Consider the following 95,672-nt stretch of genomic DNA (forward strand, 5'->3'; position numbering starts at 1 on the left):
GCCTCTCTGCGTGCGGGAAGGGTCAGGCGTAGGACTCGGCGAGGCCGACGAGGGTCCGCACCCCGAAGCCGGTGCCGCCCTTGGGCCAGTAGCCGGTCGGCGCCTTGTCGTTGAAGGCCGGGCCCGCGATGTCGAGGTGGCTCCAGGGGATGCCCTTGCCCACGAACTCGCTGAGGAAGATGCCCGCGGTCAGCATGCCGCCCTCGGCCCCGCCCTTGTGGGCGATGTCGGCGTTGATCGACTCGAGGGTCGGACGCAGCTCCTTCGGCAGCGGCATCGGCCACATGGCCTCGCCCACCGTGGAGGCCGCCTCGAGCACCCGGGTGCGGAAGGCGTCGTCGTTGCCCATCACGGCAGCGGTGTTGGCGAGCGCCACGACCTGGGCGCCGGTGAGGGTGGCGACGTCGACGATGGCGTCGGGCGTCGACTCCGAGGCAAGGGCGATGCAGTCGCCGAGGACCATACGTCCCTCGGCGTCGGTGTTGAGCACCTCGACGGTCTTGCCGCCGCGCATCGTGACGACGTCGCTCGGCCGCTGCGCGGTCGCGCTCGGCATGTTCTCGGCCAGGCCGAGGTAGCCGGTGACGGCGATGGGCAGGCCGAGCTCGGCGATCGCGAGGACCGCGCCGGCGACGGCCGCTGCACCCGCCATGTCGCACTTCATCGTCAGCATGCCGTTGGCGGGCTTGATGCACAGGCCGCCCGAGTCGAAGGTGATGCCCTTGCCGACGAAGGCGATCGAGGCCTTCGGGCGCGACGGGGCATAGCTGAGGACCGCGATGCGCGGGTCGTTGACCGAGCCCTGGCCGACACCCACCGTGCCGCCGAAGCCGCCGGCCCGCAACGCCTTCATGTCGTAGGACTTCAGCTTGACCTTGGTGCCCTTGATCCGCTCGGCGAGGGAGTCGACGAAGGTCTCGGGGTAGAGCAGGTTCGGCGGGAGGTTGACGAGGTCTCGGGTGTAGGCGACGGCCTCGCCGATGGCGGCTGCCCGCTTGACGGCCTTGCGCGAGGCCGAGTCGGCCGGACCGACGAGCGTCACGGACTCGACCGCGTCGGTGCTCGTCGCGCCCGCCTTGGAGACGGCGTAGGCGCCGAGGGCCGCGCCGTCCGCCACGGCCGAGACGAGCTCGACCGACGTGCCGGGCACCACGACAGCGACCTGCTGCTTCTTGCCGAGCGACCGGACCGCGGCGCCCACGCCCTTGCGCACGTCCTCGAGAGCGGTCGCGTCCGGCGTGGAGTCGGTCTTCAGCTCGCCGATACCGGCCAGCACGACGAGACGGGCGGAGACGTCGGGCACGGCCGCCAGGGACGTCACCTCGCCGACCTTGCCGGCCAGCTCGAGATCGGCGATGACGGACGTCAGGTGCGAGACCGTCTTGCGGGGCAGGTCGTGACCTGGTGCCAGGGCGGCGGTGCCATCACCCGTCTGGTCGGCGGCCACGATCGCGAGGACGAGCGCATCGGCGGCGGTGTCGGCGGCAGAGCGGTTCGAGATGGTGAGGTTGGCCACGAAGGACTCCTTTGGTGTCAGGCGCTTTCGGGCGCACATCGCAGCGCGTCCTCAGGTGCAGGGTGGTGGGGATGGTGCGGCGTCGGACGCCGCAGAGCCCCGGCGTTCGATGATAACGAGCGGGGACGGCATACCCGGTGACGGTAGGTTGACGCCCATGACGACAGCGACGTCGGGGACCGCCTCCCCGCTGACCTCACCCCTGCACGACCGCCACGTCGCCCTCGGCGCCAAGATGGCCGACTTCGGCGGCTGGGACATGCCGATCGAGTACCCCGGCGGCGGTGTCGTCGCCGAGCACACCGCGGTGCGCGAGCGGGTGGGCGTCTTCGACGTCAGCCACCTCGGCAAGGCGTCGGTGACGGGCTCCGGCGCCGCCGACTTCGTCAACTCGTGCTTCACCAACGACGTGCGTCGCATCCAGCCCGGCTCGGCGCAGTACACCCTCTGCTGTGACGAGTCCGGCGGTGTCGTCGACGACCTCATCGTCTACCTCAAGTCCGACGACGAGGTCTTCCTCATCCCCAACGCCGCCAACACGGCCGAGGTCGTGCGCCGGCTGCAGGAGGCCGCCCCGGAGGGCATCACGGTGACCAACCTGCACCGCGACTACGGCGTCATCGCCGTGCAGGGCCGGGGCAGCGATGAGGTGCTGCAGTCGCTGGGGCTGCCGTCCGGGCACGACTACATGTCGTTCGTCGAGGCCGACTGGCAGGGCCGGCCCGTCATCGTCTGCCGCACCGGCTACACCGGCGAGCGCGGCTACGAGCTCGTGCCCCGCTGGGACGACGCCCCGGCGCTCTGGGACGCCCTCCTCGAGGCGATGGCGCCCTTCGACGGCAAGCCGTGCGGCCTCGGTGCCCGCGACACCCTCCGCACCGAGATGGGCTACCCGCTCCACGGCCAGGACCTCTCGCTGCAGATCTCGCCCGTGCAGGCGCGTGCCGGCTGGGCGGTCGGCTGGAAGAAGGACACGTTCTGGGGCAAGGCCGCCCTGGAGGCCGAGCGGGCTGCCCCGACGCGCCTCATGCGGGGCCTGCTGGTCACCGGTCGCGGCATCCCCCGGGCGCACTGCACCGTGTCGAAGGACGGTGCGGCCGCCGGCGAGGTCACCTCCGGCACCTTCTCACCGACGCTCAAGCAGGGCATCGCCCTGGCCCTGCTCGCTCCCGAGGTCGCCGACGGCGAGACCGTCGAGATCGACGTGCGGGGTCGGGCGCTCGAGGCCACGGTCGTGAAGCCGCCGTTCGTGCAGGTGCAGGTCCGGGAGGGCTGAGCCCGCCGTCGCAGCGGTGTGCCGCCCGTGGCAGCGCCCTGCTGCGAGTGGCGCTCAGAGGTGATGGCGGGCGATCGTCGCGGCGACCAGCGCAGCGGCCAGGGACACCTCGATCGCAGCCCCGATGACGTCGCCGGTGATCCCGCCGAGCCGCCGCACGGCGTGGCGGCGGGTGGCGAGCGCGGCCCCTGCCGCGACGAGCACCTCGCCGGCTGCCCACGCCGCGGCTCCCGCTGACAGGTGGTGGCTGGGGCCCGATAGCCGGGCACCCGCCACTCCCGCGACTGCGGCCAGCACGGCCACCGCGGACACCGTCACCACCAGCCGCGGCCGGCCCACCGTCCCGGCCACCGCCTCACCCAGGCCCTCGGGCCGGGCGGGGGGTATGCCGTCCCGGGCGCAGGCGGCGCAGGCGAGTCGGCTCGCGGCGAGCGCCACGACGGCCAGTGCCGTGCCGGCCGGGTCGCCGAAAAGCAGGGCGAGGCAGGCGGCGTCGAGGAGCAGCACCAGGACGATCGCCGCTGCGCCGGCGGGCCCGGTGTCACCGCGCCGCATGACCTCGAGCGACCGGCGCCGGTCGTAGCCCGCCGTGAGGCCGTCGGCCAGGTCGGCCAGGCCGTCGAGGTGCAGGGCCCGGGAGGCGAGGGCGGCGACGAGCAGTGCGAGCACGGCAGCGACGGGAGCAGGCAGCAACCCGGCGTGGACGGCAAGCCCGAGTCCGACCCAGGCCAGCGCCACGGGCAGCGTCGTCACCGGCGCGAGCACCATCGCCAGACCGACCAGCGCGCGGTCGACCCGCCGAGGGGGTCGCACGCGAAGGGCGGTCAGGGTGCCGAGTGCGAAGCGCCAGGCGTCACGCATCAGGCGTCTCGCGCCCGGGTTCGTGCGGCAGGACCGGAGCGTCGCCGAGGTCCAGCACACGACCGGCGACGACGAGGTGGACGTGACGGGCCACGCTCGCGACCCGGGCGTTGAGCCGCCCCAGCTCGTCCTGGAAGAGCCGGCCCGACGCCGTGGTGGGGACCAGCGACCAGCCCACCTCGTTGGTGACGACGACCACGGGCACACTGGTGCGGCAGAGCGACTCGACGAGCCGGTCGGTCTCGCGGCGCGCCGCGGAGGCCGCCGCCTCGAGGTCGTCCCAGCCCGTGGCGTCGACGACGGCGGTGAGCCAGGTGCCGAGGCAGTCGACGAGCACCGGCCCCGTCGCGGTGTCCAGGGCCAGGGCCAGGTCGGTCGTCTCGACGGTGCGCCACGCGGTCGGTCGGCGGTCACGGTGGCTCTCGACCCGTCGCCGCCACTCGACGTCCCCCGGGTCGAGTGAACCGGAGGCGCCGGCCGGCGGCAGGGGTTGCCCGGTGGCGACGTACGTGACGTCCGACCGGTCCGAGAGCAGGTCCTCGGCGTGCCGGCTCTTGCCACTGCGGACGGGCCCGGTCACCAGGGTGGTCGTCCACGCGCGCGGAGCAGCGGTGCCCGAGCCGGTCGCGGCCCGAGTCCCGGCCCCGGTCGCTGTCCCCGGGTCGGTCCTGGTGCGGCGCGGCCCGATGTCGCTCACCGTTGCACCTGTGATCCGTGCACCGGTACCGCCCGGTCCGTCGCGGCAGTGGCGGTCGGGCCCGTGGGCTCGAAGACGACCGGGACCCCGAAGGCCGCGCGCCGGGCGCCACGACGGAACACCCGCAGCAGCGCGGGCCCGGCGAGCAGGACGAGCACCGCGTTGAGCACGCCCCGCGGCAGGTCCCACCCGAGCGAGGTCGCGAGGTAGAAGAGGGCGTAGTGGGCGAGGTTCTCGCTCAGCGGTGCGCCCGGCACGAACGCCATGCCCGAGGCCGCGCCGGACCCGAGGAAGGGCCAGAACCACAGGTTCATGAAGAGCCCGAAGGCGAGCCCGGTGACGAGGGCGTAGCCGGCGACGACCCAGCGCTCGAGCCGGCTGCCCGGCCGCACCGGCAGCACCCCGGCGCCGAGCCCGATCGCTCCCGAACAGATCATCTGGAACGGCAGCCACGGCCCCACCCCGCCCGTGAGCAGGGCGCCCGTCGTGACGGCGAGGGCACCGGCGACGAAGCCGACGCCCGGACCGAGCACGCACCCGGCCACGATGACGACGAAGAACATCGGCTCGAGCCCGGCGGTGCCCGCGCTGAGCAGCCGCAGGCCGCCTCCGGCAGCGGCAGCCACGCCCAGGACGGCGACGGTCTTGGCGTCGAGGCGTCCGGCGGTCACCTCGGCCAGGCACACGACCGCGAGGAGGCCGAGCAGCACCGCGAAGAGCCAGGGTGCGTCGTTGCCGTGGTCTCGGGCGACGTCACCGCTGACGAAGAACGGCCACGTGAACGCGATGAGCCCCACCACGCCGACGACGCCGACAGCCACTGCGGCCGGCCACCGCAGCGGGATGACGCGCCGGCCGGTCACGCGATCCTCGCCAGGGCGCCGGCGACCTCGGCGACGGTGAGCCAGGTCTGGGGCAGCAGTACCTTCGTCACCTGGGGCGCGAAGGCCGGTGAGGAGGCGAGCACCTCGCGGGCCGGGCCGTCGGTCACGACCTCGCCGTCGGCGAGGATGACGACCCGGTCGGCCACCTCGGCAGCCAGCTCGACGTCGTGCGTCGCGAGGACGACCGTCGTTCCCTGCGTCGCCAGCGCGGTGAGGACCTCGCCGAGCCGTTTCTTGGCGCCGTAGTCCAGCCCGCGGGTGGGCTCGTCGAGCAGGAGCACCTCGGGGGATCCGGCGAGGATCACGGCCAGGGCCAGCTCGAGGCGCTGACCCTCGGAGAGGTCCCGCGGGTGGGTGTCGGGGGAGATGCCGCCCGAGATTCGCTCCAGCACGGCCCGGGCCGTGCCGGGCGCCGCCCCGAAGTCGGCGTCGGCGGCGACGCACTCTGCAGCCACGGTGTCGGCGTAGAGGAGCAGCTCCGGCTGCTGGGGCACCAGGCCGACGGTGTGCACCCGGTCGCGGGCGGGGCTGGCATGCGGGTCCAGACGCCCAGCCCCCACGCGCACCCGTCCTGCTGCCAGCGGGTGCTGCGCCGCGACGGCCCCGAGCAGGGTGGACTTGCCCGCCCCGTTGCGGCCCATCAGGGTGGTCACCGAGCCTCGGGCGACGGTGAGGTCCAGGCCCTCGATGACGACCCGGCCGCCACGCGCCACCCGGAGGCCGGAGACGCTGAGGGCCTCGTCCGGCCCGATGGGGCGCAGGTCCGCGGCCGCCCTCGGGACGCTGGCGCCCAGGGTCTCGCGCAGCGTCGAGGCCTTCCGCCGGGCGTCGCGGATCGAGAGCGGGGTCGGCGACCACCCGACCAGCCGGGACAGGCCGACGACGGGCGGGAAGATCTGCGAGCGGACCATGGCGTCCGCCGGGTCGAGCAGCTCCGAGACGTGCCCGTCGTCGATGAGCACGACCCGGTCCGCGTGGTGCACCACCCGCTCGAGACGGTGCTCGGCGAGCACGACCGTGACCCCCAGGTCGTGGACGATGCGGTGCAGTGACGCGAGGACCTCCTCGGCCGCGACCGGGTCCAGCGCGGAGGTGGGTTCGTCGAGGACCAGCACCCGGGAACCGGCGGCGAACATGGCGGCGATCGCGACGCGCTGCTGCTGTCCGCCCGAGAGCGCGCGCAGGGACCTCGCACGCAACGCCGTCAGGCCGAAGAGGTCGAGCGTCTCCTCGACCCGTCGGCGGATCGTCGTGGGGTCCAGGCCCATCGTCTCCATGCCGTACGCGACCTCGTCCTCGACGACGTCGGTGACGAAGGTGGACGTCGGATTCTGCTCGACGAGCCCGACGACGGTGGCGAGGTCGCGGGGACGGTGCTCGGCCGTGTCGAGACCGTCGACGCGGACCCGCCCGGTCAGGGTGCCGCCGCTGAAGTGAGGCACGAGGCCGTTGACGGTGCGCAGCAGCGTCGACTTGCCGCTGCCGGTCGGCCCGACGACGAGGACCAGCTCTCCCTCGGGGATCTCGAGGGAGACGTCGCGGAGGCTGGGGGCCGGGGCGCCGGCATACTGCACCGACACGTGCTCGAAGGTGATCACGCGATGGCCTCCCGGGGAGGCGGCGTCACCCAGGCGGGGACGGCCGCGACGACGATGGCGAGCACGGCGGGCAGCGGCACCGCAGGCAGCTGGGCCGACTGGCCGGGCACGACGCCCGCCCAGCCCCGGGCCGAGGCGACGACGAGAACTGCGGCGGGCGCCGCGCCGGCCAGGACGGTGATGGTCTCGGTCCACGTCCAGCGGTCGCGGCGGTGCCCGGAGCGCGAGTCCCGGGAGGCGCCGACCACCAGGCTCGACCCGGCGAGCAGCGCCCCGACCACGAGCACGGGCAGCCCGAGCAGGCCGCCGGCCGACGCGTCGAGCAGGCCGTACAGCCCGGCGAGGACACCGACGAGACCCGCGAGGGCGAGGCTCGTCGCGGTGCGGCGGCTGGTCCGGGTCGAGGTGACCGAGCGGCCGTACCCGCGAGACTCCATCGAGGCCGCCAGGCCGAGGGAGCGCTCGAACGCGGTCTCGAGCACCGGGACCGCGAGCCGGGCGACCTCGCGCAGCCCGCGACCGTCTCGACCCCGCAGCGTTCGTGCCGCGCGCACGTCACGGGCGTCCGTGAGCAGCTGGGGTGCGAAGGTCAGCCCGACGACGACGGCGGTGCCGACGTCGTAGAGGGTCGCGGGCAGGTAGCGCAGGAGCCGGCGAGGGCTGGCCAGCGCGTTGGCGGCCCCCAGGCACGCGAGGATCGCCGCGAGGCGTAGGGCGTCGTAGACGGCATACAGCAGGGACTCGACCGTCACGGGCCCGCCGAGCCGGATGCCCGCCGCCCACTCGGGCAGGGGCACGGTCGGCAGCGTGACGAGCACCGTGCTGCCGCTGATCCCGTTGCCCAGGAGAGCCGTCACGACGATGCGGAGGGCGACGACCACGGCACCGACGGCGAGGAAGCCCGGCAGCGGGTTCGCCGTGGCCGGGTCGCGACGCTCGCTGACGACGAGGACGCAGACGCCGATGACCAGGAGCAGGAGCACCGGGTTCGTCGTGCGCGACGCTGCCGTGGCGAGGCCCAGCCCCCACAGCCACCAGGCTGCGGGGTGCTGGAGCCTCGCACGGAGCTGGACCACGTCGTCGCCGACCCTCAGGCGTTCCGCCGGGCGCGCGAGCGCACGAGCAGGTAGGCGACCAGGGCCAGCAGGAGCAGCCCCGCGACGACGTATGCCGCCACCGTCCCTCCCGAGGTCGACGACGTGGCCGTCGCCGCCGACGGCGCGACGTCGGGGGCCCCGGATGCCGTGGCGCTGGCCGAGGGGGTGGCCGAGGGCGCCGCGATGGTCACCGGCTCGTCCTTGGCCTTCGCCGCAGCACTGACCTCCTTGACCGCACCACCACAGTCGCTCGTCGGGTAGCCCGCGACCGCACAGACCAGGCCCTTCTCGGTGCGGACACCGCCCGCGACCGCGAGCACCGCAGCGCTGGATGCGCCGGTGTCGACCACGGCGCACACGGCCCGGGGCTGGGGCGGGGTGGCGCCGTCGGCCGCGTCGGCCGGACGGCCGAAGTCCAGCACGAGGCCGACGCGCTTCTTGCCCGACTTGGCCGGCGTGGAGCCGCAGAGCTGGTCGAAGGTCAGGACCGCGCGCGGGTAGCGGCTCGACGTCTCGTCGGCGACGGCGAAGCGCCAGCCGTCGACGGCGCCGTCCTTGGGCACCGTCTGGTCGGGGCCCTTCTGCGCGAAGGCCCACGAGGTTCCCGTGAGCTGGTAGAAGCCCCAGTAGCGGTACGCGGCGGCCTGGGCGGGCGCGAGCGTCAGGGCTGAGAGGCAGGCCGCGACGACGGCGGCCAGGAGCACCCGGACGGGGGTGCGACGAACATGGGACATGGTTTCCTCCTTGCGGTCGGACACCATGTCGGGTCGCTGGCTGGAGCCGGCCCGGCGGGGTGACTCCGGTCCGCATTCCACGACAGACTGACAAAGGAGCCGTTCGGACGCGGGTTTTCCGGCTTGCCGTCCGAGGCCGGCGAGCGGCTCGGGCGGAGTAACGGTTGCGGGTCAGCGCCGGATTCTCACCGGCTTGCCCCGTCGTCCTTCGGTTAGGCGAACCGTTGCACGCGCGCCCTCGCTGCGTCAAACGGGCCGCCAACTAGGGTGACGGGCATGAGTGCTGACTGGTCCTGGCTGTTCCTCGACGCCCACGGCAACCCGATGCAGGGGGAGGGCCTCGCGACCGCGGGCTTCCCCACGCAGAGCGACGCCGAGAGCTACCTGGGGGAGTCGTGGCGCGAGCTGCTCGCGGCCGGCGTCGAGGCCGTGACCCTTCGTCAGAACGAGACCGTCGTCTACGGGCCGATGAGCCTGCGGGCGGCGGAGTGAGCACCGTGCCTGCACAGCGGTCGACCTCGACCGGCTCACAGGAGGGCCTCTCCGGGGGGCTCGAGCGTGAGCTGCTCGCCCGCGTCGTCACCGCGCAGCGGTCCTGGCGCGCTCCTGGCGTCAGCGTGGGCGTCGTGCGCGACGGACAGCTCGTCTGGTCGGCGCACGTCGGTTCGGCCCGTCTGGCGCCGGCCGCAGCCCCCGCCGACGACGACACGCAGTTCATGATCGGCTCGGTGACCAAGACGTTCACGGCGTTGGCGGTCATGTCTCTCCGGGACGAGGGGCTGCTGTCGCTCGACGACGCCCTGGAGACGTATCTGCCCGAGACGCGGCATGCGCGGGTTCCCCTGCGCCAGATGCTCGCCCACGCGTCCGGCCTGCAGCGTGAGCCCGTCGGCAACATCTGGGAGAGCCTGGACGCGCCGGACCGCGACGCGTTCCTCTCCGGGGTGGAGCAGGCCGAGCAGGTGCTCCCGCCGCACCACGCGTTCCACTACTCCAACCTCGCGTACGGCCTCCTCGGTGAGGTCGTCCAGCGGGTGACCGGCCGGGACTGGGAGGACGTCGTGCGCGAGCGCGTCCTGGCGCCCCTCGGGATGACGCGCACCGGGCTGACCCCGGCCGACGACCGTGCCATCGGCTACCAGGTCGACCCGTACGCCGGCACGGCCCGCGAGGAGCCGCTCTTCGCCCTCGGCGCCACCGCGCCGTTCGGCGGCCTCTGGTCGACGGTCGCCGACCTCAGCCGCTACGCCGCCTACGTCGCCGCGCCCGACGACCGGGTGGTCCGGCCCGAGACGGTCGACGAGATGTGCCGGCCGATCATCATGACCGACGTCGACGGGTGGGGTGGCGCCTACGGCCTCGGCTTCGGCATGGGTCGCCGTGGCGACCGGGTCTACGTGGGGCACGGCGGGGCCATGCCGGGCTTCCTGACGGGGCTGCGGGTGCGGCGCCGGGAGGGCGTCGGTGCCGTGGTCTTCGCCAACGCCACGTCCGGCGCGCTCACCCTGAAGCTGGCCACCGACCTCGTCGAGGCGGTCCTCGACGCAGAGCCCTCGCTGGCAGCGCCGTGGGTTCCAGAGGCGCCGCAGCCCGAGTTGGGCGAGCTGCTCGGTCTGTGGTGGTCCGAGGGCTCACCCCTCACGTTCTTCGTGCGTGACGGGCAGCTGTGGTCGCGCCTGTCGGAGGACGACCCGCTGTCGGAGACGCGGTATGCCGCCGACGGCACCGACCGCTTCCGCGCCGTCGAGGGCCGCGAGCGCGGCGAGCTGCTCGAGGTCGTGCGGGACGAGGACGGGTCGGTGGAGAAGCTCTACTTCGCGACGTACGCCGTGACCCGGGCGCCGCTCGCCTTCGCGGACCTGCAGGGCTGAAGGCCCCGACTGGTTCGGGCGAGGGCCACGCCATGGTCCGGCAGGCCGGAGCGGGCCTCGGGCGGACGGGGGGCAGGGCGCGCGCCGGCCCCGATGGGGCGGAGTTCAGGCCGCGCGCCGGCCCCGGTCGACCTGGGGCTTCGGCATGCGGGTGCGGCGCATCTGGAAGGCGCGCATGATCGCGTACCACGCGTCGCCCCGCTCGGCCGAACCGAACTTGTCCTCGACCTTGCGTCGCGTCCGGCGCCACATCAGCAGGGCGTCACCGATGGCCACGAGGATCAGGCCGTAGACCAGGACGAAGACGAGCAGCAGTGCCCAGCTCTGCTTGACGAAGCTGAGCAGCAGCACGATGAGCATCACCGGCAGCATGAACTCGCCGATGTTCCAGCGGGAGTCGACGGCGTCGCGGATGAAGCGGCGACGCGGGCCCTTGTCACGGGCGGGGAGGTACTTGTCCTCGCCCGTCATCATGCCGACGCGCTGCTTGGCCATCGCCTCCCGGCGGGCCGTCTTGTCCTGCTTGCCGGCCGCCTTGCGGTCGGTGACGATCAGGGGACGCTTGTTGAGAGCCTCCTGCTCGCGCCGCTTCGGCGTCGGCCGGTTCTTGGCGCCGGGTCGCTCCGGCTGGTCGGTGGTGACCGTGGTGCCGAGCTCGTCGTTGAGGGTCTTCTTGCGTCCGAACACGAGGACACTCTAAGCCGAAGAGGGGCCGGGCCCCGCATCGTCGCTGGGGGACCGTCGCGGATCGGAGCACAACGGTCCCCGAGAACGCCTACTTGATGACGAGCGTGCCCTTCTCGCCGGCAGCGTAGTGCTGGGGGAAGGTGCACAGGTAGGTGTAGGTGCCCGGTGGTGCGGAGAAGGTGATCGTGTTGCTCTGGCCGCCCTCGATCAGCTGCGTGTGGGCGACGATGGCCGGGTCGTCGACGTTCAGCCAGTCGTTGTTGTCTCCGGCCGCCTGGCCGCTGGAGACGACGGCGCCTTCCTGGCCGGCTCTGACGAGGACCCAGTTGTGCCCGACCTCGTCCTGCGAGTCGGTGTGGTTGACGAACCTGAGCTTGATCTTGTGGCCGGCGGGCTCCGTGAGCATCACCTTGTCGTAGTGGAACTCCTTGGCCCCACTCGCCGAGCCGACCTCGACCGGGATCGTTCCGGCGCTGACCGCCTTGCCGGCACCCGGATCCTGCGTCGCCGTCCCGCGCTCGTCCGGGTCCGGACCGGTCGACGTCGACGAGAACCCGACGCTCGAGGGCCCGTCCGGAGGCGCCGTCGTCTGACCCGGGGACGTGCTGCATCCCGCCAGCAGGGCACCGCCGGCCGCGACGGCCGCCATCATCAGGAGACGCCGTCGCGTCGGACTCCAGCAGTCTGCAGTGGCCATCTGGACCGTTTCCTTCCTTGTCAGGCGGGTGCGAGGTCAGGCGGGTGCGAGCACGGCTCGGCACGCCGGCGACGGAGTCAGAGCTCGTCCTGGGGCGCCTCGGCCTGAGCGCGCCGGCGACGGAGCGTCGGGAGCACGGCGATCAGCGTCAGGGCGAGCGGGGTCGCGATGGCCACAGGGAGCACGCCGCCCGGGTTCGTCTTCTCGAACGCCTTCACGGTGAGGTGGATGCCCGAGCTCGAGACGGGTTGCGACGTCGCGTTGCGCCCGCGCGGCTGGGGCAGGACCGTCAGGTAGACCATGTAGTCGCCCTCCAGGATCGCCTCGACCGTCCACGACTGCTCGCTGGACTCACCGGGGGCGAGGGTGTCGACCTGCTGGGTCCGCTGCGGCGACCAGTCCTCGGGGTCGACCGGCTCGCCCTTGCCCGTCTTGACGATGTTCATCGCGACGGCGAGCGGCGCTGTCGCCGTCACGCCTGCGTTGGTCACGACCGAGTTGAACTCGACCTCGTCGCCCGCGCTGACCGTCTTGTACCGCAGGTCGACAGCGATCTGCAGCCCCTGACCGGCGACCGTGGGCGCGGCCTGGGCGCGCGTGGCCGGCGCGGCGACCAGGGCAGCGGCGGCGCCGCCGACGAGAAGGACGGTCGCGAGCCGCCCCGGTCGGGCGAGCCTGGACCGGGACGCCGACCGGGCGGCGTCCCGGTCGAGACGGAGCCGGGGGGCGGCATACAGGAAGAGCACGGCAAGTACCCCTACCGCGGAGAAGATCGCCGCCAGCAGGTAGGGCATCTTCTCCGCCACGGTCCGGTTGTTCACGAGGACCTTCTCCAGGAACTCGCTCGAGGCCTGCAGAGGGTTGAACTGCTGGATCAGGTAGCCGAGGTCGCCCTTCTGGGCGCTACCGGGCCACTGTGTCGGGATGAGGAAGACGAGGTAGACGACCAGGCTCGCGAAGAGGCTCGCCCGGTTCGACTTGGACCAGATGCTGAGGAGCATCGCGAAACCGGTGAACGCGAGGGCGAGCAGACCACCGAGGAGGGCCCCCAGCAGCAACCCCTCCTGCACCGCGTCGGAGCCCTGGGCGAGGACGACGACGTACGGGATCGTGAGCAGGAAGGTCACGGGCCACGGGGTCATGGCGGCGAGGAACTTGCCGAACACGACCTGTCGCGGCTTGGCCGGAGTCAGGAGCAGCGGCTCGAGGGTCGCCCGCTCACGCTCACCGCTGATGCTGTCCGCCCCGAGCACCATCCCGACGAAGATGCCGAAGGAGATGCCGCTGAGGATCGTGAGGAACGCCATCTCCAGCGGCGGGATCAGGCTGAGCTGGCTCTCGAGCTGTCGCAGTGCCGACGTCACGGACATCACGAGGCTGAAGAGGATCAACAGCAGCATCACCCGCCCGCCGGTCCACAGGTCGATGAACTCGCGCCTGAAGACCAACCACCACACCGGCAGGGCGACCCCGCGCCGCTCCGCCGCCTCGACCCGAGCACTGCGTCGCTCCTGTGCCACGCTCATGACAATGCCTTTCCTGGCTGGTGCCTGATGCGGTGGGCCGCCGGCGAGGCGGCGGCCGTGTCACTCCGCCGCGAGACGAACGCGCCGTGCGGAGTGGAGGAAGAGCACCCCCGTGATGATGGCGGTGACCACGGCGGGGGCGACGAGGTACAGCCACGCCTCGCCCAGAGACCTGTTCTCGTCGACCACCATGGTGAGCAGCCGGCTGGCCGACTCCAAGGGGTCGACGGCGGAGACGACGACTCCACCGGATGAGTTGAGGAACTCCGTGGGGAGCTGGGCCGGGATCAGCAGCCCGGCGTACACGAGCAGGCACACGAAGAGGCTGATCTTGCTGGAGTCGGACCAGATGCTCACCAGCATGCCGAATCCCACGAAGGCCACCGACAACAGGCTGCCGAGCACCGCACCCCAGAAGAGGGCGGTCCAGAGCACCGGGTCCCCGTGCGAGAGCGTCGCAACGTAGGGCACCCCGAGGAAGTACGCCGCAGGCCAGGGGGAGAGGGCGGCCAGGAACTTGCCCAGCACGATCTGTCGGGGACCCGACGGGGTGAGGAGCAGCGGCTCCAGCGTCGCTCGCTCCCGTTCGCCACTGATGCTCTCGGCGCCGATGACCAGACCCATGAACAGCCCGAAGGTGATGGTCGACGTGACGGCGACCACGACCGCAGCCTTCATGGTGACCAGCTTCAGGTCGTTGTTCGTGGCCAGCAGGTAGGCCGTGACCGACATGAGGACCGCGTAGAGCGTGAGGAACCGCAGGACGCGTCCTCCGGCCCACATCTCCACGAACTCCTGCTTGAAGACGAGCCACCATGCCGGAGCAGTCCGACCCTGCGCCACCACACTCCCGCTGACGAGGGAGAGGTCCGCGCTCATCGAATGGCCTCAGCCGTCAACCTGAGGAAGACGTCCTCCAGTCGTCCGCCGCCGGTGTCGAAGCCCAGGACGGGGACATCCGCGCGGATGAGCGACTCGAGCAGGTCGTTCCTGGCTCGGGACTCGTCCGCTCCCGAACCGTTGGACGCGTGGAGCTTGACGTCCAGCCAACCCGTGGAGTCCTCCGATCGCACGTCGCCGTCGATCCCGGGGAACGCCTGCAACAGCTCCTGGGTCCTGTGGATCGAGGCGACCGGGACGCGTATGCGCACGACGTGGTCGAGCTCCGGATGGGAGGCTCCGACGACCTCGGCAACGGTCCCCTCGGCGACGACCACCCCCGCGTTCATGATCACGACGTCGTCGCACACGCCCTCGATCTCCGACAGCAGGTGGCTGCACAGCACGACGCCCGTGCCCCGCTCCCTGGCGATCCGCTGGACCAGCCGCAACAGCTCCCGTTGCCCGCGCGGATCCAGCCCCAGCGTCGGTTCGTCGAGGAACACCACGGCCGGGTCGTTCACGAGTGCGCGAGCGATGCCGAGCCGCTGGCGCATGCCGTGGCTGAAGGAGCCGACGCTCGAGTCCGCCCGGTTCTGCAGGCCCACGTCCGCGAGCAGGTCGGTGGCGATCCGTCTAGCCTCGCCGGCGGGCCGACCGTAGAGCTGCGCGAAGTACGTCAGGTAGCCGAAGGCCGTCATCTGCCTCGGGAAACCCAGTCCTTCAGGGAGGACACCGATCCGGCGACGGATCGCCTGCGGCTGGTCGGAGCCGATCCCGTCCACGCTGAACCAGCCGGAGCTCGGGCGAAGGATCGTGGTGAGGATCCGGATGGAGGTCGTCTTGCCGGCGCCGTTCGGACCCAGGAAGCCGAGCACTCTTCCGGCGTCGAGCGAGAAGGTGAGGCCTTTCAGGGCCACCCTGTCTCCGTAGGTCTTCCGGAGATCCGCGGCCGCGAGTATCTCGGTACTGCCCTTGCCTCGCGGGTCAGGGACGTCGTTCATCGTGCCGACCTCCTGTCGGTGTGGCCGAGCGCATACGTCGCCGATCTGGTGCCGGCGACGGTCCGTCCTGAGCGCGGCACACCAGTCCCCGAACTCGGACTGAGGCCAAGAAGACGCTCATACAACCCACCCCTGCTGACGGCACCTGGGATTCAGGTTATTCCCACCGTTGACACGACGAACCCGTAGTCCGCAGAGTCACTTTCACCCGGATTTGAGCTGCGCGACCGACTCCGGTCGAGGGTTTGGGGGACCGAGGACGGCGAGCCTGCCTGGTCGTCGGTCACCGCAGCGGAACGAACAGGTACGGCCCGTGCCCGGTGGTCCGTATCGTCCCCGCCTCGAGGGCCGCAGTGGTCAGTCGCCCACCGACGGGAATCACCATCAGCCCCTGGGGCGCCAGCTGGTCGACGAGGACCCAGGGCAGCGTGGACACGCCGGCCGATACGAGGATGCGGTCCCACGGCGCCTCTATGGGCGCGCCGAGGACCCCCGCTTCGGCGACGCGGATGGAGGCTTGTGACATGCCGGTGCGGGAGAGGTTCCTCGCTCCCCAGATGGCGAGCTCGGGCTCGAGCTCGACGCCGAGGACCGTGCCGGTCGAACCGACGAGGTGTCCGAGGAGCGCTGTCGTCCAGCCGGATCCGGAGCCCACGTCGAGCACGCGTTGTCCAGGACGGACGTCCAGCAGGGTGAGCATCGTTGCGACAGTGCGCGGTTGGGAGTTCGTCTGGCCGTGGCCGATCCCGATCGGACCGTCGAAGCCGGCGCGCCACCGCTGGGTACGGGGGAGGAAGTCGGCACGGGGGACTGCCTCGAACGCCGCCCGCACCGCGTCGTCCATGTCCGGGGTCGACCATGGCCTCACGAGGATCCCAGGGGCTCCAGCGCGAGGACGTCCTCGGGCGTGGACAGGTCTGGAAGAGCGAGGAACACGGAGCTGACGCCACGCTCGAAGAGGCGGGCGTAGCGGTCACGGTGGTCCGAGACGGGGCCCGCGTGGTGCCGGGCCGCGAAGGTGCCGGCCGGGGCGCGCCCTCGCAGCCGCTCGACCCTCGCCCAGGCGTCGTCGCGGTCGCGCCCCACCACGGGCACGTCGAGGACGGTCACGGCCACGTCCTCGTGAGGACGACCGATGGCGTCGCACTCGGCCCGGAGGAGCGGGATCGCGCGCTCGAGGGTGGCGTCGTCGCTCGGCACGTTGCAGCCGTCGCCGAGCCGGGCCGCGACCCGGAGCGAGCGGGCTCCCGTCCCTCCGACGACGATGGGCACCGCGCCGGCCGGGCGCGGGTAGCCCGTGGTCTCGGGCAGTGAGACACGCTGGCCCGCATACGGTTTCGTACCGGCTGCCCACAGGGCGCGGATCGTCTCGATGGCACTCTCGAGCCCGTCGAGACGCTCCTTCGGGCTCGGGAAGGGCAAGCCGTATGCCGCGTGCTCGCGGGCCCACCACCCCGCGCCGATGCCGAGGAAGGTCCCTCCACCGGTGATCGCGTCGAGAGTCGCGGCTGCCTTGGCGGTGATCCCGGCCGGGCGGAACGTCACCGGTGAGACGAGGGGGCCGAGCCGCAACCGCGTGCCCAGTCCGGCCAGGACCCCGAGGGTGACCCAGAGCTCGGGGAGCGGCTCCCAGGCACGACCGGCCTGGGGGATCTGGATGAGGTGATCCATCAGGGCGATTCCCTGCAGACCGGCCTCGTCCGTCGCCCTGGCGATGTCGGTGAGCCACGCGAGCGGCTCCTCCCCCCAAGGGAACCGCGACACCTGGAGGATCACCCCGAAGTCGTGGCTGCGGCTGCTCGGTGCGCTCCGCGGCCGGGGAGGGGGGCTGGCGGCCGACTCCGGGGCCACGACCCTGACCTGGTCCCAGCCCTCCGACCGGAGCTGCGCGGCGGCGTCCACGAGGCGCCGCACCTGCCCGGCCAGGACGCCCGCAGGCACCGGCCGGTCGCGGATCCGGTTGCGGTGGCGAACGAGCGCGAGAGGGGTCTCGAACACGACGGCGACCGCGGGCAAGCCACGCGCTCGGGCCAGGCCGAGGTGTCGACGCCTCCGCTCCGGCTCCATCCCCAGGGTGTCGACCACTGTCGTGAGGCCGCGACCGGTCCGCGCCGCGACGATTCGGTCGAGCAGCTCGAAGGCGTCGGCCGACGCCCCCAGGTCGGAGGGCCCGCTGCCCACGACGGCCCGCAGGTCGTCGGAGGCGACGATCTCCTGCGCTCGGAAGCGTGCCGCGGCCCACGTCGACTTGCCGGCGCCCGAGGGCCCGACGAGGACCACGAGCGCGGGGTCCGGCAGCGGCGCATCCACCACGTCCGCCACCCTAGTCGTGCAGTCCCGGCGCGGAAGGCACTCGATAGGGTCGGGGGGTGACTGATGACGCGCTCACCCCCGACCAGATCCAGCAGCTCCGCGACCGCGTGGCAGGCCTGATGCCGCAGGTCCGGGCCGACCTCGAGCAGCTCGTGCGCATCCCGAGCGTCTCGGCGTCCTCGTTCGACCAGAGCCAGGTGGCGCGCAGCGCCGAGGCCGTGGCCGAGCTGCTCCGCCGTGAGGGGCTCGACGTCGAGATCGTCCAGGAGGGCGGGCGACCCGCCGTCATCGGGCACCTCGACGGACCCGAGGGGGCGCCCACCGTCACCCTCTACGCCCACCACGACGTGCAGCCGCCGGGCGACGACGCCGACTGGGACACCCCGCCGTTCGAGCCCACCGAGCGTGACGGTCGGCTCTACGGCCGTGGCGCGGCCGACGACAAGGCCGGCGTCATGGCGCACGTCGCGGCACTGCGGGCTCACTCCGGCCAACTTCCCGTCGGCGTCACCGTCTTCGTCGAGGGCGAGGAGGAGTTCGGCTCGGCGTCGCTTCCGCAGATCCTCGAGAAGCACGGCCACCGCCTGTCCGCCGACGCCATCGTCATCGCCGACTCCGGCAACTGGGCCATCGGCGAGCCGGCCCTCACCACCACGCTGCGCGGAGGTGTCCGGGCCGTGGTCCGCGTCCAGACGCTGGACCACTCGGTGCACTCGGGCATGTACGGCGGCGCCGCGCCCGACGCCGTGACCGCGCTCATCCGGCTGCTGGCCAGCCTGCACGACGAGGACGGCAACGTGGCCGTGAAGGGCCTCGACGAGGGCACCGCGGCCGAGCTCGACTACGACGAGGCGCGCTTCCGCGAGGAGTCGGGCCTGCTCGACGGTGTCGACCTCATCGGCACGGGCTCCATCCTGACGCGCCTCTGGAACAAGCCCTCCATCACCACCATCGGCATGGACGTGACGTCGGTCGACAAGGCGTCGAACACACTCGCCGCCCGGGCCGCCGCGAAGGTGTCGATGCGCCTGGCTCCGGCCCAGGACCCGGCAGCGGCGTTCGAGCTGCTGGAGCAGCACCTGCTGGAGCACGCGCCGTGGGGCGCGAAGGTGACCGTCGAGCTCGAGGAGCACGGCTCCGGCTTCGCGGCCGATGCCGACGGCCCGATCTACGACGAGGCGCGCGCGTCCTTCGCCGATGCCTGGGGCACCGCGCCGGTCGACATGGGGGTCGGCGGGTCAATCCCGTTCATCTCCGACTTCGTCGCCCGCTTCCCCGAGGCCTCCATCATCGTCACCGGCGTCGAGGACCCCGACACGCGCGCCCACGGCGCCAACGAGTCGCTCCACCTCGGCGAGTTCGAGAAGGTCTGCGTCGCCGAGGCCGTCTTCCTCGCCCGGCTGGGAGCGCTGCAGCGCACCCGCTGAGCCGAGCGGCATACGTACGCGTCGCCCGGGAGCCGTGCTGGCTCCCGGGCGAAGGTATGCCGCTCAGCGCGCCGGGCCTCAGTGACCGCCGCGTCCGGCGCCCACCCGAGCCACCTCGGGCTCGTCAGCCGCCCGACGAGGCCGAGGCCGAGCCCCGGAAGATGCCCTCGCGCAGCTCCAGCGCGTAGGCGTCCGCCTCGGGCATGCCGAGCTCGTACGCCACCGCGACCTCCGCCTCGATGTCGTAGGGGACCCGGGGGAAGGACACCGAGAACGGCGCGGGTTCGGGGGAGTCGAGCACTCCCTCGAGGACCGCGTAGGGGGCGCTCGGCGCGTCGAGGTGGTTGCCGACCGCGCCGGCGTTGAAGAGCGTCAGGCCCTCGTCGACCTCGAGGTAGGCGCTGTGGATGTCGCCGTAGCCGACGACGTCGGGAGTCGCTCCGGGCTCCTGGCCCCCGGCCGTGAACTCGCCGGTGAAGTCGGTGTTGGTGAACATGCCGCGGAACTGCTCCTGCGTGTGATGGACGTGCACACGGTGGAACTCGCTCGTCTGAGAGGCGTGGAAGAGGCGGATGAGTCGGCCGCTCATCACCAGCTCGTAGGCGTTGGGCAGCCTTGACAGCCAAGCGATCTCGTCGTCGTCGAGCTCGTCGCGCACCCACTGGCCGTGCTCCCACGCCTGCTTGTCCCTGGCCGAGATGAAGGTGTCCCAGTTGCCGCGGACCGTGACCTCGCACGCCTCGCGGCACAGCTTGACCGCCTCGGCCCCGCGGGGCCCCTTGCCCACGACGTCGCCGAGGTTGACGGTGCGCTCGATGCCGCGGGCCTCGATGTCGGCGATCACCGCGCGCAGCGCCGTCACGTTGCCGTGGACGTCGGAGATGACGGCCACGCGGTCCAGTGCGCGCTGCCTTCGTGGGGCGTCGGACACCCGGTCTCAGTCCTTGTGCGTCTTGCCGGGCAGGGCAAGCATGCGGTCGAGCGCCGCCCGGGCCTCGGCGGCGACCGTGGGGTCGACGCGGATGGGGTTGACCACACGTCCCTCGACGAGGGACTCGAGCGCCCACACCAGGTGCGGCAGGTCGATCCGGTTCATCGTCGAGCAGTAGCAGACGTTCTTCTCGAGGAAGGCGATGTGCTGCTCGGGGAACTGCCGTGCCAGCCGGCGCACGAGGTTGAGCTCCGTGCCGACGACCCACGAGCTGCCTGCGGGTGCGGCCGCGATGGTCTGGATGATCTTCTCCGTGGAGCCGACCTCGTCGGCGAGCTCGACGACCTCGTAGCGGCACTCGGGGTGGACGATGACCTTGACGCCGGGGATGTCGCGACGGGCCGCCTCGACCGCGTCGACCGAGAAGCGGCCGTGCACCGAGCAGTGTCCGCGCCACAGGATCATCCGCGCCGCCTCGAGCTGCTCGGCGGTCAGGCCGCCGTTCGGGCGGTGCGGGTCCCAGACGACGCAGTCGTCGAGGGTGAGGCCGAGCTCGCGCACGGCGGTGTTGCGGCCGAGGTGCTGGTCGGGGAGGAAGAGGACCTTGCCCGTGCCGTCGACGCCGCCCACCTGCTCGAAGGCCCAGTCGAGGGCGGTGGCGGCGTTGGAGCTGGTGCAGATGGTGCCGCCGTGGCGCCCGGTGAACGCCTTGATGGCGGCCGACGAGTTCATGTAGGTCACGGGAATGGTCTGCCGGGCGACGCCGGCCGCGGCCAGCTGCTCCCAGCAGTCCTCGACCTGCGCGATCGCGGCCATGTCGGCCATCGAGCACCCGGCAGCCAGGTCGGGCAGGATCACGGCCTGCTCGTCGCTCGTGAGGATGTCGGCCGACTCGGCCATGAAGTGCACGCCGCAGAAGACGATGTAGGGCGCGTCGGGCCTGGCCGCCGCGTCGCGGGCGAGCTTGAAGGAGTCACCCGTCACGTCGGCGAACTCGATGACCTCGTCGCGCTGGTAGTGGTGGCCGAGGACGAAGACCCGGTCACCCAGGGCCGCCTTCGCGGCGCGGGCACGCTCGACCAGGTCGGGGGCAGATGGGGCGGGCAGCTCACCGGGGCACTCGACTCCTCGCTCCGTGTGCAGGTCGGTGCCGCTGCCGAGCACGAGGAGGGGGAGCGGGGCGGGTCCCGCTGCGCGTGCCGTGGCCGTGTCGGTCGTCATGGCCGAATCGTATGCCGCTGCGCGGACTGCCGGCACCGGCTCCCCTCGCCCTGCGCCGGGCCGTCGAAGGCGGCCACCGGCTGCCGCCTGTCCACACGTCGGCAGTGGCAGGATGCCGCCGTGCACGTGATCATCGCCCCCGACTGCTACACCGGCACCCTCACGGCGAGCCAGGCCGCAGCTGCCATCGCCGAGGGGTGGGGGCGGACCGCCCCCGGCGACCGGCTCACGCTGGTCCCGCTCTCCGACGGCGGCCCCGGCTTCGTGGACGTCCTCGCCGAGAACCTCCACGGCGAGGTGCACGCGGTCGTCACCACCGACCCGCTGGGCCGGGAGGTGCCCGGGTCGATCCTGCTGATGACCGGCGCGGGCGGGCGGACGGCATACGTGGAGTCCGCCCAGGCCGCGGGACTGCACCTGCTGGCGCCCGACGAGCGGGAACCGACGCGGACGACGACCACCGGCGTGGGCACGCTCCTGCTCGCGGCTCTCGAGGCGGGCGCCCGGCGGGTGGTCGTGGGCCTCGGCGGCTCCGGCACCAACGACGCCGGGGCGGGCCTGCTGGCCGCACTCGGGGTCGGTGCCGCCGAGCGACTCGGGCGCGGAGGGCTGGCCCTGGCCGCCACGACGCCCTCGGACGTCGCCGGCCTGGACGCCGCCCGTGACCGGTTGCGCGGGGTCGACCTCGTCATCGCGAGCGACGTCGACTCACCGCTGCTCGGGCTCAAGGGGGCGAGCGCCGTCTTCGCACCACAGAAGGGCGCCTCGGAGGAGGAGGCCCAGCGGCTCGAGAGCGCCTTGGGCCACTTCGCGAGCGTCGTTTCCCGGGTGCGGCCCCCGGCGCGCGACCTGCTGACCGGGAACCTCCTCAAGCCCGAGCGGGAGCCCGGCGCCGGCGCGGCCGGCGGCCTGGGCTACGCGCTGCACCTCCTCGGCGCCCGTCGGGTCTCCGGCGTCGAGGCCGTTATCGACGCGGTCGGTTTCGTCGACCTCGTCGCGGCGGCCGACCTCGTCGTCACGGGGGAGGGCAGCTTCGACTGGCAGTCGCTGCGGGGCAAGGTCGTCGTCGGCGTCGCCGAGGCGGCCGCACGGGTCGGCGTCCCGGTCGTCGCCGTCCCCGGGCAGTCTCTCGTCGGGCGTCGTGAGGCCATGACGGCCGGGCTCTCGGGCGTGTATGCCGTCGCCGAACGTCCCGACCAGGTGGCCGCCGCGCTCGCCGAGCCGGCCGCACGGCTGGCCGACCGCGCCGCGCGCGTCGCGCGCACCTGGTCGCCGTCGACCTCCTGAGCGGTCCCACCGGTCCGAAGCGACCCCGGATCCCGCCCAGGACTCCTTCGAGGGGGGAGCGTGCACCGTTTGCCGCACCCCGGACGTATGGTGGGAAGGCGCCCGGGAACACATCCGGCGCCGCAAGGGTTGTCACTCCAGACCCATGCTCCACGACGTGAAGGACCAACACATGAGTGTCGAGACGAACGCATCTCCCGCCGAGGTTCAGACCGAGGCTCCCGCCCACGGTGTCGTCCTGACGGACGTCGCGGCCACGAAGGTCAAGAGCCTGCTCGAGCAGGAGGGTCGCGACGACCTCCGCCTGCGCGTGGGTGTCCAGCCCGGCGGCTGCTCGGGCCTGATCTACCAGCTCTACTTCGACGAGCGCACGCTCGACGGTGACCTCGTCCGCGACTTCGACGGTGTCGAGGTCGTCGTCGACCGGATGAGCTCCCCGTACCTCGAGGGCGCCACGATCGACTTCGCCGACACGATCGAGAAGCAGGGCTTCACGATCGACAACCCGAACGCCGGCAGCAGCTGCGCGTGCGGCGACTCCTTCAGCTGAGCCGCTCGCACCACCCAGCAGCAGCCCAGCAGCACCGGAAGGGCCCGACCGCCACGGTCGGGCCCTTCCGCATCCCCGGACAGTCCCGGCAGCGCAGGCCCGGGGCGGTGGGCGAGGGGCAGCCGTGGTGGAGGTCGGCCCCCGGCCGGGTAGGTTCGTCCCGTGCAGATCGCCATCACCGGTTCCATCGCCACCGACCACCTCATGACCTTCGACGGGCTCTTCGCCGACTCGCTCGTCGTCGAGCAGCTCGACAAGATCTCCCTGTCGTTCCTGACCTCTGACCTGCAGGTCCGCCGGGGCGGGGTCGCGGCCAACATCGCGTTCGGCATGGCCAACCTCGGCCAGCGGCCGCTGCTCGTCGGTGCGGTCGGCGAGGACTTCACCGACTACCGCAGCTGGCTCGAGCGCCACGGCGTCGACTGCGGCGCCGTCCACTACTCCGAGTCCCAGCACACGGCCCGCTTCATCTGCACGACCGACCGCGACATGGCCCAGATCGCGACCTTCTACGCCGGAGCCATGACCGAGGCCCGCGACATCGAGCTGGCCCCTGTGGCCCAGCGCGTAGGCGGGCTCGACCTCGTCGTGATCGGGGCCAACGACCCCGAGGCGATGCTGCGCCACACCGACGAGTGCCGTTCCCGCGGCATCCCCTTCGCCGCCGACCCCTCGCAGCAGCTGGCCTTCTGCGACGGCCCCACCATCGAGCGCCTCATCGACGGCGCCGACTACCTCTTCACCAACGAGTACGAGAGCCACCTCGCCTGCCAGAAGACCGGCTGGAGCGAGGACGAGCTGGCCGACCGGGTGCGCGTGCAGGTCAAGACCCGGGGCAAGGACGGCGTCACCGTCCGGGTGCGCGGCGAGCACCCCGTCGAGGTCAAGGTCGCCCGCGAGGTGTGCAAGGCCGACCCGACCGGTGTCGGCGACGCCTTCCGCGCCGGCTACCTGACCGGCCTGGCCGTCGGGCTGCCCGTGCAGCGCTGCGCGGAGCTCGGCTCCATGCTCGCCACCTACGTCATCGAGACGGTGGGCACGCAGGAGTACGCGCTCGGCAAGGCGCGCTTCCTCGAGCGGCTCGCTGAGGCGTACGGCCCCGACTCGGCCGACGAGATCGCCCCGCACATCACCTGCCCGCGGCCGTGACGCCCCTCCCCGGACGCTGACGACCCGCCCGCCCCGCCAAGCAGCCGCACGAGAGCCGGGAGCCGTCAGTGCCCACGCCGCCACCGCCCACCTCCTGGGACTTCGCGCTCGAGCGCGTGCCGCCGGGGGAGGACCTGGTGGGGATCGGCGCCGACCTCGACGTCGCGACCCTCTACGAGGCGTACTCCGTCGGGGTGTTCCCGATGGGCATCGGCGACCACGGCGCCGAGCCGCTCGGCTGGTGGTCCCCGGACCCCAGGGGCGTCCTGCGCCCACGCGAGCTCAAGGTCAGCCGGTCGCTGCGCAAGGCGGTTGCGCACTTCGAGGTCCGCGTCGACACCGACTTCCTCGGGGTCATCGAGGCCTGCGCGGCGCCCGACCGCGACGGTCGCTGGATCACCCCGACCATCATCGACGCCTACGTCGAGCTGCACCGCGCAGGGTGGGCACACTCCATCGAGGCCTGGCAGGACGGCCGGCTCGTCGGCGGCCTCTACGGCGTGGCCATCGGCGGCCTCTTCGCCGGTGAGTCGATGTTCCACCACGTGCGGGACGCCTCGAAGGTCGCGCTCGTGGGCCTTCGGGACCTGCTCCTCGCCGACGGCGACCCGCGCCGCATCGTCGACGTCCAGTGGCAGACGCCCCACCTCGCGACGCTCGGAGTGCGCGAGGTCCCGCGGGAGGAGTACCTCGCGATCCTGCCGACGGTGCTCAACGCCCCGCTGCCGAGGTGCTGGGCGTAGCCACCTCGACGACGTATGCCGCGTGGTCGCCCTCCGCACGGGCCTCGAGGAAGCGGTGGCCCCGCATCCGGCACCAGGCCGGGACGTCGTGCGCGGCGGCCGGGTCCGTCGCCAGGACCACCACCACCCCGACGTCGGGCCGGTCGTGCACCAGTCGGGCGAGGCGGATGACGGGCAGGGGACACCGCTGACCGCGGGCGTCGAGGACGGTCTCCTCGCCGGCGCTCACAGGCCCGCCACGCCCAGCTCGGCCCGCACCCCGGCGACCGTGGGCGCCAGGGCGGAGACGAAGGCCGCCACGTCGTCGGCCAGGGCGGGGGAGACGGCGGGCAGGGGCAGGGTGACCCGCACGTTGCCGTGGGTCAACACCCCCATCGCGGCCAGCACGTGGCTCGGCTCGAGCGTGCTCGAGGTGCAGGCCGAGCCGCTGGCGACGGCGAAGCCCGCCCGGTCGAAGGCCCCGACCACGGCCTCGCCGTCCACGAAGAGGCTGGAGAAGGTGACCACGTGCGGGAGGCGGTCGTCGGGGTCGCCGACGACCTCGGTGTCGGGCACCGCCGAGGCGGCCGCTCGGATCGCCGCCACCAGCGACCGCGTCGTGCCGGCGTCGTCCGCGCGGGTCGAGGCCGTCTGCTGCCAGGCCTCCGCCGCCGCGAGGGCGAGCGGGACCCAGGGAGTGACCTCGGCACGGCCGTGCTCCACGTCCGCCCGCGCATCCACCCACTGCCACCGCACGCCCTCGCGCACGACGAGCACGCCCAGCGGCGGCCCGCCCCACGAGCGCGCGTCCCCGACGAGCACGTCCCAGTCGGCCGGCACGTCGTCGCGGCCCAGGGAGGCCATGGCGTCGACGACCAGGGGTACGCCCCGGGCGGCCGCGAGGTCCCGGGCCCGGCCGAGGGGCTGGCGGGTGCCCACCTCGCCGTTGGCGCTCTGCAGGGCCGCCACGACCGTTCGGTCCACGGCCAGGGCCGCTGCCCAGGCATCGAGGTCGACGCGGCCGGCCTCGTCCACGGGAACCTCGACGAGCAGGGACGCGTCCCCGGCAGCCGCGGCCCGGGACCGGCCGGGCACGAGGGCGGCGGAGTGCTCGACCGCGGAGGCCACGGTGCGCGCCCCGCGGCGGCGGGCGGCATACGCCACCCCGTCGACGGCCCGGGCGAGCGCGGCCGGCCCGCTGGGCAGGAAGCTCACCTCGGCCGGCTGCACCCCGAGCCCGGCGGCCAGCACCTGCCGCGAGCGGTCGAGCAGGGCGCGGGCGCGTCGCCCCTCGGCGTGCAGCCGGTCGGGGTCTGCCCAGCCCACCTCGACCGCGGCGCGGAGCGTCTCGCGCGCGACCGGGTGCAGCGGGCCGGCTGCCGCGTCGAGCAGGTGCCGTGAGGCCGGTGCGAACGCGTCCCGAGGAGGCTGGGGCGTCGTCCCGGACGTGGGTAAGGGCGTCGCTGAGGGAGGCTTCGCGGAGGCCGGCGCATCGGGTCGAGGGTTCGTGCCCGGATCGTGACTGACCACCCTGCAACGTTAGCCGCCCCCTACGGACGGCGTGACGAATGGGGCGGTAGGGTTGCGCCGTGGGCCTTGCCGGGCCTACGGATTGACGTGAAGCAGCTCGACGCGCGCCACGCGCGCCCACGTACTGAACGAAAGGTGCACCTGGTGCCTGAGCACGAAGACACCCCAGCGGCCACGCCCGTGGTGACGTCGGTGGTGGCGAGGACCGGGCGTCGCCGCCTGGTCGGCACCGCCGGCGTCGCCGGCCTCGCAACGCTCGCCCTCGGTGGTTGCCAGACGCAGGTGTCCAACGGATACCTGCCCGGCGCCGTGTCCGACACCGGGCGGCTGGTCACAGACCTCTGGATCCCCAGCTGGATCGCCGTGCTGGGTGTGGGCGCCATCACCTGGGGCCTGATCATCTACGCCGCGATCCGCTACCGCCGGCGCAAGGACGACGACGGCTCTCTCCCCGTGCAGCTGCGCTACAACGTGCCGATGGAACTGCTCTACACCGTCATCCCGGTGTTCATGATCGCTGTGTTCTTCTGGTACACCGCGCGTGACGAGGCCAGGCTGGTCGAGACGAACACGAAGAAGGACCTGACGGTCAGCGTCGTCGCGAAGCAGTGGAGCTGGGACTTCAACTACGTCGACTCCAACGTCCACGAGACCGGTGTCCACACCGAGCTCGACGGCACCACGGGCAAGCGAGCCCAGATGCCCGTCCTCTACCTGCCCGTCAACAAGCGGGTCCAGTTCGTGCTCAACTCCCGCGACGTGGTCCACAGCTTCTGGATCCCTGCATTCATCATGAAGATGGACATCATCCCGGGCAAGACCAACGGCTTCCAGGTCACGCCCACCCAGGTGGGGACGTTCCAGGGCAAGTGCGCAGAGTTCTGCGGCGCCTACCACTCCCAGATGCTGTTCATGGTCAAGGTCGTCCCCCAGAACGAGTACGACCAGGAGATGGCGCGCCTGAAGTCCATCGGCAACGAGGGCCTCATCCCCGTCAACGTCAGCCGCGAGGAGATGGTCCCCGGCGACATCCAGAAGATCCCTGCACCTGCCCGCACTGAGAGCAACCGATGACATCAGCAACCCTCAACCGTGAGGCGACCGCCACGGGCGTCCGGCCCGCTCGGCCGCGCCTGTCCAAGGGCCAGACGTTCGTCAAGTGGGTGACGACGACCGACCACAAGGTCATCGGCAACCTCTACTTCATCTCCTCGTTCGTCTTCTTCCTGCTCGGCGGCGCCCTGGCGCTGCTCATCCGCGCCGAGCTCATGGCGCCTGGCCTGCAGGTCGTGGACAACGTCGACCAGTACAACCAGCTGTTCACGATGCACGGCACGATCATGCTGCTGCTCTTCGCGACGCCGCTCTTCGCCGGGTTCGCCAACGCGATCATGCCGCTGCAGATCGGCGCCCCCGACGTCGCGTTCCCGCGCCTCAACATGTTCGCCTACTGGCTCTACCTCTTCGGTGGCCTCATCGCCTCGGCCGGGTTCCTGACGCCGCAAGGCGCAGCCTCCTTCGGCTGGTACGCGTACGCCCCCCTCTCCGACGCCAGCTACACCCCCGGCCTCGGGGGCGACCTGTGGGTCTTCGGCCTGGCCCTCGCCGGGTTCGGCACGATCCTGGGCGCCGTCAACTTCATCACCACGATCATCTGCATGCGGGCCCCCGGCATGACCATGTTCCGCATGCCGATGTTCACGTGGACCGTGCTCGTTACCTCGCTGCTGGTGATCATGGCGTTCCCGATCCTCGCCGCGGCGCTCTTCGCCCTTGGTGGTGACCGCCGGTTCGGGATGCAGATCTTCCAGCCGGAGAACAACGGGGCGATGCTGTGGCAGCACATGTTCTGGTTCTTCGGGCACCCGGAGGTCTACATCATCGCGCTGCCGTTCTTCGGCATCATCAGCGAGGTCATGCCGGTCTTCTCCCGCAAGCCGCTCTTCGGCTACAAGACGCTGGTCTTCGCCACGATCGCGATCGCGGCGTTGTCGGCGAGCGTCTGGGCGCACCACATGTACGCGACCGGGCAGGTGCTCCTACCCTTCTTCGCGGTCATGACGATGCTCATCGCGGTGCCCACGGGGGTGAAGTTCTTCAACTGGATCGGCACGATGTGGGGCGGCAAGGTCGTCATGGCCACCCCGATGATCTGGGCGATCGGCTTCCTCGTGACGTTCTTGTTCGGCGGCCTGACCGGCATCATCCTGTCCAGCCCGGCGCTCGACTTCCACCTCAACGACAGCTACTTCGTCGTCGCGCACTTCCACTACACCGTCTTCGGCACCGTGGTGTTCGCGATGTTCTCCGGCTTCTACTTCTGGTGGCCCAAGATGACCGGACGGATGTTGGACGAGAGGCTGGGCAAGATCCACTTCTGGATGCTGTTCATCGGCTTCCACACCACCTTCCTCATCCAGCACTGGCTCGGTGTGGAGGGCATGGCACGGCGCTACGCGGACTACCTGCCGGAGGAGGGGTTCCAGGCGGCCAACATCGTCTCGAGCCTCGGCGCCTTCCTGCTCGGCGCGTCGATGATCCCGTTCCTGTACAACGTCTGGAAGACGTGGCGGCACGCGCCGATGGTCGAGTCCGACGACCCGTGGGGCTTCGGTGGCTCGCTGGAGTGGGCCACCTCGTGCCCACCGCCGCGCCACAACTTCACCTCGCTCCCGCGGATCCGCTCCGAGCGACCGGCCTTCGACCTGCACCACCCTGAGGTGGGGGCCGGGCAGACGGCGGTCGCCGACCAGAGCACCCTCGTTCAGGTCATGGGCCCGGCCGACGTCCGCGGCGAACACGAGGGCCACGGAGACCACCGGGTCGCCACCGAGTCCGAGAAGCGGGAGCACTGACCCGATGCGTATCGAGACCAAGCTCTTCCTCTACCTCCTCGGCTTCTTCGTCCCGGTCACGCTCATCTACGGCTTCTGGTCCACGTGGGAGCCCATCGGCACCACCGCCCTGACGCTGAGCGCGCTGCTCTTCGCCCTCACGGGCTTCTACCTCTACATGACGGGCAAGAAGCTGCCGTTGCGTCCCGAGGACAACGCGGCCGGCGAGATCGAGGACGCCGAGGGCAACTACGGCTACTTCGTCGCGAGCTCCTGGACCCCGCTGTGGCTCGCAGGGTCCGGTGCCATCATGTTCGCCGGCCTGGCAGTCGGCTGGTGGCTCTTCATCATCGGTGCCTTCCTCGGCGTCGTCGCCGTCTGCCTCTGGGTGTTCGAGTCCTTCTCGGGCGAGTACTCCGTCTGACCCGGCTGCTGGGTCCGCACACAGCGATCCCAGCAGTCGCCAGGACACGAAGGGCCCCGGTCTGCGACCGGGGCCCTTTCACGTCGTCCCGAGCGGTCCCAGGGGTGTCTTTGGGGTGTCACCCCTGGCTCTCCCAGTGCGTCGTGCCGCTGGGGGCCGGTCCTGAGGCGGCCGTATGCCGTCAGGCCGGGATGCCACCACGCCAGCCGTGCTGCGGGCCGAAGCCGATCAGGCGCCGGGCGAGGGCGTTGGACAGCAGCGTCTCGCGCCCCTTCAGCTCGGAGCGCACCTCGACAGCCGGGAAGACCTCTCGCAGCAGCTCGGCGCTGGGCCGCTCCATGATGGTGTCGTCGTTCGCGATGATGACGTTGACCGAACCACTCGTGTCGGCCTGCAGCGCGTTGCGACACGAGGCGGCGGCGTCACGCACGTCGATGTAGCCCCACAGGTTCCACATGCGGCTCGTGGCATCCGCCTGGAAGGAGCGCACCGCCCGGTAGTCCTCGTCGGTGAAGATGTTGCTGAAGCGCAGGCCGACGAAGGGAATTCCGCTCCAGTTGCTGATGTGCGCCGCCATCGACTCGGAGAGCACCTTGGAGAGGGCGTACGTCGACTCCGGGTGGGGGAAGTGGTCCTCGTCCACAGGGACGTAGCGCGGGGGAGCCTCAGGGCTGAACGCGAGGCCGAGGGTGGTCTCGCTCGAGGCCCAGACGACCTTGCGCAGGCCGAGCGTCTGCGCCGTGAGGAAGACGTGCGCGTTCATCGTCGTGTTCTCGGTCAGCGTGCGGGCCGCCGGCCGCAGTCCGGGAGCGGGGATGTTGGCCAGGTGCACCACGGCGTCGGCACCGTCCAGGACGTCGACGACCTGACCGTGGTCGGTCAGGTCGGCACGCAGGTAGGGAGCGCGAAGCCCGTCCGGTGCAGCTGCCACGTCGGTGGCGGTGACCCGGTAGCCGTGCTCGAGCAGCTCGGCCACGGCGGCACGGCCGGCCTTGCCGGCCGCACCGGTCACCACGATCTTCTCGGAGGATGTCGTCATTGAAGCACCCTAGCCACGCGGCCCCCGGGGGTCGCATGGCGGCGGCCGGCGGGAACAACGAAGGGGAAGGCCGGGTGGCCTTCCCCTTCGATTGGAGCTGCCCGTTCACGGGCCGAGCGGCTCGCAGTGCGATCGTGTGGGAGAGGACATCTGTGCGCACCTCCATCCGATCGGGTTGTCGGTTCCTCGACGTTAACTCCGGCCGTATCCCATGTGAAGAGGCAAGGACAGGGGATTGGCGAAACTGTCCCGAATGGGAGACATGGGAGGGTCAGCCCCAGCCGAGCTCGTGCAGGTGCGCGTCGTCGATCCCGAAGTGGTGGGCCACCTCGTGCACCACCGTGACGGCGATCTCGTCCCGCAGCTCCTGGGGCGTCGTGCACATGCGCTCGAGCGGTCCCTGGAAGATGGTGATCCGGTCCGGGAGCGCGCCGGCCTCCCACCAGCTGTCCCGTTCGGTCAGCGGTGTCCCGTCGTAGACGCCGAGCAGGTCTGGCTCCTCGGGCGGTGGCTCCTGCTCGACGAGGACGACGACGTTGTCCATGGCGCGTGCGAGCTCCTCGGGAATCGAGTCGAGGGCGTCGCCGACCGCCTCCTCGAACTCCGCGTCGGACAGGTGCTGCATGGCACGGAGTCTGTCACGGACCTGCAGGCGGGCCGAGCACCATCAGAGCAGCAGAAATCGGGGCCCGGTCACGCGCAGCACGGCTCAGTGGCCGTCTCCGTCGCCGTCGGCGCGTGCCGGGGGCAGGCGTCCGAGCGACGGCGTACGACCAAGCGGCCTGGACGCTGCTGTGCCCGACGGCGCACGACCTCCACGGTCGTGCCCAGGGCGGAGACCAGTCCGAGGACGAGGGATCCGACGACCGCCGGTCACACCCGGCCCGCATACCACGAGAGGGACTCCCCGCTGGGGGAGCCCCTCTCGGTGCCGCTGGACCGCGCCTCAGCCGCGGTGCCTGTCAGCCTTGATCGTCTCGCGCTCCTGCCCGGCACCTGCCGCCTCGATCGCCTCGTGCTCCCCGGTGGGAGCAGCCACGTGCTCGTGGGCGTGGTGCTCGGCCTCGAGCTCCGCCGGCGTCGGGGGAGCCACGCGGTCGTTGAAGTAGAAGTGCGACAACCGCGCACGGCGCCGCTGCTTGCGGCTGACCGGGTTGTCCACCCCGTTGGCGTCCTTGGTCGCGGACAGCTGCAGGGGAGCGAGCGACTCGTGCTGGACGAGGGGCCAGCGCTCCTCCGGGGTGAGCGGCGCGTGGATCTCCTCGAACCGGCCGTCGGCGTAGCGCCAGATCGTGCCGGTCTCGCGACCGTGCAGGACCTTCTGGCGGTCGGCGCGCTGAAGGCTGAGGCAGATCCGCTTGGTGATCCAGAACGTGACGACCGGGGCGACGAAGAACAGCAGGCGCAGCACCTGGGTGATGTCGTTGATCGACAGGTGCAGCTTGATCGCCATCAGGTCGTTGCCCGCCGCCATGAAGAGCACGAGGTACATGGAGATGCCGGCGACGCCGATCGCAGTGCGCGTGGGGGCGTTGCGCGGGCGGTCGAGCAGGTGGTGCTCGCGCTTGTCACCCGTGACCCACGCCTCGACGAACGGGTAGGCGCCGATGATGCCCCACATGATCGGCAGCAGCAGGATCGAGCCGGGGAAGATGTTCATGCTCCACGTGAAGCCGAACGTCTCGAACTCGAGCCAACCCGGCAGCAGGCGCAGCGCGCCATCGGCGAAGCCCATGTACCAGTCGGGCTGCGACCCGGCGGTGATCGCGGAGGGGTCGTAGGGACCGTAGGCCCAGATCGGGTTGATCGTGACGACTGCCGAGATCAGGGCGATGACGCCGAAGACGATGAAGAAGAAGCCTCCGGCCTTGGCGATGTAGACCGGCAGCAGCGGGTAGCCCACGACGTTGCTGTTGGTGCGGCCCGGCCCGGGGAACTGGGTGTGCTTGTGCACGAAGACGAGCAGGATGTGCGCCGTGAAGAGTCCGACGAGGATCGCCGGGATCAGCAGGACGTGCGCGGAGTAGAGGCGCGGGATGATCGCCTCGCCCGGGAACGCGCCGCCGAAGATGAAGTAGGCCATGTACGAACCGATGACCGGCACGGACTGGACGAAGCCGTTCATGGCGCGGATGCCCGTGCCCGACAGCAGGTCGTCGGGCAGCGAGTAGCCCGCGAAGCCCTCGATGCAGGCGAGCATCGACAGGATGGTGCCGAACACCCAGTTGATCTCACGCGGCTTGCGGAACGCGCCGGTGAAGAAGACGCGGGCCATGTGCACGAACACGGAGACGATGAAGACCAGTGCGGCCCAGTGGTGGATCTGGCGGATCAGCAGTCCACCGCGGATGTCGAAGGAGATCCCGAGGGTGGAGCGGTAGGCGTCGGACATCGTCACGCCCTGGAGCGGGACGTAGGACCCGTCGTAGACGACCGGGCTGGCGCTCGGGACGAACCAGAACGTCAGGAACGCACCGGTGAGCAGGCAGATGATCATCGAGTACATCGCGATCTCGCCGAGCATGAAGGACCAGTGGTCGGGGAAGACCTTCTTGGCCAGGAAGGAGACGCCCTTGGCGGCACCCAGGCGGTCGTCCATCCACCCGGCGATGCCACCGAGTGGCTTCTGGGCGGAGGCTCGTTCGTCCGCCTGCCGGTCGCCGGCGCGCAGGGCGTCGGCGGGACGGGACTCGTGAATGGTGCTCATCGGGCACGCTCCCAGAAGCTCGGTCCCACGGGCTCCATGAAGCCCTGGGGGGCGACGAGGTAGCCCGCGTCGTCGACGGTGATCTTGAGTTGCGGCAGCGGCCGCCGGGCCGGGCCGAAGATGACCTTGCAGTCCTGAGTGACGTCGAAGGTCGACTGGTGGCAGGGGCACAGCAGGTGGTGCGTCTGCTGCTCGTAGAGGCCGACCGCACAGCCGACGTGCGTGCAGATCTTGGAGTAGGCGAGGACGCCGTCGACGCCCCAGTCCCTGGCCTTCGGCACCGTGATGAGGTCGGGGTCCAGGCGCATCAGGATGACGGCGGCCTTGGCCTTGGCCTCCAGGACGCCCTTGCCCTCGTCGAGGTACTTCTGCAGGGTCTCCGGCATGACGTGGAAGACGGATCCGTTGGTCACCTCGTCGAGGCGGATGGGCGTCATCTCAGGGTCGCGCATGAGGCGGATCGGCTTGCCGCCGTTGTCCTTGGGGTCCCAGATCGTGTGCTTGAGCTCCTCGACGTTCACGGGGCCGAGCGAGCCTGCGACCTGCAGGCCGAGGGGGAGGGCGAAGAGGCCCAGGGCGCCGCCGAGGGAGTACTTGATCAGGGGACGCCGGTTCACCTGGGTGGACGCGACACCCTCGTTGACCGTGGCGACCGCCTTGGCGCGCTGCTCCAGCGTCGAGGCCTGCGCGTGGCGCTCCTCGACCATCTCCACGTCGGACATCAGCGTCTTGGCCCAGTGCACCGCGCCGATGCCGATGAGGAAGATGGCGAACCCGAGGGAGAGCCCGAGCACGACGTTCTGGGTCTTGGCCCGGCCGATGCCGGGAAGGAAGAAGGTCGCCTCGTCGGGGATCGCGAAGTAGCTCACGAGGAACACGAGCGTGAAGAGCATCGAGAGGCCGAACATCGTGGCGACCTGGCGCTCCGCTCGCCTGGCGGCGGCCGGGTTGTCGTCGGCGGCACGGTGGACGTGCGGGGGCAGCCCGGGGTTCGCGAAGTGGTCGGGGTCGGTCACCAGCGACGCCGGAAGGGTCTCCTGGCCGTCGGCGGCCGCGGGGACGAGGGCCGCACCGTGACCGGTCTGGCCGGGTTCCGTGGTCTCGTGGTCGTTCATCGGATCGTGGTCCTGTCGTCGTTCGTGAGCGGGCCCTGGCAGCGCGTGTTCATGCGGCCTTCTTGCCGAGCCAGACGGCGCAGCCGATGAGGATGCCCAGACCGAACACCCATGCGAAAAGACCCTCGGAGACCGGGCCCAGGTTGCCCAGCGTGAGGCCGCCGACGTTGGTCTCGGCCTCCTGCGCCTTGAGGTAGGAGATGACCTTCTGCTTCGCCTCGGGCGAGAGGTTCATGTCGTTGAAGACGGGCATCGACTGCGGTCCCGTCACCATGGCTTCGTAGATGTGCTTGGGCGAGGTCTCCTGCAGCGACGGGGCGTACTTGCCACGGGTCAGGGCGCCACCGGCACCGGCGAAGTTGTGGCACATGGCGCAGTTGACGCGGAAGATCTCGCCGCCCTCGGCGATGGCCTTGTTGTTCTCCGCGGTGCCCGGCTGCAGCACCGTCGTGTACTTGGAGTCGGGGACCGACGGGCCGGGGCCGAGCTGGGCGACGTAGGCGGCCAGCGCGGCGATCTGCTCGTCGTTGAACTTGACCTTGTTCTTGGGTGCCTGGACGTTCGGGCCCGGCAGCGGCATACGTCCGGTGCCGACCTGGAAGTCCACCGAGGCGGCGCCGACCCCGACGAGGGAGGGGCCGGACTTCGTGCCCTGCGCCTGCACGCCGTGGCAGGTGGCGCAGTTGGCCACGAAGAGGTCCTTGCCCTGCGCGACGGCGTCGGCCGCAGCGGTGGGTGCAGCGGCCTTGGCGTCCTTCGGGGCGAGGAAGGAGTAGGCGCCGCCGGTCACGAGCAGGCCGAGCAGCAGCAGCACCGCGATCGCGGCGGGGTGTCGGCGTCGGGCGGCCAAGGCGTTCACTGTTGGTTCCTGTCGTCCATGGAGGTGGGGATGGGGCTCGTCTGCGTGCTCATGCGCCCGATCAGCGCAGGATGTAGATGGTCGCGAACAGGGCGATCCACACGACGTCGACGAAGTGCCAGTAGTAGGAGGTCACGACCGCGCCGGTGGCGTTGGCGTGCGTGTAGCGGCGCGTCGTGAAGGTGCGCGCGATGATCAGCAGGAACGCGATGAGCCCGCCGGTCACGTGCAGGCCGTGGAAGCCGGTCGCCATGTAGAAGATCGAGCCGTAGGCGTCGGAGCTGAGGGTGATGTTGTCGCGGGTGAGCTCGGAGTACTCCATGACCTGGCCGGCGATGAAGAAGGCGCCGAAGAGGTACGTCACGACGTACCACTCGCGCATGCCCCAGCCCTTGAGGTCGAAGAGCCGACCGGTGCGCGCCTTCTGGCCGCGCTCGGCCTTCCAGACGCCGAGCTGGCACCACACCGACGAGATGACGAGCACGAGCGTGTTGATGCTCGCGAACGTCACGTTCAGCTTCTCGGTGTGGGTGGCCCACAGGTCGCCGCGAACCGACCGCAGCTGGAAGTACACGGCGAAGAGACCCGCGAAGAACATGAGCTCGCTGGAGAGCCACACGATGGTGCCGACGGCAACCATGTTGGGGCGGGTCGCGGGCCCGTGATGGGCCGTGTTCGCCACTGTGCTTGAAGGAACTGCCGATGCTGTCGCCACGTTGGACATTATTCCCACATTCCGGTCCGGCTATGCGAGGGGCCCCCCGGGGAAGCGACATCTCGCGCAGGTGTAGAGAGTTCGTGACCGTTTCGACATGAACCCTGAACAGCCGTGCCGAGGCCGTCCACCTCCACCCTCCCACGTTCCTCCCGCCGGGTCACCGCCCCTGGGGCGCGGGCGGAAACGGCCACCCGGACGGTGGGGCGAGGTGTGTGAAGGGGTGGTGGGGCAGCCCGGTAGCATCTGGCGCATGACCGCCTCGAACGACAGCGCAGCACCGGGCATGTCCACGACCGTCGCGACGACCGGTACGACCGACTCCTCCGAGTCGCGTCGCCCGGTGGCCCAGGTCAGCGTGCTGCTCTACAGCGACGACATCACCACGCGGGACGCCGTGCGCGCGGCCGTGGGCCGTCGCCCCGCTCGTGACGTGGAGGTGGTTCGCTGGCACGAGTGCGCGACGGCGGACGCCGTCATCAGCTCCGTCGAGAGCGACCACTTCGACATCCTGGTCCTCGACGGCGAGGCGGCCAAGGTCGGTGGCCTCGGCCTCGCCCGGCAGCTGAAGAACGAGATCTTCGAGTGCCCGTCCATCATCGTGCTGACCGGCCGCCCGCAGGACAGCTGGCTCGCTGCCTGGTCCCAGGCCGACCTCGCCGTCCCGCACCCGCTCGACCCGATCGCGCTCACGTCGGCCGTGGCGACGCTCGCGCGCCCGGGCGTGCCCACCGCCTGAGCATGGGGCCGGACGCGACGCCGACCTGGCCTGCTGTCCTCAGTGCGCTGATCGCCGGCCGAGACCTCGACCGCGCCACGGCGGAGTGGGCCATGGCCCAGATCATGAGTGGAGAGGCGACCCCCTCGCAGGTCGCCGGCTTCCTCGTGGGCCTGCGCGCCAAAGGGGAGAGCATCGAGGAGATGCGCGGCCTGGCCGAGCAGATGCTCGCGCACGCGCGCCGCATCGAGGTGCCCGGCCCGAGTCTCGACATCGTGGGAACCGGCGGCGACCGGGCCCACACGGTGAACATCTCCACCATGTCGTCGATGGTGGCCGCCGCGGCAGGGGTTCGCCTGGTCAAGCACGGCAACCGGGCCGCGTCGTCTTCCTCAGGCTCCGCCGACGTGCTCGAGGCCCTCGGCGTCGACCTGTCCCTCCCGCCCGAGCGGGTGGTCGAGGTGGCATCCGAGGCGGGCATCACCTTCTGCTTCGCGCAGACCTTCCACCCCTCGTTCCGGCACACGGCCGTGCCCCGTCGCGACCTCGGCATCGGGACCGCCTTCAACTTCCTGGGCCCGCTCACCAACCCCGCGCAGCCGACGTATGCCGCTGTGGGCTGTGCCGACGCACGCATGGCGCCGCTGCTGGCCGGGGTCTTCGCCCACCGGGGCAAGGACGCAGCCGTCTTCCGGGGCGACGACGGCCTGGACGAGGTGACGGTCTCGACGACGACCCATGTGTGGTGGGTGCGAGGTGGCGTGGTGACGGAGAGGTCGCTCGACCCGACCCGGCTCGGCCTCTCGCTGCACCCGGTGGAGGACCTCCGGGGCGGCGACGCGGTCCACAACGCGAGCGTCGTCCGTGAGGTCTTCGCGGGCGCTCAAGGTGCGGTGCGCGACGCCGTGCTGCTCAACGCCGGGATCGCCCTGGCTCTCACGCGAGCCGACTCGGGGCCCTCACAGGCCGACTTCGACGCTGACCTGCGGACCGGTATGGCTCTCGCATCGGCGGCCATCGACAGCGGGGCAGCGGCCGGCGTCGTCGAGCGCTGGGTAGCCGCGACCCGTCGCTGATCGTGCTGGCTAGTCGCCCTCGAGGCCGAGGCTGAAGGCCGCCTCGAGGTCGTGGGACGAGTAGGTGCGGAAGGCGATGTGCGTCGACGTGCCGACGATGCCCTGCACCTTGTTGAGCCGGTCCGCGATGACGTCGGCGAACTCCTCGTGGGCCTTGACCCGCACCATGGCGATGAGGTCGGCGTCACCGGTCACCGAGTAGACCTCCGAGACGGCGGGGATGTCGGCAACGGCCTCGGCCACCTCGGGGATGCGGTCGACCTCGCAGCTGATCATGACGATGGCGGTGATCACGAGGACACCCTAGCCGGGGCTAGCCGGCGCGGCGCAGGCCGACGCCGGAACGGCCGGGCCGGCTCCGTGAGCCTGCCGTTGCCGCAGGGGCGTCGTTGTCGAAGCCGATGACCTCGTGCGCCGACGCGACGGCCGGCTCGAGCTGGCTGCGGACGAGGCCGGCACCACCGACGGGGCAGGTCCAGGACCCGTCCAGCTCGACGATGCGCACCCCGGGGGACTCGAGCCAGCGGAGCAGGATCTCGGTCTCCTCGGTCAGCGCAGCCGGGCGCCCCGGCGTCGGTGGCGGCACGGCCTCGGCAGTGGCCTGCATCGAGTGGACGTAGGGCATGGGGTCGGCGCCACGCGGGCTGACGACGGTGCCGGCGAGCCGGCCGTGACGGATGGACACGAGCTCCCACCCACCCAGGTCGCTGCGGCGGGCGGCGACGATCTCCGGCGACCGGACCAGGGGGGCCAGGCGCTGGGCACGGGCGGCGCCACGCACGAGCTGGAGGAAGCGGTCGCGCACCCGTGCGGCGTCCTCGAAGCGTTCCTGGGACGCCAGCTCCTCCAGGCGGGCGTGCAGCATCTGGGCTGTCGGCCGGGCGTCACCGGAGAAGATGGCCCGGCAGTCGTCGACGACCACCGCGTAGTCGCCCTCGGTCTGCGCGCCGGTGCACGGGGCGCCGCAGCGCCCCATGTCCGCGAGGGCGCAGGCCGTGCCGCGGCCGGTGACCCGCCCGGTGCACTGGCGCAGGGGCACGACCTCGTGGACGGCGTCGACGGCGGCCTGGGCGGTGGCGCGGGACCGGAAGGGACCGATGTGGTGGGCCCCGTCGTCGCTGACCTTCTTGACGATCGAGAGCCGCGGGAAGCGCTCCTGCGTCAACCTCACCCACACGCCGGCTCGTCCGTGCTTCGAGCGGCGGTTGAAGCGTGGCTTGTGCTCGTCGATGAGGCGCAGCTCCCGGACCTGCGCTTCGAGTGGGGTCTGGCACACGATCGGGTGCACGACGTGGGCCAGCCGCACCATCTCGGCCATCCTGCTGCGCTGCTCCGACGCGGTGAAGTAGGTGCGCACCCGGGTGCGGATGTCGCGGCTGGTGCCGACGTAGAGGACCCGGTCGCTGCCGTCCTTGAACAGGTAGACGCCGGGCGCGCTCGGCAACGGGTCGGCGAGGAAACGCTTGCGCCGCTGGGACGGTGTCACACGTGAGCTGTAGCTCGAGAGCTCCTCGAAGGTGTGGACGCCCAGGTTGCCGACACGCTCGATGAGTCCGTGGAGCACGTCAACCGTCGCCCGGGCGTCGTGGAGCGCACGGTGGTCAGGCGTGGTCGGCGAGCCGAAGACCTGGGCGAGCGAGGACAGCCGGTGGTTGGGCGACTCGTCGCGAGCCACGAGCTGGCGTGCGAGCTGGAGGGTGTCGAGAACGGGAAAGCCCGGCCACGGCGCTCCCACACGGGAGGCCGCGGCCTTGAGGAAGCCGATGTCGAAGCCGGCGTTGTGGGCCACCAGCACGCTGCCGGCGGCGAACTCGAGGAAGGCGGGCAGGGCGCTCTCGATGCGCGGGGCGTCTCGGACCATGGCGTCGGTGATGCCGGTGAGCACGGAGATGAAGGCGGGGATCGGCTCGGAGGGGTTGACGAGAGTCTGGAACTCGCCGATCACCTCGCCGGCGCGGACCTTCACGGCGCCGATCTCGGTGATGCCGCAGCGGGCCGGCGTGCCTCCGGTCGTCTCGAGGTCCACGACGACGAACGTGACGCCGGCAAGGGGAGTGCCGAGGTCGTCGAACGAGGCCTGGATCGCTTGCATGACGTGGACCGTATGCCGGGCCGCCGACATCGGGTCGGAGGCGCGGCCGCGGCCGCGGCCGCCGGTGCAGCCGGTGCCGCGCGAGCCCTCCTCGTCGCCTCCGACCGGCCGACGCCCTCCCGCCCTCCCGACACCATGCCCGCTCCCAGCGAGCCCTCCCGCACCTCGGCTGGTTCCCCGCGGCTGGAGGTGGGCGGGGCGGGGCACTGTCGGTGGGGCGACCTAGCGTCATTCCCGACAGATCGCAAGGAGTGACGAAAGGTGGACCAGGATGATGCTCGTCGACTGCCAGACCTGCCCCGTGCGGGACGTCCACTGCGCGGACTGCATGGTCACCGCGCTGACGGCGATTCCGCTGCGGCCGGGTGCCGAGGTGCCCGGTCCCGACCAACCCCGGGGCGACGCTTCCGGGCTTGGGACCGTGACCGCACCTCTCGACCGTGCCGAGCGCCGAGCGGTCTCCGCGCTCCTCGCCGCAGGGCTCGTCACCACCGCCACGGCCAACGCGGCGCGGGCCGAGCTCGCCCCAGCTGCACCTGCCACCCGCCAGCGGGCCCGCCGCGCCGTGTGACGGCGCCAGGTCAGCAAGCCAGTGTGCCCAGCGTCAAGGCACGGGGCACGGGGCACGAGGCCACGTGACACCATGACGCGGTGCGCAGCATGAGACGTGGGGCGGCGACCCGGCGGGTACTCACCGCCGCGACGATCGTCCTGGCACTCACGGCCTGTACAGCCGCAGAGCCGCCCTCTTCGACCGGAGTCGGAAGCTCACGTCCCAAGGCCCCGCAGGTGCAGGGCGCCACCCCGACCCGCGGCACGTCCGACGCCGTAGCAGGCGCCGAGCTGGCCCCCGAGCAGTGGGCTGCCGCCCGCCAGAGTGCCGCCGAAGCCCTCGTCGAGGACCGTTACGCCGCCGTGGGGCGGGGTGATCGCGCCGCCTGGCTCGCGCACCTCGGAGGCACGTCCGACGCCTCCTTGCGTGCCGCACAGTCTGCGGTGTTCGACCGCATGACCCGCATGGGGGCCGGGCACTTCCACGTGACGGCCCTCAGAGAGACCGCTGCACCGGTGCCTGCCACGAGTGGTGAGGCCGTCGTGTGGGACGAGAGGGTCAGCCTGACCTACAGCCTCGAGGGATACGACTCGGCGCCGCGAGCCTTCGACCTCGACCTGACCTTCAAGGCTGACCCTGCTGCTGCGCGTCGCCTCCTGCTCACCGGGTCGCGGTGGTCCGGTCGTCCTCAACCGTGGGATCTCGAGGGGCTGGTCGTGCGTCGGACCCCATCCTCGCTCGTCCTGGTCGTGGGCGGGCCCAACCGGCTCGACCGGGTCGACGAGGTCGTACGTCGCGCGCAGACCGCCGCTGTGCGCGTTGCCGCGGTCTGGGGGGTCGCCCGGCCGGCCGTCTGGATCGCACCGGCGACCGACGCGGACGCCGCCCAGCTGCTGGGTCGCACGGGCGACGGGCTGCACGGAGTGGCCGCGGCGACCGACGGGCCCCTCACGCCCGGTCGGACTGCCGGCGCGGACCGCATCGTCCTGGTGCCCGGCGCGTGGACCTCGCTGACTCCCGCGGGACGCGATGTCGTCATGACGCACGAGCTGACGCACGTCACCGTCCGGGCCTCGACCACCCGCGCCGTGCCGGTCTGGCTGTCGGAGGGCTTCGCCGAGCTGGTGGCCTACGAGCCCGTCGACCTGCCCGAGGCGACGATCGTCGCCCCGGCGCTGGAGCAGGTGCGCTCGACCGGCCTGCCCCGGGCCCTCCCGGCCGACACCGACTTCCAGCCAGGCACCCGCTCCCTCTCGGCGGCATACGGGCTCTCGCTCCTCGCGCTGCGCGCCCTGGCCGACGCGTACGGCACCCAGGCGGTCGTCCGCGTCTACCGCGAGGCGGCCGGTGGGCTAGATGTGCCGACCGCCCGGCTCGACGCCCCGGAGGCCGCGGTGGACGAGGCGCTGCGGGTAGTCGTCCACACGAGCCGCCCTGACCTGGTCACGAGGTGGCAGGCCCGGATCCGGCAGCTGCTGCGCTGACGGTCAGGCGTAGAGCTTCTCGACCTCGTCGCCGAAGTCCTTCATGACGACGTTGCGCTTGAGCTTCAGCGACGGCGTCAGGTAGCCGTTGGCCTCGGTGAAGTCGCCCGGAAGTACGGCGAACTTGCGGATCGACTCCGCCTTGGACACCGCCTCGTTGGCCCGGTCGACCGCCTCCTGCAGCGCCTCGAGGACCTTCGGGTGGCTCCGGGCCTGCTCGAGCGTCACGCCCTCGAGCCCGTGGGTCTTGGCCCACAGCGGCCACATCTCCTCGTCGAGCGTGACGAGGACGCCGACGAACGGCTTCTGGTCGCCGACGACGATGCACTGGGAGACGAGTGGGTGGGCGCGTAGGCGGTCCTCCAGGACTGCCGGCGCGACGTTCTTCCCGCCCGCCGTCACGAGGATCTCCTTCTTGCGACCGGTGATCCGAAGGTAGCCGTCGTCGTCCATCTCGCCGAGGTCACCGGTGTGGAACCAGCCGTCGATGATCGCCTCGGCGGTGGCGTCCGGCTTGCCGTGGTAGCTCGTGAAGACGCCGACGCCCTTGAGGAGGACCTCGCCGTCGTCGGCGATCCGGATGCCCGTGCCCGGCAGCGGTGGCCCGACCGTCCCGATCTTGATCTTGTCGGGAGTGTTGACGGCGACGGGGGCCGTGGTCTCCGTCAGGCCGTAGCCCTCGAGGATGACGACGCCGATGCCCCGGTAGAAGTGGCCGAGTCGCGTCCCGAGCGGTGCACCACCGGAGACGGCGTAGCGCACCGCACCGCCCATGGCGGCACGCAGCTTGCCGTAGACCAGCCGGTCGAAGAGGGCGTGCTGCAGGCGCAGCAGGATCCCGGGGCCGCCGGCGTCGAGCGCCTCGCTGTAGGCGATGGCCACCGTCGCGGCGCGCAGGAAGATCTTGCCCTTGCCCTCAGCGGACGCCTTGGCCTCCGCGGAGTTGAAGATCTTCTCGAAGACGCGCGGCACGGCCAGCACGAACGTCGGCTGGAAGCCGGCAAAGTCGTCGAGGAGGTTCTTGATGTCGGCCGAGTGGCCCATCCGCGCCTTGCCGGCCACGCACAGCACCTCGATGAACCGGGCGAAGACGTGGGCCAGGGGCAGGAAGAGCAGGGTCGAGGCGTTGTCGGTCAGCACGACCGGTCCCAGCTTCTGGATGGCGTTCTCGGCGAGGTCGAGGAAGTTGCCGTGGGACAGCTCGCAGCCCTTGGGGCGGCCGGTCGTGCCGGACGTGTAGATGATCGTGGCGACGGACCGCCGGTCGAGGCCGGCGCACCGAGAGTCCAGCTCCGCGTCGGGAACCGCCCGGCCCTTCTCGCGCAGGTCGTCGAGCCCCCCGGTCTCGATGGTGACGACGTGCCGCAGCGACGGCAGCTCGTCCCGGACCTGGTCGACCACGGCGAGGTGGGAGGGCGTCTCCACCACGGCCAGCTGGGTGTCCGAGTCGGAGAGGATCCACTGGACCTGCTCCGCGGACGAGGTCTCGTAGATCGGCACCACCACGGCGCCGGCAGCCCAGGCGGCGAAGTCGAGCAGCGTCCATTCGTAGCGGGTGCGCGACATCAGGGCGACGCGGTCGCCCTGCTGGACGCCCTCGGCGACGAGGCCCTTGGCGACCGCGGCGACGTCGTCCGCGAACTGGGTCCACGTGAGGTGGGTCCAGCCGCCCGACGGCGTCTTGCGTGAGAACGCCGTCTCGCTCGGCGACTCGGCCGCATTGCGACCCGGCAGGTCGGCGAGGCTTCCCCGGGTGGTGACGGGGGCAAGTGGTGCGACGACGTTGTCCTTCAACTGTCACTCCTGGTGGGGGCGGGAACTGTGCTGCACCATACCGACGGGTAACCGCATGGGCCACGTCAGCATGGTCACACCGAGGCCCCGGTTCGGCCGGTGGGTCGGCGCACGGCTGCCGTCGTGCCCATCTTGGCACGCAGCGAACGCGCTGCGGCGGGCCGCACCACAAGCGGTGTGGCGCACCGGCGACGCGATAGCCTTCCGCGCATGGCCGATCGCACGGAGTCCTCCATCGTCATCGACGCCCCTCCCGGTGAGGTGCTCGACGTCATCGCGGACTTCGACGCCTACCCCGAGTGGGCCGGCGAGGTGAAGGACGTCAAGGTGCTGGCCGAGGAGGGTGACGGCTGGGCGGACCAGGTGCAGTTCACCCTCGACGCCGGCGCCATCAAGGACACCTACGTCCTGGACTACGAGTGGGACGTCGTCGAGGACGGCACCGGCATCGTCTCCTGGTCCCTGGTGTCGGCGCAGGTGCTCAAGGCGATGAACGGCTCCTACACCCTGGCCGGCGACGGTGGCGGGGGCGGCACGAAGGTCACCTACCGGCTCGCGGTCGACGTGAAGGTTCCGATGATCGGGCTGCTCAAGCGCCGTGCCGAGAAGGTCATCGTCGACACCGCCCTCAAAGAGCTGAAGAAGCGCGTCGAGGCCTCCGACCGCACGTGAGCCCCACCGACGGTCCCGAGCAGGCCCCCCGGCACGACGACCCGTCCGACACGGCGGGGCCGGGGCGCGGAGCCGACGCGCCTGCGCCGGCGAGCGTCGCCGAGGAGGCGGCGCTGCTCGTCGAGCTGCTCTCCCGGCGCGGCTGGCCGGCGTCGTCGGGTATGCCGGGTTCGCCCCGGGACCCGGCCACCGGCGGGTCCGCCGATCCGGGCAGCGGGTCGGGGCCCCATGAGGAGCCTCCTCTGCAGAGCAACGAGGCGCGGGCCGGCGAGTGCACCTGCGGCGGAACGACGCCGAGTGCCTGCCGGGTCTGCCCGGTCTGCCAGCTGATCGCGTTCGTGCAGCAGGTCAACCCCGACACCATCGACCGGGTGGCCGACTTCGTGTCCTTCGCGGCCACCGCCCTGCACGACCTCGCCACCGCCCAGCGCGAACGACAGCCCCCGCAGGACGAGAGCGACGGCACCGAACCGGAAGGCAGGGCATGAGCAGGCGACTCGCCATCGGCATCGACATCGGGGGCACCAAGGTCGCCGGTGGCGTGGTCGACGAGTCGGGGGCGATCCTGCACCGCACTCGTCGTGACACCCCGCACCGGTCCACGTCGCCCTCGGTCGTCGAGGACACCATCGTGGAGTCTGTCGAGGAGCTGATGTGCCGGGCCGACCCCGGTGACGTCGTCGCGGTCGGCATCGGCGCCGCCGGCTTCGTCGCCGAGGACCGTGCGACCGTCGTCTTCGCCCCGCACCTGTCGTGGCGCAACGAGCCGCTGCAACAGGCCCTGTCCCAGCGCATCGACCTGCCCATCAGCGTCGACAACGACGCCAACGCGGCCGCCTGGGCGGAGGCGACGTTCGGGGCGGCCCGCGGAGAGTCGCACGTCGTGGTCATCACGCTCGGCACCGGCATCGGTGGCGCGCTCATCATCGACGGCCGGGTGCAGCGTGGTCGCCACGGCATCGCCGGCGAGTTCGGCCACATGCAGGTCGTGCCGGGAGGCGTGCGCTGCGAGTGTGGCAACCGCGGCTGCTGGGAGCAGTACGCAAGCGGCAACGCGCTGGTCCGGGAGGCCCGGGCGATGATCGAAGCCGGGTCCCCAGTGGTCGCGGACCTGCTCTCGCGACTCGGCGGCGACGCGGGTGCGCTGACCGGCCCGTTCATCACCGAGGCGGCCCGGGAGGGCGACGCGACGGCGCGCGAGCTGCTGGCCGACATCGGCGAGTGGCTCGGCATCGGCCTGGCCAACCTCGCCTCCGCCTTCGACCCCGGCCTGTTCGTCATCGGCGGTGGCGTCAGTGCCGCCGACGAGATGCTCATCGGACCGGCACGCGAGGCCTTCCGGCGCCAGCTCCCGGGGCGCGGCTACCGCCCGGAGGCGCGGATCGTGCGCGCCGTCCTGGGCAGCGACGCCGGCCTCATCGGCGCGGCCGAGCTGGCTCGCGCCGGCCGCTGAGGGACACCGGCGCGGTGGGGGAAGCGCGAGCACTGCACACGTTGCGGGTGATGAGCTACAACCTCCACGACCTGCGCGACGACCGGGCGGCAGCGATCCACAACGTCCGGGCCGTCGACCCCGACGTCCTCTGCCTGCAGGAGGTGCCCAGGAGACTGACGACCGAGATTCGGCTGCCGCCGTTCGCGCGAGCCTGCGGCATGGTCTGGCACCGGCGACGGCTCGGCACGGGCGGGACCGCCGTGCTCACGTCGCCACGCCTCGTCGTCCACGGCGTGGCCACCGGACGTCTGCCCGTCCGCTTCCCCGACCGCACGAGGGGGTATGCCGCCGCGACCGTCTCGCTGCCGGGCAGCGGACCGTGGGCCGCCCCCGTCACCGTCGTGAGCGTCCACCTGAGCCTCCGGGCGGTCGAGCGGGCGGCCCACGCAGCGGTGGTGCTGCAGAGCCTGGGGGAGCGCGCCGTCGTCGCGGGTGACCTCAACGAGGGACCGGGCGGCACGGCGTACGACCTCGTCGCCGCGCGCTACCCGGCCGTCTCGGCCGGGCAGCCGACGTTCCCTGCGCAGCGCCCGACCGCGCCGCTCGACGCCGTCTTCGCCGAGCGGGACCTGCGGGTGGTGCCGTCGGCCCCGGTCACTGTCGAGGAGCGCGACCTGCGGGCCGGATCGGACCACCGGCCGGTGTGGGTCGACCTGGACGTGTCGCCGACCTCGGCCCCCACCGAGCAGAGCCGACCAGCGCCGGACTAGAGCCGGGTGCCGTCGTCGAACGGGTCTCGCTCGGTGCCGCCGCGCAGGACCAGCAGGACGAAGCCGACCACGACCATCGCGAGGGCCGTGACCAACCACCACCCGCTGCCGTCGCGGTCGAAGAAGAGGAGGTAGAGCAGCAGGAGCGGGCCACCGACCAGGCCGCCCACGATGGCCCAGAACATCGGGTCGTTCTCGGCCGAGGGCAGGTCGATCTCGGACGGCGGGACGAAGTGCTCGTCGTCGTCGGAGGCGCCGTCCGCCCCGTTGCCCGTCGTCCGGCCCGTCGTCGTGCGGGCGTCCCCGGTGTCGTGCTGCGGCTCAGTGCTGCCGCGCCACACGTGCGGCGTGGTGGGCGCGATCGGCAGCTCCAACAGCCCGGAGGACGCCGCTGCGGCAGGGGGAGCCGGTGTGCCCGGCGGTCCCGGTGTGGCGGACGCAGGCTGCCCGTTCGGAGGCGGCGTCCGGCCGTCGTTGTCGGCGGCGTCGTCGGCGGCACCGGGCTGGCGCGGCGCGGCCTCGTCCGGCAGGGGCGGAGTCGCCTGGCCGGTGGGGTCGCTGGGGCCCGTGAGTCCGGACGGGTCGCCCGTCTCCGGGCGGGCGGGATCCGGTTCGGCCTGCTGCGGCTCGAGCGGCCGGCGCAGCTGCGGGTCTGGCGCCTCGTCGTCCCAGCCGGCAATGATCCGGGCGAACTCGGCGTCGAGGTCTCGATCACTCACGACGGGCTCCTGAGGCGAAACGACTGGATCTGATGATCCTCGCATGCGGCGCTGGCTGCGCGCGAGTGACGTAGAGTTCGAGCGGTCACAGACGGAAGGCGGACACGGTTGTTCTACTGGTTCCTCAAGACGATCGTCATCGGGCCGATCATCAAGCTCCTCTTCCGTCCCTGGGTGGAGGGTGAGGAGAACATCCCCGAGGAGGGCGCCGCGATCTTCGCGAGCAACCACCTGTCGTTCTCCGACTCCATCTTCCTGCCGCTCGTCGTGCCGCGCCGGATGACGTTCCTCGCCAAGAGCGACTACTTCACCGGGCGAGGCGTCAAGGGGCGCCTCACCGCAGCGTTCTTCAAGGCCATCGGACAGGTGCCCGTCGACCGTTCGGGTGGCAAGGCGAGCAGCGCCGCCCTCAACTCCGGCCTCAAGGTGCTGCGACGCGGCGACCTGCTCGGCATCTACCCCGAGGGCACGCGCTCGCCCGACGGGCGGCTCTACCGCGGCCGGACCGGCGTCGCCCGGATGGCGCTCGAGGGCAAGGTCCCGGTCATCCCCGTCGCCATGATCGGCACGGACAAGGCCCAGCCCACCGGCAAGGTCATCCCGCGGATCATGCGGGTGGGCGTGCGCGTCGGCAAACCCCTCGACTTCTCGCGCTACGAGGGCATGGAGGACGACCGCTTCGTCCTGCGCTCGATCACCGACGAGCTCATGTACGAGCTGATGCTGCTGTCCGGGCAGGAGTACGTCGACATGTACGCCACGTCGATGAAGGACCGGCTCGTGTCGGCCGCCCGGGCCAAAGCCCGTGAGCTGCAGGAGGCGGCCAAGCCGGGCACGGCCGCTCCAGAGCTCGAGAAGGCCCTCGACGCCGCCGAGGGCAAGGCGCGGGCTGCCGAGGAGGAGGACCGACGAGCCACTGGCGTGACGCCACGGACCGACGAGACCGGCCGCGGCGGCGATGCCGGCGCAGCCGCTGATGGGCGCGCCCTGGCGGCAGAGAGCCGCGAAGACGACGGGGACACGCCCGTCGTGGCGGCTTCCTGAGGCATGGTCGCCACTCGAGCCGTCGCGGGTGCGCACCCCGAGGGTGAGCCCGGCGTCGTCCTCACCTCGATGAGTCAGTCGGCATACCGCTCGCCGGGGCAGGTGCTCGCCGACGAGCACGCCGTCGTGCGCGGTCTCTGGAGGGTCATCGACGTCTTCCGCTGGCTGGCCCTCGCGTATGCGGCCTGGTCGGCGTGGGAGCGGCACGACCGGATCGCGCACCCCGCCGCAGCGGTCGCCGTCCTCGCCGTCCTCGCGGCGTGGACCCTCGTGGTCACCCTGCGGCCGATCCGAACCGTGCGGGCCTACACCTTGGAGCTCACGATCGGCTGCGCTGCCATCCTCGCCACCCGGCTCGTCGACGACCCTGCAGTCATCACGGCGGGTGCGAAGACGATCCCGTCGATCTGGCCTACGGCGGCGGTCGTCGGCTTCGCGGTGCTGCGCGGGTGGCGCGGTGGACTGGTGGCCGCAGCGGTGGTGGCGGCCTTCTCCTTCGCCGAGGTGGTCGAGCCGACCCCCAACACCGTCACCAACTCGATCTTCGGCCTGCTGCTCGGCGGCTGCCTGGGCTACTGCGTCGACCTCGCCCGCTCGAGCCACGCGGCGCTCGCCGAGGCGATGCGGCTGGATGCCGCTCGCGCCGAGCGCGACCGCCTGGCCCGCACCGTGCACGACGGCGTGCTCCAGACGCTGGCATTCATCAATCGGCGCGCCAGTGAGCTGGGCGGCGAGGCCGCGCGGCTCGGGGCGATGGCGGGGGAGCAGGAGCGGATCCTGCGCACCCTCGTGAGCCAGACGGACCTCGCCGAGCTCGGACGCGCCGTCAGCGGCGAGACCGACCTGCGGGCGCTCCTTCGGCACGTCGAAGTCCACGGCGTGCAGCTCGTCTCGCCCGCCGACCCCGTCCTGCTGCCCCGGCGAGCCGCCGACGAGCTCGTCGCCGCTGTCGAGGCCGCGCTCGACAACGTGCGCCAGCACGCCGGGTCCGATGCCCGGGCCTGGGTGCTGCTCGACGACACCCTCGACGAGGTGGCGGTCACGGTCCGCGACTCGGGCCGAGGTGTGGCCCCCGGCCGGCTCGAGGAGGCCGTGGGGCAGGGCCGCCTCGGCGTGTCCTCGAGCATCCTCGGACGCCTCGCCGACCTCGGTGGCACCGCCGCCGTCACGTCAGGACCGGCAGGCGGCACCACCGTCGAGATGCACCTGCCCAAGCACCCCAGACCACGACAGGCCGACCCTCGGGGCGGCCACCACTTCGACGCCCGGACGCACGCACGAGGAGCATCGTGACGACACCGCAGGACGCCACACCTCCGCAGGGGCAGCCCGCGAGTCCACCCCGACCCGCCGGCGAGCACATCCGTGTGGTCGTGGCGGACGACCACCCGATGTGGCGTGACGCCGTGGCCCGGGACCTCGCCGACGCCGGCTTCGAGGTCGTCGCCACCGCCGACGACGGAAGGTCGACGCTGGCGCGCGCCCGTGCCACGGTGCCGGACGTCCTCGTCCTCGACCTCAACCTGCCCGGCATGGGGGGCGCGCAGGTCTGCGCCGCGCTCGCCGCGGCCGGCGTCCCGACCCGCATCCTCATCCTCTCCGCCAGCGGTGACCACCAGGACGTGCTCGACGCCGTCAAGGCCGGAGCCCTCGGCTACCTGGTCAAGTCCGCGGGTCGCGAGGAGTTCCTCGCCGCGGTCCGGGCCACGGCGGCGGGGGAGCCCGTCTTCACCGCCGGGCTGGCAGGCCTCGTCCTCGGCGAGTTCCGGCGCGTGAAGGCGGCCGGCGGCGGCACCCCCGAACGCCCGATCCCCGAGCTGACCGACCGGGAGACGGAGATCCTCAAGTACGTCGCCACGGGGATGGGCTACAAGGAGATCGCGGCCACGCTTTTCCTGTCGCACCGCACCGTCCAGAACCACGTGCAGAACATCTTCGGCAAGCTGCAGATGCACAACCGGGTGGAGCTCGTCCGCTTCGCCATGGAGCGCGGTCTCCACCTCGCCGACCCCAGCTGAGGCCGTGGGCCCGCCACCGGACGGGGAACGGTCCCGCGGGCCCGGGCGGGACGGCATACGTCCCCGGGGCTCGTGAGGTTTCGGGATGCGGACCCCGGCAGGGGGCACCCGGTCCGGCGTCTACGCTTACGGGGTGAACACGAGGACCGTCACCGCCGATGTCGGCCTTGAACCCGCTGACGGGTCCGAGGCCCTCGCCGCCCTCACGGCTGCTGCCAGCGAGCTCGAGGCCTCGCAGCAGCCGGCATGGCCCGACACGGCCGCCCTGGCCGAGGTGATCGAGACCCTCTCGTCGTATCCGCCGCTCGTCTTCGCGGGCGAGTGCGACATCCTCACCGACCGGATGGCCAAGGCCGCCGTCGGGGAGGCCTTCGTGCTCCAGGGTGGCGACTGCGCCGAGACGTTCGCGTCCGCGACGGCCGACAACATCCGCGACCGCATCAAGACGATCCTGCAGATGGCCGCGGTCCTCACCTACGGCGCGTCGGTGCCGGTCGTCAAGATCGGGCGCATGGCGGGGCAGTACGCCAAGCCGCGAAGCTCCACGGTCGAGACCCGCGAGGGCGTGACGCTGCCCGCCTTCCGCGGTGACATGGTCAACGACTTCGCCTTCCACGAGACCGCGCGCGTCCCCGACCCCCAGCGGCTCGTCCGCGCCTACCACGCGAGCTCGGCGACGCTGAACCTCGTGCGCGCTTTCACCACGGGCGGATTCGCCGACCTGCGGCACGTGCACGACTGGAACCGCGGCTTCGTGGCCAACTCGGCCAACCAGCGCTACGAGAAGATCGCCAAGGACATCGACAAGGCGATGAAGTTCATGGCGGCGTGCGGCGCCGACTTCGACGCCATGCGCACCGTCGAGTTCTACGCGGCGCACGAAGCCCTCCTGCTCGACTACGAGCGCCCGCTGACGCGCATCGACTCCCGCTCGGGTCGGCTCTACGACACCTCGGGGCACTTCGTGTGGGTCGGCGAGCGCACCCGGCAGCTCGACGGCGCCCACGTCGACTTCGTCTCGCGCATCAGCAACCCGATCGGCGTCAAGCTCGGACCGAAGGCCGACATCGACGAGGTGCTGCGCCTCATCGACAAGGTCGACCCGAACCGCACCCCTGGTCGCCTGACCTTCATCACGCGCATGGGGGCGGGCACGATCCGCGACGCCCTGCCGGCGATCGTCGACAAGGTGACCGCCTCGGGCGCCACGGTGACATGGATCTGCGACCCCATGCACGGCAACACGTTCGAGAGCCCGTCGGGCTACAAGACGCGCGACTTCGAGGACATCGTCGAGGAGGTGCGCGGCTTCTTCGAGGTGCACCAGTCGCTCGGCACCGTCCCGGGCGGCATCCACGTCGAGCTGACCGGCAACGACGTCACCGAGTGCCTCGGCGGTGCGGAGAAGATCATCGACTCCGACCTGGAGAAGCGCTACGAGTCCCTGTGCGACCCGCGCCTGAACCACCAGCAGTCGCTCGAGCTCGCGTTCCTCGTCGCCGAGATGCTCGGCCAGGCCTGACGGTGGCGTCGGTGGGTTCGGGCGCGAGCAGCCCGTTCAAGGCGGACCTGCTCAGCGACACGCTGACCCGGCCCTCCGGGGCCATGCGCGAGGCCATGGCACGTGCCGACGTCGGCGACGACGTCTTCGGCGAGGACCCGACGCTGCGCGCCCTCGAGGAACGCGTGGCCGGCCTGCTCGGCCACGAGGCGGGGCTCTTCACGCCGTCGGGCTCGATGGCCAACCAGCTGGGTGTGCGCCTGCACGTCAAGCCGGGTGAGGAGCTGATCGGCGACTCCCTGGCCCACGTGGTGCGCGCCGAGCTCGGCGCCGCCGCGGTGCTGTCGGGGATCTCGTCGCGCACCTGGGTCTCCGAGCGCGGCCGGTTCCGCGCCGGCGACGCCGCGTTCCTGATGATCACGGGCGTCGGCCCGTACCAGGTGTGCACGTCGCTGGTGGTCGTCGAGAACACCCACAACTTCGGCGGCGGCACCGTCCAGTCGCTCGACGAGATCCGACGGGCGCGCCGGGTGACGCGTGAGCGCGGCGTGGCGATGCACCTCGACGGCGCGCGCCTCTTCAACGCCTCCGTTGCCGCCGGGGTGCCGGTCAGCGACTACGGCCGCGAGTTCGACACCGTCTCCATCTGCCTCAGCAAGGGACTCGGCGCCCCGGTCGGCAGCGTCCTCGTCGGCTCCGCCGACGCCATGGCCGAGTCGCGGGTGTGGCGCAAGCGCTTCGGCGGAGGTATGCGCCAGGCTGGGATCCTCGCCGCCGCAGGGCTGTTCGCGCTCGAGCACAACGTCGAGCGGCTCGCCGACGACCACGCTCGCGCCCGGCGGGCGGCCGAGGCCATCGCGGAGGCCGCCCCCGGCGCCGTCGACCTCGCCACGGTCGAGACGAACATCGTCATCCTCGACGTCGCGGCCGCCGGATGGACGTCGGCAGCCTTCGTCGACGCTGCACTGGCCGGCGGCGTGCGCACGTATGCCGTCGGGCCGGGTGCCGTGCGCCTCGTCTGGCACCTCGACGTCGACGACGCGGGCACCGACGTCGCGATCGACGTCCTCACTGCACTCGTCAGGTCCGGCCCCGCCGCCTGACCGCAGTCGCCGCTGACCGGCTGTCAGAGCTCGTGGTGCAGGGCCTCGGCCGGTAGCTCACGGGGGCGGCGGCGTGTCGCGACGAGCTCGACGGCATACATGGCCGTCAGCACGAGCGCGCCGCCCGCGACCATGCGCCACGTCGGCGACTCACCGCCGAAGACCACGGCGAAGAAGGCCGCGAAGACGGGCTCCATCGTCATGACGATGGCGGCCCGGGTCGCCGGCAGGTGGGCCTGCGCCCACGTCTGCGCCCACAGCGCGAGGATGCTGGCGAAGGCGACCATGTAGAGCAGCGAGGCCCACTGGCCTCCGGTCTGCGGCAGGACGATCCCGCCCGGCAGCGCTCCGATGCCGCACAGCACGGCGATTACGACCATCTGCACCACCGAGAGGCCGGTTGCGACCTCAGAGGCGCTGTAGCGCCCGAGGCCCACGATGTGGAGCGCGTAGAGCAGGGCCGACACCAGGGTGACGGCCTCTCCCGGTCCGACGGAGAGGCCGCGCAGCGAGAGCAGGGCGAGCCCGGCCGTGGCCAGCGCCACGGCCAGCCACGTCGACGCCGCGACGCGCTCGTGCAGCAGCAGCGCGGTCAGCAGCGGCGTCAGCACGACATAGGTGCCGGTGATGAAGCCGGACACGGACGCCGGGGTCGAGGTCAGGCCCACCGTCTGGGCGATCTGGGCCAGCCCGTAGAGCGCGCCCAACCCGACACCGATGAGCACCTGCCGACGGGTCAGCGCGCGGACCGGCCGCCAGAAGAGCACGAGCATGACGACGGTGGCGATCGTGAAGCGCACGGCGAGGAAGTCGAGCGGCGGCACGTGCACGACGAGGTCGTGGATCAGGAAGAACGTGGAGCCCCAGACCGCGGTCAGGGACACGAGCAGGATCGTGGCGAGGCGCGAGCGCGCCGGGTCGTGCACGCGCGACCTAGACGATCGTCAGGACGATGGTGCTGCCCTTGGGTGCGGAGTCGCCGCCCTTGACGCTCTGGTGCTGGACGAGGTCGAACACGGGACCGAAGAGGCCCGCCTCCTTCTTGACGGTGAAGCCGAGGTCGGTGAGGGCCTTCTCCGCGTCGCCGGACGCCCGCCCGACGACGTTGGGCACCTGCACCATGACCGGGCCCTTGGAGACGACGAGCTTGACAGAGTCACCCCGGTGCAGCGTGCCCTGGTCCGGTGACTGCGAGACCACCTGCCCGGACGGCACGGTGTCGCTGTTGACGTCGGGGGCACGCACGACGACGAGCCCGGCCTTGGTGACCGCTGCCGATGCCGCCTCGAACGACGTGCCCGTGACGGTGGGGACGTCGATCGGCTGGCGCCCCCTCGACACGACCACCGACACGGAGGTGTTGCGCTTCACCGAGGTCCCCGGCGCTGGGTCCTGGGAGATGACGACGCCCGCTGGCACCGTCTCGCTCCAGGCCTTCGAGGTGTCGCCCAGCCGCAGCGTCAGCGGCGACAGTGCCGACCCGAGGTCGCCGACCTTGACGCCGACGAGCTGCGGGACGGCATACCGCTCCCGGCCCTTGGAGACGACGAGGCGGACGGTGGACTGCTTGCCGAGCTCGGTGCCCGCGCCGGGGTCGACCTGCAGCACCAGGCCCTTGGCCTCGGTCTCGGAGAACTCCTGGGTCTCCTCGGCCCCGAGCGAGGAGCGCTGCAGTGCTCCTCGGGCCTCGGCGAGCTGTTGGCCGACGACGGCAGGCACGGTCGTGGAGCCGCCGGGCCCGGCCGTGAACCACCAGCCGGCCGTCCCTCCGGCGAGCACGAGCAGCCCGGCGGCCAGCCAGAGCGGCCACCGTCGGCGGCGACGGGACCGGTCGTGGGCCCCGACCGGCATGGCCGCCGTGTGCTCGAGCACCGGCGCGTCGTGCTGCTCGTGCACGGGCCTCCCGGCCAGCGTTGCCCTGCGGGCAGCGACGGCTCGGTCGACCGACTGCGGCGGCACCCCGTCAGGCGCTGTCGTGGAAAGGGCCGGCGCCGAGCGGGTCGCCCCGACGGGGGGCAGCTGCGAGGTCGTGGCCGGGTCCGGCGACACCGCCGAGCCACGCCGGTCCAGCTCCCCGCCGGACAGGCCACGCCGGACGCCGCGCAGCGCGGTGACGAACTCCGCGGCCGATTCGAACCGGTCGTCGGGCTCGGTGGCCGTCGCCCGCGCCACCAGCTCGTCCAGCGCCCCAGGAACCGTCGGCACGACGCAGGAGGGCGGGCTGATGGTCCCGTGCACGTGGTTGTACGCGATCTGGATGGGGGTGTCGCCGGTGACGGCCTTGTGCCCGGTGAGCATCTCGAACAGCAGCAGGCCGGCCGCGTACACGTCGCTGCGCGGGTCGGCGACCCCGCGCTCGACCTGCTCGGGCGAGAGGTAGGAGACGGTACCGAGCAGCACGCCGGTCTGGCTCGTGGTCGCCTGGTTGGTGATGGCCCGGGCCAGTCCGAAGTCGGCGACCTTGACCTCGCCGTCACCGCGGACGATGACGTTCTCGGGCTTGACGTCCCGGTGGATCATGCCGGCGACATGGGCGGCGCGGAGCGCGAGCAGGATCGGCTCGAGGACTGCGAGCGCCTCACGCGCCGTGAGCGGCGCCTCCTCGTGGATCACCTCGCGCAGGGTCTTGCCCTCGACGAGCTCCATCGCGAGGAAGACCTCGCCGTCGTCCTCGCCCTGGTCGAAGACGGCGACGACGTTGGGATGGCTGAGGCGTGCGGCCGAGCGGGCCTCGGCACGGAACCGGTTGACGAAGACCTGGTCGGTGGCCAGCCCCGGGCGCATGATCTTGAGTGCGACCTGCCGGTCGAGGCGTCCGTCCAGCGCCACGTAGACGGAGGCCATGCCACCGTCCGCGAGGTGGGAGAGGATGCGGTACCGGCCGTCGATCACGCGACCGACGAGGGCGTCCGCCACACTGGACGTCACCGCACGGAGTTTACGGGCAGAGCCCGCGCATCCGGCGCAGGCCAGCCGGTGCGCGGTGCGGCCTCGTGGTGCGGTCTCGCCGGACCATCCACAGGACCGGTCTCGCAGGGCTCGCACGGCGGCGGCCCCGCGAGGGCCGTCACCTGCGGGCGGTCACATGCGGGCGTAGATCGCCAGCACGCTCGCGACGTAACGCTTGGTGTCCTCGTACATGCCCTTGGTGCGCACCGAGTACAGACCCTGGTAGTAGCCGCCGATGGCCTGCTCGCGAGAGTCTGCACCGGCCTGGAGGGCGCGGATGATCAGCACGCCGGCCGTGACGTTGTCCTGGGCGTCGTAGCGGTCGAGCGAGCGCCCCGCCAGCTGCGAGGCCCACGTCTGGGAGACGGGCATGATCTGCATGACGCCGACGGCGTCGGTGTAGGAGACGGCCCGCTGGTACCAGCCCGACTCCAGGTAGCTGATGGCGAGCGCGAGCTTGGGGTCGACGCCGTGGCGGATCGCCGTGGCGCGCACCAGGGCGGAGGTGTCGGTGCGGCTCGGCACGTCTCGCGAGGCGAGCTTCGCCTTGCTGTCGGCGACGGCCTGGGCCGTCTTGTCGGGGTACTGGTAGCCGGCCGGAGGTGCCGGCGCCGGCGTGGGGGTGACCGGCTTGGCGGACGAGCCGACGCCCGGGACGACGATCTTCTGCCCGACGAAGATGAGGCCGGCGTTGGCCAGCCGGTTGGCGGCGAGCAGCTTGGTCAGCGAGACGCCGTAGTGCTGCGCGATCCCACTCATGGTGTCGCCGGCGCCCACGGTGTGGACCCGGTCGCCGGCGGACGGCTGGGCGCTGGGCCTGGGAGCCGACTGCACCGGCTTGGCGTGCCCAGGAGCCGACGGCCGCGGGGTGGAGGACGCCGCTCCGGGGACCATGAGCTTCTGGCCGGGCATGATCAGGGCCCCGCCGTTGGACAGCCGGTTCTTCTCGGCGATGGCCCGCACGGTCGTGCGGTGGGTGATGGCCAGGTTCCACAGGGTGTCGCCCGGCCGGACCGTGACGGTCTTCCACGAGGTGGTGGCCACAGGTGCCACGGCCGCGTGGGCGGGTAGGGCCAGCGCGGCGACGTCGGCGAAGGGCATGGGTGGAGTCCTTTCCTGGAGCCCGAGCAGGTGGTGAGGAGCGTGGAGGGGCGTTCGGGGAAGGTGAGCGGCGGGGAAGTGGTGCCTGGGTCTTGTGTGACGCTTGTAAGCCAAAGGGGCTGCTGTGACGATAGCGCATGATTTCAGCACTAAAGAATAAATACATCGGTGTAATTCCGCCGGTTTACCCGTCCGCGCCGGAGCACGGATGATGCCGTGGGGGAGCAGACGCGGAGCGCAAAGGGGCGAGTGGGACGGGGACGTCTGGTCCACGACGCGCCTGCGGCGGTGGCACACTCTTGTCCCGTGAGCGAGAACCCCCAACCGCAGTCCGCAGACCCGGCCACCCCCGACCTCGAGTCGCTCGTCGGGCACTGGCTGACCGTGCCCGATGCCGCCGAGCAGCTCGGGGTGCCCCTGTCGCGCGTGCGTCAGCTCATCGCCGACCGCGAGGTGCTGGCCGCGCGCATCGGGGATCGCCGCGTCACCGCGATCCCGGCCAAGTTCCTCGACGAGGCAGGACCGCGTCCCGAGCTGCCTGGCACGTTCACCGTGCTCGCCGACGGCGGCATGGACGACGAGGCGATCATCGCCTGGCTGTTCACGCCCGATGCCACGCTGCCCGTCGAGGGGGCGCCGATCGACGCCATCCGCGCCGGCCACAAGACGGAGATCCGCAGGCGTGCGCAGGAGCTCGCCTTCTGAGCGGGATGCACCGCGGACTCAGGAGCGGCGGGCCGTCGCCACCGAGACGAGATCCTCGAGCACGTCCAGCGCCGACGGGTCGTAGGACCCGGCCTGCCGAGCCCGATCGACGGCCCGCCGGGCCTCGTGCGCCAGCTCGCCGATGAGGGACTCGACCCGCTCCACGGCGCCGGTGTCGACGAGGATGCGGCGGATCGACTCCACCCCCACCAGGTCGAGGTCGTCACGGCCGAGCAGGCTCTCCACGTCGTGACGGTCGTCGTCGGAGGCCGCGTCGAGGGCGTGCGCGACCAGCACCGTGCGCTTGCCCTCGCGCAGGTCGTCGCCGGCGGGCTTGCCGGTCGCTTCGGGGTCGCCGAACACGCCGAGCAGGTCGTCGCGCAGCTGGAACGCCTCGCCCAGGGCCAGGCCGTAGTCCGACAGGGGCGCGATCGCCGCCTCGGGGGCGCCACCGACGAGGGCTCCGATGAGCAGCGGGTGCTCGATCGTGTACTTGGCACTCTTGAACCGTATGACCTTGCGCGCCGAGGCGATCCGGGCGTCGAGGTCGAGCCCGTCCCAGCCGCGGGCCGACTCGAGCAGGTCGAGGAACTGGCCGCCCATCAGCTGGGTGCGCATGTCGTCGAAGAGCCGGCGCCCGCGCGCCAGCTGCTCGCCGGGGAGCCCGCACGTGGCATACAGCTCGTCGCACCAGGTCAGGCAGAGGTCGCCGGCCAGGATCGCGGTGCCCTCGCCGAACCGGTCGGCGTCGCCGGCCCAGCCGTTCTGGGAGTGCAGCGAGGCGACGGCGCGGTGCGCGGACGGCATACCGCGCCGCGTGTCGCTGCGGTCCATGACGTCGTCGTGGAGGAGCGCGGCGGCCTGGAAGAACTCCATGCTCGCGGCCAGGCGCACCAGCTCGTCGGAGTCGAGGCCGCCGGCGGCGCGGTAGCCCCAGTAGAGGAAGCCGGCGCGCAGACCCTTGCCGCCGCTGAGCAGCCCGGACACGGCCGACACGAGGGGAGCGGTCTCCTCGCCGATCGCAGCGAGCGACTGCGTGGCCCCGGCGATCTGCCCGTCGATCGCCTGCTGCACCCGACGGCGCAGGACGTCAAGGTCGGTGGGGGTCTGCACGGGGTCCTCCATCGAGTCGCGGGAATCGTGGTCAGCCTACGGGGCGCCGCGGCCGACACGTGAGCAGGCCGCACGCCGAGGACGGGGCCCCGCCTAGGGTGGTCGACATGGCATACGGCACGGCATCCTCGATGGCGCGAGCGGAGCGCTTCACGCGATCCATCCCGGCGATGATCGAGGCCGACACCCCGACCTTCAGCTTCGAGTTCTTCCCGCCCAAGGACGACGCCGCCGAGGCGCAGCTGTGGGACGCCATCCGGCGCCTCGAGAAGCTTTCGCCGAGCTTCGTGTCGATCACCTACGGCGCCGGCGGGAGCACCCGCGACCGCACCGTGCGCCTGACGCGACGGGTCCTCGAGGAGACGTCGCTGACGCCGATGGCGCACCTGACGTGCGTCGGCCACTCCGTCGCCGAGCTGCGCGGGATCGTCGGTTCGTATGCCGCCGCGGGCGTCCGCAACATCCTGGCCCTGCGCGGGGACCCCCGGGGCGGGCTCGGCCAGCCGTGGGTCCCCCACCCCGAGGGGCTCGACCACGCCGACGAGCTGGTCACGCTCGTCCGCAGCCTCGGGCGCTTCACGGTCGGTGTCGCGGCGTTCCCTGACGGCCACCCCGAGTCGCGCGGCGTCGGCGAGGACGCCGACACGCTGATCCGCAAGGAGAAGGCGGGCGCCGAGTTCGCGATCTCCCAGATGGTGTTCGACGTCGACAACTACCTGCGGCTGCGCGACGAGCTCGCACGCCGCGGCTCCCGGCTCCCGGTGGTGCCGGCCATCATGCCGATCACCAACGCCCGGCAGGTCGTGCGCATGGCGCAGCTCGCGGGCCAGCCGATGCCGACCGCCGTGACCGACCGGCTCGAGCGCCATGGCGACGACGCGGTGGCGGTGCGGGCCGAGGGCATGGCCATCGCCACCGAGTCGTCACGCCGGCTGCTCGACGAGGGGGCACCGGGCATCCACTTCATCACGATGAACCGCTCCTCGGCCACCCTCGAGGTCTTCGGCAACCTCTGACGGGCCTAGGCCTGCCGGCGCACGCCGGCAGGCTGCTGTGCCCGCCACTCCCGGTCGAGCATCGCGTACTGGTAGCCGTCGACCCACCCGAGCTCGGCGTGCCACGAGTCCTCGACCCCGTGCTGCTCGCGCCGCATCCCGGCCTTCTCGAGCACGCGAGCCGACGCCAGGTTGTCGGCGAAGCACCCGGCCGTGACGCGCCGGAGGCCGAGTTGGCCGAAGGCGGCGGCCAGCAGTCCGCGGGCGAGCGCGCTCGCCACGCCGCGGCCGGTGAGCTGCGGGTCCACGATGTAGCCGATGACGGCCTCGGTGCGCCGGGGCATCCCGGGCTGTCCCATCCCGTCCACGACGTCGAGGAAGCCGATGGCGGCGACCGTTCCGTCCACCTCGGCCACGCAGGAGAAGTCCGTCTCGCGGGCGCCGATCGCCGACCACTCCGCCCGGAAGGCCGCCGGGTCGACGTGGGTGCGCAGCATGAAGCGGTTCACCGAGGGGTCGTTGCGGAAGGCGAGCATGCGCTCGACGTCGGCACCGGCCGCCTCACGCAGGTGGAGCGGGCCGACTCGCATGGGCCACGGGCTGGCTGTCACCACTGCATCGTCCCCGACGTGCACCGGCCGCCGCCACGTCGTTTCCCGCCTGCAGGCCGCCGTGTGCCGGGGACCGCACCGGGTGGCCGGCCAGCGCCAGGAGCGGGGCCGGCCGCCCGTCTCGGTGTGGCTCGGTGTGGCTCGGTGTGGCTCGGTGTGGCTCGGGGTCGGTGTGCTCGGGTTCAGGTGCTCGACGGCGTCGTGGTGGTCGTGCCGCCGGGGGAGGCGGGGGCTTCGCCCTGCTCGCCCTGCTGGTCCTGCCCGCCCTTCGTCCCGTGCGTGCCGTCGCCGTCGCCGTCGTTGTCATCGCTGTCACCGCGGTCTTCGTGTGCTCCTTGGCTGCCCGCTCCATCGGGCCCTTTGCCGTTCAGGTGGTCCTCGCTGTCGCCGCTGCCGCTGCCGTACGGGGCGTCCTGCTTGTAGGAGCCCGTGTCGGTGTCGGTGTCGGTGTCGGTGTCGGTGTCGGTGTCGGTGTCGGTGCTGGAGTCGGTGCTGGAGTCGGTGCTGGCGTCGGCGCTCGTGGTGGCGGTCCCGGTCTCGTCTGCGCGGGGCGAGCGCTGCCCCGCCGAGCGCGAGCGCCGAGACGGCCACGATGCCGGCACCCGCGAGCGCGATCGTCTTGTTCTTCATGCGGTCCATTCCTTCGATGGGCTGGCCTCGTGCCAGCTGCACCCACCGTGGGAGGCCCTGCTGTGGCCGGCCCCTCGTGGACGTGGGCGACCCCTGTGGGACCGGCGTGCAGCCTGTGAGCGGCCATGGGCCGGTGGCTCAGACCTCCTGGTCGAAGGGCCGGGCGGAGCGGTCGGCCCGCGTCTTCACCTGCGTCTCCACCTGCGTCCGTGGGCGAGGTGGGGCCGACCCGGGCGAGGGCCGGCGCCGTCTGGCCCTGGGAGCCGCGATGCCGACGCGCTCGCCCCACGCGTCGTAGCGGCGCTTGTAGCGGCGGATGCGCGCGGCCAGCTTGTAGACGAGGAAGGCGCCGGCCGCGAGGAGGACGAGGGCGATGGAGGCAGCCCACCACGGGTGGGCGATGGCGAGCGCCGTGATCCCGGTGACGGTGACGTCCTCGGTGGTGCTGACGACGACGTTGCTCGCCGGCTCCGGCGAGGTGTTGACGGCGGCTCGCAGGCCGGCCTTGATCCCGTGCGAGACCAGCGCCGTGACGCCACCGGTGGCCGCGCCGATGGCGGCATCGAGGCTGGCCGTCTCATGGCCGATGAGGTAGCCGATGGTCGCCCCCACGGCTGGTCTCACCACGGTGTGGACGGAGTCCCAGAGCGAGTCGACGTAGGGAATCTTGTCGGCGAGCATCTCGACGGCGAAGAGGATGCCTGCGCCGACCAGCACGTCGGTGCGCGCCAGGGCGTCGGGGATCTGGCCGAGGCCGAAGATCCGGTCGGCGAGCCCGAGGACGAGCACGACCGCGTACGCGTTGATCCCGCTGCCCCAGCCGGTGGTGAAGGCCAGGGGGATGAGCTCGGCTCCCACGGACACTCCTTCGGTCACGCGCCGTCGCGGGAGCGCCGGTGCAACCTGCGGCCGCCTCGGAGGGGCGAGCAGGGTTTCAACGAGCCTGACGTTCTTTGCAATACCCGGGACGACGCGACGGGGTAGCACCCCCGGCACGTGAGAACGGGCCCGATCCGCGAGCGGACGGGACCCCTGCACCCCTCCGTTCGCGGACCGAACCCGCGACGCCCACTGTGCCCGGGGTGCGGAGCACGGGCCTGAGCACCGCTACTCAGATCACAGGGCGGGTGCCGGTGGGCCGATCTCGACACGCTGTCGGCGGCAGGGGTTACGCTTTGAGTATCGAACAGGTGTTCGAATGTCAGGTAGTCAGTTCAGTCGTCGGTTGGTGTCGGGCTGCTCGTGTGGGGCGCGGGTGGTCTGGGTCGTGATGTCGGCCTCGACGTGTCCGAGGGAGACGTGTCGTGGTGCGTAGGTTCAGTGACTCCGTGCAGGTGAGACTGCGGGAGCGTCAGCAGCATGGGGTGACCCAGCGCGTCGACTCGATGGTCGGCGCTGCGGGCTCGTCGGGCTCGTCGGGCTCGTCGGGCTCGTCGGGCTCGCCGGATGTGGGTGACCCCTTCGAGGGAGGGGCCTGCGGACCGTCGCCGGAGGCCTTCATCTGGCGTGGCCGGCTCTACGTCGTGCGCCGCGTCCTCGCCCAGTGGCGCGAGCGCCGTGCTTGGTGGCACGACGCGCTCCAGGCCGACGAGGCACAGGTCCGTCCCGGCGAGACGCTCGTCGCCGCGGCCAGCGAGCAGCATCTCTGGCGGGTCGAGGCCAGCCCGGGGTGGTCGTTCGCGCCCGGGGTCTACGACCTCGCCCACGACGAGTCCGCGCGAGGCGACCGGTGGTCGCTCGTGCGGGTCGCCGACTGACCGCACCCAACGTCCGGAGAAGAGGAAGCACCGTGACCACAGCACACCTGCGCCCGCCCATCTCGCGTCCATCGACCATGCGTCCGATCTCGGTCCCCGTGCTCGACCTGCTCGAGCGGGCCCGCACCACGCTCGAGGCTGCCTGCCGCACCAGTGACGCCTCCGAGCGCTACCGCGGCGCCCACCTCGGGGCGCTCCGGGCGGCCGCTGCCCTGGTGGCGGCCCGCACCGTCCCGACCCCGAGAGCCCGCCCTCGGAGCGTCTGGCAGGTCCTGCCCGGTGTCGCCCCCGAGCTGGGGGAGTGGGCCGCCTTCTTCGCGGCCTGCTCCGCGCACCGCTCGGCCATCGACCGCGGCGACCACGTCAGCGCCCGTGAGTCCGACGACCTGCTGCGACAGGCCGAGATGTTCCTCGAGATCGTCCAGGACCTTCTCGGCGTCCCGCTGACCGTCCCCCTGCCGCAGTCGATCACGCCCGTCTCGAGGAGCCGGGCCAACGGGGCGTGACCACGGCATGACCCCCACCTACGCCACCACCACCGCAGAGAGCTTCGTGCACCTGCACGTCGCCTCGGGATACTCCATGCGCTACGGCACCGCCAAGCCGCACGAGCTCGTCGAGCGGGCCGCAGCATTCGGGCAGCCGGCCCTCGCCCTGACCGATCGCGACGGGCTCTACGGCGCAGTCAAGTTCGTGCGCGCGTGCATGGAGCACGACGTCGCCCCGGTCCTCGGCGTCGACCTCGCTCTCGGGCCCGAGCAGCCCGAACGCTCGCGCCCTGTGCGCACGCCGGTGCGCGGTGGTGCGCTCGTCGACCCCCGGCTGCCTCGTGTCACTGTGCTCGCCCGGGGCAGTGGTGGCGGTCTCGCGCCGGGCGAGGGGTGGGCGGCGCTCTGCAGGCTCGTCACCGCGACCCACCTGCGCGGGGAGCGCGGCAACCCCGTCACGACCGCCGGGCTCCTCGCCGAGCACGCGAGCTCGCACCCCGCGCCCGGGTCGGCACCGGGCCCCGAGGACGGCAGGCCCTCTCGCCTCGTCGTGCTGCTCGGGCCCGACTCCGACGTCGGGCGTGCGGTCCTCGCCAAGCGGCGCGACCGCGCCCGCGCGGCCCTCGAGCGGTGGGTCGCGCTGCTCCCGCACGGCGCCGTCGTCGTCGAGGTCGTCTGCCACGGCGGCCCGGAGCACCAGCCCGGCAGCCTCGGCCAGGCCGCGCGCATGCTCGCGCTGGCCCGGGAGGTCGGCGTGCCGAGCGTCATCACGGCCGCGGTGCGCCACACCGACCCACAGGACGCCGCCATCGTCGACGTCCTCGACGCCGCTCGCCGGCTCGTCGCCCTCGATTCCCGGCACCTCGACCGGGTCACCACTGCCGGACACCTGTCGCCCACGCCCCTGATGCACGCACTGGCGCTCGACGTCGTGCAGGTCTCCGGACCGGGCCTCGTCGGCGGCGGGGCGCTCGCGCGCGAGCAGGCGCGCGAGCTGCTCGCCCGCACCACGGCCCTCGCCGCCGAGTGCGTCCAGGACCCACGGGCCGACCTCGGCATCGGCTCGGTCCACCTGCCCGAGCCGGGCGTCCTCGGCCTCCGGCCCGGCACCAACCCCCACCGCGTCCTCGCGCGCCGGTGCCGTGAGGCCATCCCGACCCGCTACCCGGGACGCTCCGACTCCGAGCTCGTCGCCGTCAGCGACCGGCTTGAGGACGAGCTCGGCGTCATCGAGACCCTCGGCTATGCGACGTACTTCCTCACCGTCGCCCAGGTCTGCGACCTCATCCGCGAGATGCGCGTGCGGGTCGCGGCCCGAGGCTCCGGGGCGGGGTCGCTCGTCAACTACCTCCTCGGCATCTCCGGGGTCGACCCGATGCGCCACGGACTGCTCATGGAGCGTTTCTGCTCCCCGTTGCGCGCCGAGCTGCCCGACATCGACATCGACGTCGAGTCGGCCCGCCGCACCGAGATCTACGAGCGCATCCTCGACCACTTCGGTGGTGAACGGGTCACCTGCGTCTCGATGATGGACACCTACCGGGTGCGTCACGCGATCCGTGACGCCGGCGCCGCGCTCGGGCTGCCACCGCCCGAGGTCGACGCGATGGCCAAGGCCTTCCCGCACATCGCCGCGCGCAACGTGCGCAACGCCCTCGCCGAGCTGCCCGAGCTGCGCGCCAGCGGGCTCGACGTGCCGCGCCTGCAGCTGATGTTCGACATCGTCGAGCGCCTCGACGGCCTGCCCCGGCACATCGCCCTGCACCCGTGCGGCGTGGTGCTCTCCGACTCCGTCCTGCTCGACCGCACCCCCGTCGAGGCGAGCTGGCTCGGCTTCCCGATGAGCCAGTTCGACAAGGACGACGTCGAGGAGATGGGCCTGCTCAAGCTCGACGTCCTCGGCATCCGCATGCAGTCGGCGATGGCTCACGCCGTCGCCGAGGTCGAGCGGGTCGACGGCGAGCACGTCGACCTCGACGACGAGTCGCAGGTCCCCTTCGACGACGAGCCCACCTTCGAGCTGGTCCGCTCGACCAAGACCCTCGGCTGCTTCCAGATCGAGAGCCCGGGCCAGCGCGAGCTGATCGGCAAGTTCGGACCGCGCAGCTTCGACGACCTCATCATCGACATCTCGCTCTTCCGGCCGGGCCCGGTCAAGAGCGACATGATCATCCCGTTCCTCAATGCCCGGCAGGGCTGGGACGACCCGTCCTACCTGCACCCGTCACTCGTGCCCGCGCTCGAGGAGACCGAGGGAGTGGTCGTCTTCCACGAGCAGGTCCTCATGATCGTCGCCGAGACGACCGGCGTCACGCTGGCCCAGGCCGACGAGGTGCGCCGTGCGCTCGGCACCCCCGACGGGCAGCAGCGGATCGAGGCCTGGTGGCGGCCGGCCGCGAAGGCGCGCGGCTACGCCCCGGAGGTCGCCGACAAGATCTGGGAGGTCCTCAAGGCCTTCGCGTCGTTCGGCTTCTGCAAGGCCCACGCCGCCGCGTTCGCCCTGCCGACCTACCAGTCCGCGTGGCTCAAGACGCACCACCCGGCAGCCTTCCTCGCCGGGGTGCTGACCCACGACCCGGGCATGTACCCCAAGCGGCTCATCCTCGATGACGCGCGCACCTTCGGCATCTCGATCCTCGGCCTCGACGTCAACGTCTCGACCGGCACCTACCGCTTCGAGCGCACCGACGACGGCGGCGAGGCGATCCGGCTCTCGCTCGCCGACGTCCACGGCATCAGCGAGGCCGAGGTCGCCCAGATCGTCGCGGGGCAGCCCTACTCCAGCCTGTCCGACTTCTGGCAGCGTGCGCACGTGTCGCGGCCCGTCGCCGAGAAGCTCGTGCTCGCCGGGGCCTTCGACTCCCTGCACGGCATCGACCTCGGTGGCCCGACCCGGCTCGACGAGCGAACTGTGGGCGTGGTGGCCCGCACCCGAGGCGGTCTCGGCCGCCGTGGGCAGGTCACCCGGCGCGACCTGCTGCTCCACGTCGCCGAGCTGGACCGCTGGTCGGCGTCACAGCGCTCGTCACGTCGGCGGGTGTCCGCCGCGAGCCGCTCATCGGGGTCCGGCACGTCCCGGGGGCGGGTGACGTCGGTCTCGGCCACCGGCGACATCAGGGCGCTCGCGGCGGCCCAGTCCCAGGCTTCTGCGGGCGCCCCCGCCCACGTCGCCACCCAGCTGACGCTCGACCTCGGTGACACGCCGAGGCTCTCCACGACGAGTGGCCTGCCGGAGATGACCGGCCCCGAACGGGTCCGGGCCGAGCTCGAGGTGCTCGGCCTCGACGCGAGCGGTCACGTCGTCGACTTCTACCGACCGCTGCTCGACGCGCTCGGCGTCACCCGGGCGCGTGACCTGCTCTCCGGGCGTAGCGGCCGGGAGGTCCTCGTCGCGGGGGTCAAGGTCGCCACCCAGACGCCACCGATCCGCAGCGGGCGCCGGGTCGTCTTCCTCACGCTCGACGACGCGACCGGGCCGGCCGACCTCACCTTCTTCGAGGACGTGCAGGGCCCGTATGCCGCCACCGTCTTCCACTCGTGGCTGCTGCTCTGCCGAGGGGTCGTGCGCCGCACCGGTCCTCGTGGCGTCTCGATCCGGGCCACCGGAGCGTGGGAGCTGTCCGCGCTGCAGGAGGCGTGGACCTCGGGGGGCATCGTCGCCGTCCGCGACGCCCTCGACGAGGCCGACCGGGCAGCCCGGGAGCGGGCCGACGCGCTCGAAGGTCCGGGCGGCGCGAGGGGCACCGGGGTCGGCGAGGGGCCCGACGGCCGCCGGGTGCTCGTCCACGCCTCCGGGTTCAAGCAGTCGCCGTACGCCGACATCAAGCCGGCGGGTGACGACGTCAGGGGGCCGCGTGGCACGAGCGGACTGGTTCCCACCACCCCTGTGGGTGGGGCGCCACGCAAGCTGTGGCACGCGAGTCCGGGAAGCTCAGGGCACTAGGGTGAAGATGCAGATGACACACGCGCAGCACCACGCGTACCACGTTCCCCGACGGAGGATCCCGTGCCCGACGAGCAGCGCCCCCAGCGACGTGGAGGGCTTCGCCCGTCGGCCGTCGTCGCGGCCGTGGGCCGCATCGCCGACGAGTGCGGTGCCCGGCTCGGTCGACCGCTCGAGGTCCTCGACCTCGGGGGCGGCACCGGGGGAGTCGCCGTCCCCCTCGCGGAGGCCGGCCACCGCGTCACCGTCGTGGACCCCAGCCCCGACGCCCTCGCCTCGCTCGCCCGCCGGGCACGTGAGGCCGGGATCGTCGACCGCGTCACCGGCGTGCAGGGCGACGGCGACTCGCTCGATGCCATCCTCGCCGGCCGTCAGGTCGACCTCGCCTGCTGCCACGGCACCCTCGAGTTCGTCGACGACCCCGCCGCGACGCTCCACGCCATCGCCCGGGCGCTCGGAGACGGGGGCGTGCTCTCCCTGCTCGTCTCCGGCCGGTTGTCCGTCGTCTTCGCCAAGGCGATCGCCGGAGAGTTCGGTCAGGCTCGTGCCGCCCTCGCCGACCCCTCGGGCCGCTGGGGGCGCACCGACCCGCTCCCGCGCCGCTTCGACGTCGAGCAGCTCGAGACGCTCCTTGCCCAGGCCGGCTTCACCGACGTGCAGGTGCGCGGCACCAACATCCTGGGCCACCTCGTACCGGCCTCACTCGTCGACTCCGACGCCGACCGGGCCGCCCTGGCCGAGCTCGACGAGCTGCTCGTCACCGGTCCCGGACGCGAGTTCCTCCGGAGCCTCGGCAGTGCCCTGCACGTCGTCGCGCGTCGCGGCTGACGGCATCGCGCCGGAGCCGACCCGTCGGGCGGGCCCACGATGAGCCGCCGCCAGTTCACCGCACCGAGCCGGGGGAGCGCCGAGCCACCCGACGACACCGGCTGCACCGTCCTGCACGTCGACATGGACGCCTTCTACGCGTCGGCCTCCCTGATCTCGCGCCCCGAGCTGCGTGGGCGTCCCGTCATCATCGGCGGGGCGAGCGGGCGGTCCGTCGTGCTGTCGGCGACCTACGAGGCGCGCGCCTTCGGGGTCACCTCGGCGATGCCGATGGCCCGGGCCCAGCGCCTGTGCCCGCAGGCGGTCATCATCGAGCCGGACCACCGCCGCTACGCCGCCATCTCCGAGGCCGTCATGGCGACCTTCGCGACCATCACCGACAGCGTCGAGCCCCTGTCCCTCGACGAGGCCTTCCTCGACGTCTCGGGGGCCGTACGCCGCCTCGGCCGGCCCACCCAGATCGCCGAGCAGCTGCGCGACACCATCGCCGACGAGCAGGGCATCACCTGCTCGGTGGGGGTGGCCTCGACGAAGTTCGTCGCCAAGCTCGCCTCCAACCTCGCCAAGCCCGACGGGCTCATCGTCGTGCCGCGCGAGGAGGTGGTCTCGTTCCTGCACCAGCTTCCCGTCGGCGCCATCTGGGGCGTGGGTGACAAGACGGAGGAGCACCTGCACCGGCTAGGGCTGCGCACCGTGGCAGACCTCGCCCACACACCCGTCGAGACGCTCCAGCGTGCCTTGGGCGACGTCGCGGGCCGCAGCCTGCACGACCTCGCGTGGGGACGCGACCCCCGCCCCGTCAAGCCCGAGCGCCGGGAGAAGTCCATCGGCGCCGACGAGACCTTCGCCTACGACATCGACGACCCCGTCCGGATCCATCGTGAGCTGCTGCGGCTCTCCGACCGCACCGCAGCCCGCGCCCGCTCCGCCGGGATGATGGGACGCACGGTCTCGATCAAGGTCCGGTTCGCCGACTTCACCACGATCACACGGGCCAAGACGCTGCGCCACCACACCGACGTCTCGCGCGACATCTTCGCCACCGCCCGCGAGCTCTACGACCGCCTCGGGCTCCAGCGGGCCCGGATCCGACTCGTCGGCGTGCGGCTCGAGGGGCTCGTGCCGTCAGCGGTCGCGCCCATCCAGGCGACCCTCGACGAGCCCGAGCACGGGTGGCGCGAGGCCGACCGGGCGGTCGACCGCGCGAGCGCGCGTTTCGGTGCCGGATCCGTGCGTCCAGCATCACTGATGGGTGATCCCCCCTCGGGTTCCCAACGTGCTCGGCGGGACCTATCCTGAGGTAAAGAAGTCCGCGTCGACCCGTTGGGATCTACGATTCGGGCACAGTCGATTTCGCACCAGGGAGGTGCCGGGTGGCACTCTCGGAACACGAGGAAGCACTCCTCCAGCAGATGGAGGAAGCCCTCTACGCCGAAGACCCTCGATTCGCATCGCGCATCGAGAAGACGAAGTCGCGCGGCCTGGGACGCGGCCGCGTCGTCGCCGGTGTCGTCGCGGGTGTGGCGGGTCTAGCCCTCGTCGTGTTCTCAGCGATGAGCAGCTCCATCTGGCTCGGTGCCGTCGGGTTCGCCGTCATGGTCGGCGGCATCGTCTACGCCATCACCCCGTCGAAGGCGAAGCTGGCAGCGGTCGGCGCCGACGGCAACCCCAAGCCGCGTCCCGGCAGGGCGAAGGCGGGCACGCGCAAGTCGGCCACCTTCATGGAGCGCCTCGAGGAGCGCTGGGAGAAGCGGCGCCGCGACCAGTGGTGAACCCGCACTGAACCCGAGCTGAACGTGCCAGGGCGCCGGCCAGGAGCACGCGCCGAGAAGGACCCGGACGGATGCCGTCAGGGTCCTTCGGTGTATGCAGGGATCACGCCCGGGTCGACAGGACGCCGATGCCCCAGGTGGCGATGATGGCGAACGCCGTGGCCAGCTCGATCCCGACGTTGAGGGCGACGGCACGGATGGCCTGGGTCGTCGCCCGCCACGCGGCCGCGTGCTCCCGGTGCTTGACGTGCTCGAGCACGTAGACGGCGAGGACGAAGCCCAGCGGGGCTCCCACGACCGGCACGACGAAGAAGCCGACCACGGCGACGGCGAGCGCGACGGCGACGACGATGCCATCGACCCCGGCGTTCTTCATCCGGCGTCCGGGCAGCAGGTACTTCGCGACGAGGCCCACGGCATACAACACGGTGGCCACGCCGAAGACGAGCCAACCCGGCCCATCCTGTCGTGCGATCGCCCACGCGAGCGTCGCACCCCACACCACGATCAGCCCCGGCAGGACCGGGACGACGACACCGACGGTGCCCACGAGCATCGCGAGGAGGACGAGAGCGTCCGTCGCAGTGATCACGGGGCAGCCGTCGGCAGCGTCAGGATCGGGATGAGGTCAGGAAAGGGCCGGGTCGAAGTCGTCTGCTGGACTCAGCGTTCGTCGACGGGAGCGGATCCCGGTACGTCGTTGAGTCGGTCCGTCTCGTCGCGGATGTCGAGAGCCTTGTCCTTCAGCGCCGGGAGGTGCTCCCGACCGTGGTGTGCGCAGAAGAGCAGCTCTCCGCCGGAAACGAGGCGGGCGCGGATGTAGGCCTGGGCCCCACATCGGTCGCAGCGGTCGGCAACAGTCAGCTCGGGTGCCAGTGCTGTCGTCATCGTGTTTCGCCTCTTTCCTCCCTCAGGGGCCTCCTCGTGGGAGACCCTGTCATGTACCTACGACGCTCGAGCGGTCCAGCGGATGGACCCTTCGCGCTTCGCGGACGTTCCAACAGTGAACCATGTCGAATCCTTCCCGTAGAGAAGGCTCGGTCGCTGAGACGCCGCTCGCACCAACATCGTTACGTGCCGGTGATTCGCGACGGTGGTCCGTCTGGTTTTGTCGTACCCCACCGCGCGAGGCTCAGTACCGGTATCCGGCCTGCGGACTCGCGCGCGCAGGCCTCGACCCCGTCGCGCCGCAGCGAGCCTGACCGGCGAGGTCGGTGCTCATCGCTAGGCTTCCCCTGCCAGCCCTCCACAGCCCTACCGCTGGCCGCTTCCCGACCGAAAGAGATCGACACACCGTGGCCTCCGCCTCCCGACCCGCTCCCTCCGGCAACGGCGACTACACCGCGCGACACCTCCAGGTCCTCGAGGGCCTCGAGGCCGTGCGCAAGCGCCCCGGCATGTACATCGGGTCGACCGACCAGCGCGGCCTCATGCACTGCCTGTGGGAGATCATCGACAACGCGGTCGACGAGGCTCTCGCCGGGGTGTGCACCGCCATCGACGTCATCCTCAGCTCCGACGGCTCCATCGAGGTCCGCGACAACGGGCGCGGCATCCCGGTCGACATCGAGCCGCGCACCGGGCTGTCGGGCGTCGAGGTCGTCTTCACCAAGCTGCACGCGGGCGGCAAGTTCGGCGGGGCGTCGTATGCCGCCACGGGTGGCCTCCACGGCGTCGGCGCCTCGGTGGTCAACGCCCTCTCGGCGCGGCTCGACGTCGAGGTCGACCGCGCCGGCAAGACCTACGGCATGAGCTTCCGCCGCGGCGAGCCGGGCACCTTCGGCGACGCGGCCGGCCGTCCGCACTCGCCCGAGGCGCCGTTCACCCCCTACGAGCGCAAGAGCGCCCTGCCCGTCGTCGGCAAGGCGAAGCGCGGCGTCACCGGGTCGCGCGTGCGCTTCTGGCCCGACCGGCAGATCTTCCTCAAGGATGCCGAGCTCGACTACGACGCCATCCTCGGCCGTGCGCGGCAGACCTCCTTCCTGGTCCCGGGGCTGCGCCTCGCCATCCGCGACGAGCGGCGCCTCAAGGGCACGCCCGGCGAGGAGGGCCCCATCGAGGAGGTCTTCCAGCACGACGGCGGCATCACCGACTTCGTCGAGTTCCTGGCTCCCGACACGCCGATCACCGACGTGTGGCGGCTCGAGGGTTCCGGCACCTTCACCGAGACCGTCCCCGTGCTCGACGTCAACGGCCACATGACCCCCACCGAGCTCGAGCGCGAGTGCGCCGTCGAGGTGGCGTTGCGCTGGGGCCAGGGCTACGACACGAAGGTGCAGTCCTTCGTCAACATCATCACCACGCCCAAGGGCGGCACCCACGTCACCGGGTTCGAGCAGGCCGTCCTCAAGGTCTTCCGCAAACAGCTCGAGGTCAACGCCCGACGCCTCAAGGTCGGCAACGACAAGCCGGAGAAGGACGACATCCTCGCCGGCATGACCGCGGTCGTCACCGTGCGCCTGGCCGAACCGCAGTTCGAGGGCCAGACCAAGGAGGTGCTCGGCACCAACGCCGTGCGCGCCATCGTCGCCAAGGTCGTCGAGAAGGAGCTCACCGAGCGGCTCACCTCCACCAAGCGTGGCGACAAGGCCCAGGCCGCGCTCCTGCTCGAGAAGGTCGTCTCCGAGATGAAGTCGCGCATCAGCGCGCGGCTGCACAAGGAGACCCAGCGCCGCAAGAACGCGCTCGAGAGCTCGACGCTGCCCTCCAAGCTGCGCGACTGCCGCACCTCCGACGTCGAGCGCTCCGAGCTGTTCATCGTCGAGGGCGACTCGGCCATGGGCACGGCCAAGGAGGCGCGCAGCTCCGAGTTCCAGGCGCTGCTGCCCATCCGCGGCAAGATCCTCAACGTCCAGAAGGCGTCGGTCTCCGACATGCTGAAGAACGCCGAGTGCGCCTCGATCATCCAGGTGATCGGCGCCGGCTCCGGGCGCAGCTTCGACCTCGCCGCCGCGCGCTACGGCAAGGTCATCATCATGACCGACGCCGACGTCGACGGCGCCCACATCCGCACCCTGCTGCTGACACTCTTCTTCCGCTACATGCGTCCCCTCGTCGACGCCGGCCGCGTCTATGCGGCCATGCCGCCGCTGCACCGGCTCGAGGTCATCAACGCGGGCGCCAAGAAGAACGAGCTGATCTACACCTACAACGAGGTCGAGATGCGGCGAACCCTCGCTCGGCTCGAGAAGTCGGGCAAGAGGATCAAGCAGCCGATGCAGCGCTACAAGGGTCTCGGCGAGATGGACGCCGACCAGCTCGCCGACACCACCATGGACCCGCGTCACCGCACCCTGCGCAAGGTCACCATGCGCGACCTCGAGGCCGCCGAGCGGGTCTTCGAGCTGCTCATGGGCAACGAGGTGGCGCCCCGCAAGGACTTCATCATCGAGTCCGCGGCCGAGGTCGACCGCGAGCGCATCGACGCGTGACAGCCCGTGTCGCGGCAACACCGCGGCTCAGCGACTGTTGACACCGGCCGTACACCACGGCGCTCCGTGCTTACGATGAGTCCCTGCCGGGGCGACTCACTTTGCCGGCACGCGTCGAGAAGGGGAGTCGATGGTGGCCAACGTCAACGCCGAGGAGTCGGTGGCGGACGACCACTTCACCGCGCCACCGCAGGGCGCCGTTGAGGAAGCGGTCGACGGACAGTCGTTCCCCGTCGACCTGCCCGAGGCGTCGGCCCGGCCGGAGGGCTCGCAGCAGGCCGCGCCCGCACCGGCGCGCTACCTGACCGCCGACGAGCTGCAGTGGGCGGACGAGACCGTCGGCGCCATCTCCTCGGCCTACGCCTCGAAGGTCGTCGGCCAGTCGCGGCTGCAGGAGACGCTGCTCATCGCCCTGCTGACCGGTGGCCACGTGCTCCTCGAGAGCGTGCCGGGGCTGGCCAAGACGACCGCGGCGCAGACGATCGCCCAGGCGGTCGGTGGCCGGTTCCACCGCATCCAGTGCACGCCCGACCTGCTGCCGAGCGACATCGTCGGCACCCAGGTCTACAACCAGCACCTCGGAACGTTCGAGACGCAGCTCGGGCCGGTCCACGCCAACTTCGTGCTCCTCGACGAGATCAACCGCAGCAGCGCCAAGACCCAGTCGGCGATGCTCGAGGCCATGCAGGAGCGCCAGACCTCCATCGGCGACCGCAGCTACGCCCTGCCCGACCCCTTCCTCGTCCTCGCGACGCAGAACCCCATCGAGCAGGAGGGCACCTACCCGCTGCCCGAGGCGCAGATGGACCGCTTCATGCTCAAGGACGTGCTCGACTACCCGTCGCCGGCGGAGGAGGCCGAGGTCCTGCGCCGCATCGACTCGGGCATCTTCGTCGGGGACGCGGAGCCGGTGGTGTCCCTCGACGAGGTCAAGCGCCTCCAGGGGCTCGTCCAGCGCGTCTACGTGGATCCCGCGATCATCAACTACATCGTCGGCATCGGCTACGTGACCCGTCACCCGCGCGACTACATCGAGCCCAGCCTTGCGGCATACGTCGGCTTCGGCGCGAGCCCCCGCGCGAGCATCGCCTTCGCGAGCGCGGCCCGTGCCCGCGCCCTCGTCGACGGTCGCAACCACGTCGTTCCCGACGACGTGAAGGCCCTGACCCACCGCGTGCTGCGGCACCGGGTCACGCTGGGCTTCGAGGCCGTCGCCGACGACGTCGCCGTGGAGACGGTCATCGACGCCATGGTGGGCGGGATCCGCACTCCCTGACCCGGGGACGTGACGGGGACGTGCCGGCGAAGCGACGGGACTCGAGATGACGACGATGCTGCTGACGAGGGTGAAGAGCAAGCTCTTCGTGCATGCCCGGCGACGGTCGCGCAGCCTGCTCGAGGGGGAGTACGCGTCGGTCTTCCACGGCCGCAGCCTCGACTACGACGACCTGCGCGACTACGTCCCGGGCGACGAGGTGCGTGACATCGACTGGCGCGCCACGGCCCGGCACCAGGCGCCGCTCGTCAAGCGCTACGTCGCCACGCGCAAGCAGAACGTCATGCTCGTCATCGACACGGGGCGCGGGATGGCGGCGTCCACGCGCACCGGTGAGCCGAAGAAGGCGGTGGCCATCGCGGCAGCCGGGCTGGTCGGCTACCTGGCGCAGCGCCACGGAGACCTCGTCGGCCTCGTGCGCGGCACGGCGGGCTCGACGGTGGCGCACGAGCTGCGGGGGAGCGAGGCGCACCTCGAGCTGCTGCTGCGGGCGGTCGACACCGCCACCGTGCTGCACGGCGACCAGAGCAACCTGGCCACGCAGCTTCGCTGGATCGTCCGCCACGTCCGCCGCCGGCTCGTGCTGCTCGTCGTCGCCGACGACAAGGAGCTCGACCCGGCTCTCGACGACCTGCTGCGCCGGCTGCACGTGCAGCACGAGATCCTCTGGCTCACGGTCGAGGACGCCGATCCCACCGTGATCGCCGGCGAGCGGACGGCATACGACGTCGCCGACACCTACACGCTGCCGACGCTCGTGCGTCTCGACCCAAAGGTGCGCGCGGCGTATGCCGCGTCGGTGGCCGAGCGCGTGCAGCGCACCTCTGCGCTGCTCGACCGACGCGGGATCAACCACGCGCGGCTCGGCTCGACCGACGAGGTCGTGCCGACGGTCTTCGCCCTGCTCGAGCGGCAGCGTCGTGCACGTCGCTGACGCCCCGCCGCCGGGCTTCTACGCCCCCGACCCGTATGCCGCCCGGTGGCTGTGGATCGGCGTCGGCATCGTCGCGCTCGTGGCGGCCTGGTACCTCGTCGTGTGGTGGACGACGCGCGAGCGCAAGGTCGCCGTCACGCCGCAGGTCGCACCCGATCGCGTCGCGCAGCTGCGCGCCGACTACACCCGCCGCATCGACGCCGTGCTCGCCCGCGCGGCGGCAGGTGAGATCAGCCAGCGGCAGGCCCACCAGCAGCTCAGCGGGCTCGTGCGCCACTTCGTGCAGGCGGTGTCGGGCATCGCGGCCCCCATGATGACCCTCACCGAGCTGACCGGCGAGGGCTCGCGCCTGACGCCGGTGTCCGACGTCGTGGGCGTGCTCTACCCGGGGGAGTTCGGCCCGCGTGAGACGGCCACGATCGACGGAGCCGGGACCGTGGCGAAGCAGGTGGTCGCGCGGTGGAGCTGAACGGCCCCGACCTGAAGTGGCCCGCCGTCCTCGTCACAGGCGTGGTCGTCGCGCTGCTGCTCGCGTATGGCGTGCACCGGTGGATGGCGCGGCGGTCGGCACGCGCCTCGGCTGCCGTCGCCAACTCGACTGCCCTGACCGAGCTGCCCGAGTACCGTCGCGCCCTGAAGCTGCACCGCATCCGCACGGCGGTGCTTGCCCTGAGCGCCGTTCTCCTCGGGGGTGCGGCCCTGGTGGGAGCCGCCCGGCCTCTCGACACGACGATCGACAAGCCGCAGACGCGCAGCCGCGACATCATGCTCTGCCTCGACATCTCCGGTTCGATGGCCGCCTACGACGCGACGCTCGTGTCGACGTTCCGGACGCTGGTCAAGAGCTTCCAGGGCGAGCGCATCGGGCTCGTGATCTTCAACAGCTCGGCCGCGACCGTCTTCCCCCTCACCGACGACTACGACTTCATCAACGACGAGCTCGACACGGCGAGCAGCGCCCTGTCCGGTGACCCTCAATCCGAGTCCTTCTTCGCCGGCACGTTCAACGGCCGCGGCACGTCCCTGATCGGCGACGGCCTCGCGACGTGCGCGTCGAGCTTCGACAAGGTCGACACGCAGCGGGCTCGGTCGGTCGTCTTCGCCACCGACAACCACCTCGCTGGGCGGCCCATCGTCGACGTCGAGCAGGCTGCCGAGCTCGCCAAGGCCAAGGGGGTGCGCGTCTACGGGCTCAACCCCGAGCAGGACGGTCCGGACGAGGAGGCGGTGCAGATGCGCGAGCTCGTGACGGGCACCGGCGGCCAGTACTACGCGATGACCGACCAGGCAGCGATCAGGGGAATCGTCGACTCGGTCCAGGCCCAGGAGACCACCCTGATCGACGGCGCCGCGCGATCGCTCCACTCCGACAACCCGAACCTGCCGATCGCGCTGGCCGGCGTGGGGCTGCTCGGCGTCATCGGGGCCAGCCGGAGGTGGGCGTGGTGACCCTCCTACCCGTCGCGCCCTGGCCGGTGCTGCTCGTGCTCGCGGTCGGCGCCCTCGCCGCCGTCTGGTGGAACCCCGCGTCGCGGTCCGTGCCGGGGGAGTCGCGCGCGACGCACTGGCGCCTCACGGCGGCCGTGCTCCTGCTGGGGGCCGCCGCCCTGCGCCCGGCCGTGGCCGGCGAGCAGGCCGACACCACGGCCGCCAACCTCAACGTCTACTTCGTGGTCGACACGACGAGCAGCATCATCGCCGAGGACTACGGCAGCGAGCGCCCCCGCATCGAAGGGGTCGCCGCCGACATCTCCGCCATCGCGGCGAGGCTGCCCGGAGCCCGCTACAGCATCGTGACCTTCGACCAGGACACCCGGGTGCGCCTGCCCCTGACCACCGACACGACGGCTCTCGACGCCGCCGTCGAGACGATGCTGCCCGAGTCCTACGAGGTGTCGCACGGATCGTCCGTCACCGAGGCGAAGGAGCGGCTGAAGACACTGCTCCAGCAGTCGGACTCGCGGGCCCCGGAACGCGGCCGGGTCGTCTACTACTTCGGCGACGGCGAGCAGACGGCTCCCGACCCGCCGGCGCCGTTCGACATCGACAAGCGTCTCGTCAACGGCGGCGCGGTCCTCGGCTACGGCACGAGCAGCGGAGGTCGCATGAAGGCCACGCGATCGCGCTTCGACACGAGCGGCAGCTACATCAAGGACCCGAGCACCGGCGAGGACGCCCGCTCGGTCATCAGCGAGGACACCCTGCGGGCGATCGCCGGCCAGCTGGGGGTGCCGTACCTCCACCGTGACGCCGGCGACGACATCGGCCCCGCCGTCGAGGGGATCGACCTCGAGCAGTTCGGCACGAGCCAGGAGATCGAGAAGCAGAAGGTTCTCGCCCGCCGGGAGCTCTACTGGCCGCTGCTCCTCGGCGTGGCCGGCCTCGCCGCATGGGAGGTGGGCGCCGCCGTCACGGCCCTGCTCCAGACCCGGCGACGGAAGGAGGCGCGTCCATGACCGTGCTCGACCAGCCGCAGGCTCGGCCCGACCACCCGGCGAAGGATGGCGTACGCCGTCGGCCGGTCCTGCGCCCGCGCCGCCGCGGCGCCCTGCCGCCACACCTGCGGCGCCGCCGGCGCCGGCTCCTGCTCGCCTCGGCCCCCGTCGTCGTGCTCCTGCTGCTCGTCGCCGCTCGTGTGTTGACCCTCAACCTCGTCCACGCGCAGACGCTCGCGGCATATCAGGCCGGCGACAAGCCACGGACGCTCACCTGGGGCGAGCGGCAGGGCTGGGTCAACGTCGTGGAGCGGTTCCGCTCGCCCTTCGCCATCGGTGACGCGCAGGTGCTCTCCGGCCACTTCGACCTCGCCCGTCCGTGGTTCGAGCAGGCGTTCGAGGAGGTGCCCAAGGGTGGCATCGACGACTGCAAGGTGCGGGTCAACCTCGGCCTGACCTACGAGGCGCTCGGCGACGCCGCCAAGGCGCGTGAGCGCACCGACGAGTGGAAGCAGTTCTACGACAAGGGCATCACCATCACCAAGGAGCGCCCGCCGTTGTGCGACGCGCCCGAGGGCGGCCAGACGGGCGACCAGCTCCAGCAGTCCCAGCAGCGCATGGAGACCAAGCGCTCCGAAGCGCCGCCGCAGGACCAGCCGTCACCGGGTGAGCCGCAGCCGCAGCCGGCACCGAGCCAGCCGGCCCAGCCCACGCCCGACCTGGGAAAGACCCCGAGCCAGGAGGACCAGAACTACCTCAAGGAGCAGCAGCGCCGGAACACGATCGAGCGCAACGGCCAGCAGCAGGGCAACAACGACGCGGTGCCCGGTGACGGGACGCCGTCCTACCCGAAGCCCTGGTGACCTTGACGGCACGAGCGGTTGAGGCAGACCTCCCGCGAACGTCCGTTTGGTTCGGTTCGTCCCCATCCGGGTAGGTGGGTCGCTGGCATCGTTGCACCTGCGCAACGAGCTGACCCGACGAGAGGCAGCCGATGGCAACGGTCGAGACCAAACCCGAACAGGACACACCGGTCCTCAAGAGACATGTCGGGGTGGTCGGTCTCCTCTTCGCCAGCGTCGGCTCGATCATCGGTTCGGGCTGGCTGTTCGGCGCCCTCAACGCCTCCCAGGAGGCCGGACCGGCAGCGATCGTCTCGTGGCTGTTCGGGGCGATCCTCATCTTGCTGATCGCGCTCTGCTACGCCGAGCTCGGGACCATGTTCCCGCTGTCCGGCGGCGTGGTCCGCTTCCCGCACATGGCGTTCGGCAACTTCGCGAGCTTCACGAGCGGCTGGATCACCTACGTCGCGGTGGGCACCACGGCCCCGATCGAGGTCGAGGCGGCCCTGCAGTACGGCACGCAGTACGCCGACTTCACGACCAAGCACATGATGGGCGGCGAGCCGGTCTACACGCTCACCCCGCTCGGCTACGCCGCCGCGGTGGTGCTCATGGCGGTCTTCGTGGTCATCAACTACTACGGCGTACGCTGGTTCGCGCGCATCAACAACGCGCTCGTGTCGTGGAAGCTGTTCATCATCCTGCTCGTCATCGTCGCGTTCTTCATCGCAGCGTTCCACGGCGAGAACTTCACCAGCCACGGGTTCACGCCGTCGGGCTGGCACGGCGTCTTCACCGCCATCGCGACGAGCGGAATCGTCTTCTCCTATCTGGGTTTCCGTCAGGGCATCGAGCTCGCCGGTGAGACCGACAACCCCAAGCGGAACGTGCCGCTCGCTGTCATCGGCTCGGTGCTGATCACGGCGGTGATCTACATCCTCCTGCAGGTCGCGTTCATCGGGGCGCTCGAGCCGTCGACTCTCACCTCCTCGGGCGGCTGGGCCAAGCTGTCGTTCGCGAACGACTTCGGCCCCCTGGCGGCACTCGCCACCCTCCTGGGCATGGGCTGGCTCGCCGTGCTGCTCTACATCGACGCGATCGTCTCTCCCGGGGACACCGGCCTGATCTACACCACGGTCACCTCGCGTATCTCCTTCGCGATGGCCCGCAACGGCAACGCGCCGAAGGCGCTGGGCCGCACGAGCCACCGTGGGGCGCCCGTCATCGGCTTGGTCCTGGCGTTCGTCATCGGTCTCATCGCGTTCCTGCCGTTCCCGAGCTGGCAGCAGCTCGTGGGCTTCATCACCTCGGCGACCGTGCTGTCCTTCGCCTCCGGGCCACTCGTGCTGGCCGCCCTGCGCAAGCAGGTCCCCGACGCCGAGCGCCCGTTCCGCCTCCCCGGCGGTCATGCAGTGCCGTTCCTCGCCTTCTGGGGCTCCAACCTCATCGTCTACTGGTCCGGGTGGCAGACCGACTGGAAGCTGATGGTCGCGGTGCTCATCGGTTTCGTCCTGCTCGGCATCTTCTCCGTGACCGGTGTGCTGCGCGGGCAGTCGCTCGACTTCCGGGCCGGCCTGTGGGTGCTGCCCTGGCTCGGGGCGCTGACCCTCGTGTCATGGCTCGGGGACTATGACGGCGGCCTGGGTGTCATCGGCTTCGGCACCGCCATCCCCGTGCTCTTCCTCGTCTCGCTCGGGATCTACGTGATGGCCTACCGCATGCGCCTGCCGGACGAGCAGGCCCGGGCCTACATCGAGGAGACGACCCACGAGGCTGCGGTCGAGGAGCACCAGCTCCAGAGCTAGCACGTGCGCTCGGGGACAGAGGATTCGGCTGCGTGGAATCCTCTGTCCCCTTCTCTGTACGTCGAGCTCGTCGGCGGCAACGGGCGGGATGGCGCGGCGCCGCCCTGACCTGCCGGTGTGATGGTCAGTCGAGATCTCTGCCAGCGTGTGGCGCGCGGGCGAGATCACGGTCTCGATCCGGCGCTTCCGGTGCCTGCTCGTGCGAGGCGGCTGCGGCCGGACTGGCGGGGTCTAGAACCAGGCCTCGAGGGTCGTCGCCCGGTGCTCGAGGACATCGACCGGCTTCTTGCCGCAGGACTCGGGGCGTGCGAGCCCGACCGGCTTGCGCGTGACGTGGACACGCCACCGGCGGCCGTCGGCGTGGGTCACGATCACCTGGGAGCCGTCGTCGACCGGCTCGGGCTCACTCGCCCAGAGCGCGGCCAGGCGAGTCTCGCCCGTCTCCACGCGGATGTGGGACTCGGCGCACTGCGACGCCCCGGGCACCGCCGAACGGCCGCGGTCGTGGATCGGCCCGAACAGCTCGAGGGGCAGCCGTCCCGTCTCGCTCGCCGCGAGCACCGACTCGCAGGCGTGGTCGTCGAGCCGTGCGAGGGTCTGGCCCCAGGGCAGAAGCACCGCCGTCGGCGCGAACCGGTGGCCACCCGTGTGCGAGACCTCCCACACCCGCCCGGGCGCGACGCGGGCGGCGTGCGCGGCGAGTGGCCGTCCGCGGACCGCGCAGCACACGTCGCGTCGTCCGTTGGTGCACACGAGCAGGGCGGGCTCGGCCGGCTGGGACCCGAGCAGGGACGCCTGGACCAGCGAGCGGCTGCCGCGGGCGAGGGCGCCCCAGTCCAGGCCGAGCAGGTCGCCGACGTCCGCGACCAGGGCGGAGAGGAGCCAGGCCTCTGTCGGGCGCGCCCCCGCGAACGCGACGAGCACGTGCCGCGGGCCGGCCTTGGCCGGGTGCCCGCCCGGGCGTCGGATGAGCATGAACCGCCCGCCGGCACGGCTGGTCCGGGCGTCCAGCTCGGCGCCGAGCTCGCGGTCGAGGCTGGACTCGCGGGCGGCGTCACGACCCCAGGGGCCCGGCTGTTCGACGGCGACGAAGAAACGAGCGACCGCAGCCGTGCCGTAGGCGCTGGTCGCGTCCCGGTCCCACTGCACGGAGCAGGCGTCGGACGAGGGGGTGCCGTGACCGACGGTCGCCGGGTGGACCCCTTGCTCGGACGCGTCCCCGGCATCGGACGAGGACGACGTCGAGCCACGGGAGACGTCGGCAGCAGCCGCGGCTGAAGCTGCGTCGAGCTCCTCGACGATCTCGGCCGTGCCGGCGGTGTCGACGGTGCTGGCGGTGTCGACGGTGCTGGCGGTGTCGACGCTCTCGGCCGCCTCCGCCGTGGTGGCCGCATCTGGTGCGGAGCCCGACGCGCCCAGGACCTCTTTGAGCGAGCCGACGACGTCGGCCGCCTTCGCCGACGCCGCCGCAGCGGCCGTCGCCACGACTCGCCGGGCAGCGTTGCCGCCGGGGTCGGCGCCGCTGTCGGCGCCCGTCCCTGCACCGGCATCTGAACCCCGTTCTGCACCGCGGTCCGCGGTGGCCTCACTTTCCACGCCGTCGTCCGCGCCGCCGCCCGCGCCGTCGCCGACGTGGTCGCCCGTGGTGTCCTCCGTGGAGCCGCTCACGCGCTGCCGCCGTCGTCCGGCGTGGCGCCACCGGGGCCGTCGTCCGCCCCTCCGACAGCCTCGACCGACGCGTCCTGCGTCTGCGGCGGTGGTCCCGCGACGTGGGCGATCACGGTCGTCGTGGGCAGACCCGACCCGTCGCGGCGGCCGTCGGCCGCCGGCAGCTCGATGGCGACGCCGTTGGCCGCGGCGGCCCGGGCCGGCGTGTTGCCCGCGAAGGCGAGGACAAGCGTGTCCTCGCCCTTGAGCAGGCGGTGGCAGCGCACGCCTCCGGTGGCGCGCCCCTTGGCGGGGTACTCGGCATACGGCGTGACCTTGAGCGAGCCGCCCTGCGTACCCGGCAGCGCGCCGGAGGAGCCGGCGGACGTCACGACGACGGCCTCGCGGGCCGGGTCGACGATGCCAAAGAAGGTCACGCGGGCCCCCGCGCCGAGCTTGATGCCGGCCATGCCGCCGGCGCTGCGGCCCTGCGGCCGCACCGTCCCGGCGCGGAACCGCAGCAACTGGGCGTCGCTCGTCACGAAGACGAGGTCGAGGTCGTCACGGTCGGCCACGCCGGCGCCGACGACGCGGTCCCCGTCCTTGAGCCCGATGAGGCCCCAGTCGTTGCTCTTCGGCGCGTCGGGGGTCACGCGCTTGACCACACCGCCGGCGGTGCCGAGGGCCACGACAGGCGCCGTCTCGCCGATCGGGACGATCGTGATGGGCTCCTCGCCCTTGCCGAGGTCGACGTACGCCGCGAGCGGGGCGCCGCCCGACAGCGTCGGTGCGCCGTTGGTCGGGGGCAGGGTGGGCAGGTCGAGCGCCGAGAGCCGCACCATGCGCCCGGCGGAGGTCACGAGGCCGAACTCACCACGGGCGCTGGTCAGCACCGCGCCGATGACGACGTCGTGCTTGGAGCGCGAGCCATCCGCCGAGACGGGGTCGGCCGTGCCGGTGCGCGCCAGCAGACCAGTCGATGAGAGCAGGACCCAGCACGGGTCGTCGGCGACCTCGAGCGGCGAGGTGGCCGACGCGGCCGCGCTCGCACCGGAGCTCTCGAGCAGCACCGTGCGGCGCGGCGTGCCGTGCGCCTTGGCCACCTCCGACAGCTCGGTGGAGACGAGCTTCATCAGCAGCTTCTCGTTCTCGAGCAGGGCCCGCAGCTCCTCGATGGCGCGCTCGAGCTCGCCCTTCTCGTTCTCCAGCTCGAGCCGTGAGAACTTGGTCAACCGGCGCAGCTGCAGATCGAGGATGTAGGTCGCCTGGACCTCGGAGAGGTCGAACACGTCCATCAGCCGTCCGCGCGCGGTGGCGGCGTCGTCGGAGGAACGGATGACCTGGATGACCTCGTCGATGTCGAGGATCGCGATGAGCAGGCCCTCGACGAGGTGCAGGCGTTCCTCGCGCTTGGCGAGGCGGTGGGCGGTGCGCCGGCGCACGACGTCGGTGCGGAAGTCGACGTAGACGCGCAGCAGCTCCTTCAGGCCCATCGTGCGCGGCTGGCCCTCGACGAGCGCGACGTTGTTGATGCCGAAGTTCTCCTCCATCGGCGTCAGCTTGTAGAGCTGCTCGAGGACCGCGTCGGGGTTGAAGCCGTTCTTGACCTCGATGACGAGGCGCAGCCCGTGCTGTCGGTCGGAGAGGTCCTTGAGGTCGGCGATGCCCTGCAGCTTCTTGCCCTGGACGAGGTCCTTGACCTTGTCGATGACCTTCTCGGGGCCGACGAGGTAGGGCAGCTCCGTGACGACGATGCCCTTGCGCCGCGGCGTGATGGACTCGATCCGCGCGGTGGCACGGGTGCGGAAGCTGCCGCGCCCGGTCAGGTAGGCGTCGCGGATGCCCTCGAGCCCGACGATCTTGCCACCGCACGGCAGGTCGGGCCCGGGCACGAACTTCATGAGGTCCTCGAGCGAGCACGAGGGGTTGGCGATGAGGTGCCGGGCCGCGCCGATGACCTCGACCAGGTTGTGCGGCGGCATGTTGGTGGCCATGCCGACGGCGATGCCCGAGGCGCCGTTGACGAGCAGGTTGGGGTAGGCCGCGGGCAGCACGCCGGGCTGGAACTGGGTGTCGTCGTAGTTGGGGACGAAGTCGACGGTGTCCTCGTCGAGGCCGCCGACCATGAGCAGCGCCGCGTCGGCCATCCGCGCCTCGGTGTACCGAGCGGCCGCCGGCCCGTCGTCGAGCGAGCCGAAGTTGCCGTGGCCGTCGATGAGCGGCAGGCGCAGCGTGAACGGCTGGGCCATGCGCACGAGCGCGTCGTAGATCGCCTGGTCGCCGTGGGGGTGGTACTTGCCCATCACCTCGCCGACGACGCGCTGGCTCTTGACGTGGCCGCGGTCGGGCCTCAGGCCCAGCTCGTTGGCGCCGTAGAGGATCCGCCGCTGGACGGGCTTCAGGCCGTCGCGGGCGTCGGGCAGGGCGCGGCTGTAGATGACGCTGTAGGAGTACTCGAGGAAGGCGTTCTGCATCTCCTCCTCGACGTCGATCCCGACGATCTTCTCCTCGAAGTCCTCAGGGGGAGGCGGGGTGGTCGTTCGACGGGCCATGCCGGCTGGTGCTCCTTGCGGCTGAGCGGGTGGGCGCCCCATCATCCCGCAGGCCGCTCACGCCTCGTCACCTGCCACGCCGAAACGGCCCCAGTGGGCGACCTCGTGGCCCGTCCGGCGGTGCCGGCGCAGGCTCGGGCTCTTCGGCCCCGGGACGGCGTACCCGATGGAGACGACGCCGACGATGGTGCGGCTGGCAGGGATCCCGAACGCGTCGTGGACGGCCGCGTGCCGCTCCGGCGGGACGCCGAAGAAGAGGCTGCCGAGCCCCTCGTCGGTGGCCGTCAGGAGGATCAGCAGGGAGGCCATGCCGGTGTCGACGTCCCAGTAGGGGACCGGCCAGCGCGCCTCGTCGCGGTCGCTCCAGCCCTTGTCGGGCGCCGCGTAGCGGTCGAGGTAGGCGTCCTTGTGCGAGAGGCACAGCACGAGCACCGGGGCAGCACGTATGCCGTCCAGCCAGGGGTCGCTCGTCCCGCCGGGCTCCGTCGTGGCTGCCCAGAAGGCCTCCCGCTCGGCCTCCGTCGTGAGCACGAGGAAGTCCCAGCCCTGGCTGAAGCCGGCGCTCGGGGAACGCACCGCGTTGTCGAGGCAGCGCTCGACGACCTCGCGCGGCACCGGTCGTTCGGGGTCGTAGCGGCGGACCATGCGGCGGGCGCGGACGACCTCGGTGAACTCCATGCGACCACCCTGCCACCGGCGGGGGACGGGAGCCGGGACGTGGCACCATGAGCGCATGGAGCGCGGCGAGCCCAGCGACGACACCGACGTGATGGAGCGCGTCGCCGCGCGATCGGCCGGGGCACCCGTCGAGTGGGAGGCCGACGTCGTCCTGCGCGACGGCACCGTGGCGCACGTGCGGCCCATCACGCCCGACGACGCGGACGGCATACGCCAGTTCCACAGCCGGCAGTCGGCGGAGTCGATCTACCTGCGCTTCTTCGCACCGCTGCGCGAGCTGAGCGAGCGCGACATCCACCGGTTCACGCACGTCGACCACCACGACCGGGTGGCTCTCGTGGCGACGCTCGACGGCGAGATCATCGGGATCGGGCGCTACGACCGGATCGACCCCACCTCGGCCGAGGTCGCCTTCAACATCTCCGACCACTACCAGGGCAAGGGCATCGGCTCCGTCATGCTCGAGCACCTCGCCGCGATCGCGCAGGAGCTCGGGATCAACCGGTTCGTGGCCGAGGTGCTGCCCCAGAACCGCAAGATGCTCACCGTCTTCAAGGAGGCGGGCTACGAGGTCAAGCACCACATCGAGGACGGCGTCGTCGAGGTCTCCTTCGACATCTCGCCGACCGAGAAGAGCAAGGCCGTCCAGCTCTCGCGGGAGCACCGCGCCGAGTCCCGGAGCATGCGCACGATCCTCTTCCCGGAGCGTGTCGCGATCATCGGCGCCAGCCGGCGCGAGGAGTCGATCGGCGCGCTCGTGATGCGCAACATCCTCGCCGCCGGCTACCAAGGGCAGCTCTACCCGATCCACCGCGAGGCCGAGCACATCCAGGGCGTGCGCGCCTACCCGAGCATCCACGACGTCCCCGCGCCCGTCGACCTCGCGATCATCGTCGTGCCCGCGGCGCAGGCCCTCGACGTGGTCAAGGACTGTGGCAAGGCCGGGGTCAGGGCGCTGCTCGTGATGTCGGCCGGCTTCGCCGAGGCGGGGGAGGAGGGCGTGCGCCTGCAGGAGAAGCTGCGCCGCCGGGTGCGGCGCGCCGGCATGCGGATCGTCGGGCCCAACAGCTTCGGCCTGGTCAACAGCGACCCCTCGGTACGGCTCAACGCGACGCTCGCGTCGGTCATCCCCGGACCCGGGCGGCTCGGCCTCTTCGCCCAGAGCGGCGCCCTCGGGGTCGCCGTCCTCGCCTCGGCCGCCCGGCGCGGTCTCGGCATCTCGGTCTTCGCCTCGGCCGGCAACCGCGTCGACGTCTCCGGCAACGACCTCATGCAGTACTGGATCGACGACCAGGAGACCGACACCGTCGGCCTCTACCTCGAGTCGATGGGCAACCCGCGCAAGTTCTCGCGGATCGCGCGGCACCTCGCCACGGTCAAGCCGGTCATCGTCGTCAGCTCCGGCGTGTCGAGCTTCGCCGCCCCGCCCGGGCACCGCACCCGGGTGACCAACGTGCCGCCGCAGGCGTTCCGCGCGCTGCTGCGCCAGGCGGGCGTCATCCGGGTCGAGAACGTCCACCAGCTCTTCGACGTCGCCCAGCTGACGCTCCACCAGCCGCTGCCCCGGGGCGACCGGGTGGCCATCGTCGGCAACTCCGACGCGCTCGGTGCCCTCAGCGCGAGCGCGTGCCTCAGCTGGCGGCTGAGGGTGACCCACGGCCCCGTGTCGCTGCCGCCGCAGGCGTCGGCCGAGGAGTTCGCGGCCGCCCTCGACGCCGCCTTCGCCGACCCCGACGTGGACAGCGTCGTCGCCGCCTTCATCCCGCCCCTCGTCACCCAGGACGAGGAGGTCCACGCCGCGGTGCGCGAGGTCGTCGCGCACCACGAGAAGCCGTGTGTCGCCACGTTCCTCGGTATGCGTGGGGTCGGGGACGGCCTGTCCTACGAGCAGGGCGGCGTGCGGAGGTCGGTGCCCGCGTACTCCATGCCCGAGGACGGCATCCGCGCCCTCAACGCCGTCACCCGGTATGCGTTGTGGCGCCAGCGTGACCGCGGCACCCCGGTCTCCCCGGTGGGCATCGACCGCCTCCGCGCCGAGTCGTTCATCGAGGCCTGCCTCGCCGGCAGCCCGCAGGGGCGCGCGCTGACGCGGGAGGAGGCGCGCGAGCTGCTCGGGGCCTACGGCATACGCGTGTGGCCGGCGGTCGAGGTCGTCGGCGTCGACGAGGCGGTGGCCGCCGCGGACGAGCTGACCTACCCCGTGATCCTCAAGTCGACGTCACCGGTCGTACGCCACCAGCCCGGTCTCGTGGGCGTGCGCGGCGACCTCGTGGACGCCGAGGCCGTCCGCGACGCCCACGCGTCGCTGACCCAACGGCTCGGCCCGCTCGGCGCCGACCGGTTCGTCGTGCAGCGGATGGCGGTGCCGGGCGTCTCGTGCGTCATCCGCGCCACCGAGGACCCCCTCTTCGGCCCCGTCGTCAGTTTCTCGGTGGCGGGCCCGCCCACCGAGCTGCTCGGGGACGTCGCGCACCGCATCCCGCCGCTGACCGACGTCGACGTCACCGACCTCATCGACGGCGTCAAGGCTGCGCCGCTGCTGAGCGGCCACCGCGGGTCCGCGCCGGTGCATCGTGCGGCGCTCGCCGACCTCATCGCCCGCCTCTCGGTGCTCGCCGACAACCACCCCGAGCTCGCGTCGGTGGAGCTCAACCCGGTCAACGCGTGGACGGGCGGGGTCGACGTGCTCGGCGCCGAGGTCGTCGTGCGACCGGCGCTCGTGCGCAAGGACCCCGGTCGTCGCCGCATGACCTGAGCGGACGCCTGCTGTGGGTGGCTGGCCGGAGCGCGTCGGTGCGAGTGCAAGGATGGTGGCATGCGAAGCGCCACCCCGGGCACCGGCCGAACCCTTCCCGACGACCTCACCGAGGCGATCACCCGCGCCGGCTACTACCCCTCACTCGTGTGCGACGTCGTCGAGTCGGCCGTCGCGGACGACGAGGTCGTGGCGCACCTCGTGCACCAGGAGACGACCTTCGACCACGAGACGGTGCGCCGGCACGTCACCGTTCTCGTCGTCACGCCGCTGCGCCTCGTCATCGCCCACGCCGACGACCATGCCGAGTCCGAGGACAAGCTGATGGCCACGGCGACCACCGAGACGGTGCCGCTCGCGGCCGTGCGCGGCGTGATGCTGACGCACGTCGTGGCGCAGCCCGACTCGTTCTCGCCCGGCACGCACGGCCGCGACCTCACGCTGACGCTCGGGTGGGGGGCCGTCAGCCGCCTCGACATGATCCCGGCCCAGTGCGGCGACCCCGACTGCACCGCCGACCACGGCTTCGAGGGCACCATCGCCTCCGACGACATCTCCCTCCGCATCAGCTCGGCCGCCGACGGCGAGGACGCCGTCGGTCGCGCCATGCACTTCGCCCGGGTGCTCTCCGCGAGCATCGGCACCGGCACCGCCCGCTGACCCGACCGTGAGCACCGAACCTGCCGACGGGACGCCCGGCCCCACCGACTGGTCCGCGGGCACGCTCGCGTCAGTGCTGCCGTCGGTTGCCGACCGGCTCGGCGTGCAGCGGTATGCCGGCCGCGACGTCTTCGGGCTGCCTGCCGCCCCGCGCACGGTCGTCGTGCTCGTGGACGGCCTCGGCTACGACCTGCTGCGCCAGCGGAGCGGCCACGCGCCGTTCCTGCGCAGCCTGCTGCCGACGGCGAGCCGGGTCCCGTGCGGGTTCCCGACGACGACGGCGACCTCGATGGGGACCTTCGGCACGGGCCTGCCGCCGGGTGCCCACGGCCTCGTGGGGATGCAGGTCCTCGACCCGGCCACCGACCGGTTGCTCAACGAGCTGTCGTGGGAGGACGGGCCCGACGCGCGTGCCTGGCAGCCCAACGAGACGGTGTTCGAGGCCGCCGAGAACGCCGGCGTGTCGGTGACCATGGTGGGACCGCACTACTTCGACGGGTCCGGGCTGACGACGGCGGCCCTCCGGGGCGGCCGGTTCCGTGCCGGCCGGTCGCTCGACGACCGGGTCGATGCCGCCGTCGCAGCGGTGCGGGCCACCCGACGCTCGCTGGTGTACCTCTACTGGGGTGACGTCGACAAGGTCGGCCACGTGCACGGCTGCCAGTCCTGGCAGTGGGGCGACGAGGTCGAGGCCGTCGACGCGGCGCTGCGCCAGCTGGCCGCTCGGGTGCCGGACGACACCTCCGTCGTCGTGACGGCCGACCACGGCATGACCGACGTCCCCTTCGAGGACCGCGTCGACCTCGTGGGTGAGCCGGCCCTGATGGCGGGCGTGCGTCACCTCGGCGGAGAGCCGCGCAACCTGCAGCTCTACACCGAGCCCGGTGCGACACGCGACGTCGAGACGGCGTGGACCGCGCGCTTCGGCGAGCGCATCCGGGTGCTCACGCGCGAGCAGGTGGTCGACGAGGGCTGGATCGGCCCCGTCCGACCCGGTGTCGAGGCACGAGTCGGCGACCTCGTCGTCGTCACCGCTGGGTCCTTCGCCGTGGTGCACTCGGGCCTGATGCGCCCCGAGGTGGTGGCCCTGCTCGGTCTGCACGGCTCCACGAGCGACGCGGAACTCGCCGTGCCGGTGGTCGTGGTGCCACCGCATCGCGACGCCTAGGGTGGTGCCTCGTGGCTGAGCTCGTCTTCTTCTCCGGGACCATGGACTGCGGCAAGTCGACCCTGGCCCTGCAGATGAACCACAACCACGGTGCCCGCGGCCGCGTGGGCCTCATCTTCACCAAGATGGACCGGGCCGGCACCAACGTCCTCAGCTCGCGCCTGGGCCTGTCGACCGGTGCCCTGGAGGTCCGTGACGACCTCGACTTCTGGGACGCGATCGTCGACCGCGCCACCGCCGGCACCCGCATCGACTACCTCATCTGCGACGAGGCGCAGTTCTACACCTGCGACCAGGTGGAGCAGCTGGCCCGGATCGTCGACGAGATGGACGTCGACGTCTTCGCCTTCGGCATCACGGCGGACTTCCGCACGGAGCTCTTCCCCGGCAGCAAGCGGCTCATCGAGCTCGCCGACAAGGTGCAGGTGCTCCAGGTCGAGGCGCTGTGCTGGTGCGGCCGACGCGCCACCACCAACGCGCGCGTCATGGACGGGCTCATGGTGGTCGAGGGTGAGCAGGTCGTCGTCGGTGACACCAACCCGGGCAGCTCGGGCCTCGTCGAGTACGAGGTGCTGTGCCGGCGCCACTACATGCGCCGGATGACCTCGCACGCCGCGCGCGCCGCCGCCGTCTCGCCGGAGGTCCTGCCCTTCGACCTCGACGTCTGCCCGGTTCCGCCGCCGCTCCCGATCACCCAGGCCGACTGATCCGGCCGCCGCGCCGGCCGGACTGCGGGTGATCGCAACGATCCCGCCGCGGCGCACAGCGCGTATGCCGTCGGCCGAGGTGGGTGTTGCGGGCTCAGTCGTTCTTGCGGCCGAACATGATGTCGTCCCAGCTCGGTACGCTGGGGCGGCCGGACTTGCGGGCCGGGGGAGCGGGGCGGGGTGCGGGCTTGGGCGCCGAGGCGGACGGGCGCTGCTCCACCACGTCGTAGCCCTCGTCGTCGCGGTCGCTGCGGTTGCCGCGCGCGCCGCGGTCCTGCGTCGAGCCGTCCCTCCTGGACGTGCTCTGGGTGCCGGGAGCTCCTCGATCGGCAGCCCTGCGCCTCTCGTCGCCCTCGTGCACCACCCGCGATGACGGTCGTGACCCCTCGCGTCGACGCGCGGCCGGACGCAGCGGCCGCTCCGGCACCACGGGCTCGCTCGTCGCCTCGGCTGCATGCGAAGCCTCGACGCCATCGGCGACCGCAGGGTCACCGGCGTCATCGGTGTCATCGGCTCCGACGGACGTCTCGAGCTCGTGCTCGTGAGTGTCCTCCGGCTCGGTCTCCTCGAGCTCTTCGCGTTCCGTGGAGTCCGCGAGCTCCCGGCAGTCTGGGGATCCGTCGGAGGACCCGGCCGAGCGGGTCTCCTCGAAGGCGTCGGTTCCCTCGAGGTCCGAACGGGTGTCGAGGGACGTGTCGAGCGTGTCGTGGGCGGTGGTGGCACCGTCCGTGTCGGCCTCGTCAGTGGGGCGCGCCTCGTCGCCGGTGGCCCGCCGGGTCGACTCGTCGTCCGTGACCTCGGTCGGCACGTTGCGTGCCTGGCGCACCGGCTGGGTAGGCTCGGTGCGGCGGGCCTTGCGCCGTGCGGCATCGACGCCGACCCGATCGGCCATCGACCCGGTCTTGATGACCTGCGGGTCGTCCTCCGGGTGCGTGTGGGCGGGCGGTGGGAGCTCGTCGCGGGGGTCGCGCGCGAGCTCCTCCAGCGGCAGGGCCTCCTCGGGGGCCTCGTCGAGACCGGGCACCTCTGCCGACTTCGGCCGACGTCGGCGCCCGCGCTGGGAGCTGCGCTCGCGGATGGCGGCCATGAGGTCGACGGTCTCGCCCTCGCGCCGACGCGTCGCCGAGGCGCCGACCCCGCCCTCGGCCTCCACGTCGTAGACGCGGCTGGGACGGGTGGACGCCGTCAGGTGCGGTGCCGGGATGGGGCCGGGTGCCTGCTGGTCCTCGTCCTCGCTGAGCCACCGCGCCTCGTCGTCGACGGGGGAGACGGTGCGGGCCAGCGGGTCGAACTGCCACAGTGCCTCGCGCCGGCGGCCGCCGGCGTTGAAGAGCAGCACGATAGTCCAGGCCCCCTTGTCGGCGCGGCGTGAGTCCCACTCGGCGCTGCCCGCGTCGATCTCACGGGCGCGCAGGCGCTCGGCGACCCTGGCGTCCAGGGTCGGGGCCGACCCGTGCGAACCGCCGCGGGGACGGAGCCTGACCTGGCGGGCCAGGCCCGCGACGTGCTCGCGCTCGGCGAGGATCGGTCCTTCGTACCGGTGGACCTTCTCGACCGTCCACCCGGCGCGGTCGGCGACGTCCTCAGCCGTCATGCCGGCGCGGATCATGGCCTGGACGTCCTTGGGGCGCAGGCCACCGGACGTCTCGACCTGGAGCTGCCCGAGCCGCGGGCGGTCGCGCCGCGCGGCTGCGCGCAGCGCGTCGTCGAGGGGGACGGAGTAGCGGTTGCCCTCGTCGTCGGCCAGCAGCAGGTGCAGTCCGTCCTCGTGGACGCCGACGAGCCTGAGGTGCTGCATGCGTGGGTCTCCCGGTGGCGAGTCTGCGGGTCGTGCCGTACTGGTTGGTGCGCGTTCACGCGGGCACGAGGGCCTGCGATCCCGTTGGCGGGAGGTGGGTCCGGTGTGCCGTGCAGTCGAGCATGCCACCGGCCGGGGCGCGCACCCAAGCGACCACGCCGCACGGGTAGCGTTTGCCCTGGCATGCCTACCTCCTTCGCGTCCGCGCAGCTCGCCCTCGACCTCGTCGGCGTGTTCGTCTTCGCGCTGTCCGGTGGGCTGGTCGCCGTCAAGAAGCGGTTCGACCTGTTCGGGGTCCTCGTCCTGGCCTGTGCCGCTGCCCTCGGCGGCGGCATCCTGCGCGACCTGCTGATCGGTGACGTGCCACCCGTCGGGATCAGCGACTGGCGCCTCCTCACGGCGGCCGCCCTGGGCGGCCTCGTCACCTTCGTCTACCACCCCGGCGTCGAGCGGATCACCCGCTTCGTGCGGGTGCTCGACGCGGCCGGTCTCGGCGCCTTCGCAGTCGCCGGCAGCCTCAAGGCCGTGACGACGCTCGGGGTGTCCCCGATCGCCTCCGTCCTGGTCGGGGTCCTCACCGCGGTGGGTGGCGGCGTCGTGCGCGACCTGCTCGCAGGCCAGGTGCCCGAGGTGCTGCGACGCGAGCTGTATGCCGTGCCCGCCATGCTGGGCGCGGTCCTCGTCGTCGTCGCCGCCCAGCTCGGCTCCCTGCAGGACTGGGTGCTGTGGACCGCTGCGGGCCTGGTCTTCGCGCTGCGCCTGCTCGCGGTGCGTCTCGACCTCAACGCCCCGACTCCCTTGCGCTCCAGCGTCACGTGACACCGGGACCGAGCCGGATCCCGACACCCGAGCCCGTTCTGAACACCAGTCCATCCACCGAGTCCAGCCACCCAGTCCATCCACCCAGTCCATCCACCGAGGCGGAGACATGACACCTGAAGCAGCTTCGACCCCCGAGCCGTCGCCGTCCCCGCTCGCGCCCTACGACGCCGTGCTGCTGCTCGGCTTCGGTGGTCCCGAAGGTCCCGAGGAGGTCATGCCGTTCCTGCGCCGGGTCACGGCGGGCCGCGGCATCCCGGACGAGCGCCTCGAGGCGGTGGGGGAGCACTACCACCACTTCGGCGGACGCAGCCCGATCAACGACCAGAACCGGGCGCTCATCGCGGCACTGCGCGCCGAGCTCGACTCCCGGGACATCGACACCCCGATCGTCTGGGGCAACCGCAACAGCGAGCCCTTCATCGACGAGGCGCTGCGCGAGAGCCACGCCGCCGGCCACCGCCGTCTGGTCGCGCTCACGACGAGCGCCTACTCGTCCTACTCCTCCTGCCGGCAGTACCGCGAGAACCTCGCCGACGCCGTCGCGACGGTCGCCGAGGAGGGCATCGCGGTCGATATCGACAAGGTGGCGCAGTACGCCCCGCGCCCCGGCTTCGGCGAGGCGAACCTCGGCGAGCTCGTGCGCGCCCTTCGCGCCCTCGACGGGGCACCGGACCAGGAGCTCGCGCTCCTCTTCGTCACCCACTCCATCCCGGACGCCATGGACGACACGTCGGGCCCGGGTGACGGTGAGGGCAACCTCTACCAGCGTCAGCACCTCGCGCTGGCCGCACGCCTGACGCAGGAGGCCAACCGCATCCTGGGCCGTGACCTCACCGGCGAGCTCGTCTTCTGCTCCCGCTCGGGCCCGCCCAGCCAGCCGTGGCTCGAGCCCGACGTCAACGACCGCATGCGCGAGCTCGCAGCGGCCGGCACACGCACGGTGGTGACGGCGCCCATCGGATTCGTCAGCGACCACATGGAGGTCGTCTACGACCTCGACACGGAGGCCCAGGAGACGGCGGACGACCTCGGGCTCACGCACGTGCGCGTGCCCACCGTCGGCACGGACACCGTCTTCGTGCGCGACCTCGTCGACGCGCTGCTCGAGCGCGCGGCCGAGGCGCGGGGAGAGGCCGTGCCGCAGTTCGAGGGTCGGATGCCCTCGGTGTGTGCGCCGGGCTGCTGCCCCAACCTGCGCCAGGCGCGTCCGGCCCTGTGCGGGAGGGACTGAGATGGCGCGGGAACCCCGGGCCGTCCCCGCACTCCCCGAGGGGGTGACCGTCGCCGATCTCGAGCGGCTCTGCGTCTCCTTCGCCACCGAGGCTGCGCGCTTCATCCGTGACGAGCGTCCGCCGAGGGTGGGCGTCTCGGCGACGAAGTCCAGCGAGACCGACGTCGTCACGGTCATGGACCGCCGGTCCGAGGAGCTGCTGCACGCCCTGATCCAGCAGTCGCGTCCCGACGACGGCATCCTCGGCGAGGAGGGCGCCGACGTCGCCGGCACGTCCGGCCTCACCTGGGTCGTCGACCCCATCGACGGCACCGTCAACTACCTCTACGAGGTCCCCGCGTATGCCGTGTCGGTCGCGGTCGTCGTCGGCGACCCCCACACGCACGGGGCCTGGTTCCCGGTGGCGGGGGCCGTGGCCGACCCGTCGCTGCGGCTGGTGCACCACGCGGGGCGCGGAACCGGCGCGTGGACCACGCCCGAGGACCCCTCAGGCGGCGTCGCACCGGCGCGGCTGGCGGTCTCGGAGGAGGACCGCCTGGCGCGCACACTGCTGGCCACCGGCTTCGGCTACGCCTCCGAGGTGCGGGCGAGGCAGGCGGAGGTCATGCTGCGGGTCCTGCCGCTCGTGCGCGACATCCGGCGCATCGGCAGCGCCGGCCCTCGACCTCGTCCGCGTGGCCGAGGGATCCGTCGACGCGTACGCCGAGTCGGGACTCAACGCCTGGGACCTCGCGGCCGGCTGGCTGATCGTCGAGGAGGCCGGCGGCGTGGTCGTGGGGGAGCGCCCCGACGGTCCGCCCGGCACCATGCTCACCGTCGCTGCGGGGCACGCCCTCGTGGAGCAGGTCCGCACCCTGTTCGTGCCACGGGCGGACGCCGCACCCGAACCGGACTGACCCGTCCGCAGCCA

88 protein-coding genes, 1 pseudogene and 1 riboswitch are annotated in these 95,672 nt (G+C 71.9%); of the genes and pseudogenes, 48 read left to right on the forward strand and 41 right to left on the reverse strand.

The window, feature by feature from the left end:
• Positions 1–22: 22 nt before the first annotated feature.
• On the reverse strand, positions 23–1,516 hold the full coding sequence (locus ABD194_RS16770; RefSeq protein WP_343993429.1) for a leucyl aminopeptidase: 1,494 nt from the start codon (positions 1,514–1,516) through the stop codon (positions 23–25).
• 157 nt (positions 1,517–1,673) lie between these two features.
• Between ABD194_RS16770 and gcvT the strand changes: the two genes are divergently transcribed.
• Positions 1,674–2,792 (forward strand): glycine cleavage system aminomethyltransferase GcvT, encoded by a 1,119-nt coding sequence (gene gcvT / locus ABD194_RS16775; RefSeq protein WP_343993432.1) that lies wholly within the window; start codon positions 1,674–1,676, stop codon positions 2,790–2,792.
• Positions 2,793–2,846: 54 nt separating this feature from the next.
• On the opposite strand, the gene ABD194_RS16780 is transcribed toward gcvT, so the two are convergent.
• Genes ABD194_RS16780 through ABD194_RS16805 form a run of 6 tightly spaced genes read right to left on the reverse strand, consistent with a single transcriptional unit; the run spans position 2,847 to position 8,663 of the window.
• Positions 2,847–3,653 (reverse strand): adenosylcobinamide-GDP ribazoletransferase, encoded by an 807-nt coding sequence (locus ABD194_RS16780; RefSeq protein WP_343993434.1) that lies wholly within the window; start codon positions 3,651–3,653, stop codon positions 2,847–2,849.
• Positions 3,646–4,350, reverse strand: coding sequence for a bifunctional adenosylcobinamide kinase/adenosylcobinamide-phosphate guanylyltransferase (locus ABD194_RS16785; protein WP_343993436.1), 705 nt, complete (start codon positions 4,348–4,350; stop codon positions 3,646–3,648). The genes ABD194_RS16780 and ABD194_RS16785 overlap by 8 nt, the downstream gene beginning before the upstream one ends.
• Positions 4,347–5,213 (reverse strand): ECF transporter S component, encoded by an 867-nt coding sequence (locus ABD194_RS16790; protein WP_343993438.1) that lies wholly within the window; start codon positions 5,211–5,213, stop codon positions 4,347–4,349. Before ABD194_RS16790 ends, ABD194_RS16785 begins: the two co-directional genes overlap by 4 nt.
• Complete coding sequence (locus ABD194_RS16795; RefSeq protein WP_343993440.1) at positions 5,210–6,832, reverse strand: ABC transporter ATP-binding protein; 1,623 nt, start codon at positions 6,830–6,832, stop codon at positions 5,210–5,212. Before ABD194_RS16795 ends, ABD194_RS16790 begins: the two co-directional genes overlap by 4 nt.
• Positions 6,829–7,908, reverse strand: coding sequence for an energy-coupling factor transporter transmembrane component T (locus ABD194_RS16800; protein ID WP_343993442.1), 1,080 nt, complete (start codon positions 7,906–7,908; stop codon positions 6,829–6,831). Before ABD194_RS16800 ends, ABD194_RS16795 begins: the two co-directional genes overlap by 4 nt.
• A gap of 14 nt (positions 7,909–7,922) precedes the next feature.
• Positions 7,923–8,663 carry an SCO2322 family protein gene (locus ABD194_RS16805; protein WP_343993444.1) on the reverse strand — a complete coding sequence of 247 codons (741 nt, stop codon included), beginning with the start codon at positions 8,661–8,663 and terminating at the stop codon, positions 7,923–7,925.
• A gap of 109 nt (positions 8,664–8,772) precedes the next feature.
• A riboswitch (cobalamin riboswitch) is annotated at positions 8,773–8,885 on the reverse strand.
• A 54-nt stretch (positions 8,886–8,939) separates the two neighbouring features.
• Between ABD194_RS16805 and ABD194_RS16810 the strand changes: the two genes are divergently transcribed.
• Together ABD194_RS16810 and ABD194_RS16815 are read left to right on the forward strand one after the other, a co-directional pair.
• Positions 8,940–9,155 (forward strand): hypothetical protein, encoded by a 216-nt coding sequence (locus ABD194_RS16810; protein WP_343993446.1) that lies wholly within the window; start codon positions 8,940–8,942, stop codon positions 9,153–9,155.
• Positions 9,152–10,534: a serine hydrolase domain-containing protein gene (locus ABD194_RS16815; protein ID WP_343993448.1), complete on the forward strand. Its 1,383-nt coding sequence runs from the start codon at positions 9,152–9,154 to the stop codon at positions 10,532–10,534. The genes ABD194_RS16810 and ABD194_RS16815 overlap by 4 nt, the downstream gene beginning before the upstream one ends.
• 105 nt (positions 10,535–10,639) lie before the next feature.
• Here ABD194_RS16815 and ABD194_RS16820 read toward each other — a convergent pair whose 3' ends face one another.
• The 7 genes from ABD194_RS16820 to ABD194_RS16850 all read right to left on the reverse strand — a co-directional run bounded on the left by ABD194_RS16820 (position 10,640) and on the right by ABD194_RS16850 (position 17,640).
• Positions 10,640–11,221, reverse strand: coding sequence for a DUF3043 domain-containing protein (locus ABD194_RS16820; RefSeq protein WP_343993450.1), 582 nt, complete (start codon positions 11,219–11,221; stop codon positions 10,640–10,642).
• Positions 11,222–11,309: 88 nt separating this feature from the next.
• Positions 11,310–11,918 carry a plastocyanin/azurin family copper-binding protein gene (locus ABD194_RS16825; RefSeq protein ID WP_343993452.1) on the reverse strand — a complete coding sequence of 203 codons (609 nt, stop codon included), beginning with the start codon at positions 11,916–11,918 and terminating at the stop codon, positions 11,310–11,312.
• A 77-nt stretch (positions 11,919–11,995) separates the two neighbouring features.
• On the reverse strand, positions 11,996–13,444 hold the full coding sequence (locus ABD194_RS16830; RefSeq protein ID WP_343993454.1) for an ABC transporter permease subunit: 1,449 nt from the start codon (positions 13,442–13,444) through the stop codon (positions 11,996–11,998).
• A 60-nt stretch (positions 13,445–13,504) separates the two neighbouring features.
• Positions 13,505–14,323: an ABC transporter permease gene (locus ABD194_RS16835; protein WP_343993456.1), complete on the reverse strand. Its 819-nt coding sequence runs from the start codon at positions 14,321–14,323 to the stop codon at positions 13,505–13,507.
• Entirely contained in the window at positions 14,320–15,327 is a 1,008-nt protein-coding gene (locus ABD194_RS16840; RefSeq protein ID WP_343993458.1) for an ABC transporter ATP-binding protein, read from the reverse strand. Before ABD194_RS16840 ends, ABD194_RS16835 begins: the two co-directional genes overlap by 4 nt.
• 283 nt (positions 15,328–15,610) lie before the next feature.
• Positions 15,611–16,171 (reverse strand): protein-L-isoaspartate O-methyltransferase family protein, encoded by a 561-nt coding sequence (locus ABD194_RS16845; protein WP_343993460.1) that lies wholly within the window; start codon positions 16,169–16,171, stop codon positions 15,611–15,613.
• A 20-nt stretch (positions 16,172–16,191) separates the two neighbouring features.
• A complete protein-coding gene (locus ABD194_RS16850; protein WP_343993462.1) occupies positions 16,192–17,640 on the reverse strand; it encodes an LLM class flavin-dependent oxidoreductase in 1,449 nt (482 codons plus the stop codon).
• 56 nt (positions 17,641–17,696) lie between these two features.
• On the opposite strand from ABD194_RS16850, the gene ABD194_RS16855 reads away from it, so the two are divergent.
• Positions 17,697–19,067 (forward strand): dipeptidase, encoded by a 1,371-nt coding sequence (locus ABD194_RS16855; RefSeq protein ID WP_343993464.1) that lies wholly within the window; start codon positions 17,697–17,699, stop codon positions 19,065–19,067.
• A gap of 124 nt (positions 19,068–19,191) precedes the next feature.
• On the opposite strand, the gene ABD194_RS16860 is transcribed toward ABD194_RS16855, so the two are convergent.
• Complete coding sequence (locus ABD194_RS16860; protein ID WP_343993466.1) at positions 19,192–19,959, reverse strand: metallophosphoesterase family protein; 768 nt, start codon at positions 19,957–19,959, stop codon at positions 19,192–19,194.
• 45 nt (positions 19,960–20,004) lie between these two features.
• The gene (gene nadA, locus ABD194_RS16865) at positions 20,005–21,219 is read right to left on the reverse strand and encodes a quinolinate synthase NadA (protein ID WP_343993468.1); all 1,215 of its coding nucleotides are present in this window, start codon (positions 21,217–21,219) and stop codon (positions 20,005–20,007) included.
• A 120-nt stretch (positions 21,220–21,339) separates the two neighbouring features.
• Between nadA and ABD194_RS16870 the strand changes: the two genes are divergently transcribed.
• From ABD194_RS16870 to aat, 4 genes are all read left to right on the forward strand, one after another.
• Positions 21,340–22,506 (forward strand): glycerate kinase, encoded by a 1,167-nt coding sequence (locus tag ABD194_RS16870; protein ID WP_343993470.1) that lies wholly within the window; start codon positions 21,340–21,342, stop codon positions 22,504–22,506.
• 172 nt (positions 22,507–22,678) lie between these two features.
• Positions 22,679–23,056 (forward strand): iron-sulfur cluster insertion protein ErpA, encoded by a 378-nt coding sequence (erpA, locus tag ABD194_RS16875; RefSeq protein WP_045192555.1) that lies wholly within the window; start codon positions 22,679–22,681, stop codon positions 23,054–23,056.
• Between the two features lie 162 nt (positions 23,057–23,218).
• Positions 23,219–24,205, forward strand: a complete 987-nt coding sequence (locus ABD194_RS16880; protein ID WP_343993476.1) for a carbohydrate kinase family protein — start codon at positions 23,219–23,221, stop codon at positions 24,203–24,205.
• 68 nt (positions 24,206–24,273) lie between these two features.
• Positions 24,274–24,948, forward strand: coding sequence for a leucyl/phenylalanyl-tRNA--protein transferase (gene aat / locus ABD194_RS16885; RefSeq protein ID WP_343993478.1), 675 nt, complete (start codon positions 24,274–24,276; stop codon positions 24,946–24,948).
• On the opposite strand, the gene ABD194_RS16890 is transcribed toward aat, so the two are convergent.
• Together ABD194_RS16890 and ABD194_RS16895 are read right to left on the reverse strand one after the other, a co-directional pair.
• Positions 24,917–25,177, reverse strand: coding sequence for a sulfurtransferase TusA family protein (locus tag ABD194_RS16890; protein WP_343993480.1), 261 nt, complete (start codon positions 25,175–25,177; stop codon positions 24,917–24,919). The genes aat and ABD194_RS16890 overlap by 32 nt on opposite strands.
• Entirely contained in the window at positions 25,174–26,457 is a 1,284-nt protein-coding gene (locus tag ABD194_RS16895; RefSeq protein WP_343993482.1) for an aminotransferase class V-fold PLP-dependent enzyme, read from the reverse strand. The genes ABD194_RS16890 and ABD194_RS16895 overlap by 4 nt, the downstream gene beginning before the upstream one ends.
• A gap of 144 nt (positions 26,458–26,601) precedes the next feature.
• Between ABD194_RS16895 and ctaC the strand changes: the two genes are divergently transcribed.
• The 3 genes from ctaC to ABD194_RS16910 are packed head-to-tail and all read left to right on the forward strand — an operon-like array spanning position 26,602 to position 29,715.
• Positions 26,602–27,531, forward strand: a complete 930-nt coding sequence (ctaC, locus tag ABD194_RS16900) for an aa3-type cytochrome oxidase subunit II (protein WP_343993484.1) — start codon at positions 26,602–26,604, stop codon at positions 27,529–27,531.
• A complete protein-coding gene (ctaD, locus tag ABD194_RS16905; RefSeq protein ID WP_343993486.1) occupies positions 27,528–29,312 on the forward strand; it encodes an aa3-type cytochrome oxidase subunit I in 1,785 nt (594 codons plus the stop codon). The genes ctaC and ctaD overlap by 4 nt, the downstream gene beginning before the upstream one ends.
• A 4-nt stretch (positions 29,313–29,316) precedes the next feature.
• Complete coding sequence (locus tag ABD194_RS16910; RefSeq protein ID WP_343993488.1) at positions 29,317–29,715, forward strand: cytochrome c oxidase subunit 4; 399 nt, start codon at positions 29,317–29,319, stop codon at positions 29,713–29,715.
• A gap of 181 nt (positions 29,716–29,896) precedes the next feature.
• On the opposite strand, the gene ABD194_RS16915 is transcribed toward ABD194_RS16910, so the two are convergent.
• The 6 genes from ABD194_RS16915 to ctaE all read right to left on the reverse strand — a co-directional run bounded on the left by ABD194_RS16915 (position 29,897) and on the right by ctaE (position 36,159).
• Entirely contained in the window at positions 29,897–30,754 is an 858-nt protein-coding gene (locus ABD194_RS16915; RefSeq protein ID WP_343993490.1) for an NAD-dependent epimerase/dehydratase family protein, read from the reverse strand.
• A gap of 271 nt (positions 30,755–31,025) precedes the next feature.
• Positions 31,026–31,379, reverse strand: a complete 354-nt coding sequence (locus tag ABD194_RS16920; protein WP_343993492.1) for a metallopeptidase family protein — start codon at positions 31,377–31,379, stop codon at positions 31,026–31,028.
• A gap of 321 nt (positions 31,380–31,700) precedes the next feature.
• Positions 31,701–33,461 carry a cytochrome bc1 complex cytochrome b subunit gene (gene qcrB, locus ABD194_RS16925; RefSeq protein WP_343993494.1) on the reverse strand — a complete coding sequence of 587 codons (1,761 nt, stop codon included), beginning with the start codon at positions 33,459–33,461 and terminating at the stop codon, positions 31,701–31,703.
• Positions 33,458–34,576 (reverse strand): cytochrome bc1 complex Rieske iron-sulfur subunit, encoded by a 1,119-nt coding sequence (gene qcrA, locus ABD194_RS16930; RefSeq protein ID WP_343993496.1) that lies wholly within the window; start codon positions 34,574–34,576, stop codon positions 33,458–33,460. Before qcrA ends, qcrB begins: the two co-directional genes overlap by 4 nt.
• Positions 34,577–34,625: 49 nt before the next feature.
• A complete protein-coding gene (gene qcrC / locus ABD194_RS16935; RefSeq protein WP_343993498.1) occupies positions 34,626–35,435 on the reverse strand; it encodes a cytochrome bc1 complex diheme cytochrome c subunit in 810 nt (269 codons plus the stop codon).
• A gap of 61 nt (positions 35,436–35,496) precedes the next feature.
• Positions 35,497–36,159 carry an aa3-type cytochrome oxidase subunit III gene (gene ctaE, locus ABD194_RS16940; RefSeq protein WP_343993500.1) on the reverse strand — a complete coding sequence of 221 codons (663 nt, stop codon included), beginning with the start codon at positions 36,157–36,159 and terminating at the stop codon, positions 35,497–35,499.
• A gap of 244 nt (positions 36,160–36,403) precedes the next feature.
• Between ctaE and ABD194_RS16945 the strand changes: the two genes are divergently transcribed.
• Positions 36,404–36,889, forward strand: a complete 486-nt coding sequence (locus ABD194_RS16945) for a response regulator transcription factor (RefSeq protein WP_343993502.1) — start codon at positions 36,404–36,406, stop codon at positions 36,887–36,889.
• Between the two features lie 2 nt (positions 36,890–36,891).
• Complete coding sequence (trpD, locus tag ABD194_RS16950; RefSeq protein ID WP_343993504.1) at positions 36,892–37,944, forward strand: anthranilate phosphoribosyltransferase; 1,053 nt, start codon at positions 36,892–36,894, stop codon at positions 37,942–37,944.
• Between the two features lie 9 nt (positions 37,945–37,953).
• On the opposite strand, the gene ABD194_RS16955 is transcribed toward trpD, so the two are convergent.
• Both ABD194_RS16955 and ABD194_RS16960 read right to left on the reverse strand, forming a co-directional pair.
• Positions 37,954–38,238, reverse strand: a complete 285-nt coding sequence (locus ABD194_RS16955) for an Lrp/AsnC ligand binding domain-containing protein (RefSeq protein ID WP_142186825.1) — start codon at positions 38,236–38,238, stop codon at positions 37,954–37,956.
• 19 nt (positions 38,239–38,257) lie between these two features.
• Entirely contained in the window at positions 38,258–40,243 is a 1,986-nt protein-coding gene (locus ABD194_RS16960) for a DEDD exonuclease domain-containing protein (RefSeq protein ID WP_425579998.1), read from the reverse strand.
• A 64-nt stretch (positions 40,244–40,307) separates the two neighbouring features.
• Here ABD194_RS16960 and ABD194_RS16965 point away from each other — a divergent pair, with 64 nt between their 5' ends.
• On the forward strand, positions 40,308–40,607 hold the full coding sequence (locus tag ABD194_RS16965) for a hypothetical protein (RefSeq protein WP_343993511.1): 300 nt from the start codon (positions 40,308–40,310) through the stop codon (positions 40,605–40,607).
• A 218-nt stretch (positions 40,608–40,825) separates the two neighbouring features.
• Positions 40,826–42,073 carry a hypothetical protein gene (locus tag ABD194_RS16970; RefSeq protein WP_343993513.1) on the forward strand — a complete coding sequence of 416 codons (1,248 nt, stop codon included), beginning with the start codon at positions 40,826–40,828 and terminating at the stop codon, positions 42,071–42,073.
• A gap of 3 nt (positions 42,074–42,076) precedes the next feature.
• Here ABD194_RS16970 and ABD194_RS16975 read toward each other — a convergent pair whose 3' ends face one another.
• Positions 42,077–43,867 carry an AMP-dependent synthetase/ligase gene (locus ABD194_RS16975; RefSeq protein ID WP_343993515.1) on the reverse strand — a complete coding sequence of 597 codons (1,791 nt, stop codon included), beginning with the start codon at positions 43,865–43,867 and terminating at the stop codon, positions 42,077–42,079.
• Positions 43,868–44,077: 210 nt separating this feature from the next.
• Between ABD194_RS16975 and ABD194_RS16980 the strand changes: the two genes are divergently transcribed.
• From ABD194_RS16980 to ABD194_RS16995, 4 genes are read left to right on the forward strand one after another with little or no spacing between them, the layout of a single operon-like run.
• A complete protein-coding gene (locus ABD194_RS16980; RefSeq protein WP_343993517.1) occupies positions 44,078–44,539 on the forward strand; it encodes an SRPBCC family protein in 462 nt (153 codons plus the stop codon).
• Positions 44,536–45,027, forward strand: coding sequence for a hypothetical protein (locus tag ABD194_RS16985; RefSeq protein ID WP_343993519.1), 492 nt, complete (start codon positions 44,536–44,538; stop codon positions 45,025–45,027). Before ABD194_RS16980 ends, ABD194_RS16985 begins: the two co-directional genes overlap by 4 nt.
• Complete coding sequence (locus ABD194_RS16990) at positions 45,024–45,992, forward strand: ROK family glucokinase (protein ID WP_343993521.1); 969 nt, start codon at positions 45,024–45,026, stop codon at positions 45,990–45,992. Before ABD194_RS16985 ends, ABD194_RS16990 begins: the two co-directional genes overlap by 4 nt.
• 50 nt (positions 45,993–46,042) lie before the next feature.
• On the forward strand, positions 46,043–46,744 hold the full coding sequence (locus ABD194_RS16995) for an endonuclease/exonuclease/phosphatase family protein (RefSeq protein WP_343993523.1): 702 nt from the start codon (positions 46,043–46,045) through the stop codon (positions 46,742–46,744).
• On the opposite strand, the gene ABD194_RS17000 is transcribed toward ABD194_RS16995, so the two are convergent.
• A complete protein-coding gene (locus ABD194_RS17000; RefSeq protein WP_343993525.1) occupies positions 46,741–47,463 on the reverse strand; it encodes a hypothetical protein in 723 nt (240 codons plus the stop codon). The two genes, ABD194_RS16995 and ABD194_RS17000, sit on opposite strands and share 4 nt — an antisense overlap.
• A gap of 108 nt (positions 47,464–47,571) precedes the next feature.
• On the opposite strand from ABD194_RS17000, the gene ABD194_RS17005 reads away from it, so the two are divergent.
• From ABD194_RS17005 to ABD194_RS17025, 5 genes are all read left to right on the forward strand, one after another.
• Complete coding sequence (locus tag ABD194_RS17005; protein WP_343993527.1) at positions 47,572–48,507, forward strand: 1-acyl-sn-glycerol-3-phosphate acyltransferase; 936 nt, start codon at positions 47,572–47,574, stop codon at positions 48,505–48,507.
• Between the two features lie 3 nt (positions 48,508–48,510).
• Complete coding sequence (macS, locus tag ABD194_RS17010) at positions 48,511–49,800, forward strand: MacS family sensor histidine kinase (RefSeq protein ID WP_343993529.1); 1,290 nt, start codon at positions 48,511–48,513, stop codon at positions 49,798–49,800.
• Positions 49,797–50,525, forward strand: a complete 729-nt coding sequence (locus tag ABD194_RS17015; RefSeq protein ID WP_343993531.1) for a response regulator — start codon at positions 49,797–49,799, stop codon at positions 50,523–50,525. The genes macS and ABD194_RS17015 overlap by 4 nt, the downstream gene beginning before the upstream one ends.
• Before the next feature lie 85 nt (positions 50,526–50,610).
• Positions 50,611–52,047 (forward strand): class II 3-deoxy-7-phosphoheptulonate synthase, encoded by a 1,437-nt coding sequence (locus ABD194_RS17020; protein ID WP_343993533.1) that lies wholly within the window; start codon positions 50,611–50,613, stop codon positions 52,045–52,047.
• Positions 52,048–52,058: 11 nt separating this feature from the next.
• Entirely contained in the window at positions 52,059–53,129 is a 1,071-nt protein-coding gene (locus ABD194_RS17025) for a threonine aldolase family protein (RefSeq protein WP_343993535.1), read from the forward strand.
• Between the two features lie 23 nt (positions 53,130–53,152).
• Here the strand turns inward: ABD194_RS17025 and ABD194_RS17030 are convergent, their stop codons facing one another.
• From ABD194_RS17030 to ABD194_RS17040, 3 genes are all read right to left on the reverse strand, one after another.
• Positions 53,153–54,055, reverse strand: coding sequence for a DMT family transporter (locus tag ABD194_RS17030; RefSeq protein WP_343993537.1), 903 nt, complete (start codon positions 54,053–54,055; stop codon positions 53,153–53,155).
• Positions 54,056–54,062: 7 nt separating this feature from the next.
• Positions 54,063–56,057, reverse strand: coding sequence for a Stk1 family PASTA domain-containing Ser/Thr kinase (gene pknB / locus ABD194_RS17035; RefSeq protein WP_343993539.1), 1,995 nt, complete (start codon positions 56,055–56,057; stop codon positions 54,063–54,065).
• A 153-nt stretch (positions 56,058–56,210) separates the two neighbouring features.
• Positions 56,211–57,179, reverse strand: coding sequence for a LysM peptidoglycan-binding domain-containing protein (locus tag ABD194_RS17040; RefSeq protein WP_343993541.1), 969 nt, complete (start codon positions 57,177–57,179; stop codon positions 56,211–56,213).
• Between the two features lie 306 nt (positions 57,180–57,485).
• Between ABD194_RS17040 and ABD194_RS17045 the strand changes: the two genes are divergently transcribed.
• Entirely contained in the window at positions 57,486–57,884 is a 399-nt protein-coding gene (locus tag ABD194_RS17045) for an Rv2175c family DNA-binding protein (RefSeq protein WP_343993543.1), read from the forward strand.
• Between the two features lie 18 nt (positions 57,885–57,902).
• Here the strand turns inward: ABD194_RS17045 and ABD194_RS17050 are convergent, their stop codons facing one another.
• Entirely contained in the window at positions 57,903–59,009 is a 1,107-nt protein-coding gene (locus tag ABD194_RS17050) for a polyprenyl synthetase family protein (protein WP_425579999.1), read from the reverse strand.
• A gap of 95 nt (positions 59,010–59,104) precedes the next feature.
• Between ABD194_RS17050 and ABD194_RS17055 the strand changes: the two genes are divergently transcribed.
• Positions 59,105–60,013, forward strand: a complete 909-nt coding sequence (locus ABD194_RS17055) for a methylenetetrahydrofolate reductase (protein WP_343993547.1) — start codon at positions 59,105–59,107, stop codon at positions 60,011–60,013.
• A 5-nt stretch (positions 60,014–60,018) separates the two neighbouring features.
• On the opposite strand, the gene ABD194_RS17060 is transcribed toward ABD194_RS17055, so the two are convergent.
• The 3 genes from ABD194_RS17060 to ABD194_RS17070 all read right to left on the reverse strand — a co-directional run bounded on the left by ABD194_RS17060 (position 60,019) and on the right by ABD194_RS17070 (position 62,091).
• A complete protein-coding gene (locus ABD194_RS17060) occupies positions 60,019–60,582 on the reverse strand; it encodes a GNAT family N-acetyltransferase (RefSeq protein ID WP_343993549.1) in 564 nt (187 codons plus the stop codon).
• Between the two features lie 203 nt (positions 60,583–60,785).
• Entirely contained in the window at positions 60,786–61,205 is a 420-nt protein-coding gene (locus ABD194_RS17065; RefSeq protein WP_343993551.1) for a hypothetical protein, read from the reverse strand.
• Positions 61,206–61,371: 166 nt separating this feature from the next.
• Complete coding sequence (locus ABD194_RS17070) at positions 61,372–62,091, reverse strand: DUF4126 domain-containing protein (RefSeq protein WP_343993553.1); 720 nt, start codon at positions 62,089–62,091, stop codon at positions 61,372–61,374.
• A gap of 506 nt (positions 62,092–62,597) precedes the next feature.
• On the opposite strand from ABD194_RS17070, the gene ABD194_RS17075 reads away from it, so the two are divergent.
• From ABD194_RS17075 to ABD194_RS17100, 6 genes are all read left to right on the forward strand, one after another.
• Entirely contained in the window at positions 62,598–62,990 is a 393-nt protein-coding gene (locus ABD194_RS17075; protein ID WP_343993555.1) for a DUF6504 family protein, read from the forward strand.
• A gap of 32 nt (positions 62,991–63,022) precedes the next feature.
• Positions 63,023–63,496, forward strand: coding sequence for an SAV_6107 family HEPN domain-containing protein (locus tag ABD194_RS17080; RefSeq protein ID WP_343993557.1), 474 nt, complete (start codon positions 63,023–63,025; stop codon positions 63,494–63,496).
• Between the two features lie 7 nt (positions 63,497–63,503).
• Positions 63,504–67,421 (forward strand): DNA polymerase III subunit alpha, encoded by a 3,918-nt coding sequence (locus ABD194_RS17085; protein ID WP_343993559.1) that lies wholly within the window; start codon positions 63,504–63,506, stop codon positions 67,419–67,421.
• Positions 67,422–67,484: 63 nt separating this feature from the next.
• Entirely contained in the window at positions 67,485–68,249 is a 765-nt protein-coding gene (locus ABD194_RS17090) for a class I SAM-dependent methyltransferase (protein ID WP_343993561.1), read from the forward strand.
• A gap of 39 nt (positions 68,250–68,288) precedes the next feature.
• Positions 68,289–69,548, forward strand: a complete 1,260-nt coding sequence (gene dinB, locus ABD194_RS17095; RefSeq protein WP_343993563.1) for a DNA polymerase IV — start codon at positions 68,289–68,291, stop codon at positions 69,546–69,548.
• A gap of 74 nt (positions 69,549–69,622) precedes the next feature.
• Positions 69,623–70,021 carry a DUF3040 domain-containing protein gene (locus ABD194_RS17100; protein ID WP_343993565.1) on the forward strand — a complete coding sequence of 133 codons (399 nt, stop codon included), beginning with the start codon at positions 69,623–69,625 and terminating at the stop codon, positions 70,019–70,021.
• A 103-nt stretch (positions 70,022–70,124) separates the two neighbouring features.
• On the opposite strand, the gene ABD194_RS17105 is transcribed toward ABD194_RS17100, so the two are convergent.
• Both ABD194_RS17105 and ABD194_RS17110 read right to left on the reverse strand, forming a co-directional pair.
• A complete protein-coding gene (locus tag ABD194_RS17105; protein WP_343993567.1) occupies positions 70,125–70,613 on the reverse strand; it encodes a DUF456 domain-containing protein in 489 nt (162 codons plus the stop codon).
• A 71-nt stretch (positions 70,614–70,684) separates the two neighbouring features.
• Positions 70,685–70,909: a DUF7455 domain-containing protein gene (locus tag ABD194_RS17110; RefSeq protein ID WP_142222803.1), complete on the reverse strand. Its 225-nt coding sequence runs from the start codon at positions 70,907–70,909 to the stop codon at positions 70,685–70,687.
• 407 nt (positions 70,910–71,316) lie between these two features.
• Here ABD194_RS17110 and ABD194_RS17115 point away from each other — a divergent pair, with 407 nt between their 5' ends.
• The 8 genes from ABD194_RS17115 (at position 71,317) to ABD194_RS17150 (ending at position 80,744) form a co-directional block, all read left to right on the forward strand.
• On the forward strand, positions 71,317–73,452 hold the full coding sequence (locus ABD194_RS17115) for a DNA gyrase/topoisomerase IV subunit B (RefSeq protein WP_343993572.1): 2,136 nt from the start codon (positions 71,317–71,319) through the stop codon (positions 73,450–73,452).
• Positions 73,453–73,582: 130 nt separating this feature from the next.
• Complete coding sequence (locus tag ABD194_RS17120; RefSeq protein WP_343993574.1) at positions 73,583–74,728, forward strand: AAA family ATPase; 1,146 nt, start codon at positions 73,583–73,585, stop codon at positions 74,726–74,728.
• A 46-nt stretch (positions 74,729–74,774) separates the two neighbouring features.
• Positions 74,775–75,662, forward strand: a complete 888-nt coding sequence (locus tag ABD194_RS17125; RefSeq protein WP_343993576.1) for a DUF58 domain-containing protein — start codon at positions 74,775–74,777, stop codon at positions 75,660–75,662.
• Entirely contained in the window at positions 75,649–76,131 is a 483-nt protein-coding gene (locus tag ABD194_RS17130) for a hypothetical protein (protein ID WP_343993578.1), read from the forward strand. Before ABD194_RS17125 ends, ABD194_RS17130 begins: the two co-directional genes overlap by 14 nt.
• Positions 76,122–77,111, forward strand: a complete 990-nt coding sequence (locus ABD194_RS17135) for a VWA domain-containing protein (RefSeq protein ID WP_343993580.1) — start codon at positions 76,122–76,124, stop codon at positions 77,109–77,111. Before ABD194_RS17130 ends, ABD194_RS17135 begins: the two co-directional genes overlap by 10 nt.
• Positions 77,108–78,118 (forward strand): VWA domain-containing protein, encoded by a 1,011-nt coding sequence (locus ABD194_RS17140; protein WP_343993582.1) that lies wholly within the window; start codon positions 77,108–77,110, stop codon positions 78,116–78,118. The genes ABD194_RS17135 and ABD194_RS17140 overlap by 4 nt, the downstream gene beginning before the upstream one ends.
• Complete coding sequence (locus ABD194_RS17145) at positions 78,115–78,960, forward strand: tetratricopeptide repeat protein (RefSeq protein ID WP_343993584.1); 846 nt, start codon at positions 78,115–78,117, stop codon at positions 78,958–78,960. The genes ABD194_RS17140 and ABD194_RS17145 overlap by 4 nt, the downstream gene beginning before the upstream one ends.
• Positions 78,961–79,091: 131 nt before the next feature.
• Positions 79,092–80,744 (forward strand): APC family permease, encoded by a 1,653-nt coding sequence (locus ABD194_RS17150; protein ID WP_343993586.1) that lies wholly within the window; start codon positions 79,092–79,094, stop codon positions 80,742–80,744.
• A 231-nt stretch (positions 80,745–80,975) separates the two neighbouring features.
• On the opposite strand, the gene ABD194_RS17155 is transcribed toward ABD194_RS17150, so the two are convergent.
• Genes ABD194_RS17155 through ABD194_RS17165 form a run of 3 tightly spaced genes read right to left on the reverse strand, consistent with a single transcriptional unit; the run spans position 80,976 to position 85,621 of the window.
• Positions 80,976–82,412 (reverse strand): ferredoxin family protein, encoded by a 1,437-nt coding sequence (locus ABD194_RS17155; protein WP_343993588.1) that lies wholly within the window; start codon positions 82,410–82,412, stop codon positions 80,976–80,978.
• Entirely contained in the window at positions 82,409–84,943 is a 2,535-nt protein-coding gene (locus ABD194_RS17160; protein ID WP_343993590.1) for a DNA gyrase/topoisomerase IV subunit A, read from the reverse strand. The genes ABD194_RS17155 and ABD194_RS17160 overlap by 4 nt, the downstream gene beginning before the upstream one ends.
• A 57-nt stretch (positions 84,944–85,000) precedes the next feature.
• Entirely contained in the window at positions 85,001–85,621 is a 621-nt protein-coding gene (locus ABD194_RS17165; protein ID WP_343993592.1) for a nitroreductase family protein, read from the reverse strand.
• Between the two features lie 55 nt (positions 85,622–85,676).
• Between ABD194_RS17165 and ABD194_RS17170 the strand changes: the two genes are divergently transcribed.
• From ABD194_RS17170 to ABD194_RS17185, 4 genes are read left to right on the forward strand one after another with little or no spacing between them, the layout of a single operon-like run.
• Positions 85,677–88,376, forward strand: coding sequence for a bifunctional acetate--CoA ligase family protein/GNAT family N-acetyltransferase (locus ABD194_RS17170; RefSeq protein ID WP_343993594.1), 2,700 nt, complete (start codon positions 85,677–85,679; stop codon positions 88,374–88,376).
• Between the two features lie 60 nt (positions 88,377–88,436).
• On the forward strand, positions 88,437–89,036 hold the full coding sequence (locus ABD194_RS17175) for a DUF5998 family protein (protein WP_343993596.1): 600 nt from the start codon (positions 88,437–88,439) through the stop codon (positions 89,034–89,036).
• Between the two features lie 7 nt (positions 89,037–89,043).
• Complete coding sequence (locus ABD194_RS17180; protein WP_343993598.1) at positions 89,044–90,204, forward strand: alkaline phosphatase family protein; 1,161 nt, start codon at positions 89,044–89,046, stop codon at positions 90,202–90,204.
• 11 nt (positions 90,205–90,215) lie between these two features.
• The gene (locus ABD194_RS17185; RefSeq protein ID WP_343993600.1) at positions 90,216–90,911 is read left to right on the forward strand and encodes a thymidine kinase; all 696 of its coding nucleotides are present in this window, start codon (positions 90,216–90,218) and stop codon (positions 90,909–90,911) included.
• A gap of 94 nt (positions 90,912–91,005) precedes the next feature.
• Here the strand turns inward: ABD194_RS17185 and sepH are convergent, their stop codons facing one another.
• Positions 91,006–92,709: a septation protein SepH gene (gene sepH, locus ABD194_RS17190; RefSeq protein WP_343993602.1), complete on the reverse strand. Its 1,704-nt coding sequence runs from the start codon at positions 92,707–92,709 to the stop codon at positions 91,006–91,008.
• Between the two features lie 183 nt (positions 92,710–92,892).
• Here sepH and ABD194_RS17195 point away from each other — a divergent pair, with 183 nt between their 5' ends.
• The 4 genes and pseudogenes from ABD194_RS17195 to ABD194_RS17210 all read left to right on the forward strand — a co-directional run bounded on the left by ABD194_RS17195 (position 92,893) and on the right by ABD194_RS17210 (position 95,658).
• Complete coding sequence (locus ABD194_RS17195) at positions 92,893–93,528, forward strand: trimeric intracellular cation channel family protein (protein WP_343993604.1); 636 nt, start codon at positions 92,893–92,895, stop codon at positions 93,526–93,528.
• A gap of 109 nt (positions 93,529–93,637) precedes the next feature.
• Positions 93,638–94,762, forward strand: coding sequence for a ferrochelatase (locus ABD194_RS17200; RefSeq protein WP_343993606.1), 1,125 nt, complete (start codon positions 93,638–93,640; stop codon positions 94,760–94,762).
• Position 94,763: 1 nt separating this feature from the next.
• A pseudogene (locus ABD194_RS17205) lies at positions 94,764–95,351 on the forward strand (inositol monophosphatase family protein); the annotation flags it as partial.
• An 85-nt stretch (positions 95,352–95,436) separates the two neighbouring features.
• Positions 95,437–95,658: an inositol monophosphatase family protein gene (locus tag ABD194_RS17210; protein ID WP_343993608.1), complete on the forward strand. Its 222-nt coding sequence runs from the start codon at positions 95,437–95,439 to the stop codon at positions 95,656–95,658.
• Positions 95,659–95,672: the final 14 nt, after the last annotated feature.

The sequence above is a fragment of the Terrabacter terrae genome, from assembly GCF_039529575.1.
GTDB classification, from domain to species: domain Bacteria; phylum Actinomycetota; class Actinomycetes; order Actinomycetales; family Dermatophilaceae; genus Terrabacter; species Terrabacter terrae.

Excerpts from the sequence above, each read along its gene's own strand:
- gcvT (WP_343993432.1), top strand. The coding sequence starts at position 1,674 with ATGACGACAGCGACGTCGGGGACCGCCTCCCCGCTGACCTCACCCCTG.
- ABD194_RS16780 (WP_343993434.1), bottom strand. The coding sequence starts at position 3,653 with ATGCGTGACGCCTGGCGCTTCGCACTCGGCACCCTGACCGCCCTTCGC.
- ABD194_RS16805 (WP_343993444.1), bottom strand. The coding sequence starts at position 8,663 with ATGTCCCATGTTCGTCGCACCCCCGTCCGGGTGCTCCTGGCCGCCGTC.
- ABD194_RS16810 (WP_343993446.1), top strand. The coding sequence starts at position 8,940 with ATGAGTGCTGACTGGTCCTGGCTGTTCCTCGACGCCCACGGCAACCCG.
- ABD194_RS16825 (WP_343993452.1), bottom strand. The coding sequence starts at position 11,918 with ATGGCCACTGCAGACTGCTGGAGTCCGACGCGACGGCGTCTCCTGATG.
- ABD194_RS16830 (WP_343993454.1), bottom strand. The coding sequence starts at position 13,444 with ATGAGCGTGGCACAGGAGCGACGCAGTGCTCGGGTCGAGGCGGCGGAG.
- ABD194_RS16835 (WP_343993456.1), bottom strand. The coding sequence starts at position 14,323 with ATGAGCGCGGACCTCTCCCTCGTCAGCGGGAGTGTGGTGGCGCAGGGT.
- ABD194_RS16840 (WP_343993458.1), bottom strand. The coding sequence starts at position 15,327 with ATGAACGACGTCCCTGACCCGCGAGGCAAGGGCAGTACCGAGATACTC.
- ABD194_RS16845 (WP_343993460.1), bottom strand. The coding sequence starts at position 16,171 with ATGGACGACGCGGTGCGGGCGGCGTTCGAGGCAGTCCCCCGTGCCGAC.
- nadA (WP_343993468.1), bottom strand. The coding sequence starts at position 21,219 with ATGACGACCGACACGGCCACGGCACGCGCAGCGGGACCCGCCCCGCTC.
- erpA (WP_045192555.1), top strand. The coding sequence starts at position 22,679 with ATGAGTGTCGAGACGAACGCATCTCCCGCCGAGGTTCAGACCGAGGCT.
- ctaD (WP_343993486.1), top strand. The coding sequence starts at position 27,528 with ATGACATCAGCAACCCTCAACCGTGAGGCGACCGCCACGGGCGTCCGG.
- ABD194_RS16910 (WP_343993488.1), top strand. The coding sequence starts at position 29,317 with ATGCGTATCGAGACCAAGCTCTTCCTCTACCTCCTCGGCTTCTTCGTC.
- ABD194_RS16915 (WP_343993490.1), bottom strand. The coding sequence starts at position 30,754 with ATGACGACATCCTCCGAGAAGATCGTGGTGACCGGTGCGGCCGGCAAG.
- ABD194_RS16920 (WP_343993492.1), bottom strand. The coding sequence starts at position 31,379 with ATGCAGCACCTGTCCGACGCGGAGTTCGAGGAGGCGGTCGGCGACGCC.
- qcrB (WP_343993494.1), bottom strand. The coding sequence starts at position 33,461 with ATGAGCACCATTCACGAGTCCCGTCCCGCCGACGCCCTGCGCGCCGGC.
- qcrA (WP_343993496.1), bottom strand. The coding sequence starts at position 34,576 with ATGAACGACCACGAGACCACGGAACCCGGCCAGACCGGTCACGGTGCG.
- ctaE (WP_343993500.1), bottom strand. The coding sequence starts at position 36,159 with ATGTCCAACGTGGCGACAGCATCGGCAGTTCCTTCAAGCACAGTGGCG.
- ABD194_RS16945 (WP_343993502.1), top strand. The coding sequence starts at position 36,404 with ATGACCGCCTCGAACGACAGCGCAGCACCGGGCATGTCCACGACCGTC.
- trpD (WP_343993504.1), top strand. The coding sequence starts at position 36,892 with ATGGGGCCGGACGCGACGCCGACCTGGCCTGCTGTCCTCAGTGCGCTG.
- ABD194_RS16965 (WP_343993511.1), top strand. The coding sequence starts at position 40,308 with ATGATGCTCGTCGACTGCCAGACCTGCCCCGTGCGGGACGTCCACTGC.
- ABD194_RS16980 (WP_343993517.1), top strand. The coding sequence starts at position 44,078 with ATGGCCGATCGCACGGAGTCCTCCATCGTCATCGACGCCCCTCCCGGT.
- ABD194_RS16990 (WP_343993521.1), top strand. The coding sequence starts at position 45,024 with ATGAGCAGGCGACTCGCCATCGGCATCGACATCGGGGGCACCAAGGTC.
- ABD194_RS16995 (WP_343993523.1), top strand. The coding sequence starts at position 46,043 with ATGAGCTACAACCTCCACGACCTGCGCGACGACCGGGCGGCAGCGATC.
- macS (WP_343993529.1), top strand. The coding sequence starts at position 48,511 with ATGGTCGCCACTCGAGCCGTCGCGGGTGCGCACCCCGAGGGTGAGCCC.
- ABD194_RS17020 (WP_343993533.1), top strand. The coding sequence starts at position 50,611 with ATGCGGACCCCGGCAGGGGGCACCCGGTCCGGCGTCTACGCTTACGGG.
- ABD194_RS17040 (WP_343993541.1), bottom strand. The coding sequence starts at position 57,179 with ATGCCCTTCGCCGACGTCGCCGCGCTGGCCCTACCCGCCCACGCGGCC.
- ABD194_RS17050 (WP_425579999.1), bottom strand. The coding sequence starts at position 59,009 with ATGGAGGACCCCGTGCAGACCCCCACCGACCTTGACGTCCTGCGCCGT.
- ABD194_RS17055 (WP_343993547.1), top strand. The coding sequence starts at position 59,105 with ATGGCATACGGCACGGCATCCTCGATGGCGCGAGCGGAGCGCTTCACG.
- ABD194_RS17060 (WP_343993549.1), bottom strand. The coding sequence starts at position 60,582 with ATGCGAGTCGGCCCGCTCCACCTGCGTGAGGCGGCCGGTGCCGACGTC.
- ABD194_RS17085 (WP_343993559.1), top strand. The coding sequence starts at position 63,504 with ATGACCCCCACCTACGCCACCACCACCGCAGAGAGCTTCGTGCACCTG.
- dinB (WP_343993563.1), top strand. The coding sequence starts at position 68,289 with ATGAGCCGCCGCCAGTTCACCGCACCGAGCCGGGGGAGCGCCGAGCCA.
- ABD194_RS17110 (WP_142222803.1), bottom strand. The coding sequence starts at position 70,909 with ATGACGACAGCACTGGCACCCGAGCTGACTGTTGCCGACCGCTGCGAC.
- ABD194_RS17120 (WP_343993574.1), top strand. The coding sequence starts at position 73,583 with ATGGTGGCCAACGTCAACGCCGAGGAGTCGGTGGCGGACGACCACTTC.
- ABD194_RS17125 (WP_343993576.1), top strand. The coding sequence starts at position 74,775 with ATGACGACGATGCTGCTGACGAGGGTGAAGAGCAAGCTCTTCGTGCAT.
- ABD194_RS17145 (WP_343993584.1), top strand. The coding sequence starts at position 78,115 with ATGACCGTGCTCGACCAGCCGCAGGCTCGGCCCGACCACCCGGCGAAG.
- ABD194_RS17150 (WP_343993586.1), top strand. The coding sequence starts at position 79,092 with ATGGCAACGGTCGAGACCAAACCCGAACAGGACACACCGGTCCTCAAG.
- ABD194_RS17160 (WP_343993590.1), bottom strand. The coding sequence starts at position 84,943 with ATGGCCCGTCGAACGACCACCCCGCCTCCCCCTGAGGACTTCGAGGAG.
- ABD194_RS17165 (WP_343993592.1), bottom strand. The coding sequence starts at position 85,621 with ATGGAGTTCACCGAGGTCGTCCGCGCCCGCCGCATGGTCCGCCGCTAC.
- ABD194_RS17170 (WP_343993594.1), top strand. The coding sequence starts at position 85,677 with ATGGAGCGCGGCGAGCCCAGCGACGACACCGACGTGATGGAGCGCGTC.
- ABD194_RS17175 (WP_343993596.1), top strand. The coding sequence starts at position 88,437 with ATGCGAAGCGCCACCCCGGGCACCGGCCGAACCCTTCCCGACGACCTC.
- sepH (WP_343993602.1), bottom strand. The coding sequence starts at position 92,709 with ATGCAGCACCTCAGGCTCGTCGGCGTCCACGAGGACGGACTGCACCTG.
- ABD194_RS17195 (WP_343993604.1), top strand. The coding sequence starts at position 92,893 with ATGCCTACCTCCTTCGCGTCCGCGCAGCTCGCCCTCGACCTCGTCGGC.
- ABD194_RS17200 (WP_343993606.1), top strand. The coding sequence starts at position 93,638 with ATGACACCTGAAGCAGCTTCGACCCCCGAGCCGTCGCCGTCCCCGCTC.